Source organism: Yinghuangia seranimata (genome assembly GCF_029953285.1).
GTDB classification, from domain to species: domain Bacteria; phylum Actinomycetota; class Actinomycetes; order Streptomycetales; family Streptomycetaceae; genus Yinghuangia; species Yinghuangia seranimata.
The window spans coordinates 1-112,331 of record NZ_JASAOI010000023.1; the positions used below are offsets into that span (position 1 = coordinate 1).

Annotated in this window: 113 protein-coding genes and 2 pseudogenes (1 of these 115 running past the window's edge); 49 read left to right on the forward strand and 66 right to left on the reverse strand. The window is 72.2% G+C overall.

The window, feature by feature from the left end:
* The 10 genes from QI554_RS15355 to QI554_RS15400 form a co-directional block, all read right to left on the reverse strand.
* Positions 1-533 (reverse strand): PadR family transcriptional regulator (locus QI554_RS15355; protein WP_281470345.1); only part of this gene is annotated, 533 nt, incomplete at its 3' end.
* A gap of 117 nt (positions 534-650) precedes the next feature.
* Entirely contained in the window at positions 651-3,479 is a 2,829-nt protein-coding gene (locus tag QI554_RS15360) for an ABC transporter permease subunit (protein ID WP_281470346.1), read from the reverse strand.
* Position 3,480: 1 nt separating this feature from the next.
* Positions 3,481-5,622 (reverse strand): ATP-binding protein, encoded by a 2,142-nt coding sequence (locus tag QI554_RS15365; protein WP_281470348.1) that lies wholly within the window; start codon positions 5,620-5,622, stop codon positions 3,481-3,483.
* Entirely contained in the window at positions 5,619-7,457 is a 1,839-nt protein-coding gene (locus QI554_RS15370) for a sulfatase (RefSeq protein ID WP_281470350.1), read from the reverse strand. Before QI554_RS15370 ends, QI554_RS15365 begins: the two co-directional genes overlap by 4 nt.
* A 114-nt stretch (positions 7,458-7,571) precedes the next feature.
* Complete coding sequence (locus QI554_RS15375; protein ID WP_281470352.1) at positions 7,572-8,678, reverse strand: zinc-dependent alcohol dehydrogenase; 1,107 nt, start codon at positions 8,676-8,678, stop codon at positions 7,572-7,574.
* A 166-nt stretch (positions 8,679-8,844) separates the two neighbouring features.
* On the reverse strand, positions 8,845-9,243 hold the full coding sequence (locus tag QI554_RS15380; protein WP_281470354.1) for a hypothetical protein: 399 nt from the start codon (positions 9,241-9,243) through the stop codon (positions 8,845-8,847).
* A 68-nt stretch (positions 9,244-9,311) separates the two neighbouring features.
* A complete protein-coding gene (locus QI554_RS15385; protein WP_281470356.1) occupies positions 9,312-9,647 on the reverse strand; it encodes a hypothetical protein in 336 nt (111 codons plus the stop codon).
* A 126-nt stretch (positions 9,648-9,773) separates the two neighbouring features.
* Positions 9,774-10,121 (reverse strand): DUF2511 domain-containing protein, encoded by a 348-nt coding sequence (locus QI554_RS15390; RefSeq protein ID WP_281470358.1) that lies wholly within the window; start codon positions 10,119-10,121, stop codon positions 9,774-9,776.
* 353 nt (positions 10,122-10,474) lie between these two features.
* Positions 10,475-12,136, reverse strand: coding sequence for a serine/threonine-protein kinase (locus QI554_RS15395; protein ID WP_281470360.1), 1,662 nt, complete (start codon positions 12,134-12,136; stop codon positions 10,475-10,477).
* Between the two features lie 377 nt (positions 12,137-12,513).
* Positions 12,514-13,443: an NAD-dependent epimerase/dehydratase family protein gene (locus QI554_RS15400; RefSeq protein ID WP_281470362.1), complete on the reverse strand. Its 930-nt coding sequence runs from the start codon at positions 13,441-13,443 to the stop codon at positions 12,514-12,516.
* Positions 13,444-13,590: 147 nt separating this feature from the next.
* On the opposite strand from QI554_RS15400, the gene QI554_RS15405 reads away from it, so the two are divergent.
* The gene (locus QI554_RS15405) at positions 13,591-14,586 is read left to right on the forward strand and encodes a GlxA family transcriptional regulator (protein WP_281470364.1); all 996 of its coding nucleotides are present in this window, start codon (positions 13,591-13,593) and stop codon (positions 14,584-14,586) included.
* An 18-nt stretch (positions 14,587-14,604) separates the two neighbouring features.
* Here QI554_RS15405 and QI554_RS15410 read toward each other — a convergent pair whose 3' ends face one another.
* The 3 genes from QI554_RS15410 to QI554_RS15420 all read right to left on the reverse strand — a co-directional run bounded on the left by QI554_RS15410 (position 14,605) and on the right by QI554_RS15420 (position 16,761).
* Positions 14,605-14,994 carry a hypothetical protein gene (locus QI554_RS15410; RefSeq protein ID WP_281470366.1) on the reverse strand — a complete coding sequence of 130 codons (390 nt, stop codon included), beginning with the start codon at positions 14,992-14,994 and terminating at the stop codon, positions 14,605-14,607.
* A 26-nt stretch (positions 14,995-15,020) separates the two neighbouring features.
* A complete protein-coding gene (locus QI554_RS15415; protein ID WP_281470368.1) occupies positions 15,021-16,058 on the reverse strand; it encodes a zinc-dependent alcohol dehydrogenase family protein in 1,038 nt (345 codons plus the stop codon).
* Between the two features lie 82 nt (positions 16,059-16,140).
* Positions 16,141-16,761 carry a helix-turn-helix domain-containing protein gene (locus QI554_RS15420; RefSeq protein WP_281470370.1) on the reverse strand — a complete coding sequence of 207 codons (621 nt, stop codon included), beginning with the start codon at positions 16,759-16,761 and terminating at the stop codon, positions 16,141-16,143.
* Positions 16,762-16,834: 73 nt separating this feature from the next.
* Here QI554_RS15420 and QI554_RS15425 point away from each other — a divergent pair, with 73 nt between their 5' ends.
* A complete protein-coding gene (locus QI554_RS15425) occupies positions 16,835-17,707 on the forward strand; it encodes an alpha/beta fold hydrolase (RefSeq protein WP_281470372.1) in 873 nt (290 codons plus the stop codon).
* A 328-nt stretch (positions 17,708-18,035) separates the two neighbouring features.
* Here the strand turns inward: QI554_RS15425 and QI554_RS15430 are convergent, their stop codons facing one another.
* Positions 18,036-18,866, reverse strand: coding sequence for a glutamate racemase (locus QI554_RS15430; RefSeq protein ID WP_281470374.1), 831 nt, complete (start codon positions 18,864-18,866; stop codon positions 18,036-18,038).
* Positions 18,867-19,225: 359 nt separating this feature from the next.
* Here QI554_RS15430 and QI554_RS15435 point away from each other — a divergent pair, with 359 nt between their 5' ends.
* On the forward strand, positions 19,226-19,534 hold the full coding sequence (locus tag QI554_RS15435; protein ID WP_281470376.1) for a putative quinol monooxygenase: 309 nt from the start codon (positions 19,226-19,228) through the stop codon (positions 19,532-19,534).
* A 142-nt stretch (positions 19,535-19,676) separates the two neighbouring features.
* Here QI554_RS15435 and QI554_RS15440 read toward each other — a convergent pair whose 3' ends face one another.
* The 5 genes from QI554_RS15440 to sigJ all read right to left on the reverse strand — a co-directional run bounded on the left by QI554_RS15440 (position 19,677) and on the right by sigJ (position 23,736).
* Positions 19,677-20,054: a hypothetical protein gene (locus QI554_RS15440; protein ID WP_281470378.1), complete on the reverse strand. Its 378-nt coding sequence runs from the start codon at positions 20,052-20,054 to the stop codon at positions 19,677-19,679.
* A 50-nt stretch (positions 20,055-20,104) separates the two neighbouring features.
* Positions 20,105-20,809 (reverse strand): hypothetical protein, encoded by a 705-nt coding sequence (locus QI554_RS15445; RefSeq protein WP_281470380.1) that lies wholly within the window; start codon positions 20,807-20,809, stop codon positions 20,105-20,107.
* Between the two features lie 403 nt (positions 20,810-21,212).
* A complete protein-coding gene (locus tag QI554_RS15450) occupies positions 21,213-22,103 on the reverse strand; it encodes an RNA polymerase sigma-70 factor (RefSeq protein WP_281470382.1) in 891 nt (296 codons plus the stop codon).
* Positions 22,104-22,111: 8 nt separating this feature from the next.
* Positions 22,112-22,690, reverse strand: a complete 579-nt coding sequence (locus QI554_RS15455) for a carboxymuconolactone decarboxylase family protein (protein WP_281470384.1) — start codon at positions 22,688-22,690, stop codon at positions 22,112-22,114.
* A gap of 107 nt (positions 22,691-22,797) precedes the next feature.
* Entirely contained in the window at positions 22,798-23,736 is a 939-nt protein-coding gene (gene sigJ / locus QI554_RS15460; protein WP_281470385.1) for an RNA polymerase sigma factor SigJ, read from the reverse strand.
* A 153-nt stretch (positions 23,737-23,889) separates the two neighbouring features.
* On the opposite strand from sigJ, the gene QI554_RS15465 reads away from it, so the two are divergent.
* Complete coding sequence (locus QI554_RS15465) at positions 23,890-24,549, forward strand: LUD domain-containing protein (protein ID WP_281470387.1); 660 nt, start codon at positions 23,890-23,892, stop codon at positions 24,547-24,549.
* Between the two features lie 60 nt (positions 24,550-24,609).
* Complete coding sequence (locus QI554_RS15470) at positions 24,610-25,077, forward strand: YybH family protein (RefSeq protein WP_281470389.1); 468 nt, start codon at positions 24,610-24,612, stop codon at positions 25,075-25,077.
* A 116-nt stretch (positions 25,078-25,193) separates the two neighbouring features.
* On the opposite strand, the gene QI554_RS15475 is transcribed toward QI554_RS15470, so the two are convergent.
* Positions 25,194-26,018 (reverse strand): dienelactone hydrolase family protein, encoded by an 825-nt coding sequence (locus QI554_RS15475; RefSeq protein ID WP_281470391.1) that lies wholly within the window; start codon positions 26,016-26,018, stop codon positions 25,194-25,196.
* An 82-nt stretch (positions 26,019-26,100) separates the two neighbouring features.
* Here QI554_RS15475 and QI554_RS15480 point away from each other — a divergent pair, with 82 nt between their 5' ends.
* A complete protein-coding gene (locus QI554_RS15480; protein ID WP_281470394.1) occupies positions 26,101-26,721 on the forward strand; it encodes a TetR/AcrR family transcriptional regulator in 621 nt (206 codons plus the stop codon).
* A 272-nt stretch (positions 26,722-26,993) separates the two neighbouring features.
* Here QI554_RS15480 and QI554_RS15485 read toward each other — a convergent pair whose 3' ends face one another.
* Positions 26,994-27,815: an SDR family NAD(P)-dependent oxidoreductase gene (locus QI554_RS15485; protein WP_281470396.1), complete on the reverse strand. Its 822-nt coding sequence runs from the start codon at positions 27,813-27,815 to the stop codon at positions 26,994-26,996.
* Between the two features lie 99 nt (positions 27,816-27,914).
* On the opposite strand from QI554_RS15485, the gene QI554_RS15490 reads away from it, so the two are divergent.
* Both QI554_RS15490 and QI554_RS15495 read left to right on the forward strand, forming a co-directional pair.
* On the forward strand, positions 27,915-28,334 hold the full coding sequence (locus QI554_RS15490; RefSeq protein ID WP_281470398.1) for a MarR family winged helix-turn-helix transcriptional regulator: 420 nt from the start codon (positions 27,915-27,917) through the stop codon (positions 28,332-28,334).
* 133 nt (positions 28,335-28,467) lie between these two features.
* The gene (locus tag QI554_RS15495; protein WP_281470400.1) at positions 28,468-29,217 is read left to right on the forward strand and encodes an alpha/beta hydrolase; all 750 of its coding nucleotides are present in this window, start codon (positions 28,468-28,470) and stop codon (positions 29,215-29,217) included.
* A gap of 7 nt (positions 29,218-29,224) precedes the next feature.
* On the opposite strand, the gene QI554_RS15500 is transcribed toward QI554_RS15495, so the two are convergent.
* From QI554_RS15500 to QI554_RS15525, 6 genes are all read right to left on the reverse strand, one after another.
* Complete coding sequence (locus QI554_RS15500; protein ID WP_281470402.1) at positions 29,225-29,797, reverse strand: CYTH domain-containing protein; 573 nt, start codon at positions 29,795-29,797, stop codon at positions 29,225-29,227.
* Between the two features lie 101 nt (positions 29,798-29,898).
* Positions 29,899-30,342, reverse strand: coding sequence for an SRPBCC family protein (locus tag QI554_RS15505; protein ID WP_281470404.1), 444 nt, complete (start codon positions 30,340-30,342; stop codon positions 29,899-29,901).
* Positions 30,343-30,435: 93 nt separating this feature from the next.
* Entirely contained in the window at positions 30,436-30,780 is a 345-nt protein-coding gene (locus QI554_RS15510) for an ArsR/SmtB family transcription factor (protein WP_281470405.1), read from the reverse strand.
* Positions 30,777-31,238 carry an SRPBCC family protein gene (locus QI554_RS15515; protein WP_281470408.1) on the reverse strand — a complete coding sequence of 154 codons (462 nt, stop codon included), beginning with the start codon at positions 31,236-31,238 and terminating at the stop codon, positions 30,777-30,779. The genes QI554_RS15510 and QI554_RS15515 overlap by 4 nt, the downstream gene beginning before the upstream one ends.
* Before the next feature lie 81 nt (positions 31,239-31,319).
* Complete coding sequence (locus QI554_RS15520) at positions 31,320-32,057, reverse strand: class I SAM-dependent methyltransferase (protein ID WP_281470410.1); 738 nt, start codon at positions 32,055-32,057, stop codon at positions 31,320-31,322.
* Between the two features lie 64 nt (positions 32,058-32,121).
* Positions 32,122-32,616, reverse strand: coding sequence for a MarR family winged helix-turn-helix transcriptional regulator (locus tag QI554_RS15525; RefSeq protein WP_281470412.1), 495 nt, complete (start codon positions 32,614-32,616; stop codon positions 32,122-32,124).
* A 162-nt stretch (positions 32,617-32,778) separates the two neighbouring features.
* On the opposite strand from QI554_RS15525, the gene QI554_RS15530 reads away from it, so the two are divergent.
* Positions 32,779-33,075 carry a DUF1330 domain-containing protein gene (locus tag QI554_RS15530; protein ID WP_281470414.1) on the forward strand — a complete coding sequence of 99 codons (297 nt, stop codon included), beginning with the start codon at positions 32,779-32,781 and terminating at the stop codon, positions 33,073-33,075.
* Positions 33,076-33,177: 102 nt separating this feature from the next.
* On the opposite strand, the gene QI554_RS15535 is transcribed toward QI554_RS15530, so the two are convergent.
* Positions 33,178-34,119 carry an amidohydrolase family protein gene (locus tag QI554_RS15535; protein ID WP_281470416.1) on the reverse strand — a complete coding sequence of 314 codons (942 nt, stop codon included), beginning with the start codon at positions 34,117-34,119 and terminating at the stop codon, positions 33,178-33,180.
* 275 nt (positions 34,120-34,394) lie between these two features.
* On the opposite strand from QI554_RS15535, the gene QI554_RS15540 reads away from it, so the two are divergent.
* From QI554_RS15540 to QI554_RS15555, 4 genes are all read left to right on the forward strand, one after another.
* Entirely contained in the window at positions 34,395-35,312 is a 918-nt protein-coding gene (locus QI554_RS15540; RefSeq protein WP_281470418.1) for a LysR family transcriptional regulator, read from the forward strand.
* Positions 35,313-35,414: 102 nt separating this feature from the next.
* Complete coding sequence (locus tag QI554_RS15545) at positions 35,415-35,909, forward strand: SRPBCC family protein (protein WP_281470420.1); 495 nt, start codon at positions 35,415-35,417, stop codon at positions 35,907-35,909.
* 91 nt (positions 35,910-36,000) lie between these two features.
* Positions 36,001-36,807 carry a hypothetical protein gene (locus tag QI554_RS15550; RefSeq protein ID WP_281470422.1) on the forward strand — a complete coding sequence of 269 codons (807 nt, stop codon included), beginning with the start codon at positions 36,001-36,003 and terminating at the stop codon, positions 36,805-36,807.
* A 98-nt stretch (positions 36,808-36,905) separates the two neighbouring features.
* Positions 36,906-37,307 (forward strand): hypothetical protein, encoded by a 402-nt coding sequence (locus QI554_RS15555; RefSeq protein WP_281470424.1) that lies wholly within the window; start codon positions 36,906-36,908, stop codon positions 37,305-37,307.
* A 36-nt stretch (positions 37,308-37,343) separates the two neighbouring features.
* On the opposite strand, the gene QI554_RS15560 is transcribed toward QI554_RS15555, so the two are convergent.
* The 3 genes from QI554_RS15560 to QI554_RS15570 form a co-directional block, all read right to left on the reverse strand.
* Positions 37,344-37,991, reverse strand: coding sequence for a TetR/AcrR family transcriptional regulator (locus QI554_RS15560; protein ID WP_281470426.1), 648 nt, complete (start codon positions 37,989-37,991; stop codon positions 37,344-37,346).
* Between the two features lie 69 nt (positions 37,992-38,060).
* Positions 38,061-38,795: an ABC transporter permease gene (locus tag QI554_RS15565; protein WP_281470428.1), complete on the reverse strand. Its 735-nt coding sequence runs from the start codon at positions 38,793-38,795 to the stop codon at positions 38,061-38,063.
* Between the two features lie 13 nt (positions 38,796-38,808).
* Entirely contained in the window at positions 38,809-39,567 is a 759-nt protein-coding gene (locus tag QI554_RS15570) for an ABC transporter ATP-binding protein (protein WP_281470430.1), read from the reverse strand.
* A 129-nt stretch (positions 39,568-39,696) separates the two neighbouring features.
* Between QI554_RS15570 and QI554_RS15575 the strand changes: the two genes are divergently transcribed.
* The gene (locus QI554_RS15575) at positions 39,697-40,419 is read left to right on the forward strand and encodes a hypothetical protein (RefSeq protein ID WP_281470432.1); all 723 of its coding nucleotides are present in this window, start codon (positions 39,697-39,699) and stop codon (positions 40,417-40,419) included.
* A 7-nt stretch (positions 40,420-40,426) separates the two neighbouring features.
* On the opposite strand, the gene QI554_RS15580 is transcribed toward QI554_RS15575, so the two are convergent.
* The 4 genes from QI554_RS15580 to QI554_RS15595 all read right to left on the reverse strand — a co-directional run bounded on the left by QI554_RS15580 (position 40,427) and on the right by QI554_RS15595 (position 43,272).
* Positions 40,427-40,993, reverse strand: coding sequence for a peroxiredoxin (locus tag QI554_RS15580; protein ID WP_281470434.1), 567 nt, complete (start codon positions 40,991-40,993; stop codon positions 40,427-40,429).
* A 65-nt stretch (positions 40,994-41,058) separates the two neighbouring features.
* Positions 41,059-41,313 carry a hypothetical protein gene (locus QI554_RS15585; protein WP_281470436.1) on the reverse strand — a complete coding sequence of 85 codons (255 nt, stop codon included), beginning with the start codon at positions 41,311-41,313 and terminating at the stop codon, positions 41,059-41,061.
* Between the two features lie 136 nt (positions 41,314-41,449).
* Positions 41,450-42,457 (reverse strand): LLM class flavin-dependent oxidoreductase, encoded by a 1,008-nt coding sequence (locus QI554_RS15590; protein ID WP_281470438.1) that lies wholly within the window; start codon positions 42,455-42,457, stop codon positions 41,450-41,452.
* Positions 42,457-43,272 carry an amidohydrolase family protein gene (locus QI554_RS15595; RefSeq protein WP_281470753.1) on the reverse strand — a complete coding sequence of 272 codons (816 nt, stop codon included), beginning with the start codon at positions 43,270-43,272 and terminating at the stop codon, positions 42,457-42,459. The genes QI554_RS15590 and QI554_RS15595 overlap by 1 nt, the downstream gene beginning before the upstream one ends.
* 143 nt (positions 43,273-43,415) lie before the next feature.
* On the opposite strand from QI554_RS15595, the gene QI554_RS15600 reads away from it, so the two are divergent.
* Together QI554_RS15600 and QI554_RS15605 are read left to right on the forward strand one after the other, a co-directional pair.
* Entirely contained in the window at positions 43,416-44,798 is a 1,383-nt protein-coding gene (locus tag QI554_RS15600) for a hypothetical protein (protein WP_281470440.1), read from the forward strand.
* Between the two features lie 82 nt (positions 44,799-44,880).
* Positions 44,881-46,101, forward strand: coding sequence for a serine hydrolase domain-containing protein (locus QI554_RS15605; RefSeq protein ID WP_281470442.1), 1,221 nt, complete (start codon positions 44,881-44,883; stop codon positions 46,099-46,101).
* A 60-nt stretch (positions 46,102-46,161) separates the two neighbouring features.
* On the opposite strand, the gene QI554_RS15610 is transcribed toward QI554_RS15605, so the two are convergent.
* Together QI554_RS15610 and QI554_RS15615 are read right to left on the reverse strand one after the other, a co-directional pair.
* On the reverse strand, positions 46,162-46,605 hold the full coding sequence (locus QI554_RS15610; RefSeq protein WP_281470443.1) for a nuclear transport factor 2 family protein: 444 nt from the start codon (positions 46,603-46,605) through the stop codon (positions 46,162-46,164).
* Positions 46,606-46,639: 34 nt separating this feature from the next.
* Positions 46,640-47,911, reverse strand: a complete 1,272-nt coding sequence (locus tag QI554_RS15615; protein WP_281470446.1) for a phosphotransferase family protein — start codon at positions 47,909-47,911, stop codon at positions 46,640-46,642.
* A gap of 111 nt (positions 47,912-48,022) precedes the next feature.
* Here QI554_RS15615 and QI554_RS15620 point away from each other — a divergent pair, with 111 nt between their 5' ends.
* The gene (locus QI554_RS15620) at positions 48,023-48,535 is read left to right on the forward strand and encodes a MarR family winged helix-turn-helix transcriptional regulator (RefSeq protein ID WP_281470447.1); all 513 of its coding nucleotides are present in this window, start codon (positions 48,023-48,025) and stop codon (positions 48,533-48,535) included.
* Between the two features lie 179 nt (positions 48,536-48,714).
* Here the strand turns inward: QI554_RS15620 and QI554_RS15625 are convergent, their stop codons facing one another.
* The 6 genes from QI554_RS15625 to QI554_RS15650 all read right to left on the reverse strand — a co-directional run bounded on the left by QI554_RS15625 (position 48,715) and on the right by QI554_RS15650 (position 57,526).
* Positions 48,715-50,292 carry a carboxylesterase/lipase family protein gene (locus QI554_RS15625; protein ID WP_281470449.1) on the reverse strand — a complete coding sequence of 526 codons (1,578 nt, stop codon included), beginning with the start codon at positions 50,290-50,292 and terminating at the stop codon, positions 48,715-48,717.
* 83 nt (positions 50,293-50,375) lie between these two features.
* Positions 50,376-51,818 carry an alkaline phosphatase PhoX gene (locus QI554_RS15630; protein ID WP_281470451.1) on the reverse strand — a complete coding sequence of 481 codons (1,443 nt, stop codon included), beginning with the start codon at positions 51,816-51,818 and terminating at the stop codon, positions 50,376-50,378.
* Between the two features lie 182 nt (positions 51,819-52,000).
* Positions 52,001-53,554, reverse strand: coding sequence for an ABC transporter substrate-binding protein (locus QI554_RS15635; RefSeq protein ID WP_281470453.1), 1,554 nt, complete (start codon positions 53,552-53,554; stop codon positions 52,001-52,003).
* A gap of 14 nt (positions 53,555-53,568) precedes the next feature.
* Positions 53,569-54,630 (reverse strand): ABC transporter ATP-binding protein, encoded by a 1,062-nt coding sequence (locus QI554_RS15640; protein ID WP_281470455.1) that lies wholly within the window; start codon positions 54,628-54,630, stop codon positions 53,569-53,571.
* Positions 54,627-56,582, reverse strand: coding sequence for a dipeptide/oligopeptide/nickel ABC transporter permease/ATP-binding protein (locus tag QI554_RS15645; protein WP_281470457.1), 1,956 nt, complete (start codon positions 56,580-56,582; stop codon positions 54,627-54,629). The genes QI554_RS15640 and QI554_RS15645 overlap by 4 nt, the downstream gene beginning before the upstream one ends.
* Positions 56,579-57,526, reverse strand: coding sequence for an ABC transporter permease (locus QI554_RS15650; protein WP_281470459.1), 948 nt, complete (start codon positions 57,524-57,526; stop codon positions 56,579-56,581). The genes QI554_RS15645 and QI554_RS15650 overlap by 4 nt, the downstream gene beginning before the upstream one ends.
* Positions 57,527-57,984: 458 nt before the next feature.
* Here QI554_RS15650 and QI554_RS15655 point away from each other — a divergent pair, with 458 nt between their 5' ends.
* The 8 genes from QI554_RS15655 to QI554_RS15690 all read left to right on the forward strand — a co-directional run bounded on the left by QI554_RS15655 (position 57,985) and on the right by QI554_RS15690 (position 70,038).
* Positions 57,985-59,481 carry a carboxylesterase/lipase family protein gene (locus QI554_RS15655; protein WP_281470461.1) on the forward strand — a complete coding sequence of 499 codons (1,497 nt, stop codon included), beginning with the start codon at positions 57,985-57,987 and terminating at the stop codon, positions 59,479-59,481.
* Between the two features lie 186 nt (positions 59,482-59,667).
* Positions 59,668-61,290, forward strand: coding sequence for an AMP-binding protein (locus QI554_RS15660; protein ID WP_281470462.1), 1,623 nt, complete (start codon positions 59,668-59,670; stop codon positions 61,288-61,290).
* 147 nt (positions 61,291-61,437) lie between these two features.
* Complete coding sequence (locus tag QI554_RS15665) at positions 61,438-63,909, forward strand: oxidoreductase (RefSeq protein WP_281470464.1); 2,472 nt, start codon at positions 61,438-61,440, stop codon at positions 63,907-63,909.
* A gap of 266 nt (positions 63,910-64,175) precedes the next feature.
* Positions 64,176-65,084, forward strand: a complete 909-nt coding sequence (locus QI554_RS15670) for a fumarylacetoacetate hydrolase family protein (RefSeq protein ID WP_281470466.1) — start codon at positions 64,176-64,178, stop codon at positions 65,082-65,084.
* Between the two features lie 55 nt (positions 65,085-65,139).
* Positions 65,140-65,925, forward strand: coding sequence for a maleate cis-trans isomerase family protein (locus QI554_RS15675; RefSeq protein WP_281470467.1), 786 nt, complete (start codon positions 65,140-65,142; stop codon positions 65,923-65,925).
* A gap of 58 nt (positions 65,926-65,983) precedes the next feature.
* Positions 65,984-66,817 (forward strand): PaaX family transcriptional regulator, encoded by an 834-nt coding sequence (locus tag QI554_RS15680; protein WP_281470469.1) that lies wholly within the window; start codon positions 65,984-65,986, stop codon positions 66,815-66,817.
* Positions 66,818-67,240: 423 nt separating this feature from the next.
* Positions 67,241-69,334 (forward strand): ATP-binding SpoIIE family protein phosphatase, encoded by a 2,094-nt coding sequence (locus QI554_RS15685; protein WP_281470471.1) that lies wholly within the window; start codon positions 67,241-67,243, stop codon positions 69,332-69,334.
* Positions 69,335-69,504: 170 nt separating this feature from the next.
* Positions 69,505-70,038 carry an SMI1/KNR4 family protein gene (locus tag QI554_RS15690; RefSeq protein ID WP_281470474.1) on the forward strand — a complete coding sequence of 178 codons (534 nt, stop codon included), beginning with the start codon at positions 69,505-69,507 and terminating at the stop codon, positions 70,036-70,038.
* 131 nt (positions 70,039-70,169) lie between these two features.
* On the opposite strand, the gene QI554_RS15695 is transcribed toward QI554_RS15690, so the two are convergent.
* A complete protein-coding gene (locus tag QI554_RS15695) occupies positions 70,170-70,769 on the reverse strand; it encodes a hypothetical protein (RefSeq protein WP_281470476.1) in 600 nt (199 codons plus the stop codon).
* A 391-nt stretch (positions 70,770-71,160) separates the two neighbouring features.
* Between QI554_RS15695 and QI554_RS15700 the strand changes: the two genes are divergently transcribed.
* Together QI554_RS15700 and QI554_RS15705 are read left to right on the forward strand one after the other, a co-directional pair.
* Positions 71,161-72,306 carry a PQQ-dependent sugar dehydrogenase gene (locus tag QI554_RS15700; protein ID WP_281470478.1) on the forward strand — a complete coding sequence of 382 codons (1,146 nt, stop codon included), beginning with the start codon at positions 71,161-71,163 and terminating at the stop codon, positions 72,304-72,306.
* Positions 72,307-72,833: 527 nt separating this feature from the next.
* Complete coding sequence (locus QI554_RS15705) at positions 72,834-73,268, forward strand: hypothetical protein (RefSeq protein ID WP_281470480.1); 435 nt, start codon at positions 72,834-72,836, stop codon at positions 73,266-73,268.
* Between the two features lie 91 nt (positions 73,269-73,359).
* On the opposite strand, the gene QI554_RS15710 is transcribed toward QI554_RS15705, so the two are convergent.
* Complete coding sequence (locus QI554_RS15710) at positions 73,360-73,785, reverse strand: hypothetical protein (protein WP_281470482.1); 426 nt, start codon at positions 73,783-73,785, stop codon at positions 73,360-73,362.
* Positions 73,786-73,883: 98 nt separating this feature from the next.
* Here QI554_RS15710 and QI554_RS15715 point away from each other — a divergent pair, with 98 nt between their 5' ends.
* From QI554_RS15715 to QI554_RS15730, 4 genes are all read left to right on the forward strand, one after another.
* Complete coding sequence (locus QI554_RS15715; protein ID WP_281470484.1) at positions 73,884-74,966, forward strand: hypothetical protein; 1,083 nt, start codon at positions 73,884-73,886, stop codon at positions 74,964-74,966.
* Between the two features lie 100 nt (positions 74,967-75,066).
* On the forward strand, positions 75,067-75,522 hold the full coding sequence (locus tag QI554_RS43570; protein WP_425527984.1) for a recombinase family protein: 456 nt from the start codon (positions 75,067-75,069) through the stop codon (positions 75,520-75,522).
* A complete protein-coding gene (locus tag QI554_RS15725; RefSeq protein WP_281470488.1) occupies positions 75,515-76,318 on the forward strand; it encodes a leucine-rich repeat domain-containing protein in 804 nt (267 codons plus the stop codon). The genes QI554_RS43570 and QI554_RS15725 overlap by 8 nt, the downstream gene beginning before the upstream one ends.
* Before the next feature lie 255 nt (positions 76,319-76,573).
* Positions 76,574-77,332, forward strand: a complete 759-nt coding sequence (locus tag QI554_RS15730; RefSeq protein ID WP_281470490.1) for a hypothetical protein — start codon at positions 76,574-76,576, stop codon at positions 77,330-77,332.
* 23 nt (positions 77,333-77,355) lie between these two features.
* Here QI554_RS15730 and QI554_RS15735 read toward each other — a convergent pair whose 3' ends face one another.
* The gene (locus tag QI554_RS15735) at positions 77,356-77,757 is read right to left on the reverse strand and encodes a hypothetical protein (protein ID WP_281470492.1); all 402 of its coding nucleotides are present in this window, start codon (positions 77,755-77,757) and stop codon (positions 77,356-77,358) included.
* A gap of 50 nt (positions 77,758-77,807) precedes the next feature.
* Here QI554_RS15735 and QI554_RS15740 point away from each other — a divergent pair, with 50 nt between their 5' ends.
* Together QI554_RS15740 and QI554_RS15745 are read left to right on the forward strand one after the other, a co-directional pair.
* A complete protein-coding gene (locus tag QI554_RS15740) occupies positions 77,808-77,993 on the forward strand; it encodes a hypothetical protein (RefSeq protein ID WP_281470494.1) in 186 nt (61 codons plus the stop codon).
* Between the two features lie 310 nt (positions 77,994-78,303).
* Positions 78,304-78,891, forward strand: coding sequence for a S1 RNA-binding domain-containing protein (locus QI554_RS15745; RefSeq protein ID WP_281470497.1), 588 nt, complete (start codon positions 78,304-78,306; stop codon positions 78,889-78,891).
* A gap of 533 nt (positions 78,892-79,424) precedes the next feature.
* Here QI554_RS15745 and QI554_RS15750 read toward each other — a convergent pair.
* The 3 genes from QI554_RS15750 to QI554_RS15760 all read right to left on the reverse strand — a co-directional run bounded on the left by QI554_RS15750 (position 79,425) and on the right by QI554_RS15760 (position 82,850).
* Positions 79,425-79,889 carry a hypothetical protein gene (locus QI554_RS15750; RefSeq protein ID WP_281470499.1) on the reverse strand — a complete coding sequence of 155 codons (465 nt, stop codon included), beginning with the start codon at positions 79,887-79,889 and terminating at the stop codon, positions 79,425-79,427.
* A 79-nt stretch (positions 79,890-79,968) separates the two neighbouring features.
* Complete coding sequence (locus tag QI554_RS15755; protein ID WP_281470754.1) at positions 79,969-81,552, reverse strand: ISL3 family transposase; 1,584 nt, start codon at positions 81,550-81,552, stop codon at positions 79,969-79,971.
* Between the two features lie 419 nt (positions 81,553-81,971).
* Entirely contained in the window at positions 81,972-82,850 is an 879-nt protein-coding gene (locus QI554_RS15760; protein WP_281470500.1) for a hypothetical protein, read from the reverse strand.
* A 6-nt stretch (positions 82,851-82,856) separates the two neighbouring features.
* On the opposite strand from QI554_RS15760, the gene QI554_RS15765 reads away from it, so the two are divergent.
* Together QI554_RS15765 and QI554_RS15770 are read left to right on the forward strand one after the other, a co-directional pair.
* Positions 82,857-84,983, forward strand: coding sequence for a hypothetical protein (locus tag QI554_RS15765; RefSeq protein ID WP_281470502.1), 2,127 nt, complete (start codon positions 82,857-82,859; stop codon positions 84,981-84,983).
* A gap of 181 nt (positions 84,984-85,164) precedes the next feature.
* A complete protein-coding gene (locus QI554_RS15770) occupies positions 85,165-85,440 on the forward strand; it encodes a hypothetical protein (RefSeq protein ID WP_343230785.1) in 276 nt (91 codons plus the stop codon).
* Positions 85,441-85,603: 163 nt separating this feature from the next.
* Here QI554_RS15770 and QI554_RS15775 read toward each other — a convergent pair whose 3' ends face one another.
* Together QI554_RS15775 and QI554_RS15780 are read right to left on the reverse strand one after the other, a co-directional pair.
* A complete protein-coding gene (locus tag QI554_RS15775; protein ID WP_281470504.1) occupies positions 85,604-86,128 on the reverse strand; it encodes a hypothetical protein in 525 nt (174 codons plus the stop codon).
* A gap of 87 nt (positions 86,129-86,215) precedes the next feature.
* On the reverse strand, positions 86,216-86,815 hold the full coding sequence (locus QI554_RS15780; protein ID WP_281470506.1) for a hypothetical protein: 600 nt from the start codon (positions 86,813-86,815) through the stop codon (positions 86,216-86,218).
* 352 nt (positions 86,816-87,167) lie between these two features.
* Here QI554_RS15780 and QI554_RS15785 point away from each other — a divergent pair, with 352 nt between their 5' ends.
* Entirely contained in the window at positions 87,168-87,734 is a 567-nt protein-coding gene (locus tag QI554_RS15785; RefSeq protein ID WP_281470508.1) for a hypothetical protein, read from the forward strand.
* Positions 87,735-88,483: 749 nt separating this feature from the next.
* Positions 88,484-89,836 (forward strand): ankyrin repeat domain-containing protein, encoded by a 1,353-nt coding sequence (locus tag QI554_RS15790; protein WP_281470510.1) that lies wholly within the window; start codon positions 88,484-88,486, stop codon positions 89,834-89,836.
* 212 nt (positions 89,837-90,048) lie between these two features.
* Here QI554_RS15790 and QI554_RS15795 read toward each other — a convergent pair whose 3' ends face one another.
* Positions 90,049-90,642 (reverse strand): hypothetical protein, encoded by a 594-nt coding sequence (locus QI554_RS15795; RefSeq protein ID WP_281470512.1) that lies wholly within the window; start codon positions 90,640-90,642, stop codon positions 90,049-90,051.
* 159 nt (positions 90,643-90,801) lie between these two features.
* On the opposite strand from QI554_RS15795, the gene QI554_RS15800 reads away from it, so the two are divergent.
* The 4 genes and pseudogenes from QI554_RS15800 (at position 90,802) to QI554_RS15810 (ending at position 94,018) form a co-directional block, all read left to right on the forward strand.
* Positions 90,802-91,023 carry a hypothetical protein gene (locus QI554_RS15800; protein ID WP_281470514.1) on the forward strand — a complete coding sequence of 74 codons (222 nt, stop codon included), beginning with the start codon at positions 90,802-90,804 and terminating at the stop codon, positions 91,021-91,023.
* 179 nt (positions 91,024-91,202) lie between these two features.
* Positions 91,203-91,349, forward strand: a pseudogene (locus QI554_RS43380) (PHP domain-containing protein); the annotation flags it as partial.
* Positions 91,350-91,483: 134 nt separating this feature from the next.
* Positions 91,484-91,723, forward strand: coding sequence for a hypothetical protein (locus QI554_RS15805; RefSeq protein WP_281470516.1), 240 nt, complete (start codon positions 91,484-91,486; stop codon positions 91,721-91,723).
* 327 nt (positions 91,724-92,050) lie between these two features.
* Complete coding sequence (locus QI554_RS15810) at positions 92,051-94,018, forward strand: WD40 repeat domain-containing serine/threonine protein kinase (RefSeq protein WP_281470518.1); 1,968 nt, start codon at positions 92,051-92,053, stop codon at positions 94,016-94,018.
* A gap of 124 nt (positions 94,019-94,142) precedes the next feature.
* Here the strand turns inward: QI554_RS15810 and QI554_RS15815 are convergent, their stop codons facing one another.
* From QI554_RS15815 to QI554_RS15830, 4 genes are all read right to left on the reverse strand, one after another.
* Positions 94,143-95,369 (reverse strand): WD40 repeat domain-containing protein, encoded by a 1,227-nt coding sequence (locus tag QI554_RS15815; RefSeq protein WP_281470520.1) that lies wholly within the window; start codon positions 95,367-95,369, stop codon positions 94,143-94,145.
* A gap of 1,033 nt (positions 95,370-96,402) precedes the next feature.
* A complete protein-coding gene (locus tag QI554_RS15820; protein ID WP_281470522.1) occupies positions 96,403-96,543 on the reverse strand; it encodes a hypothetical protein in 141 nt (46 codons plus the stop codon).
* Between the two features lie 43 nt (positions 96,544-96,586).
* Entirely contained in the window at positions 96,587-97,720 is a 1,134-nt protein-coding gene (locus QI554_RS15825) for a hypothetical protein (protein ID WP_281470523.1), read from the reverse strand.
* A 257-nt stretch (positions 97,721-97,977) separates the two neighbouring features.
* Positions 97,978-99,138, reverse strand: coding sequence for a methyltransferase domain-containing protein (locus tag QI554_RS15830; protein ID WP_281470525.1), 1,161 nt, complete (start codon positions 99,136-99,138; stop codon positions 97,978-97,980).
* A 347-nt stretch (positions 99,139-99,485) separates the two neighbouring features.
* On the opposite strand from QI554_RS15830, the gene QI554_RS15835 reads away from it, so the two are divergent.
* Both QI554_RS15835 and QI554_RS15840 read left to right on the forward strand, forming a co-directional pair.
* The gene (locus tag QI554_RS15835; protein WP_281470527.1) at positions 99,486-99,734 is read left to right on the forward strand and encodes a hypothetical protein; all 249 of its coding nucleotides are present in this window, start codon (positions 99,486-99,488) and stop codon (positions 99,732-99,734) included.
* Positions 99,735-100,106: 372 nt separating this feature from the next.
* The gene (locus tag QI554_RS15840) at positions 100,107-100,448 is read left to right on the forward strand and encodes a hypothetical protein (RefSeq protein ID WP_281470529.1); all 342 of its coding nucleotides are present in this window, start codon (positions 100,107-100,109) and stop codon (positions 100,446-100,448) included.
* Positions 100,449-100,868: 420 nt separating this feature from the next.
* Here the strand turns inward: QI554_RS15840 and QI554_RS15845 are convergent, their stop codons facing one another.
* Complete coding sequence (locus QI554_RS15845) at positions 100,869-101,786, reverse strand: ArsR/SmtB family transcription factor (RefSeq protein WP_281470531.1); 918 nt, start codon at positions 101,784-101,786, stop codon at positions 100,869-100,871.
* Between the two features lie 253 nt (positions 101,787-102,039).
* Between QI554_RS15845 and QI554_RS15850 the strand changes: the two genes are divergently transcribed.
* The 4 genes from QI554_RS15850 to QI554_RS15865 all read left to right on the forward strand — a co-directional run bounded on the left by QI554_RS15850 (position 102,040) and on the right by QI554_RS15865 (position 103,788).
* A complete protein-coding gene (locus QI554_RS15850; protein ID WP_281470533.1) occupies positions 102,040-102,450 on the forward strand; it encodes a hypothetical protein in 411 nt (136 codons plus the stop codon).
* A gap of 328 nt (positions 102,451-102,778) precedes the next feature.
* The gene (locus QI554_RS15855; protein ID WP_281470535.1) at positions 102,779-103,063 is read left to right on the forward strand and encodes a hypothetical protein; all 285 of its coding nucleotides are present in this window, start codon (positions 102,779-102,781) and stop codon (positions 103,061-103,063) included.
* On the forward strand, positions 103,060-103,221 hold the full coding sequence (locus QI554_RS15860; protein WP_281470536.1) for a hypothetical protein: 162 nt from the start codon (positions 103,060-103,062) through the stop codon (positions 103,219-103,221). Before QI554_RS15855 ends, QI554_RS15860 begins: the two co-directional genes overlap by 4 nt.
* 102 nt (positions 103,222-103,323) lie before the next feature.
* Entirely contained in the window at positions 103,324-103,788 is a 465-nt protein-coding gene (locus QI554_RS15865; RefSeq protein WP_281470538.1) for an HIT family protein, read from the forward strand.
* 337 nt (positions 103,789-104,125) lie between these two features.
* Here QI554_RS15865 and QI554_RS15870 read toward each other — a convergent pair whose 3' ends face one another.
* Complete coding sequence (locus QI554_RS15870; RefSeq protein WP_281470540.1) at positions 104,126-104,332, reverse strand: hypothetical protein; 207 nt, start codon at positions 104,330-104,332, stop codon at positions 104,126-104,128.
* Positions 104,333-104,348: 16 nt separating this feature from the next.
* Complete coding sequence (locus tag QI554_RS15875; RefSeq protein WP_281470542.1) at positions 104,349-105,173, reverse strand: protein kinase family protein; 825 nt, start codon at positions 105,171-105,173, stop codon at positions 104,349-104,351.
* Positions 105,174-105,709: 536 nt separating this feature from the next.
* On the opposite strand from QI554_RS15875, the gene QI554_RS15880 reads away from it, so the two are divergent.
* Complete coding sequence (locus QI554_RS15880) at positions 105,710-106,327, forward strand: sigma-70 family RNA polymerase sigma factor (protein WP_281470544.1); 618 nt, start codon at positions 105,710-105,712, stop codon at positions 106,325-106,327.
* The gene (locus QI554_RS15885) at positions 106,324-107,472 is read left to right on the forward strand and encodes a hypothetical protein (protein WP_281470546.1); all 1,149 of its coding nucleotides are present in this window, start codon (positions 106,324-106,326) and stop codon (positions 107,470-107,472) included. The genes QI554_RS15880 and QI554_RS15885 overlap by 4 nt, the downstream gene beginning before the upstream one ends.
* Before the next feature lie 558 nt (positions 107,473-108,030).
* Here the strand turns inward: QI554_RS15885 and QI554_RS15890 are convergent.
* From QI554_RS15890 to QI554_RS15920, 7 genes and pseudogenes are all read right to left on the reverse strand, one after another.
* Positions 108,031-108,366 (reverse strand): annotated as a pseudogene (locus tag QI554_RS15890) (transposase); the annotation flags it as partial.
* 9 nt (positions 108,367-108,375) lie between these two features.
* A complete protein-coding gene (locus tag QI554_RS15895) occupies positions 108,376-108,648 on the reverse strand; it encodes a hypothetical protein (RefSeq protein WP_281470548.1) in 273 nt (90 codons plus the stop codon).
* Entirely contained in the window at positions 108,645-108,941 is a 297-nt protein-coding gene (locus tag QI554_RS15900; RefSeq protein ID WP_281470550.1) for a hypothetical protein, read from the reverse strand. Before QI554_RS15900 ends, QI554_RS15895 begins: the two co-directional genes overlap by 4 nt.
* A gap of 244 nt (positions 108,942-109,185) precedes the next feature.
* A complete protein-coding gene (locus QI554_RS15905) occupies positions 109,186-110,409 on the reverse strand; it encodes a glutathionylspermidine synthase family protein (protein WP_281470551.1) in 1,224 nt (407 codons plus the stop codon).
* Position 110,410: 1 nt separating this feature from the next.
* Entirely contained in the window at positions 110,411-110,773 is a 363-nt protein-coding gene (locus QI554_RS15910; protein ID WP_281470553.1) for a hypothetical protein, read from the reverse strand.
* Between the two features lie 71 nt (positions 110,774-110,844).
* Entirely contained in the window at positions 110,845-111,627 is a 783-nt protein-coding gene (locus QI554_RS15915; RefSeq protein ID WP_281470555.1) for an SDR family NAD(P)-dependent oxidoreductase, read from the reverse strand.
* 482 nt (positions 111,628-112,109) lie between these two features.
* Positions 112,110-112,331, reverse strand: partial view of a hypothetical protein gene (locus QI554_RS15920; RefSeq protein WP_281470557.1) — the 3' portion only. 51 nt of this gene lie beyond the right edge of the window; only the last 222 of its 273 coding nucleotides appear in the window; its start codon lies beyond the right edge, outside the window; its stop codon occupies positions 112,110-112,112.

Here is a 112,331-nt window from a genome sequence, read left to right on the forward strand (position 1 = left end):
CACGCGATGTAGGCGCTCACGCTGGAGAAGCCGTACTCGTGCCCCGCCATGTGGACCTCGCTCGCCCAGGCCATGTCGACGCCGGGCATCCCGGGGTCCGCCGCGAGCGCGGCGTCCCGGGTCCACGCGGGCACGCCGGAGGGGTCGACGGTCTTCTCGCGGTAGTCCAGTTCGGTCCGCAGGACGGCCAGCGCGAACTCGGGGTCGAGCTGCCCGGCGAAGATGAACCGGACCATGAAGTCCGGGTCGACGAAGCGCGGCGTCGGCTCGTACGGAGACCGCGCCCACTCCCACAGGGCCTCGCGGCCCGCCTCGGTCATCCGGTACACCTTGGCGTCCGGGCCGCCCTCGCGCGCGTCCACGTCGTACTCGACCCAGCCGCGCTCGACGAGCTTGGCCAGCCGCCGGTAGATCTGCGGCAGCTGGACGCCGTAGCCGATGTACTTCAGCGGGCCTTCCATCCATTTGCGCAGGTCGTAACCCGAGAACCGGCGCAGTGTCAGCATCCCGAGGATGACGAAGTCGAGTTGCATGGCCTTCTCTTTGTCGATGCCGGGCACGCCTGCCCCGGACCGGTGCGTTCCGGCCCGGGACAAGCATGTCGGGTCGCGGCGCGCGGCGCCCCCCGCTCCGGCATTGTGTCGCCGGGCTCACTGCGCGGGCGCGCCGCCCGCCCGCGCCACGTCGCTGCGGGCGATGGCGCGTTCGTCGGTGCCCAGGTAGCTCGCCACCACCTTCGGGTCGCTCCGGACGGCGTCCGGCGCGCCCTCGGCGATCACGCGCCCCGCCTCCAGGCAGTACACCCGGTCGCTGATGCCCATGATCAACGGCATGTCGTGCTCGATCACCAGCAGCGAAGCGCCCAGTTCGCGGCGGATCTCCTGGATGAGCGGGCCGAACGCCTCGGTCTCGCGCTGCGCGACGCCCGCAGTCGGCTCGTCCAGGCACAGCAGCCGCGCGTCCAGGGCCAGCAGCCCGGCCAGTTCGACGATGCGGCGGGTGCCCGTCGACAGGTCGGCGACGAACGCGTCCGCGTACCGGCCCAGGCCCAGGAAGTCGATCAGGTCGTGCGCCTCGGCCTTCTTCGCGCGCTCCCGCCTGACCGACGGCGGCAGCCGCAGCGCGGACGACAGCAGGCCCGTGCGGCCGCGCGCCTCCAGCGCCACCTGCACGGTCTCCGTGACCGTCAGCTCCGGGAACAGCGTCGCCGCCTGGAACGTCCGGCCGAGCCCCCGAGCGGCACGCCGCGCCGGAGCCGCGCGCGACACGTCCTCGCCGAACAGCTCGACGCGTCCCGTGGCCGGCACGAACCCGCCGACCGCGTTCATCAGCGTCGACTTGCCCGCGCCGTTGGTGCCGATGAGTCCGACGATCTCGTTCGGCCGCACCTCCACGGACACCCCGTCGACCGCGCTCACCCCGCCGAACCGCACCCGCACGTTCGACGCCGCGAGCACCGGCCGGCCCTCGGGCAGCGGCTCGCGTTCCGAGCGGGCGCGCGGCTTCGGCAGCACGGCGTCCGACCTCGAAGGCGCCGGACCCATGCGGCCCTCGGCCCACGCCAGCAGCCCGTCGCGCGCCGCATAGCCGATCTGCACCAGGCCGCCGGGGAAGTACAGCAGCAGGATCAGCAGGCCGACGCTGGACGCCAGCAACGGCACCAGCGAGTTGCCCGGGAACAGCGCGGGCAGGCCGATCACCCACAGCGAGCCGAGCACCGGCCCCGACGTCGACCCGAGACCGCCGATCACGACGACCGACACGAGCATCAGCGAGTCCTCGCTGCGGAAGTACGCGTCGCCGTACGGCACGGTCTGCAGCGCCCCCGCCAGCAGCGCGCCGCCCAACCCGGCCACACCGCCTGCCAGCGCGAACGCGCGCAGCTTCACCCGCGTCGCGCCGACCGTGTACGCCGCGGCGGTCGCCGGGTTGTCGCGCACCCCGATCGTGGTCCGGCCCACCCCGGTGCGCCGCAGCCGCCCGGTCACCGCCAGCACGGCCACCAGCACGGCCAGCACCACGTAGTAGTAGGCGCGCTGCGACGACACGTCGAGGCCGAACACGTCGCTCCGCGGGAACGAGGCGGTGATCCGCGTGGGACTGTCGTGGAAGACCTCCTGGCGGTACACCCACTGCTCGCACGCCACCGCGAACCCGAGCGTGCTCACCGCGAGCAGCAGCCCGCGTACCCGCAGCGCCCCGACGCCGATCACCGCCGCCAGCAGCGCCGTGACCACCGCCGCCACCGCGACCGCGGTCGGGAACGTCAGACGGTCGACGACCAGCACCCGGCCGCCGCCGACGTCGAGCCGCAGACCGCGCGACAGCGCCGCCGCCGTCATCGCCCCGATACCGGCGAACGCCATCTGCCCCAAGGACAGTTGCCCCGCCCAGCCGGTGAGCACCGTCACCGACGCCGCGCAGATCGCGTACGCCGCGATCACCGTGTACAGCAGGTGCCGCGACGGCTGCGTGACCGCCAACGGCACCACGATCCCGACCAGCAGCAGCGCCAGCAGCCCGAACCGCTCCAGGTTCCGCACCCACCACAGCCCGCGCAGCCGCTCCGGCACCGGCCGGACCTTCGGCGCGAACGAGAACGACGCCGTCTCCGCCGCCCCGCCGCGCGCCGCGAACACCGCGGCCAGGATCAGCCCGAAGGCCACCAGGTCGGTGAGCCCCGGCTGGTCGAGCCAGTTGAACTGCACCACCGCGTCGAGCAGCCCGAGCCCGACCCCGGCGACCAGCGCCGTCCGGAACGACCGCATGCGGGCGATCACCGCCGCGGCCAGCGCCCGCATCAGCGTGGTCATGCCCAGCACCGCCGGCGCGGTCACCGACCCGTTGCGGGACGAGATGAGGATCAGGCACACCGTGGCGACCAGCCCCGCGATCGTCCACACCGCGGTCGAGACCGCCTTGGGGCTGATGCCGTTCAGCCGCGCGAGCTCGGGGTTGTCGGCCGACGCCGCGACGGTCCTGCCCAGCACCGTCCGCCCCAGGAACCAGCCGAGCCCGGCCGCCGCCAGCGGGACGACGACCAGGATCGCCGCCTGCGTGGCGGTCACCTGGACGCCCGCCGGCCGCCACACGGACGACGACCACACGGGATACGAACGCGCGCCGTCCACCTCCGGATAGGAGGCGACGACCACGAGCGCGAGCTGGGCGACGCCTATGGTGGCGACCAGCAGGATGACGCGCGGCGCCACGAACAGCCGCCGCACCACCACGAGTTCGACCAGCGCCCCGAACGCCGAGCCCGCGGCCAGCGCAATCGGCAGCGCGATCCAGTACGGCACCCCGTAGCGCACGGCCAGCAGCGCGAACAGCGCCGAGCCGACGAGGCCCATGTTCGCCACCGCGAAGTTGACCACGCGCGTGGACCGGTGGACGAGCACCACGCCCATCGCGAGGAGACCGACGACCAGGCCGTCGACGACACCGTCGAACGCCAGCTGGCGGGTGAGGGTGATCACGTCAGCCCCCGTCTCTGCCGAGGAAGACCGCGCGGGCGAGGTCGTCGCGTTCGGTCAGTTCGCGGGCGTCGCCGGTGAACCGGACCTGCCCCTTCTCCAGGAAGACCGCGCGGTCGGCGATCGACAGCGCGACGTTCAGCGACTGCTCGACGACGACCATCGTCAGACCGTCGGCTTTCAGGCGCTCGACGACCGCCAGCAGGTCCTGCACCACCACCGGCGCGAGACCGAGCGGCCCCGGCCGGGCCGCGAGGTCCGGGAACACGTCCAGCACGTACGCGAGCCGCCCGTCGCGGTGCGCCTGGTCCCGGTCGCGCAGCTGGAACGCCGCCATCTCCAGGTTCTCCCGCACCGTCATGCCCGGGAAGACGCCCTTCCCGCCGGCCAGCAGGCGGACGCCCATCCGGCCGCGCCGCTCGGGCGCGACGTACGTGATCGTCTTGCCGTTCAGCCGCACCACGCCGCGCGACGGCGTGCCCAGCCCGCAGACCGCCTTGAGGATCGTCGACTTGCCGGCGCCGTTGGTGCCCAGCAGCGCCAGCACCTCGCCGCGCCGGACCTCGAACCCGACGCCGAACAGCACCTGCACGTTGCCGTACGCGAAGTCCACGTCGTGCACCTGCAATACCGGCACGTGCTCCGGGTCCCGCGCCTGCCGGTCGCGCTCGGCCAGCTCCTCGCGCAGCTCCGCGACCACCAGCGACAGGTCGTGCTTGATGAACCCCGAGCTGCGCACCAGCATCAGGCCGCCCACGAGTGTGGACGGCACGCCGATCACCAGCGCCGCCACGCGCGGGTCGTACGAGTCGAGGATCAGCGCCGACAGCAGCGACCCGCCCGTCGCGCCGACGAAGAAGATGTACACCGCGGCCAACGCCGCGCCCAGGCCGCGCAGCCGGTACGGCGACACCGACTGCATCACCGGCCCGACCATCGCGAACGCGGCCGACAGCAGGATCAGCGGCAGCATCTGCACGACGGCGAACGCCGGCGCGTTCGGCATGAGCCACTGCACCGGGATCAGCACCGCCACCGGCAGGATCAGCAGGCCGACCAGCCGCAGCGCCCGCGCCGGGTCGGTGCGGTAGAGCCGGTCGTAGTACGGGCCGACGAACGGCAGCACCAGCAGCACACCGGCTCCGCCCAGCGTGCCGTACACGCCGCGCTCGAACGTGCCGAGCCCGAAGTGGTCCTCCAGCCACAGGTTCGTCAGCACGGGACCGGTGAACAGCCCGAACCCGAGCGCGGCGAACGCCAGCACCACTGTGCGCGTCGTACGGATCCGCATCAGCCGCGCGAACGCCGCCTCGACCGACACGGGCGCGGGGGCGTCCTGCGCCACGACCTCGCCGAGCACCGCCCGCATCTCCTGCCGCCCCCGCGGCGGTTCGGGCAGCCGGAACGCGAACAGCGCCACCAGCGCGGTCGGCACGCCGAGCACGAAGAACGCCCAGCGCCAGCCGTCGTCGCCGCCCGCGAGCGCCGCGATCCCGCCGACCGCCAGCGGGCTCAGCGTCGCCGCGATCCGCCCCGTCGCCGCGTTCGCCGCGGCGAGCCGGCCGCGCACGCCGATCGGGTACGTGTCGGCGTTCAGCGACCCGTGCACCGGCAGGTTGCTCGATTTCGCGACACCGACCCCGAGCCGGGCCAGGAACATCAGGAACACGTTGGCGGCCAGCCCGCACGCGACGACGAACGCCGAGAACGCCAGACCCGCCCAGCCCGCGACCCGGCCGCGCCGCGACCGGTCCGCCAGCCAGCCCATCGGCAGCGCCCCGAGCACGATGAACGCGCCCGACGCCGACGACAGGAACACGATCGCGCCGTCGCTCATCCCGAACGCGTCGCGGATGTCCGGCGCCAGCACACCCAGCGTCGCGGTCTCCAGCTCGTCGAACGCCGACAGCAGCGTCAGCGTCACGAACGTCGCCGCCCCGCCGGCCGCGAGGCCCTCGCGCAGGGTCAGGGCCTGACCGCCGACGCCGGGGAGCAGCTCGTCCGCGAACAGGACGTCCCGTTCCGCGGCGGCCTGCCGGGTGCGCTCCGCCTCGGCGTCCAGCAGGCCTGCGGCCAGCCGCGCCGCGCCCGGCTCCGACCCGACCTGACCCCCCGGTTCTCCGGCGACCGGCTCCGCCGCGGTCACGCCCGGACCCCGTGCGCGGCGACGTCCCCGGCCGGGTCCGCGTCCGGGTCCGTGTCGAGCGCCGCGAGGGCGTCCGCGACCGCGCGCAGTGCCGTCGCCGGCAGCAGGCCGCCGGCCAGCGCGGCCAACTGCAGCAGCGACGTGTCGCCCACCATCTTCGCCACGCCGCCGTCGACCAGGCGGCCCAGGCCCAGTTCGCGCAGCACCGCCTCGGCCGCCGCGTCCGCGAACAGCTCGCGGATCGGGGCGTGCACGCTGCGCGGGCCGTCGGGGAACTCCGCGGGGTCGACCGGCGCGGCGCCCGCGGCGGTCTCGGCCTCCTCGCGTTGTTTCCGCACGAGCAAGTGCGCCTCGGTCGCCGGGCCCCGCGCGGGCAGGCCCAGGCGCTCGTACTGCTCGGCGGGCGCGTCGGCGGCGCGCATCGCTTCGACGAGCATGCTGATCATGCGCAGTTCGAGGCTGTCGTCCACCAGCGGGTCGAGCTGGTCCGGGTCCGTCGCCAGGTCGAACAGCAGCGTGCCGTGCGGCGCGGGGGAGATCGCGAAACCCGGGACCTTGAGGACGGGCGCGCCCTTCGTGAACGCGAACGCGCCGCCGGGGACGAACTCGGCCTCCGCCAGCTCACGCGGCTGGAACCGCGCCCGCATGTGCGTGGGCATCAGGGTGTACTGCGCCAGCGGCACGTTCGCCGCGTCCGCACACGCCCGCATATACACGTAGCGGCCGTCCGTGACCGAGACGTGGCCGCCGAACGCGCCGAACAGGCCCGCCTCGCGCACCGGGGTGTCGTCGGCGATCGTCTCCCGCAGCGCGACGCCCGTCATGTCCGGCGTGCGCCCCACACCGAAGAACTCCAGCAGCGTGGGCGCCAGGTCGACGGTCTGCACGAGCGACGCGCGGCGCTCCCCGCGCACCCGGCTTCGCGGGTCCCATACGAACAGCGGGGTGTGGATGGTCTCGTCGTACCACGGCATCACGGCCTTGCCCCACCAACCGTGCTCGCCCAGCAGGAAGCCGTGGTCGGTGCAGACGATCAGCATCGTGTCGTCCCACAGGCCGTGCTCGTCCATCGCGTCGAGGACGCGGCCGAGGTTGCGGTCGCACATCGACAGCAGCGCGGCGTACTCGTAGCGCACGTGCGCGACCTGCTCGTCGGTCTCGCGCACCATGCGGTAGTCCGGCCAGTCGTACTGCGGCCCGTCGTAGCCGTGCTCGTACAGCTCCTTGTAATGCTCCTGCGAGAAGAACGGCTCGTGCGGATCGAACGTCTCGATCTGCACGAACCAGCCGTCCTCGGCCTTGTTGGTCTCGATGAAGTGCAGCCCGGCGTCGAAGGTCAGCGTCTGTGGCTGGTCCTCCTCGCGCGTCATGTAGCGCCGGTTGATCCAGTCCTGCCGCCAGGCCTCGCCGCGCAGCGTCTTGAGGCTGTCCGGGACCTCCGGGTCGGCGACGTGCCCCTTCCACGGGTCGCCCTCCTGGCCGCGGAAGAACTCGTAGGTGCGGTACCGGTTGTGGTACGTCGCGCCGCCGTCCTCCCAGTAGTGCTGGTGGTCCGTGACCAGGTGCGTGTAGACGCCCGCGTCGGTGAGCATCTCCGGGCACGAGTCGTCGAAGGGCTCCAGCGGCCCCCATCCGCGGTGCAGGAAGTTGTGGCGCCCGGTGTGCAGCTCCCGGCGGGCCGGCATGCACGGCATGCTCCCGGCGTAGCAGTTCTCGAACACCGCCGTCCGCTCCGCCAGCCGCGCGAAGTTCGGGGCGTGGACCCAGTCCGCCGCTCCGTACGGAGGAAGGTACCTGCGGTTGAGGGAATCGAACATGACCATGACGGCCTTCATCGCCACTCCTGCCCGGTCGCGCGAGGCCAGGGCCCTGTCGGGCCCTGGCTCGTATGAACCCCAGAACATACTCATCGCGACTTGAATGTCCAGAGGATCCGGGCTGGATATGTACTAGCGCACTGAGTGTTCGTGGACGAGACTGACATGCACCGCGTCCTCGCCGGGCACCGCGCGCTCCAGGAGCGCGATGCCGCGCCCGACGTCCTCCAGGCCTACGTGGACGCCGCGCAGCGTGCGGGCGATCGACGGCCTGTCGGCCAGCAGCTGGACGGCCTGCTCCATGGACCCCGGCGTCGACCCCGCGCAGCCGTGCACGGTCAGGGACTTCAGCGACACGAGGTCGCTGAGCAGGTTCTCGACCGGCCGGAAGTGCTTGAGGCCGGCCAGCGCGACCCGGCCGCGGAAGGCCGCCAGTTGCAGGGCGGTGTTCACGGCGGCGGGCACCGGGGTCAGGTCCATGACCACGGACGCCATCCGGCCGCCCGTCAGCTCCCCGACGCGCTCGGTCACGTCCTCCGCGTCCACGTCCACGACCGCGTGCGCGCCCAGCTCGAGCGCCGTCGCCAGGCGGGTCCCGTCCGCGCCCGTACCGGTCACGATCACCTGCGACGCCCCCTGCGCGAGCGCCGCCGCCGCGCACAGCAGGCCCTGGTGGCCGGGGCCCTGCACCACGACCCGGTCCCCGGTCCGCACACCCGCCGCGGCGACCCAGTTGAGGGCGTTGGCCAGCGGCTCGAACACCGTCAGCTCGGCGGCGGTGAGCCCGTCCGGCGCCTTCATCAGGTGCGTCGTGGGCAGCAGCCGCATGAACTCGCCGTAGCCGCCCCACAGTCCGCCGTCGTGGTCGGCGCCCATCGTGTAGCCGTACAGCTGGAGGTTGGCGCACAGCCCGCCCGGGCCGCCGAGGCAGGCGCGGCACCGTCCGCAGGTCACGATCTCGTCGACGCACACCCGGTCGCCCTCGGCCACACCCCAGTTGGCGGCGGCCTCCGCGGTGATCGCGTGCACCACGCCGACGATCTCGTGCCCGGGGACGACATCGGCGACCTCGCCCGGGACATGGCGCTGCCCGTGCAGCTGCATGGCGTCGCTGCCGCAGAGCCCCACCGCCTCGACCCTCAGCACCGCGCCGCCGGGCGGCGGGTCCGGGACGGCGAACTCCCGTATCTCGTACGTACCGTCGCCGGGGAACACCGCCGCGCGGGCGTGCTGGACCATTGCGGGCCTCCGAAGGGGTCGAGGGTGCGGTCCCGCGGCGGACCCGTGCGAGTCCGCGACCGCGCCGGCGCGCCCGGCGGCCGGCCCGGCGACGGTAGCCCGGCGAACCGCAAGGATCAACGCCATCCTTCGGATATTCGGCTTTGATGTTCGGAAATATGAACGGCTACACGAGCGGCAGCATCAGTGCCTCGGCGTCGGCCGCTTCGCGCAGGGTCTGGTCGAAGCGCAGGACGTACGAGCCGGCCGCCTCCAGGTCGGGGCGGCCGAGGACGACGACCGCGCCGGTGTCGGTCACCGCGACGACGCACGGCGTCAGGCCCTCGCTCGCCTCGGCCACCGCGGGCTCGCGTTCGTCCAGGTACACCAGGTCGAACGGCACCGCGATCGTCGACAGCAGCGCGGCCCAGTCCGCTCGGGGCTGCCAGCCGTCGTGGGTCAGCCCGTACAGTACGTCGTCCGGCGGCTCGCGGGCCCAGTCGAGGGCGCGCCCCATCGGGCGTCGGCTCTCGGTCTCCATGTCGTACACGCCGACCAAGCGGCGCACCACCTGCGCCCCAGCCATGACACCAGTGTGCGCCCGCCAGGCGCGTCGTGGCGCGCGCGAGGCGGGGATCCCGCCGTTGGTGATGGTCAGTGATAGACGCGCTGCAACGCGTGCTCGACGGCGGCCTCGGACAGCCGCTTCGCCGCGCGCAGCTCGGCAGGGCTCACCGGGTGGTCGTGCGCGGTGTGCTCGATGAACGCGTCCGCCGCGTCCATCACCCGGTGCCGTGCCCGGGAGATCTCCGGACGGCGTCCGCTGGACGCGATCATGCCGCTCCACGCCAGCGAGGCCGCGTAGGCGCCGCCGCGCGCCAGGTCCTCCGGCGAGATCGGCGCGTCGTGAGGGGCGCTGCGGCACTCGTGGAACACGGTCGCCTCACGCCCGTCGTCGGTGAACAGACCCGGACTCAGCAAGCTGCTCATGACCTCCTCCTTCCCGCCCCCTCCGATCAGCGTAGGGCTGATTTGCCCGGATGTGCGTGCTATGCGGCAGGAGGTTTTCGGGCGGCCGGCCCGCACCCGGCACGGGGAGGGGTGCGGGCCGGCCCGTCAGCACTCGGCCTGGGCCGCCCCGAGCAGGTCGCTGAGGTCCACGCGCTTGCCGGCCGCCGACGAGTCCTCGGTCCAGATCGGCTCGATCGCGGGCAGCGCGAGCTTGACCTGGGCGACGTCGTTCAGGGCGTACTGCCGGCCGTCCGGGGAGGTGAACACCAGGGCGTCGCCGCCGCGGCACTCGATGCGGCCCTGGCGGACGGTCAACGGCCAGATCTTCCCGGACTGTTGGAAGCCCGTGCGGTCCACGTCCCGGCCGGACGGGCCGCCGCCGTCGTCCTTGAGCAGCAGCAGGTACGCCGCCGCCGCGCCGGCGACGAGCAGCACCGCCACGACGACGACCACCAGCCACGTCCGCGACCGGGACGGTCGCCTTCGTGGAGGAGGCGGGTCCGCCGCTTCCGGTTCGGGCCACAGCCCCGGCACGGGCTGCGGCAGGTGCTGCGGCGCACGGTGCTGCGCATGGTGCGGCAGGTGCTGTGGAACCTGCCCGGAAACTCTCGGTGGCACAGGTCTGTACGGCTGTTGTTCCATCCCCACCCCCAAGGTATTGGCGACAGAACGTACTCCAGTCACGGCCGGGTTTTGGCAAGTTCGGAGCAATCCGTTTCCCACGATCACCTGGTCGGACACAGGGTGGGGAAGTGCCGTGGAACGTCTAGGAATCGGGCCGCCGAACAGGCGGCCCGAGGTGTCCGTCAGGGCACGCGCGACGCCGCCAACTGCACCGATGTCATCGCGAGGATGGAGGCGATCAACGCGAAGATCAGACCCGTCTGGGGGCTGAGGGACAGCTTGTCGACGAGGCTGAACGGCATGTCGGCGTCCTGCACGCCCTTGCTCGCCCACACCAGGATCGACGGCTTCGCCATGCACACGATCACGGCGACCATGTTCAGGCTCAGCAGCGCGCGTGCGGGGCGGACCAGCCTGCCGACGACGAGCCCGCAGAGCAGCAGCACCGCCGACAGCAGGGCCACGGCGAGCACGCCCTGGCCGATGTAGCTGTCGAGGCCGGTGAAGTCCTTGGTCGCCGTATCGATGTAGGCGGCCGAGGACTTGCGGCCGCCCGCGAGGGTGGTGCCGCTGATGTGGTCCCCGGGGGAGGCCGAGCCGCCCGACGGTGCCACCCAGGGCAGGAACGTCGACCCGGCCGCCCCCAGCGCCAGGGCGGCCGCGACCGCCGCGGCGCCGCGGTGCTCCGCACGCGGGCGTTCCGCCCGGGCCTGCTCCCGCATCGCCGCGCGGCGGGCGGCCGCGCGCGACGGGGTCGGAGCCGGCGTCGGGGCGGGCTCGTACTGCCGTTCGTGCGGGGGCCCGACGTGCGTTGCGTAGCGGCTGTCGGGCCGGGTCGCCTGCTCGGTCTGCTGCCAGGGGTCGTACGCGGGACGCCGGTCGGACGGCGGGCCGTCCCACGGCGTCGCCATCGGGTTCGGGTACGTCGTGGCCGCGCCCGGTGGCGTGGTCGGCGGGCCTGGGACGACCGGAGGGGGCGTCGGCCAGTCCGGCGCGGACCCGACGGGCACGCCCGCGGGCGCGTTGTCGGCGTACGGGGCGAGCGCCGCCCGCACGTCAGCCATCGACGCGAAGCGCTGCGCGGGCTCCTTGGCCAGCATCCGCAGCACCACCGCGTCCAGTCCGGGCGGCACGTCGGATCGTGCCACGGACGGCGGCGAGGCCGGCTTGACGAAGTGCTGGTTCATGATCGAGAACGCCGAGTCACCCAGAAACGGCGGCTGCCCGCACAGGAGTTCGTACAGGACGCAGCCCAGCGAGTACTGGTCGGTCCGCGCGTCGACCTGCTCGCCCATCGCCTGCTCGGGCGACATGTACGCGGGCGTGCCCACGATCCCGCCGGTCGTCGTCAGACGCGTCGCCGTGTCGGACAGCATGCGCGCGATGCCGAAGTCCAGCACCTTGACCGCGCCGTGGCGGGTGAGCATCACGTTGCCCGGCTTGATGTCCCGGTGCACGATGCCCATCCCGTGGCTGTGCGCCAGCGCGTCCGCGATGTCCCGCACGATCCCGGCCGCCCGCGCGACCGGAACACGCCCCGAACGGACCACGCCCGCGAGCGACTGGCCGTCGACGTGCTCCATCACCAGGAACGGCACCGGGTCCGCGGAGTCGTCGCGGCCGAAGTCGTGCAGCACCGTGATGCCGGGGTGGGTCAGCGCCGCGACCGCGCGCGCCTCGCGCTGGAACCGCTCGCGGAACTCCGGCTGCCGCGACAGTTCGACCGGCAGCGTCTTGATCGCCACGGTCCGCGCCAACTCCCGGTCCCGGCCGCGCCACACCTGGCCCATGCCGCCGTGGCCGATCGGCTCGACCAGCTCGTAGCGCTCGTTCAGGACACGCATGAACCCCCCAGGACCACCCCGCGATTCGGGGCACGAGTCTAGGGCCTGACCGGGACACCGCCGGTCCGGACGGCGGCGGAGACGACCGCCCGCCGACCGGTCGTACGGGCCGACCTGACACCGGACGTGGGACGGCATCGGCGGCGCCGACATGGTGATGTCGTCCGTCAGGCGGCCGGTCCAGCCGCGCACGTCGCGGCCCAGCCGCCGGACGAGTTCGTCGGGGTCGGTGCCCCGCGCGGTCGCGAGGCGCGTCGAGCGGGTAGAACTCGCCCCCGACGCCGTTCCCGGCGCCCGGACCCAATACGTCACGGAGTGCCTCATCTGGTCGGCGGAGTGCCCGTTTCGGTTCCCGGGATCCGGGCACTCCGCCGCGCTCACTCCCCGGCCGCCGCGCCCGCCACCTCGCGTACGACCGCGTCGAAGTCCGTCGCGGCCACGCCGAGCACCCGCTCGGTCTCGGAAGCGTCCAGCAGGAACGCGTCGTCGTACAGGTACTCCATCTCCGCGACCTCGCCCATGATCGAGTCGGCCGCCGCGGCCGCCGCCAGTTGGTCGGCGGTCATGCGCGTCAGCTCGGGCTGGGCCGCGCCGGCGGCCTTCGCGACGCGTGCCGCGAGGTCGCGCACCGTCGACACCGAGGACGGGACGTGCCACGCGCGGCCCCACACCTCGTCGCGGTCGTGCGCGTCGCCGACCGCGACCAGCGTGCGGGCGACGTCGCCGGTGTACGACCAGCTCTGCGGCGCGTCCAAGCCGCCCGGGTACACCGCCGCGCCGCCGGTGCGGGCGGCCGGGGCGACCATCAGGCAGAACAGCGAAATCGCGTCGGCCGCAAGGAAGTCGCTCGCCCGGACCTCGGCGACCCGCACCCGCCCCGCCTCGTGTGCCGCGAGCGCGTCCTCCCACATCGCCGCGCGGACCCGGCCCTTGTCCGAGACCGGGGCCATGGGGAGGCCGGGGGTGAACGGGCCGTGAGGAAGGCCGTAGCCGTACGCGTTGCCGAGCATCACGTAGTCGGTGCCGGTGCGTTCGGCGGCGGCCAGCAGCGACGCCGCCAGCGGCGGGAACGCGGTGCGCCACTGGTCGTACGGCGGGGCCGCGCAGTTGTAGAGGGTACGGGCGCCGTCGAGCAGCCCGGCCAGCGTGTCCGGGTCGGTGACGTCGGCGGCGACGCGCTCGACGAGCGGATGCTCCGGCCCCGTGCCGCGCCGGGTGACGACGCGGACGCGCTCGCCCCGGTCGGCGAGCAGGCGGGCGGTGGCGATGCCGGTCGATCCGGCGCCGGTGACGATGTGGAGGGCCACGGTGATTCTCCCGAACGTTGGTGCGGTTTCCGTTGTTTCGGCCGCGTGTGTGCGGCGACGGGACAACTCTGCGGCGGGCCGGACGCGTAGAGTACTGGCCGAAAGGCCAGGGATCCGGAAGTTCCGGCCACGGCCGGGGGAGGGTTCGTGCGCCGGGAACACGCGGGGCACCGGGAGCGGGACGAGCACCGGCCGCACCGGGTCGCCGTCGTCGCCGTCCCGCCGGTGACCGCGTTCGACCTGTCCATCCCCGAACTGGTCTTCGGCACCGCGATGGTGGAGGCCCAGCCGGCCTACGAGGTCGTCGTCTGCACGCCGGAGCCCGGCGAGGTCGCCACCACCGGCGGACTCGGCGTCGTCGTCGCCCACGGGCTCGACGCGGCGGCCGACGCCGACACCGTGCTCGTCACCGGCACCGGCGCGCGCCACAACGCCGACCCGCGCGTCCTCGACCTGCTGCGGGTCGCCGCGGCCGACGGGCGGCGCATCGCGTCCATCTGCACCGGCGCGTTCGTGCTCGCCCAGGCCGGACTGCTCGACGGACGCGCGGCCACCACCTTCTGGGTCATGTCCGGCGAGTTCGCCCGCCGTTTCCCGGCCGTCGAGCTGCGCCGCGACGTGCTGTTCGTCGACGACGGGCAGGTGCTCACCTCCGCCGGGCTGTCCGCCGGCATGGACCTGTGCCTGCACATCGTGCGCACCGACTACGGCGCCGCCGTCGCCAACGCCACCGCGCGCCTGGTGGTCGCCCCGCCCGCGCGCCCCGGCGCGCAGGCCCAGTTCATCCAGTCCCCGCTGCCGCCCGAGCGCGGCGCCGCACTCGCCGACACCCGGGCGTGGGTGCTGACCCGACTGCACGAACCGCTCACCGTCGCCGACATGGCGGCGCACGCGAGTACCAGCGTCCGCACCCTCACCCGGCGCTTCCAGGCGGAGACCGGGACCAGCCCCTTGCAGTGGCTCCTGCACCGGCGCGTCGACCGGGCGCTGGAGATCCTCGAGACCACCGACCTGCCGCTCGACCGGGTCGCACGGCAGAGCGGGCTCGGATCGGCGGACTCGCTGCGCAAGCACCTCGTGCAGCGCGTCGGGCTCACCCCGAGCGCGTACCGCACGGCGTACGCCCGCTGGCCGCACGGCTGACCCGTCGCCCGTCGCCCCTCAGAGCCGGTAAGGGAACAGCGCGGCGTTCCGGCGCTCGACGGCGACCTCGACCCAGGTGCCGTCGACGCCGTCCGGCAGGGGAGCGGCCACGTCGAGCAGGACCAAGGTGCCGGCCAGGGTCAGGACCCCCGCGCCGTCCTCGGTCACGTCCAGCACACCGCGCAGGACCACGCGGTCGCCGTCGGCGCGGACCTCCGGCGCGGCCACCGAAGCGGCGCGGGCGTTGCCGCCCCACAGCAGGTCCTCGTCGACCGTCCACTCGACGTGGAACGCGCCCGGCGCGGCGTCCGGGTCGCCGCACCAGCGCACCGTCGTACGGCCGCACGGCGTCGCCACGCGGGCCAGTACGGGGTCGCCCGGGATGATCCGCTCCACCTGTACCAGCACCGGCCCATCATGGGGCACGGTCGGGTTCAGTCCGCGAGCAGCACCGCGGCGCCGTTCACGCGGTCGGCCGCCAGGTCGGCGAGCGCCTGGTCCGCGCGGCCGAGCGGATACGGCGTCGTGGTCGCCTTGATGCCGATCCGCTGGGCGGTCTCCAGGAACTCGGCGCCGTCCTGCCGGGTGTTCGCGGTCACACTGCGGACCTGGCGCTCGTAGAACAGGTGCCGCTGGTAGTCGAGGACCGGAACGTCGGTGAGATGGATGCCGGCGATCGCGAGCGTGCCCCCGCGGTCGAGCGCCTCGAGGCCGGCCGGCACGGCGTCGCCGACGGGGGCGAACAGGATCGCGGCGTCGAGGGGTTCGGGCGGGGCGTCGTAGGTGTCCTGCGCGGACGCCGCGCCGAGCGCCAGGGCGAGGTCGCGGGCGGCGGGTGCGCGCGTCATCACGTGGACGGTGGCGCCCTGCGCGAGCGCGATCTGCGCGGCCAGGTGCGCGGACGCGCCGAAGCCGTAGATGCCGAGCCGACCGCCGTCCGGGAGTTCGGCGCGCTTCAGGGCCCGGTAGCCGATGATCCCGGCGCAGAGCAGCGGCGCGATGTGCTCCGGGTCGGCGTCGGGCGGCAGCGGGTAGGCGAAGTCCTCGGGGACGACGGCGTGCTCGGCGAAGCCGCCGTCGGCGTCCCAGCCGGTGTACGTCGACGCCTCGCACAGGTTCTCCCGCCCGGCGCGGCAGTACCCGCACACGCCGCACGTGTGCCGCAGCCACGCGACGCCGAGCCGGTCGCCGGGCGCGAACCGGACCGCGCCGGGGCCGAGCGCGTCCACGACGCCGACGACCTCGTGCCCGGGGACCGTCCCGGGCCTGCGCGGCGCGAGGTCGCCCTCGGCCAGATGCAGGTCGGTGCGGCACACCCCGCACGCCTCGACCCGCACCCGCACCTCGCCGGGCCCCGGCTCGGGCACGGCCCGCTGCACCTCGCGCAGCGGACGGCCCGCGATCGGCCCTGGCGTCTCCACGATCCAGGCGCGTTCCTGCGTCCCCGTGTCCGGCTCCCGTACGGCGGCCATGACGCCTCCCTGAGTCGGCCCCGGCGCGTCGAAGGCGCACCGGGCGGCTGTCAGGACGTGTACCCCGTTCGGGGGAGCGGGACTACCTCGGGGCGTCAGACGCCGGGGTGTTCGCGGCCGCCGCGGCGGGCTCGCCCGTGGGCTCGTCAGCGGGCTCGCCGGTGGTCGGCTCGTCCGCCGCGCCCGTGGGGAACAGGATCGGGCTGATCAGGTACGGCCTGCGGCCCGGCGCCGGCCCGTTGGCGAGCCGTGGGTGCAGGACCGAGAGCAGGTCCCCGAGGAGCGCGGCGAGCTCGTCCGGGTCGAGCCAGAGCGTGCCCTGCCGGTAGCCGACGGAGTCCGCGACCGGGTCGGCGCCGTCGTGGTCCAGGTAGGCGTTGAACTCGGCGATGAGGGTGACCATCGCGGCGGCGAAGCCGCGCCGGTGGTCGTCCGGCGTCATGGCGGCCGCCGCTTCGCCGTCGATCGCCGGGCGGTCGCGGCGCAGCCGGTAGCGGCGCTCGACCGCGCCGCGCACCCGCTGCTCGCCCGCGACCTCCAGGAAACCGGACTCGGCGAGCAGCGCGACGTGCCGGTACACGGTCACCTTCGAGACCTCGGGCATCCGCGCGCACAGCTCGCCCGTGGTGAGCTCGCGGCCCCCGGACAGGGCGTGCACGACGCGCAGGCGGACCGGGTGGAGGAGCAGGTCGACGGTGTCCACGGCCTTACTATTTCACGAGTGATACCGTTATCAAAGTTGAAAACGTTCGGTGGTCGTTCGTCAGGGAGGGTGCATGCGCCAGGCAGAGGGGCGGGTCGTAGCGGTCAACGGCCGGTCGGTGTACGTGGAGGAGTCCGGCGCGGGGGCGGCCTGCGTCGTCTTCGAGGCCGGCCAGGGGCTCGGGCGCGCGAGCTGGGACGCGGTGCTGCCGTCACTCGCCGACCGCGCGCGGCTGGTGGCGTACGACCGCGCCGGGTTCGGCCGCAGCGGGCGCGTCGAAGGACCGCTCGACGTCGACGACATGGCCGCCGACCTCGCGGCGCTGGTCGAGGCCGTCGTCCCCGACGGGGCGCCGCTGGTCCTCGTCGGGCACAGCATGGGCGGGCTCGTCACGCGCCGCGCGGCCGAACGGCTCGGTGCCCGGCTCCGCGGCCTGCTGCTGGTCGACCCGACGCCCGAACAGGCACCCGTCTACGACACGTTCGACCAGACCGCCGCGAAGGTCGACCGCGTGCTGGGCGTCATGCAGCAGCTGTTCCGCTCACGCCTGCTCGCGCGCCTGGCCAGCGGCCGGATCCGCCGGGTGTTCCCGCCGGACACCTACGCGACGATGCTCGCCGAGGACTTCGTCCCGGCCGGCATCGCCCAGACCCGCAAGGAGCTCAAGGCCGTGGCCGCCGCCATCCCGCGCTTCCGCCTCGCACCGCCCGCCCCGCCGATCTGCCCCATCGTCCTGCTCTCCGCCGGCCGCCCCGAGCGGGGCCGCGCGCGGCAGCACGCCGACGTCGCCGAACACCAGCGGCTCTGGGCGCGGGACCTCCCGAACGCGCGGTACGAGCGGGTCGACTCCGGCCACCTCATCCAGGCCGAGCGGCCGCAGGACGTCGCGGAAGCGGTCGTCGAACTCGTCACGTGGGCCGAACTCGCGGGCGCCCCGCGCACCTGAGCCGGGGGCGGCGCGAGCGTGCCGGGCCGCCTCGCGGGGGCGCGGGAACTGGGGCGTTTCTGGGGGATCTTGGCACCACTCACGCCGCCTGGCACCGCCCGCCGGGCCTTGCTCCGGGCCTAGCGGCCCTCCCAAGCCCTCCTTCGGCCTAGCGGCCCTCCCGAGCGCCGCGTCGCAGGACCTCGCGAGGACGAACGAGGGCGAGCGCCCAGCGGCCCGAACCAGCCCTGCGCCGTGCGACGCACGGCACGAAGGAGGGCCGTAAGGGCGCTGGGCGCGGCGTGAGCGGCTCCAGTGACCCCCGGACACGCCCTGGAACGGGCCCAGGTCAGACCCGCGCCGGGACCTGCGAGACCGCGCGGGTGAGGAGGGTGGCTGGCACGTGCGCGGCGTCCGCGAGGGCCTGGCCGAGCGGGTGGGTGAGGGCCGCGGCGGGCATCGTGCCGTCCCGGCCGCTCAGGACGACGCTCACCGAGCCCGGCGTCGCGGGTGCGTCGGGGGCCGGGGCGGCGGCGTCGAGGCCCAGCCGCCGCAGCGCCTGCCGGGCGACCGCCTCGGCGCTGTCGTGCAGCACCGTGCCGGGCGGCAGCGCGCTCATGATCCGGTCGGTGACGAGGGGGTAGTGCGTGCAGCCGAGCACCACGGCGGCGGCGTCGGCGGGTGTGCGGGCGGCGGCGTCGGCGACGGCCAGGTCGACCGCGTCCGTGTCGCCGCGGTCGACCGCCTCGGCCAACCCCGGGCACGCGATCCGGTACGCCGGAACCCCGTCGGCGAAGCGGCGGATCAGCCCGGCCTGGTAGTCGCTGGCCGTCGTCCGCTCGGTCGCCCACACCGCGAACGGCAGCCCGGCGGCCGCGGCGGGTTTCACTGCCGGCACGGTGCCGATGACGGGGATCGCCGGCTCGAGGTGCGCGCGCAGCTCGTCGACGGCGGTCACAGTGGCCGTGTTGCAGGGGATGACGACCGCGTCCGCACCACGCTCGGCGGCCAGTCGGCCCCCGGCCAGCAGCCGCTCGGTGACGAACTCGCCCGTCTTCGCGCCCCACGGCATGCCGTCGGGGTCCATGACCAGGACGAGGTCGCTGCCGGGCACCAGGTGCCGCAGCCATCCGGCGGTCGGCAGCATGCCCAGTCCGGAGTCGACGAGCGCGATGATCATTCGGCGAACGTATCAGGGCGACGCGGCCGCCGTCGGCCGGGTGGCGGAGGCGGCGCGCCGCCCTTGCGGCGGCGGACCCGCGGGCCGGGCGGCTGCGGGGCTGTCCGCCGACCCGCCGGCGCACGGCATCCTGCTGCGGCACCCGGTCGGCGACCGCACCGACGCGGCGGACACATCCCGTCGGCATGTCCGGCGGTCCCCCGATCGGCCCCCGCGAAGTCACCGGCGTCGTCCTGGCCCCGCGCCACGCGCCCGAGCGGGTGCGGCCGTTCGGTGGAGGTGCGCGCGTGGTGGCGCGGATCGGCGGGGTCCGGCTCCTACTGTCGGGACGGACGACCACGCGAGCGCGAGGAGTGGCGATGGCCGAGCACAGCCCCGTCTGGGTGTCGGGAAACTGGCACGTGGCGGACGGCAACGGCGAGGAGTTCATCAGCCGTTGGACCGCCTTCCTGACCTGGACCCGTGACGCCAACGACGGGTTCGTGCACGCCCGCCTCCTCCGCGACCAGCGCGATCCCAACCACTTCGTCTCCTTCGCCGCGTGGCGGGACGCCGATGCCCGCGGCGCGTGGCAGGACCGGCCGGACTTCGCCGAGTACATCGGCCGGTGCCGCGAACTGTGCGCCGACATGACCAGCAGCGGCTACGAACTCGCCGCCGCCGTCTGACGGCAGGCCCGTCCTCCCCGACGGGGGTGTCCCGGGCGGACCGCACCGCCCCGGACACCCCCGATCGCCGGCCTGCCGTGCGAGCCGCGCTCACCGCCGCCGACCGGACCGTGTCGGCCGGTTGTCCAGGTGTGTCCGCGTCCTACTCGTCCGCGGCGAAGAGCCCGAAGAACGGCGGAAACGTCAGAACGAGTGCCGCCACGACCAGCGCGACACCGAGGGCCATGATCCTTCCGGGATCCGCACCGCGGCGTCGGAAGCCGAGGTGCAGCAGCGGCCAGGCCGCGACGTAGGCGATGGTCGCGATCAGGCTCTTGCCGCTGAGCGCCCCCACGTCGTGGTTCCAGGCCATCCACTCCTTGACGTCCGGACTCGCCTCGCAGAGCACGGTGTTGATCCCGAGGACGACCGCAGCCGCGGGCGCGGCGAGGAACGCCGCCGCGATCGCGCCGTACCCGTCCTCCCGGCCGGTGTCGGGATCAGCACTTCCGGACGTGGTGCCACTGTGCGTGCTTGCCATGGCCGTACTCCTCTCGCGCGTCTCGCTCGGCCGCCGTCCGGCGCCGGGCGCTATTGGTCGAGGAACCCGTTCGGTGCCACCGCGTTGATCGCGGTGCCCAGGCCCGCCGCCACGACGGCGGCGGCGAAGGCGACGACGAAGTACGTCGTGGCGGTCGCGCGTGTCCGCGCGTTCCGGTTGAGCACGTGCGGATAGCGGAACGCCACGAAGGCGACCGCCGTGGCCAGCAGCGGGGTCACCCAGCCCACGTGCTCCTTCCACTCCATCCCGAAGTCGTGCCAGAAGTCGAGGTCGTGCGCGGCCAGGTACGCCTGGGGGTAGTCCGTGGTGTCCCCGCCGGGTGCGGGCTTCGCCCGGTAGCCGGGGTAGACGAGCCAGGTCCCGCTGACGACCGTCAGCCACGAGACGACGGCCAGCGAGACCGTCGAGAGCAGCCGAACCGCGTCCTTGACGGGCGTCATCCGCCGTGCGGTCAGCGTCGCGAGCCCGCCGGCGAAGGCGTGCACGATCACCACGCCGCACAGGACGTGCGCGAGGAACCAGGCTTCGCGCGCCGTCAGCAGATGCCCGGCCTCGGGCCGGGCGGCGAGCGCGCCGAGCGCCGCGGGGACGACCACGGCGGCTACCGCCAGCGCCAGCAGCATCCGCCGCTGGCGGCTGGGCAGTTCCTCCACAACGAGGCTGTCCGCGCCCGCCGGGGCGCCGTCGGCGCCGTCCGGCCGATTCCCGAGCGGGACAGCCGATTCCGCTTCCACGCGGTCAGGGCTATGGTTGAACGCACTCTCCACAGCGTTCTCCTCCGTCAGGCGGTGAACAGACCCGCCCCCCGAGACGCTCTGCGGATTTGCCCAAGCGCACGGTGCATGGCAGGTCGTTTCCCAATGCGAAACGCCGTTCCTGTGCAAGGACGGTAGCGGCCCTTTGCGCAACAGTCACCGGCGGTGCGCGTACCGGCGGGAGTGCATGCAAGACCGGCATAGTTCGGCATGCGGGTCGCCCAACGGCCAAGCGGGTGGCGGCGGTTCGGGCAGTGATCGGCGTCGTGCGCCCATGTCCGGGGCCCGGGGTGCCTCAGGCTGCACCCCGGGCCGATGCTCCCGCGCCGGCGCGCGGGTGTTCCGCCCCGGCCGACGCCGAGCGGAACACCCGCGGCGCGGCCTACCTCGCCAGCTGCGCCGGCTCCTCCAGTCGGGCCAGCTTGTCGGGGTTCGCGACCGCGTAGATCCGGGTGATCAGCCCGCTCTCCACCACGACGCTCACCGCCGCCGACCGGCCGTCGCGCTCGATGCGGGCCGCCGGGGCGCCGTTGAGCCACAGCGCGGACGTCGCAGCGTCGCGGTTCGCGCGGGACAGCAGCGTCGCGACCAGCTCGGCGCCGTGCACGGGAGCCTGGGCCGCGGAGGCCGCGCCGCCGCCGTCGGCGATCAGGACGACATCCGGGGCCATCACCTCCATCAGCTCCTGCAACCGCCCCGTCCGCAGCGCCGCGAGGAACCGCTCCAGCACGGCCTGCTGCTCCGCGTGACTCACCCGCACCCGGGGCCGCCGGGCCGCCACGTGGTCGCGGGCCCGCCGCGCGATCTGCCGGACCGCGGCCGCGGACTTGCCGACCGCCTCCGCGATCTCGCCGTACGGCACGTCGAACACCTCGCGCAGCACGAAGACCGCCCGCTCCGTCGGCCCGAGCGTCTCCAACACGGTCAGCATCGCGATCGAGACGCTCTCCGCCAGCTCGACGTCCTCGGCGACGTCCGGACCGGTCAGCAGCGGCTCGGGCAGCCACTCGCCGACGTAGTCCTCGCGGCGCCGCGACACCGTGCGCAGCCGGTTGAGCGCCTGCCGCGTGACCACCCGGATCAGGTACGCGCGCGGGTCCCGCACCTGCGCCCGGTCGGTCTCGGCCCAGCGCAGCCAGGACTCCTGCAGCACGTCCTCCGCGTCCGCCGCCGAGCCGAGCATCTCGTACGCGACGGTGAACAGCAGCGTCCGCAGCCCGACGAACGGGTCGTCGGCCGGGTCGGCGGGCGCGGCGGTCGAGCTGTGCGTCATGCCGTCGATCATGCCGCCGGCGCCGCGTCCGAGGAGCCGGGGCGCGTGGCCAGCGGGACCTCGCAGGCCGCGGAGAAGCCCTGCGAGGCCACGCCGTTCGCGACGTTGGCCCGGGTCGCCAGGTTGACGTACGCGACGAACGCGGTCAGCTCGACCATCGCCGCGGCGCCCAGCCGGTCGAGCAGGTCCGCGTACTGCTCGTCGGTCACCGTGAGCGGCGTGTCGGTCATGGCCTCGGCGTACGCCATCACGTCGCGCTCCAGCGGCGTGAACACGTCCGCGTACCGCCACCGCGGCACCTGGCTCGCCTTCGCCAGGTCCAGCTCCTGGTGGATCGCCTGGAAGTAGCCGACGTCCAGGCACCAGCTGCACCCGACCTGCGCCGCGACCGCCATGTGCGCGAACGACTTCAGGCCCGCGTCGACCGCGTCCCACGCGCCGACCCGGCCCCCGAACTCGAGGTTGTCCTGCGTGACGCGGGGGCTGTTCCAGTTCACCTCCACGTTCTCCGGAACCGCGCCCAGCTGCTTGATCATGTTCTCCCTGAGCTCGGCGGGGAGCTCGGCCTTCGGAAGCCGCAGTGCCATGGTGTCCTCCTGGTAGGCGTTCCTGCTTCGCCATGAAGACACCGCCCGCCCGCCGGTTGTGACATACGCGGTTCGTCGTCGGCGACCTCGTGCCAGGCGCCTGCTCCTCAGTCCGTCGTCCAGCGGCGGAGTTTCTCCGGGTTGCGCACCACCCAGATGCGCTGGATCCGTTCGCCCACGACGTCGAACGCGAACACCGTCACGGTGACGCCGTCCTGCCGGGTCACCAGACCGGGCTGGCCGTTGACCGTACGTTCCACGAGCGTCGTGTCGCCGGTCCTCCGGCGGGCGATTTCGACCCAGGCGTGCGCGATCCGCTCGCCGCCGCGGATGGGATGCAGGAAGGTCGTGGCGAGGCCGCCGCCGTCGGCGATCGCCGTGGCGTCGGGGTCGAGCAGGCGGATGAGGGCGTCGATGTCCTTGGCCTCCCATGCCTGCTTGAAGTCCCCGACGACTCGGGCGCGTTGGGCCGCCGGGGTCGCGGAAGGCCGCGAAGCCCGTATGCGGCGGCGGGCCGAGGACGCCAGTTGGCGGCAGGCCGCCGGGGTGCGGCCGACGACCTCGGCCACTTCGGCGAAGGAGTGGCAGAAGACGTCGTGCAGGATGAACGCGACGCGTTCGGCCGGGGTCATCGCGTCGAGCATGACCAGGAAGGCCAGGTTGACGGACTCGTCGAGGGTGATCCGGTCGGCCGGGTCGACGACGGCGCCGCCGGGGCGCGCGCCGATCCACTCCGTACGTTCGGGCAGCGGCTCGGGGATCCATTCGCCGACGTAGGTTTCCCGCCGGGCCCGGGCGGAGCCGAGCAGGTTGAGGCAGATGCGGCCGACGACCGTCGTCAGCCAGGCCCCGGGGGACGCGATGGCGTCCTGTTCCCGTCGGGACATGGCGTACCAGCGCGTGAAGCCCTCCTGGACGGCGTCCTCGGCCTCGGTCAGGGAGCCCAGGAGCCGGTAGGCGACGTTGATCAGCTGACGCCGCTCGCTCATGATCGCGTCCAGGCCCGGATCGGGCCGGCCGTGTCCCGGCTCGGATCGGATGGTCATGGTGCCGCCGGCTCCCTCGGTCGCTTCGGTGTCCACCTGTTCGACAACGCGGCCCGCCGGATTGTGAGGCCGGCGCGTGGCCTGACATTCCGGGGGGCTGTGTTGTCGGACCCGCTGAGGCCAACAGACCACCCAGCGAGCAGGGAGCCCATCATGACCACCTCGATGCCGGCGGGGCCGTTCACCGACCCGTCCTCCACCGGTCAGGCGTTCAGCGAACCGGTGTCCGCACAGCGTCTGGAGCGGGCGGCCGCCGCGCTGACCGCGCACGGTTTCACCGTGGAGGTCCTGGACGGGGCCGCCGCCGCGCGCACCCGGATCAAGGACCTGATCCCCGAGGGCGCCGGCGTGTTCACCGGGGCCAGCGAGACCCTCCGCCTGTCCGGCATCGACGAGGACATCAACGCCGGCGGGCGGTACAACGCCGTCAGGCCCCAGGTCCTGGCGATGGACCGAGGGACGCAGATGGACGAGATCCGGCGGCTGACCGCCGCGCCCGACGTCATCGTGGGCAGCGTCCACGCGGTCACCGAGACCGGCTCCCTCGTGATCGCGTCGGGCAGTGGAAGCCAGCTGCCCGGCAACGCCGGCGGCGCCGCCCGCGCGATCTGGATCGTCGGGGCGCAGAAGGTGGTCCCCGACCTGGACACCGCGTTGCGGCGCGTCGAAGAGCACTGCCTGCCGTTGGAAAGCGCCCGCACCCAGGAGGCCTACGGGTGGCCCAGCGCCGTCAACCGGCTTCTGGTCCTCAACGCGGAACACCAGCCCGGGCGCGGCGTTGTCCTGCTGCTCCGCGAAGCCATCGGATTCTGAACCGAGACGAAGCCGTCCGCACCGGGGCGGGCGGTCCAACGAACGGAGGGCAGGGCGGCAATGCCAGCGCAACGCGAAGCGGACGAGGCCGGGATCCGCAGGCAGGTCGACACGATCGTCGAAGGACTCCAGGCCAAGGATCCCGACGTCCTGAAACAGGTGTACGCAACGGACATCGTGTCCTTCGACGTCGAGCCGCCGCTCCAGACCGTGGGGGTGGCGGCGAAACTCAGGAACTGGGCGCCGGTGTTCGCGTCCTTCGACACCGTGACCTACGAGGTCCGCCGCCTGACCCTCGCCGTGGGCGACGAGGTGGCCTTCGGACACGCCTTCGCCCGTCTCGGCGGCAGGCTGAAGAACGGGACGACGGTGACCGGCATGTGGGTCAGGGTCACGTACGGCTTCCGGAAGATCGACGGCACCTGGCTGATCACGCACGACCAGGTCTCGGTGCCGCTCGACATCGTGAGCGGCAAGGCGGTCGTCGATCTCGAACCCGACGCCCCGCAGCCGCCCGGCACGGGCTGAACGCCGCCCGCCAGGCCCTGCTGCGCGGACGCTCGGCGACCAACGTTCCGAACGGACTGCCGGTCAGGTGACATGCTGCTCGCCCGGCCTTTGTGCCGACCTGCGGTCCAGCGCCGTCAGGCCGTGGTGGGGGCGGGGAGCAGGCGGGCGCGGAGGAAGGCGAGGACTTCGTCGCGGGCCCGCACGGTGGGGTGGCCTTCCTCGTCGACGAGGTGTGCGGTGACCACGCTGTGCGGGGTCCGGACCATGTCGCGGAAGAACGGCGGGGGTTCGGGGTTGGCGCATTCGCCGGGGAGGACGCGGGCGTCGAAGCGGTCGCCGAGGAGTTGTGTGTAGGCGGCGAAGCGTTGGCCGGTGCACCACTTGTCGTTGTCGAAGCGCAGGCCGAGTGCGGTGAGTCCGTCGCGCTCGAAGCGCTCGCGGATGGCGGCCGCGTCCTCGGACGACAGTTCCAGGGCGGCCGGGTCGTCCAGGGGCAGCGAGGGCTGGCCGAGGACCGGGGCGATGACGGACGGTTCCAGCGTCATGGTCAGCGCGAAGTTGCCGGTGAAGCACATTCCCACCGCGCCGACGCCCGGGCCGCCGCACTCGTCGTGCGCGGTCCTGGCCAGCGCGCGCAGCCACACCGCCACCGGGCTCGTACCGCCGCCGGCGAAGGCCCTGAACTCCTTGCTGACGCACGCCCGTTTGAGGATCGGCTCGGCGAGCTCGACGGTGGGGTACGCCCCGTCGACGCCGAAGAGCGAGGGCACGTAGACGGTGAAACCCGCGTCGCGTACCCATCCGGCGAAGCGCAGCACGTCGGGGCTGATGCCCGGCATCTCGGGCATCACCACCACCGCGGGACCGCTCCCGGCCACGTAGACGGTCTTCTCGTCGCCGCCCAGCGACACCACGCGCTTGGCGAAGTCGTCCAGTCCGGCACCGCCGCCGAAACCCATGATCCGTGCCCCCACTATGCGATCGATCGGTCGTAATTATCGCGGGACGCTACACGACCGATCGGTCGCATACAATCGGCGGATGGCCTCCGACACCACCGACCCCGCCGCGGACCTCCCCGCACCGCGCGCCGACGGGCGCCGCGCCCGCGGCGACCGGACCCGACACGACGTCGCCCGGCAGGCCGCCATGTCCGCGACCGTCCACGGCCTGGACGCCATCACCGTCGGCGCGCTCGCCGCCCGGACCGGGCACAGCAAAAGCGGCATCCTCACGGTGTTCGCCAACCGCGAAGCCATCCAGATCGCCGCGGTCGCCGAGGCCCGCACCCTGTACCTGCGGCACGTCGTCGAGCCGTCGTGGCCCGCCGCTCCGGGTGCGCCCCGACTCCGGGCCCTGCTCGACAACTGGGTCGCCTACCTGCGCGACGGCGTCTTCCCCGGCGGGTGCTTCATCACCGCGACCTCGGTCGAATACGGCCGCCGCGAAGGCCCCGTCGCCGACGCGGTCCGCGGCCTCGCCCGCGAATGGCTCGACCTGCTGGAGGCCGAACTGTCCGCTGCCGGCAGCGACTCTCCGACCGACGACGCCTTTCGTATCGACGCGTACCTGCGCGCCGCCAACACCCGCTACCAACTCTTCGGCGACGAGGTCGAGTTGGAGCGCGCCAGACGCCTGTCCCTGGACGTGCTCGGCGCTTGACGCCGACACTCGGGCACCGTGGACGGTCAGGCGGACTCAGGCGCTCGCAGCGTTGACGGCGTTCGGTACCGTGCGGGCGACGTGTTGAGGATGAGATGCCCGTTCACCGAGGTCACGGTCACTGAAGGTCTCCCGGTCCCACGTCTCGCCCGCTGGTGCTGGAACGCGTTCGACGGCCTCAGGCGGCCACGCCGACGAGGTGCGCCGGTGGACGGAACTCGCCCGCGCGGAGCCGACCGCACCCGCCTGACCTGCCTCGGGTCCGGGGCGGGTCAGGCGACCCAGGCCGTGGTCAGCGCCTGGACGGCCGAACCGTCGAGGTCCTTGAGCTTCGTCCCGGCGAAGGCCCGTGCGGCGTCGGAGGTCAGGACGCGGAATGCGGGCCGGTCGGCAGCCAGCAGTTCGACGATCTGCCCTGCCACGTCGTCGGCGGTCTGGGCGGCGGCGAAGGCGGCGCGGGTGCGGTCCAGGTAGGCGGACAGGGCCGGCGCGTAGGGGCCGGCCTGTTCGACGGCGTCGGCGGGAAGGCCGACGTTGCTGACGAACTCACTGGCGACCGCGCCGGGTTCGACGATGCTGACGGAAACGCCCGCGGTGGCCGCGACGGGCGCGAGGGACTCCATGAAGCCTTCGACCGCGAACTTGGCGGCGCAGTACGCCTCGTTGAAGGGCTGGCCGATCACTCCGCCGACGCTGGTCACGGTCACCACGCGGCCCCCGCTCGCGCGCAGCAGCGGCAGCGCGGCCTTGGTGACGTGCAGGACGCCGAAGAAGTTGACCTCCATGACCGCGCGCACGTCGTCGACGCTCTCCTGCTCGAGCGTGCCCACGTGGCCCGCCCCGGCGTTGTTGACCACCGCGTCCAGCCGGTCGAGGCCGTCGAGGCACGCCTGGACGGAGGCCGGGTCGGTCACGTCCAGCGCCCGCACGTCGACGGTGACACCGGCCTGCTCCGCCGCGGCGAGCAGCGGGCCCGCCTTCGCGGTGTCACGCATCGTCGCGATGACACGCAGCCCGGCTCGCGCGGCGGCGACGGCGGTGGCCAGGCCGATGCCGGAGGAGGTGCCCGTGATGAGGGCGGTCTTGGTGCTCACGTCGGATCGTCTCCAGATGCTTATGATTCATAACTAATATTGACCATAACTATTACGGACGATATTTCGCTTGTCAAACACCTGGGTAGGCTCGGCTTCATGTCCACTCCACCCGATGAGCTGACCCCGGAGGTCGTCGCCCTGTTCGCGGCCGTCAACCGCCGCTACGCCCAGGAGTCCGAGGCCGCCGCGGCCGCCCACGGGTTGACCCCGCAGCAGGCCAAGGCGCTGCTCGCGGCCGAGGAGCCCGTCCCGATGCGCCGGATCGCCGAGCGGCTGCACGCCGAGCCGTCCAACACGACCGCGATCATCGACCGTCTGGAATCCCGCGGCCTGGTCGAGCGCGGCCTCGACCCGGCCGACCGCCGGGTCAAGCGCGTCGCAGCCACCGAGGCCGGCCGCGCGATCGCCGCCGACCTCCGCGTGCGGATGCCCTTCGCCGCCGACCCGTTGAGCCCCCTCACCACACGGCAACGCGAGACGTTGCGCGGCCTGCTGCAACGGATCCTGGACGCGTGACGTCGGCGCGAACCGGGACCGCACCCGGTGAGGACGACGAACACGGCCCGGTCGGCCGTGGCGGTGACCCTTCCAGGGCGTCGCGGCAGGTGCCCCACGGATCCCCGCGTCTTGTGAGACCGTTGAGCCCACCATGACCGACCGCACGACCGCCGCGTCCTCCTCCCGCATGCCCCACCTCGCGCTGCGCCCCGCCCCCGCGGGCGCGCCCGAGCTGGTCCTGCTCGTGCTGCCCGGCGGACGCGCGCGGGACGTCGGGCCCGCGTCACGCAGACACCTCGCGTACCAGCGCATGGCGCACATGGGGCGCGAGCTCCAGCGCCGCTCGCTCACCACCCGCGACTATCCGACGCTCGACGTCGCCGTCCTGCGCTACCGCCTGCGCGGCTGGAACGGCGCCGAGGCCCATCCGGTCGCCGATGCCCGCTGGGCGCTCGAGACCGTGCGGAACACCTACCCGCAGACCCCCGTCATGCTGCTCGGCCACTCCATGGGCGGCCGCACCGCGCTGCGTGTCGCCGACCTGCCCGGCGTCGCCGCGGTCGCCGCACTCGCGCCGTGGACGCCCCAGGGCGAGCCGCTGCCGGCCGTGGGGGAGCGCCCGGTCCTGCTGGTGCACGGCCTCGCCGACAACGTCACCGACCCCTCCGACTCGCTCGCCTACGCCCGGCGGCTGCGCGCCACCGGGGCCTCGGTGTGCCGCGTCGAAGTGCCCGGCGCCGGACACGCGATGGTCCGCGGACACGAGGTGTGGACCGACCTGGTCGCCGCGTTCACCGCCCTCGTCGTCGGACGCACGGCCGGCCCCATGGCCGACGCCCTCGCCGACGCCGGCAAGGCCACCGACGACGACGGGCTCCGGCTGCAGCTCCCGCCCGCCTGAACGCGGGTCACCCGGCCGGGCGCAGCCCGTACTCGGCCAGCCAGCCCAGCAGCTCCGTCCGGGACGCCGTGACCAGCCGGCCCCCCGCGAGGCGCGGGTCGTCGGTCACCTCGGCGACGGAGGCGGCGGGCGCCGGGAACGCCTCCGCCTCCTCGTCGGTCGCGAACTCGGCCTCGGCCACGACCAGCCCCCGCAGCGGACCCTCGAACACGTCCACGCCCAGCGGAGGGACGCTCAGCCGCGACTTGCGCAGGACGTCCGCCGGCAGCGCCGCCAGCACGTCGTACTCGGCGGGGGACAGGTAGGTGTTGGTGATCAGGCCCCGCACCGCCCCGGGCAGCCCCGCCGGGACCTTCTGCGTGAGCTTGAGCTCGACGCGCCCGTCGGCGTAGTCCACCCGGCGCAGCCGCAGCCGGGTCCCGTGCACGTACCGGTCGGTGATCGTCCGGGCGACCGTCACGGCCGCGAGGTCCGGCGGGCCGGCGAGCAGGAACCGCCGCTCGCGTTCGACCAGCGCGTACTTGCCCGCCCGTACGCCGTCGGCGCCGACCGTGCCGGCCCTGCCCGCCTCGACTGCCATCGGGCAACCGTATCGGCGGCCAACTCGGATCGCGGCTTCGCGCCTAATCAGCGAGGACCGGCCCGCGGTGGGGGTCGCGGGCCGGTCCTCGGTGGTGGTGGCTAGTGCCAGTCGCTGATCCGGACGTCGTTCGGCGAGGGCTCGCCCTTGCCGGTCTCGACGAGCTGCTTGATGCTCAGCAGGAAGGTCGCCCACTTGGTGCTGCAGTGGTACATGAACTCCACCGGCTCCTTCCACCCCGCCTGCTTGAACAGCACGACGGTGTAGTCGCCCGCCTGCTTGAGGTCGAAACTGATGTGCGTGCCGATCCACTCCTCGGGGCCGTCGACGACCTCCCACAGCACACGCTCGTTGGGCGTGGTCTCCAGGACCTTCATGTCGAAGCCGCCTGGCGGGAAGCGGAACTTGACCACACCGCCGACCGCCGGGTCGCCCGTGGTGTCCTCGGTCCACCAGGCCGCGAGGCCGTCGATCGTGGTCAGGGCCGCGTAGACGGCGTCCGGGGACGGCGACACGACGCCGATCCGGTGCAGGATGTCCACCATTTTCGACACCTTCTCTCTCGGGTTCGTTCTCGGTTCGTTGGGATCGTTTGCGTGGCTCGCGGCGCGGCGCGGGGCGCCCGGCGCCGGCCGGGGTCAGCCCTGCTGCTCCTGGGCACGCTGGATCGCTTCCGCGATGCGCTTGATGCGCCGCAGTCGGGCGTCCCACGCGGCGCCGACGGACGACAGCTGGGCGACCGCGCGGGCGAGCTGGGCCTCGTCGACCTCGTAGAGGCGCTCGCGCCCGGACGGTGTCGCGTGCACCAGCCCGACGCGGTCGAGGACCCCCAGGTGCTTGGCCACCGCCTGCCGGGTGACCGGCAGTTGCTCGCTCAGCGTGGTGGCCGTCCCGCCCCCGCCGCTCAGCAGCAGGTCGAGCATGCGTCGCCGGATGGGGTCGCCCACCGCCGACCAGAGCTCGTCGTCGATGGCGGTGCTCATGGCGTCGACGCCAGCTTCTCCGCATAGGTGACCAGGCGGGGCAGGAAGTGCTCCCATCCCCGGGCGTGGTCGTTGTACGCCTCTTCGAGGACGGCCGCCTCCCAGCCCTTCTCCCGGAAGCCGGACTCGCAGAAGCGCAGGAGCGTGCCGCCGTCGGACGGGACCAGTTCGAACGTCACCAGCAGCGAGTTGTCCGCGGCCGCGACCTCGTCCTCCTCGTACACCCACCGGAAGGAGAACCGCCGCGGCGGGTCGGCCTCCATCACGGTGACCGGGGAGACGTGGGTCGGAGTGGCGCTGTCGCCGAAGCTGATGGTGCCCGTGCCGCCAGGCACGGGGTCGAGGTCCGCGTCGTCGGGCCACCACTCGCGCAGGTGCTCGGGCCTGCTGATGACCTGGTAGACCACCTCGGGCGACGCCTCGATGTGGATCTCCCGCTCGATGGTGCCGTACTCCATGGCGACCTCCTCCTTTCGCAACCTTTGGTTGCACATGACTGTAGATCAATCCTCCGTCATGTGCAACCAAAGGTTGCGGGATTAGAGGTTCGGTCGGCGGACGACGGCCTGCCAGCGGCGCCACGCCCCGGGGCGGCGCGTGACCGCGTCCACGTCGTCCAGCGTCAACGGCAGGACGGGCTCCCGGTCGGCGAGCAGTTCCGCCAGCTCGGGGCCGGAGAAGTAGTGCGAGAGCAGGCCGGGCGCGTGGGCGTCGGCGTCGGTGTAGCGGATGGTGTGCGAGCCGTCGGGGTGTTCCTCGGCGATCTCGTGCGGGCGGCCGACCCGCGTGCCGACCGCGTTGACGCGCAGCGCGAACAGGCCGCCGGGCGCGACGCGTTCGAGGGCCGCGCGGATGTGGGCGTGTGCGGTGTCGCGGTCGCCGTGCTGGAAGACGTTGATGCCGACGACCACGGGGAAGCGCTCGTCGGGCCGGAGCGTCGACAGGTCGCCGTGGGCCAGGCGCCCGGCCCGCTCCGGGGCCCGCTCGCGGATCGCGGCGAGCGCGGTCGCCGAGACGTCCAGCCCGAGCAGGTCCAGCCCGCCCGCCACCAGCGGGAGGAGGTTGCGGCCGTTGCCCGGGCCGATGTACAGGCCGGGGCCGGGGAGCAGGCCGTGGGTGCGGGCGGCGCCGAGGACGTCGTCCACGAACGCGTCGGGCGCCATGTCGAGGAAGCGGCCCGCGGCGAACTCGGCGTCCCAGTACGCGGCGGCGAGCGCGGCCTGCGCGGCGGGGTCGTCGCCCGCGCCGCCGTCCGGACCGGTGGGGTGCTGGTTCATGCGACGGGGTCCTTCGCGGTGTCGGCGGGGGCGGTCTCGGCGTTCGCCGAGCCCGTGGTCCGGCTCAGGCGCGGTCGTCCAGCGACAGCAGGAGTTTGCGCAACAGCTTGGCGAGGGTGGCCTGTTCGGCCGGGGTCAGGCCGTCGATGAGGGCGAGCTCGTTCGCGATGTGGCCGCCGATGAGGCCGTCGGCGATGCGGCGGCCCTCCTCGGTCAGCGTGGTGCGGACGAGCCGCCGGTTCTCCGGGTCGGTCGCGCGCGTGACGAGGCCCTTGGCGACGAGCCGGTCGACGCGATTGGTCAGCGCCGCAGGGGAGATCATCGCCGCGCCGGCCAGGTCGGACATGCGCAGCGTGCCGCCGCCGCCCGCGCGCAGCAGGGTCGTCAGGACGTCGTACTCCCAGGCCTCGAGGCCGTGCGCTTCGAAGTACTCCTTGACGCCTTGGTCGAGCAGCCGTGCCGCGCGGAAGATCCGGACCACCACGCCGATCGGCGCCGTGTCCAGGTCGGGGCGGACCGCGCCCCACCGCTCGATGATCCCGTCGACCGCGTCGTCCATGGCGTGAGCCTAACAGTCCCTTCGATGTCGAAACGTTTGACGCCGGTGTGCCGTGCGGCGTAACATCCCTGATGTCAAACAGTTCGGCGTCGAAATGTTCGTGATGGAAGAGTCTTGTGAAGGGCCTTCCACGGCACGGACACCGGAACCAAGGAGCACGCCATGCACTACGTCCTCTTCGTCAGGACCGACACGACCCCCGACGCCGACCTCGGCCACTACCTCGCCAACGTCGGCGCGACGCTCGCCGAGCACGAGGGCCGGCTCCTGGCGTTCGGCGCCCCGGAGCGGCTGGAGGGCGGCGTGGACTACACCCGGATGGCGCTCGTCGCGTTCCCGTCCGCGGACGCCGCCCGCGCCTGGTACGCGTCGGACGCCTACCAGGAGCTGGCCGGCTGGCGCGTCGAGACCATGGGGCACCCCGTCGACGTCAACCTCGTGGCCGGCCTCGCCGCCTGAGCCCCGCGGCCCGGCGCCCCGGCGCCCCGGGGCCTCGGGGCCTCGGGGTCGGAAAGGCCGGCGGCCCGCACCCCCCGCCAGGGGTGCGGGCCGCCGCCCCGCTCAGTGCCGGCCGAACAGCTCCGCGGCGTTGCGGTCGAGCACGGCCGCCGCGTCGTCCGCGGAGAGTGCGTCCTGGACCGAGGTCACGGCGCGGCGCAGCAGGTCGCCGCTCTGGTACGGGAAGTCCGTCCCGAGCACGAGCCGGTCCGCGCCGAACGACTCGGCCGCGGCGCGCAGCGCGGGCACGTGCCCGTGGCTGACCGTGTCGAACCACATCCGCCGCGCCGCGACGCTCGGCTTCTCCGGCGTGCCGGGCGACTCCCACTGGTACTGGTTGTCGGCGCGCTGGAGCAGCATCGGCAGGGCGCCGCCCAGGTGCGAGTTGATGATCCGCAGCCGGGGATAGGCGGCGGGGACGCCCGCGAGGATCATGTGCATCACCGCGATGGTGTCCTCCATCGGCGCGCCGACCATCCAGCGCATGCGGTGCTCGCCGATCAGCGGCGTGTCCGCGTCGTGCCCCGACGGGTGCACGTACAGCACGCTGCCGCGCCGGTCGAGCTCGGCGAGGACCGGCGCGAACGCGGGGTCGGCGAGCGTCGTGCCGAGGACGTCGGTCGTGACGGCGACGCCGACCATGCCCAGGTCGTCGAGGGCGCGGGTGAGTTCGACGAGCGCGTCGTCCACGTGCGGGAGCGGCAGCGCGGCGAACGCCGAGAACCGCTCCGGGTGCGCGGCGACGACGTCCGCGTACAGGTCGTTCGCGAACCGGGCCGCGGTGACCGCGTGCCGCCGCTCGGCGAAGTGCGGCACCTGGGGGGACACCGACAGCACCTGGTGCGCGATCCCCGCGCTGTCGTTGAGCGCGAAGCGGGCCTCCAGCTCACCGGGCGTCGCGCCCGCGCCGGTGTCGCGCTGCGTCCCGGTGTCGTCGCGGCCGAACGAGTCGAGCAGGTCGAGGTACTCGTCGGTCCACAGGTGGGCGTGCACGTCGATGCGCAAGGGGTGTCCTTCGGAGCGTCGGAAAAAAGGGGGGTGAACGCCAGTCTGGTTTCGCGCCGGACCATGATCAACGACGGATCGCTGCACCCTCGTTTCGCGTGGCATCACGATGGCGTGACCAGCGCCACGCGGCGCGGAGCCGGCCTGGCGTGATCTTTACCCGCGGCCGGAATGCCCTGTACTCGGCTAACGGTTGAATCGCAATGCGCTCGTTAGCGTGCGCGGGGCGCCGCGAACGGCACGGGATCGTGCAGGGCTCGGGAGGGGTGGGAGACGTGCTGGACATCCGGGAAGTGGAGGCGTTCCTCGCGGTCGCGGAGGAACTGCACTTCGGACGGGCCGGGGAACGGCTCGGGGTGTCGACGTCGCGGGTCAGCGGACTCGTGCGGGCGTTCGAGCGGCGCGTGCGGACCACGCTGTTCGAACGCACGAGCCGCGAGGTCAAGCTGACCGAGGCGGGGCGGCGGCTGTTCGCCGAACTGTGCCCCGCGTACACGTGGATGCAACGGGCCATCGCCCAGGTCCGGGACGCCGCCGAGCCGCGCGGCTCGGTGCTCAGGGTCGGCTTCTCCACGACGCTGCCACCGGAACTGGTCGACAAGAGCATCGCGGCGTTCGAGGAGCGGTACACCTCGTGGCGCGTCGTGAAGTCCGAGTACCCGACGTCCGAGGTGCTGCGCTGGCTGCACCAGGACTGGCCCGTGGACGTGTTCGTCACCTGGCTGCCGGGGGAGCCCGCGCTGCTCGGGCTGCGCGGCATGCACATCGGGCCGGTCGCCGCCCGGGTGCCGCGCGTCGTCCTCGTCGGCGCCGACCACCCGCTCGCGGTCCGCGCCTCGGTCGACGTCGAGGAACTCGCCGCGCACGAGGTCATCGCGTTCGGCGAGCTGCCGGAGGGCGTCTCCCGGGTCTGGACGCCGCGGGTGACCCCGAACGGCAGGCCCATGGCGCTGCGTTGGCTCAACACCGTGTACCTCGAGGAGGCGATCCGGGCGGTCGTCCACGAAGGCGCGGCGCACCTCACCTTCGGCGGCCTGCTCGACCGCTACCCGCGCCCCGGCGTCGTGGAGGTTCCGGTGACCGGCGTCGGCCCGATGTCCGTCGTCTCCCTGTGGTCCACCGAGACACCGGTGCAGATCGCGCGCGTCGCGAACGGGTTCGCGGACACCGTCGCGGAGGTCGGCGGATCGTGATGCCAGGTGAAACGCGCGTGCAGCAGACAGGCGTTGATCATGGCCGGCGGCCTCTCCAGACTGGGAACACCCCCTACCAGTACTGGAATTCCGAGGATCGCCATGCCCAGCCGGCTGTTCTACCGCGGCCCCGCCGTCGACGTCCTGCACACCGAGTACGCGCAGCGCGGCCGACGTGACGAAAAGGCGCCGATCCTCGCGGACTTCGAGATCGAGGTGAAGGCGCCGCCGGAGTGCGTGTGGGAGGTGCTGGCCGACCCCGCCGGATGGCACCTGTTCGACCCGAACATCAGCGACGTCCTGGTCGACGGCCCCGTCGCGCCCGGCACCCGCTTCACCTGGCGGATGGGCCGCGCCGCCATCAGGTCGCGCTTCGCCGTCGTCGACCCGGAACGCGAGATCACCTGGACCGGCAGCTCGTCCGGCGCCAACGTCGTGCACCGGCACCTGCTGTCGCTCACCGCGTCCGGCTGCACCCTGCTGCGCACCGAGGAGTCGATGGCGGGACTGTTCGCCACGCTGTTCTACAACTCGGCGAAACTCCAGACGCAGCTTGAGCACTGGCTCACGTCGGTCAAGCGCGCCGCCGAGTCCTGACGGTGCACGTCGGGCGGCCTGCGGCCGCCGTCGCACCCGTAGTTTCCGTGTCCCGCTCGTTCAGCGCCTCCACCTCGTAAGGACCGACCCGATGCTGCCTGCACGCCTGCGCTCCGCCGCCGCCGCGGTGTCCCTCGTCCCGCTGCTGTTCGCGGCGTCCGCCTGCAAGATCGGGGGCGACGACAAGGACGCCAAGGGCGGTACGGGCGGCGGCAAGGCCGACCCGGCCGCGGCGGCGCAGCCCGCGGCCGGGTCGGGTGCGCCGTCCGGTGGTGGCTCCTCCGGTGCTGCCGTGTCCGGCGGCGGAGCGGCCAAGGCGCTGACGGCAGACCAGCTCAAGGCCGCGCTCCTCGTCCAGTCCGACATGCCGAGCGGCTGGACGGTCAAGCCGGGCTCGACGGTGTCCCCGAGCAAACTCAACGCCACGCCCGCCGGGTGCCAGGCGATCGTCGACCTGGTCTCGGGCGACCCGAAGGCCGCGCCGACGGCGACCGGGAACGGCGTGCTTACGAACGGTTCGTCCAAGGACGCCCAGTACTTCGTCTCGATGGAGCAGTACTCCGGCGTCGCCACCAAGCTCCTCGACGACGTGGTGAAGGAGACCGGCCCCGGGTCCTCCTGCGGGACCGTCAACGCGACCGACGGCGACAACGCGTTCATCTACAAGGCCGCGCGGTCCGACAGGACCCCCAAGAGCCTCGGCGACGCCGTGCTCTACCTCGACATCACCACCTCCCAGCCGGGCCAGTCGGCGGAACTCCCCGGGCGCATGCAGATCGTGCGCTCGGGCGAGGTGCTGATCCAGTTCGTCGGCATGCAGAAGTCCGGGAAGCCCGAATGGGTGCCCGACGCCGTGGTGAAGGCGCAGGTGGAGAAGATCAAGGCCGCCCAGAAGTAGCGGGCGCCGGCACGGTCGCACAGCTGGTTGTCAGCCGCGCCCGGTACGTTCCGGACGCCCGCCAAGGCGTCGCGGACCACGATCGGGAGGGACCGGCCATGTCCATATGGCTGACACTGGTGAAGCTCGACCCGGCGGCCGCCGACGAGGCCCGTACACGGCCGGAGTCGGTCGCCGGCCTCCTCGACGGCACCGCCGGCCGCCACGCCGAGGACTACCGCGCGCTCGGCGACATCGCCGAAGGCCGCGCCGAGACCGAAGAGGGCACCGCCGACTGGACCCGCGCCTATCCGGCACTGGCCGCCGCGACCGGCACCGACCGCCCGCTCGTCGAGGGCTCCGACAACGGCTACGGGCCCGCGTTCGTCCTCGGCCCCGACGACGTCCGCCGCGTCGCCGACGGCCTGGCCGCCGAGGGCTGGACCGGCTTCCTGGAGATCGCCCGGTTCTACGTCGCGGCCGCCGCCGAGGGCCGCGCCGTGCTCGGCGCGCTGAGCTGAGCCGACGGGCGAACCGCGCGGTGTCAGCGCCCGGTGTCAGCGCTCGCCCGGGTCCGCGCCCGTCAGCAGTACCCGGACCAGCGCGCGCAGCCGCTCGTCGTGGTCCCCCTCGTGCCCCGTCGGTCCGTGCAGGACGGCCGGCAGTGTCAGCATCGCGGTGCCGCCGGTCAGCAGCGTGGCCGCGGCCGACGTGTCGATGTCGCCGACGCGGCCCAGGTGTCGCTCCGCGTCGAGGTACGCGATCAGCCCCGCCTGGATCTGCTGCGGCGCGGCCGCCTGCCGGTGGACCTCCTGCAGGAACCGGTGCAGCAGCTCCGGCGTGCTCAGCAGGCCGGCGAGAATCGGCAGCCCCTGCCGGTGCAGGCCGAGCGCGGCGTGCGCGTAGGCGAGCAGGTTGTCCTCGACGGTGCCCGAGCCCGCCTCCGGCAGATCGGCCTGCAACTCCGCGACGATGCGCGTCGCGCGCCGCACGAGCGCGGTGACCAGCAGCTCGTTCTTGTCCGCGAAGTAGTTGTAGAGCACCCCGGACGAGACGTCCGCCTCCCGGGCGATCTCACGCGCGGTGAGGGCGGTGACCGGGCGGTCGCGCAGCAGGCGTTCGGCGGTGTCGAGGAGGTGTTCGCGCAGCGCGGTACCCGGGTCGTCGTCGACCCGGCCGCTGACTGCCTTCGCGCGTCGTGCCACGTTCTGCGGTCGCCTGTCTGTGCGGTGCCCGGGCGCGCCCGCTTCGAGGTCGCGCCCGGGCGGAACGGCCTAGGTGATGTCGCGCCTCACCGTAGTCGAGACCGCCGCGGCCGCGAACGCCGCGGCGTAGCCGACCAGCACGGCGGCGGCGCCCCATTGCGGCAGCAGGTCGCCCGCGTCCGGAGCCAGGTTGCCGACCGCGCGCCCGCCCGCGAACGGCAGCCAGCGCGCGAACCCGCCCACCAGTTGCCCGACCAGCCCCTCGACCAGGGCGATCCATGCCAGCGCCACGGACACCGCGCCGGCCAGGTTGCGGACGAGCGCGCCGACTCCGACGCCGATCGCGGCGAACGCGGCGTTCCAGACGACCCCGCCGGCCAGTGTCCGCCACACGCCGGTGTCGCCCCAGTCCAACGACGCGCCCTTCGCCGCGTATCCGACGGCGGTCGCCGGTAGCGCGACGGCGGCGCACGCCACGCCGAGCAGCGCGCCCAGGCCGGTGTACACCACCAGCTTCGCGGCGACGACGCGGGCGCGGCGCGGTGTGGCCAGGTATGTGTCGGTGATGGTCTTGTGCCGGTACTCGCCGGCGACCGCGAGGATCCCGAGTACGAGGGCGAGCAGCGAAACCATCCCCGCGTGCGCGACGGCGCGGGTCGCCGTGTCGGCCTTGCCGGTGTCGGCGCCGGAGGCGAACAGGCCGGTCACGCCGAGCAGCGTGAGCAGCGGACCGCCCGCGGCGAGCAGCCACGGAGCGCGGGTGGTGCGGAGTTTGAGGAGCTCGTTGGCGATGAGTGTGGGCACAGGCTCTGTCCTTTCAGCGGGCGGCGGCGGGGGCGGTCCCGCCGGGGCGTTGCGGTGCTCCGCCCGCGGGGTCGGGCACGGGGCCGGTCAGGCGCAGGAACGCGTCCTCCAGCGAGTCGTCGCCGAGCCCGTCCAGCGGCCCGGCGTACCGCAGCCGCCCCTCGTGCACGATGACGACGTGGTCGACGGTCTGCGCGACCTCGCTCAGCACGTGGCTGGAGACGAGCACGGTGCGGCCCTCGGCGGCCAGGCGGCGCAGCATGCCGCGCAGCCACGCCATCCCTGCCGGGTCCAGGCCGTTGGCGGGCTCGTCCAGTACCAGCACCTGCGGATCGCCGAGCAACGCCGAGGCAAGGCCCAGCCGTTGCCGCATGCCGAGTGAGTAGCCGCCCACGCGCCGTTCGGCGTGCCCGGCCAACTCGACCAGCTCCAGCACCTCGTCGACGCGCGACACCGGAACGCCCGTGGTGGCGGCCAGGATCCGCAGGTGGTCACGGGCGCGCCGGCCCGGGTGGAAGCCGGTGGCCTCCAGCAGCGCGCCGACCACGCGCCGCGGCCGCTCCAGGTCCGCGTAGCGCCGCCCGCCGATCAGCGCCTCGCCCGAGGTGGGGCGCACGAGGCCGAGCAGGACGCGCAGCGTCGTCGTCTTGCCCGCGCCGTTCGGGCCGAGGAAACCGGTCACCTGGCCCGAGGGAACGTCGAAAGTCAGCTCCTCGACGCCGCGTGCGGCGCCGAAGCGCTTGGTCAGGTCCCGTACGGAGATCTCCGTCATCACATGCTCCCGTTATGAACGTTCGTTCATGAACATGTGTTCATTCTAATCACAGGCAGGGGCGCGGGCGCCACGGCATGTCGTGGCGCCGTGGTGTCATGGCCCGGAACCGAGCGAGGGAGAGACGGCATGTCGATGCACGAGATCGAGGACCTGGTCGCGGACTCGATCCTGCTGCTGGACGCCGGGCACCAGGCCGACGAGCCGCGGGTGCGCGAGTGGATCGCGGCGCTGTACGCGTTCCAGGACGTGTACGACTGCTCGTTCACCCGGTTCCGGGTCATGGACGCGCTGGTGCGGAGGCGGTTCGCGTACCGGTTCGAGGTCGACGCGCATCCGGACCACGCCGTGCGGCGTGCGTACTTCGACGGGCTGACCGGGTTCACGGCGCTGCGCGAGTACGACGAAGACGCCGAGGACGACGACGACTTCGAGGGGTACACGGACTGGCTCGAGGACGGCTACGTCGACCCGCCGCACCTGTACTGCGAGGCGGGCACCGCGCTATGGCGGCGCATGCTGGACGCGGGCCGGCTCGGCGGCACCGACGCCGTCGCGCCGCGACCCGTGCCGCTCATCGAGGCGGTCGCGGCCACCGCGGAGGCCGCCGAGCGCGCGGGGGACGTCGCCCTGATCGGCGAGTGGTACGCCCTGGGCTGCCACACCCTCCTGGACGGTCCTATCGGCTGCCCGTACAGCACCGACGAACTCGCCGAGATGCCGGCGGTCGCGGCGTTGCGCTCTGTCGTCCTGCGCACTGGTGCGCTGCCGGCCGGACCGCCGGACGGCTTCGACGACCTGGGCGACGACGAACTCGAGGCATGGTGGTGGGCCGTGGGGGAGGACCGCTAGCCGGTGGTCACGGGTTGGCGCGCAGCCACGCGAGCACCTGCTCGGCGTGCGTGTCCGGCGGGAACACCGGATAGAACACGTGTTCGACGCGCTCGTCGCGGACGACCAGGGTCAACCGCTTGAACAGCCGCATTCCGGCCGCCTCGAACGTCGGCAGGCCCGGGTCGTCCGCCAGCCGCAACCCCGCGTCCGACACGAGCGGGAAGGGCAGGTGCAGCCGGCCGGCCGCCTCCCGCTGGTCCGCCGGGTCCTGGCTCGACAGGCCGAACACCCGTGCCGCTCCGGCCGCGACGAGGTCGCGGTGGTGGTCGCGGAACGCGCACGCCTCGGCCGTGCACCCGCGCGCGCCGGGGATGAGGTCCCAGCCGTCGGGCGGCGGCGCGCCCGGCACGGTGGTCATCGGGTAGACGTACAGGACCGTCCGCCCCGGGCCGAGCGCGGCGAGGCGGACCTGGCCGCCGTCCGTGGCGGGCAACGCGACGTCCGGCAGGGCCGTCCCGGCGAGGTGACGCGCCGCGCCGTCGTCGTCCGGCACCGGCAGGTCGTCGGGCAGCACCGCAGGGTCGTGGGTCATGCGGCACAGCCTCGCACGCCGGACCGCGCCACCGCGGCCCGCCCGTCCGGCGCGGGCGCGGCGGGTCAGGCCGTGCCGAGGCCGTGGTGCAGTTGTCCGCTCAGGTCCGCCGTCACGTGGCGGACCCACGCGGCGAATTCCTCTCGGGGTTCGGACTGGGCGCCGCTCAGCAGTCCGACCTGCGCGTCGCTGAGCCGGTTGTCGCCTTGTTCGTTGATCAGCAGGCCGAGTTCGGCCAGCAGCCACACGAGGCGCTCGGCGTCGCCGTGTTCGATCGAGGCGGCATGGGGGTGGTGGCTCACAGTGACGGATCCGGGCATGGCGCTCTCCCTCCGGTGTCGTCCTTTCCACGCTACGCCGGGGTTCGCGCCCGGTCGCCCCGGAACGGCGCGGGCCGGGCCCCGCCGCCGCGCCGGAACGCATCGCCCCTGGTCACAGCCCCGGCCCGGCGCGCGGTCAGGACAGGCGGCCGACGACCTCGTCCGCGAAGACGCGCATGAAGCCGAGCTGGTCCGGCACGAACTGCGCGACGATCACGTTGCGGACGCCGTACTCCGCGATCTCGGCCAGCCGCTCCGCGCACCGCCCGATCGGCCCGGCGACCGTGGAGTGCGCCGCGAGCCACGCGGTCAGGCCGAGTTCGTCGACGAGCGCGGCGTTGTGCGCGGCGGTCTCGGGGGAGGCGTGGTGCCGCGAGTCGTAGCGGCGCTTGAGCTCCTCGATCCGGGGCACGAGGTGGTCCGGCAGGCCCTTGCCCTCCGTCGTGAAGCGGAAGACATGGTTCGCCGTGCCCGCCAGGACCGAGCGGACCTGCGCGATCCCCTCCGCCTCGGTGGCGGCCGGCACCACGTTCGCCATGCACCACACCTCGATGTCCGCCAGGTCCCGCCCGGCCTCGGCGGCACCTGCGGCGACGTGCCCGAGATTGCGCTCGTACGCCTCCCGGGTCAGCGAGTTCGACAGCACCACCCCGTCGGCGATCCGGCCCGCCGCCCGCAGCGTGCGCGGGCCCTCCGCGGCCATCCACACCGGCGTGGGGCCGGGCGCCCAGCGCTGCACCAGCTCGGCGCCCTGCCAGGTGACGGTCTCCCCGCGGGTGAGGCCGCGCACCGCCGCGACGTACTCCTCGGTCTCGGCGACCTTCGCCGGGCGCACGCCGATGTTGCGCAGCGCCGAGTCGCCGGAGGACAGGCCGAGCACGAACCGGCCGCCGCTCATGTGCTGCAACGCCGACGCGGCCGACGCGGCGACCGCCGGGTGGCGCGTCATCGGGTTCGACACCGTGATCGCGAGCCGCTGCGTCGTCGTGCGCTGCGCCGCGAACGCGAGCGACACGTACGGGTCGGCCCACAGCGACTGCGAGTCGCCCGTCGTGAGCATGGCGAAACCGCAGTCGACGGCGACCTCCAGCCAGGCCGCGTAGTCGGCGAAGTCCTTGACCGTGGTGCCGGTGGCGAAGCGCATCACTCCGCCTCCAGGCCCAGGATCGCGCGGATGTTGCCCGCGAGGATCAGCCGCTTGTCCTCGTCGGGCAGGTCCGCCTCCAGCACCTGCCCGAGCACGTGCGTACGGCGATAGCCGAGCGGCGCCGAGTACAGGTCCGTCCCGAACACCAGTCGGGACGCCCCGTGCGCCCGCACGAACGGCTCGATCAGGTCGAAGGTGTAGGCGAGCGACGTGTCGAACACGAGGTTCGGCGCGACCTCCGCCACCTCCACCGCCTGCCGGGCCTGCTCGAACGACGAGAACGCGTCCAGCACGACGAACGTCGTCTCGGGGAAGTCCCGGCCGAGCCGCTGCACCTTCCACAACGCCTCGTCCGCGACCTCGGCAAGCGCGTGCAGGAACGGCACCAGCCCCCGCTCGGCGCAACGCTCCACCACCGCGCGCACGAGCGGCGAGTCCGTCGACACCCCCTGGAACCGGGTGTGCAGGCTGACCCCGCGCAACCCCAGCTCGTCGGCGATCCGGTCCACCTCCGCGAGCCCGGCCGGCCCGTACAACGGCTCGACGATCCCCAGCGCCGCCGCGAACCGGTCCGGAACAGCGTCCCGGTACGCCGCGATCGCGTCGTTCACCCGCCGCGTGTCCGCCAGCCCGGCCGGACGCAGATACCCGTGCCCGGGAATGACCACCGCGCGGTCGACCCCGTTCCGGTCCATCGTCGCCACCCGCGCCGCCACTTCCCCGTCCGCCGCCTCCTTCACGGCCCCGGGCCCCAGCCCCAGACTCCCGTGCACGTCCCCGACATGGTGATGGCAGTCCAACACCTCGAACATCGGCACGAACCCTCCCCTCCACCCCCGGCGCCCGGCCGCCGCACCCTAGCCCCACCCGCACAAGTGATCAACGGCCGTCGGCGCAGACCTCCGACGGCTCGACACCTGACGCCCGAAACGCCTTTGCCGCTACCGTGGATCGCATGGCGGGCATCGTGCTGCACGGCCCCGAAGGCCAGGACCGGCGATTACCTTGCGGCGCCGTCCTCATCGACAACACGACCTACTTCTCGGCGGTCGACCTGATCTCCGGCCAAGGCATGGACGCCTACCGGGTGTTCAACCTCGCCAACCTGCTTGAGTGCGTCGTCGTCGCCGACCTCGTCATCACGTCGCCCACGGCGGCGTGGCAGCCGTCGAGCGACGACACCCTGTTCGCGGACGGCGGGCCGTGCCGCAACCTCGTGTTCGACGGCTCCGACGAAACGGAGCTCGGGCGGCTGTTCGTCGATGCGATCGCCGCGGCGGAGCGGGACGCCGCGTCGCGGCGCGTCGTACGGCGGCTCGGGTACGCGCCCCAGGACGCGGCGCCCGCCGTCCGGCTGTTACGCCAGTGGCGGGAGGCCGCGGAACGCGACCCGCAGGGCTTCGTCCGCCAGTACTCGGAGCCCGCCTACCTCACCGACCCCGCCAGCCACGCCAAGCTGTCCGCGCTGCACGGACCGGCGGGCGCGACGGCGGCCGCGGAGTTCCAGCTCGCGCAGTTCCTGCTGCGCACCAGCGTCGCCTACGCGCTGTCCGCGCGCTGGGCGTACCACCCGCATTCGCACCGGCTCGACTACGTGTCCATGCGCATGCGCCGCTCCAACCAACAGGCGCTGCACCTCGGGCAGGAGATCGTCCGCGTGACGGAGACCGCCGCCTCGGAGGCGCTCGAGACCCGAAGGCAGGACTCACTCCTGCGTGAGTTCGGCGCCTTCCGGTACGAGTCGCCGGTGCCGTTCGTGCTCGGCGCCGTCCTCGCACAGTGCCGGCGCCCCGCGGACGTCCTGCCCGTCGCGCTGGAGATGCGCGACACGCGCGGCGCGCGCCGCTACCGACGGTGGGCCGGCGAAATCGTCGCCGCCGGCCGCTCGGGCGACCTCGACCGCTGGGACCGCGCCGAACACGAACTGCGCGACGCCCAGCGCATCCTCGGCGCCGAGCTGTCCGGCGTGTACTTCGGGCGGCCCGGCCGCAGCCGGACGGGCGTCGTCGAGAACGTCGCGACACACATCGGAACGGTCGACCCGAGCCTGCTCCTCGAGCACCGCTGGGCGGAACTCGCCGCACGCGAGGCCGCCACGGCCGCCGGGAAGCTGCCGGAGGCGCTCGACCGGTGGAAGGCCCGGCGCCGCAAGCGCAACGTCGTGTTCCTGCTGCGCCTGGCGAAGGAACGCCGGCACATCGACTCGCTCAACACCCTGCTGCGCGGCGTCTTCGACGCACCGCTCGACGCCGACGGCATGGCCACCCTTAGGGACCTGCACCAGCGCAACCGTCGGAACGTCGCCGCGTTGTCCGCGCTGGCCCGGATCACCCCGTGAGGGACTGGCCCCACCGGGTGATGCGTCGGCGGGTCGGGGCGGGGGTGCGGGGTGGGGGTGGGCGGCGGGTGAGACTGCGGCCATGAAGCGCACCCGCTCGATCCGCCTGTTCTGTGCCGCCGCGCTCGTCGCCGCGAGTCTGCAGGCCGTGTCCGCCGTTCCCGCCGCCGCCTCGGGCCAGGACTGGTGGAAGGGGCGCGGCTGTGTGGCCACTCCGTCGCGTGACGTCCGCGGTGCCGGGCGGGTGGCGCTCGAGGTGGCCGAGCAGGCGAAGCGGGAGTTCGGGCTCAACGCGGTGATCCTGCGGGTGAACCGAGGGGGCCGCGAGGTCGTCACGTCGGCGATGGGCGAGTCGATGACGGGGGTGCCGGCCGACCCCGCCATGCATTTTCGGATCGGGTCGGTTGCCATCGCCTTCATGGGCACGACGCTGCTGCGCCTCGCCGACCAGGGCCGGGTGAGTCTCGACGATCCGGTGTCGCGCTGGATTCCGGAGCTGCCGAACGGCGACCACATCACGTTGCGGATGCTCGGGAACACGACGTCGGGTCTCAGTGACTACGTCACGAACACCGATTTCCTCGCCGAGCTGGCGGCGCACCCCTTCCGGCAGTGGACGCCGCAGGAGCTGGTCGACTTCGCGCTGACCAAGACCTGGTACGCGCCGGGCACCAACTGGAGCTACTCGCACGCCAACTTCGTCCTGCTCGGCGCCGCGCTGGCCCGCATCACGCACACGCCGTTGGACCAGGTGCTGCGCCAGTACGTCATCGACCCGTTGGGCTTGAGCGAGACCCGCAACTCGTACACCCCGGACATCCCGACACCGGTCCTGCACGCGTTCACCTCGGAGCGCGGCACGTACGAGGAGTCGACGTTCTGGAACCCGTCGTGGACGACCGCGCCCGGAGCGGTTCTCACCGGGGACATCTGCGACGTCGCCAGCTCCGCCGAGGGCATCGGCGCAGGGCGCCTGCTGTCCCCGCACGGCTACCAGGAACTGCTCGACCCCGGCACGGTCGGCCTCGGCGGCCCGACCAAGGACTGCCCGCCCGACGTGTGCGTCGCCAACACCGAGGAACTCCACTACGGCATGAGCGTGCTCGTGCTCGGCGACTGGATCGTCCAGAACCCGTCCTTCTCCGGCTACGCCGCCGCGCAGGGCTACTCCTCGCAGACCGGCCTCGCGCTCGCCGTCTCGACGACGAAGGGCCCCACGACCCCGGGCGACCTCAACACCGCCCAGGTCATCATGAACCGCATCGCGGCCGCCCTCGGCCACCCGATCCCCGGCAAGGCGTGACGGAATCCGCCGACGCCGGCCCGGCCGCCGCCCCCGTGCGGGCGGCGGCCGGGGCAGCGGTCAGGACGCGGTCTCGCCGTCCCCGATGATCGAGTCCACCGTGATCCAGTCAGGGGGGCTGGTGGGCGGCGTCTTCCAGAAGATGTCGAGCTTGCAGATCAGGCCCTGGTCGTTCAGCTCCAGGTAGTTCGCGAACCGCATCGCCAGCGGCTCCTCGCCCGGGGCGTAGGTGATGATCTCCACGGCCTCGTTGAAGGCGTAGCGCCCGTCGTCGCTCAGGAACGTGAAGCGGGACTGGAGTTCGTGGGTCTGCGTGCGGCCGATCACGCCGGAGACGAACGCGATGTAGGCGTCCTTGCCGCGGCAGGTGTCCTCTTCGTTGTCGCGCATGCCGATCCGCACGAAGTCGTCGGCGAGCGTCGACGCCACCAGGTCCCAGTCGTGGCTGTCCACGCCCTTCCAGAAGTTGGCGACGGTCTTCGCCCGCGCCTCGCGGTCTGTCATACGGGAGTTCCCTCCGGGTCGGGCCGTGCGGGCGTCAGCCGACGTCCTGCAGGCGGTGGTGCGTGGTCATCGCCGACCCGGCCGGGCCCATGAGCTGGTGGGCGCGCCACAGCCGGCGGTGGAACAGGGGGACGAGGTCCTTGTCGTGCGCGCCGTCGTCGGCGACCACGAACTCCTCGAGCGCCGCGTCGCCTTCCTGCCACGTACGCGGACGCCGGCCCAGCAGCACGGCGAGATCGTCGAGGTCCGCCTCGACGCACGCCCGGCCGATCTCGTCGAACCGCTGCAGGTGCCGGGCCAGTCGGAACAGCCGGCGCAGCTCGTAGTCGCCCGAACGCAGCGACTCGACGAGGTGGCGGGTCGGGACGGCGGCGGCGGACGGCTCGGCGGCGGCCGGGAGTTCGGGCGCCTCCAACGGCACGCCGAGGAAGTCGGCCAGCGCCTCGACCGCGAACAGGTTCGTCTCGTTGCACCACTGGAGGTTGGTCATGTAGTCCGACCCCGGCGGCGGGTCGGCGAGCGCCGCGTGGAAGGCCAGCTGGTTCGTCAACGTGAAGGCGAAGTGGTGGTGCGCGACCGCCTCGGCGTCGACCGGACGCCCCGACAGCTCCTCGTACTTCGCGTACATCCGCCGGAAGTCGCCGTAGCCGATGATCGTGTCGCGCATACGGAACGCCGCCAGGTCCATCAACGGGTCACCGATGTGCGCCAGTTCGAGGTCGAGGACGGCGGTGACCCGCTGCCCGTCGTGGTGGAACTGCCCCGAGTCCCACACCACGACCGACTCGCGCCCGCGCGCGTCGAGCGGGTGACGGCGCAGCCATCCCAGGCAGAACTCCATGAACGGGTCCGGCCGCTTCTTGGACGCCCGGTACCAGCGCTCATACGCGGCCACACCGCCCCGCCGGACCCCGGCGGCCTCGAACGGCGCCACGTCGAGGGCGTGCAGCTCGGCGAGGATACGCAGGTAGTCGTCCATGACGGCGTCGCGCTGCGCCTCGGTGCACCCCGCGAAGTCCGGTTGCCCTGGCACCCGGTCGATGACGAACGCGCGCGGCTCGTCGATCCAGCCGTGCACGCCCGCGACCGGCACGCCGCGCTCGTGCATCAGGCTCTGGACGAGCATCTCGTGCTCCAGCGGGAACACGCCCGGGTAGTCGGTGCGGTCGCCGCGCACGCACAGTTCAAGCGTCCGGCCGTCGCGCACGACGTCGGCGAACCACACCGGCCGCCAGCGGGCCTGCCGCTCCAGACGCTCGACGGGGCCGAGGTTTTGCTCCAGCCAGGTCCGTATGAGGCTCTCCATGGCCGTCACCGAATCACAGTTGCGCCACTGACGCAACTAATTCTGTAGACTGGGTCCGCCGCCGCCGACACGGGGCACCGCGCCGGAACCGGGAAGGCCGACGACCGACAGATGACCGACAAGAAGACCAGCACGCGGCCCCTCAGCGAGGCCGCCGTCGGCGACAACACGCCGCAGGGGGACTGGCTGCGCGCGGTGGTCCCGCCGCTGCGCGACCTCGTCCGGGCGTCGCGCGACGACCGCCTCATCGAACGGGTCAGCCACGAAGCGGGGGTGCGCGTACCCACGCACCTCGTCCTCGCGCTCACCCGCATCGGCGACTTCCAGCCCGTGCGGCTGTCCGACCTCGCCGACCAGATGGGTGTCGGCCGCACCACGCTGAGCCGCCAGGTCGCCGACCTCGTCACGGCGGGCCTGGTCGCCCGCACCCCCGACCCCGCCGACGCCCGCGCCGCCACCCTCGAACTGACCCCGCACGGCGACGAGACCCTGCGCCGCATCTGGGACGCCTGGGGCCGCCTCGTCGCCGGCCTCACCGACGGCTGGCCGGCCGCCGAACGCGAGGCCCTGCCCCGGCTGTTGGCCCGCCTGGGGGCGGGACTCCAGGCACTGGTCGACGACTGACGGCACACCGCCGAGGCCGCGCCGGGGCGTCATACGGTGGTGAGCAGGGCGAGCGAGCGGTCGAGGCGAGCGGCGAAGTCGGACGCGCCGCACGTGCCCCGTGGGCCGTACCCGCCGTGCGAGCGGGTACGGCCCTCCCCGGAGCTCCGACACCACCGGGGGCTGGGGGAACCCGCCGGTCAGCGCTCCGCGGCGGCGCGCCACACGCGCCGGGACGTCGCCAACGGGTCGGACACGACCGTCGATTCGCTGTCCCATACCCGGGTCAGCGCCTCGTCCGGGGTGAACTCCGGCCAGCCCGGGTCGCCCGTTGCGGCGAAGCCGGTCCAGGCGGCGCGCAGCTGTTCGGACAACCGCAGGTAGTCCGCCGGGGGCTGCTTGCCGGCGAACAGGAACCGGCCCATCTCGCCGCGGGCGTGGCCGAACGCGGCCGGGATGTCGATCGTGTGTACGGCACCCATCGCGCCGCCGAACACCGGGCTGCGCCACGCGAATTCGTACAGGAACGCGCGCCCGCCCGCCGCCGCGTGCGCCTCGGCGAGCCACGTCGACGGCATCCGGAACAGCGAGTCGGAGTACATGTCCGTGTGGATACGCCCGTCCGACGCGCCCGGGGCGGCGGCCCGGTACGCGGCGGCGGCCGAGGCGTCAAGCCCCAGCACCCGCGCGGTGTCCTCCGGCCGGGTCGAACGCTTGGACGGGCGCGGCTGCTTGGGGACGGAAGGGTCCGGCTTGGACCGGCTGCGCGCCATCGTCAGCAGCATCGGCAACGAGCCGAGCATCCCGCGAAGGGACGGACGGATCGCGCCGTGCTGCATCGCCCACAACGTGAACTCGTCACGCGTGTAGCCCGAGATCAGGTCGATGTCGCGCGCCGCCCCCGACCGCACCGCGAGCCACGGCTTGTCGACGACCGTGATCCCGTCGATCGTGGGCGAGAACGCGGTGATGGCCTCCGGCGTCGACCAGGCGCCCGGCTCGGCCTCCATCGAGGCCAGCGGCACGTCCTGGAAGGCCAGCAGCCGGGCCGGCGCCGTGCCCGGCAGGGAGTCGGGCGCGATGCCCGCGGCGTCGCGGATCAGGTCGGAGATCCGCGCGGCTTCCTCCTCCGGGATGAACCGGCCCGCCATGCTCTGCACGATCGCCCGCCGGAACAGGCCGCGCGCGCCCGGCGCGGTCATCAGCGCCGCCACGGACGCGCCGCCGCCCGACTCGCCGAAGACCGTCACGTTGTCCGGGTCGCCGCCGAACGCCGCGATGTTCTCCTGCACCCAGCGCAGCGCGGCGGCCTGGTCGAGGAAGCCGCGGTTCGCCGGCGCGCCCGGCACGTAGCCGAACCCCTCGAAGCCCACCCGGTAGTTGAACGTCACCATGACGACGCCGTCCCGCGCGAGCACCTCGCCGTCGTGCGTCGGGTCCGCCGCGTGGCCGCTCTTCCACCCGCCGCCGTAGATCCACACCATGACCGGCAGCCGGTCGCCCTCGCCGCCCGGCGTCCAGACGTTGACGGTCAGGCAGTCCATGCCGTCGGACGGCCGCCACACGACCGGCATGCCCGGAACCAGCGGAATCTGCGGCGGCGCCACGCCGAACTCGCGCGCCGGACGGACGCCGTCCCACGGCTCCGCGGGGGCGGGGGCCCGGAAACGCAGCGCACCCTCGGGCGGAGCGGCGAACGGGATGCCCTTGAACACCCTCAGGCCGTCGGCCTCCGTACCGGCGACCTGTCCGCCGGTGGTCTTGACGACAACTCCCATGTCCTGCTCCTGAATCGATGGTCAAACGCCGGTCAGCTCGTCCGCCACGGCCCGGCGCGGTCGGCGACCGGCTCCTCGGCCCGCTACAGGCCCGGCCCGCGCAGCGCCACGGTGCAGCCGACCTTGGACTGGATGTTGAAGTACAACGTGCGGCCGTCCGGGTCGAACGTGGCGCCCGCGAACTCCGCGTCGGGGTCGCCCGGCACCGGCGCCAGCCGCGCGATGTCGAACAGCGCGCCACCCGTGGTGAGGCCGCGCAGGTAGTTCTCGCCCTCGCCGTCCTCGCACAGGATGAGCGTGCCGCGCGGGCTGACCGCGATGTTGTCGGGCATGTCGAGCACCGACGAGTGCGGCGACTCGTAGACCAGGCGCAGCTGTTGCCGGTGGATGTCGTACGCCCACACCTGGCCCCGCCCGGCGCCGAACGCCGACAGACCGCCCGGTCCCGTCGGCTGCTCGTCGCCGGGTGCGGCGGCGCCGCCTTGGGTGGACACGATGTAGACGGTGCCGTTGTCGTACACCGAGCCCTCGAGCCGGGAGAAGACCGCCGCGCCCTTGGCCTGGCCGGAGCGGCTGACCGTGGGCGACGCGTCGAACCACGTCGCGCCCGGCGCGAAGGCCGGGTCCGGGTCGTCGATGTCGACCCAGGTCACCGGGTAGGAGGCGTCCTCGGCCTGCCCCAGGTGCAGCTGCGCGCGCGGCGTCCCGTCGACCGCGAGCATCTGCAGCCGTCCGCCGTCCAGCAGCCGCCCCGCGCGCATCGGGTGCACGGGCGGCAGATAGCGGTAGAAGCCGGAGGCGAACAGCGGGTTGTCCTCCGTGAGGTACAGCACGCCGTGCACCGGGTCGAACGCGACCGACTCGTGCTGGAAGCGGCCGGCCGCACGGATCGGTTCGCGGCCGCCGGGCCCGTGTACCGGGACCTCGAAGAGGTAGCCGTGCTTGCGCTGGAGCTTGCTGTTGTCGGCGCCCGGCACGGGGCTTTTGACATCGGGGCCGTCGACGGACTCCTCGCAGCTGATCCAGGCGCCCCACGGCATCGGGCCGCCGGCGCAGTTCATGATCGTGCCGTTCAGGCTGACCCGGTGGTCGGTCAGGCGGCCGTGCCGGTCGAGCGTCAGGGTGGTGGTGCCGCCTCCGCCGAACGCGTCGTAGGCGTCCGCCGGATCGCCGATCGCGCCGGGCGTGCCCGGCACTTCGTGGTTGCGCACCAGCACGGTGGTGCCGCCCCAGCCGCGGAACGCGGCCATGCCGTCGGGGCGTGCGGGCGTCGGGAACCCGTCGCTCATCGGCTCGCCGAACACACCGAACGAGCGGTAGCTGAAGCCGGGCGGCAGGTGCAGGCGGACCTGCCCGTCGCGGTCGTCGGGCACCGGGGCGAGCGGCCCGAGGTCGCGCACGGGCGCGCGGCGCGACGGGTCGGCGGCGGCGTGCGCGGACGCGACCAGGCCCTGGAAGGGCCCGGCGGCGAGCGCGACGCCTCCGGCGGCCGCGGCGCCGCGGGTCAGGAAGTCTCTTCGATCCATGGCGGTTCTCTCCTGTCTGGCGGGCAGGGGGAGTGCTGTGGCAGCGGAACCGAACGGGACGGGCTCGGGCCCGCGGGCGGGAGCGGATCGGGTGGGTGCGTCGGTGGTGGACGCGGAGGGTCGGCGTCCGGAGTGGGGCCCGGGCGGCGGTCGGCATTACCGCCGCCCGGGCGTCTGACGGGCTACTTCGCCGGCCGGGTCTCCCAGGCGACGTCCGGCAGGTAGCTGGGGCCGTAGTTGAAGCCGGTCATCTTCTTGCCGTTGAAGGCGTAGATGCCGTCCATGCGCAGCACACCGACGAACCACGCCTGCTCGACGACGTAGCGCATGACGTCCTGGTACATCGGCGGCTGCTGGGCCTCGGGCGCGGCGTTCGCGGCGGCCAGCTTGCTCGTCAGCACCGGGTCCTCGGTCGCGAACGGGTTGAACGCGGTGGCGTGCGGCAGCATCCAGTCGAGCGACGCGAAGTAGGTCGCGGCGCCGCCGTACCCGTAGCCGAGCACGGGGAACCTCTTCGACGTGGCGTTGACGATCCACTGGCCGACGGTCGCGTCAGTGGTGACGTTCGCCTTGACGCCGACCTGCTTCCACTGCTCGATGACCGCCTGGGTGATCAGGTCCATGCCCAGCAGGCTCTGCGTCTCGACGTCGACGGTGAACCCGTCCGGGTAGCCCGCCTCGGCGAGCAGCTGCTTGGCCTTCGCGGGGTCGTACGGGTAGCGGTTGTCCAGGTCGGCCGCGAAGCCGTCGAGCCCCGGCAGCGAGATCTGCGTGGTCGGCTGCGCGTACGACTGGAACAGCGCCTTGGCGATCGCCTCGCGGTTCACCGCGTAGTTCAGCGCCTGGCGCACCCGCAGGTCCTTGAGCGGCTTGGCGATGGTGCCCTGACGGTCCACCAGGTTCACGCCGGTGAAGATCGCCGGGCTGTTGACCACCGACAGGCCGCCGGACTTCGCCGTGTCGACCTGGCTGGGGAGGATGTTGGTGATGTCGGCCTGGCCGGTCTTGACCGCCTGGATCGCCGACTGGGGGTTCGGGATGACCTTGATGACCACCTTCTTCCAGTGGATCCGCGACGCGTCCCAATACCCCGGGTTGGGGACGTAGGTGTAGTGGTCGCCGGACACCGTTCCCCCGGGGTCGAGCGTGTACGGCCCGGCGCCGTACGACCCGGTGCCGAGCTTGTCCGGGGCGACGAGGCCCTTGGGGCTGATGACCGAGCCGACCATGGTGATCTGCTCGAGCATGCGCGGCAGCGCCGGGTTGGGGCTGCTGCAGTGGATGTGCACGACGTCGGCGCCCTTGGCGGTCACCGATTCGATCGCGGACGTCCACGAGACGTTCAGGCCGTTCTTGCGCACGTAGTCCAGCGACGCGGCGACCGCCTCGGCGTTGACCGGGGTGCCGTCGGCGAAGTTCACGCCGGCGCGCAGCTTGAGCTCGAAGTCGGTGTTGCCGGTGCCGACGTAGCCCCATTCGGTGGCGAGCGCGGGATGGACCTTGCCGTCCTGGCCGGTCCGCAGGAGGGTGTCGTACGCCAGGTTCACGAACCAGTTGTCCGAGCCGACGTTGGCCTTGGCCGGGTCGAGGCTGGCGGGCGGGCTGAGGGTGACGATGTTGAGGGTGTCGCTCTTGCCGCCGGAGCTGCTCGACGAGCTGCCCCCGCAGCCGGTGGCGGCGAGCGCGAGCGCGGCGAGTCCCGCGACCGCGGTGCTGAATCTGGTGCGTCTGCGCATGGTTCGTGCCTTCCTTAGGGGTTCTTCGGCCGGGGGAGGTGCTTCGGTCCGGCCGAGGCGGGGCTCGGGACGGGCGGCTCGACGACGAGGTGGCAGGCCACCGACCGTTCGGACGACGGTGCGCCGTCCGGTCCGGCGCCGAGGGTCAGCAGGGGCGGACGCTTCTCGCGGCAGACGTCCACCGCGATCGGGCAGCGGTGCGCGAACACGCAGCCGGTTGCGGAAGGCGCCGCCGCGGTTCCGGTACCGGCGCCCGCCGCATCGGCCCGGGCCAGCCGGCGGGTGCGCTGCGCGGCGGGGTCGGGTTCGGGGGCGGCGGCCAGCAGGGCCTGGGTGTACGGGTGCGCCGGGCGGTCGTACACCTCGCCCGCGTCGCCGGCCTCCAGCACCTGGCCCCGGTAGAGCACGAGGATCCGGTGCGACAGGTGGCGCACGACAGGCAGGTCGTGGGCGATGAACAGGTAGCTGAGCGACAGTTCGCTCTGCAGCTCGGCCAGCAGGTTCATCACCTGGGCCTGGATGGACAGGTCCAGCGCACTGACCGGCTCGTCGCAGATCACCAGCTTCGGCGACAGCATCAGCGCGCGGGCGATCGCGATGCGCTGGCGCTGGCCGCCGGAGAACTGGCCGGGATAGCGGCCGGCGGTGTCCGCCGGCATGCCGACCCGCTCCAGCATTGCGGTGACACGATTCAGCACCTCGGCCTTGCCGAGTTTCTCGTGGACCAGCAGCGGCTCGGCCAGCGTCTGGCCGATGGTGCGCGCCGGGTTCAGCGACGAGTACGGGTCCTGGAACACCACCTGCAGCCGGTCGCTGAGGCCGCGTCGGGTGCGCGGCGCGGCGCGTGTGATGTCCTGCCCGGCGAAGCGGATCTCGCCGGAGTGCACCGGGTTCAGACCGAGGATCGCCCGGCCGATGGTGGACTTCCCGGAGCCGGACTCGCCGACCAGGCCTACGGTTTCGCCTTCGCGGACGGTGAAGCCGACGCCGTCCACCGCGCGCAGCGGCGGGGTGCCGCGGCCCTGGCGGAACTGCACGGACAGGTCGCGGACCTCGAGGATGTTCGGTGGCGTCATCGGAGGCTGCCCTCCTCGATCAGGGACTGGACGTGGATGCAGCGGGTGAGGCGGCCCGCCTGGGGCTCGGTCAGCGCGACCGCGTCGGCGCGGCACGCGTCGGTGGCCAGGTCGCAGCGCGCCGCGAACCGGCAGCCGTGCGGCCAGTCGCGAGGCGCCGGCACCGCGCCGGGGATCGTCGGCAGCGGCTCGCCCCACACCGCCTTGTGCGGGTTGGCCGCCATCAGACCCGCGGTGTACGGGTGCATGGGGCGCGCGAACATCGGCTCGACGTCCGCCTGTTCGACGACCTGGCCGGCGTACATCACCACCGCGCGGCGGCACAGGTCGGCCACCACGCCCCAGTCGTGCGTGACGATCAGCACGGCCATGCCGGTGCGCTCCTGCAACTCGCGCAGCAGGCCCAGGATTTCCGCCTGGACGGTGACGTCCAGCGCGGTGGTGGGCTCGTCGGCGATCAGCAGGCGCGGCTCGCCGGCCAGTGCGAGCGCGATGGCGACGCGCTGCGCCATGCCGCCGGACAGCTGGTGCGGGTAACGGCGCGCGACCGCCTCGGGGTTCGGGATGTGCACCGAGTCCAGCAGTTCGACGGCGCGCTTCCGGGCCTCCTCACGGCTGCCGCCGCGGTGTGTGTGGACGGCTTCGGCGAGCTGGCGTCCGACCGGGTACGTGGGGTCGAGCGCCACCATGGGCTCCTGCGACACGTACGCGATGCCGGTGCCGCGGATCGCCGCCATCGCGTCGCGCGACCCGCTCACCTCGACACCGTCGAACACGACGCTGCCCGCGGTGATCCGGCCGCCGCCCGGGATGAGCCCGAGCACGCCCAGCGAGGTCACCGACTTGCCGCACCCGGATTCGCCGACCAGGCCGACGGTTTCGCCGGGCGCGACGTCGAGGCTCACACCGTCGACGACGCGGGTGCCACCGATCTCGATGGTGAGGCCGCGTACCGACAGCAGGGCCTGCGGGTCGGGCGGCAACGGCGCCTCGGAGCCGGCGTCGGCGGGCGCCGCGGCGGCCTTGGCCTTGGCCTTGTCCGGTCCCGAACTCGCTTTGGAGACCGACCACTTCTCGACCGCCGCATCGCGGATCGCGTCGCCCAGCAGGGCCAGCGCGACGACCGTCAGCACCAGCGGGACACCGGCGGGCACCAGCATCCACGGGTCGCGGTCGATGGCCTGGGAGGCGTCCGCGACCAGGCCGCCCCACGACGGGTCCGGCGGCTGCGCGCCGAGCCCCAGGTAGCCGAGCCCGGCCTGGATGATGACGACGATGGCCGAGAACAGCGCGCCCTGGACGATGATGGTGCTGGCCATGCGCGGCAGGACGTGCCGCCGCAGGATCTGCCCGTGCGTCAGCCCCGCGACCTTCGCGGCCGCGATGAACAACTCCTCGCGGATGGTCAGCGTCTGCGCGCGCAACACCCGCATCAGGCCCGGGGCTCCGAGGATGCCGAACGTGATCATCGCGGCGTGCAGGTTCCCGGGGAAGACCGCGAGCACCACCAGCACGATGATGATGGGCGGCATCGCGAACATCATGTCGGCGACCCGGGTGGTCACCCAGTCCACCCAGCCGCCCCGGTAGCCCGCGAGCAGGCCGAGCGTCACACCGATGAGCAGGTACACGGTGAGCGCTTCGACGACCGCGCCCAGGGTCGACCGGCCGCCGAACAGCAGGCGGCTGAGCAGGTCGCGGCCGAGCACGTCGGTGCCGAGCAGGTGGCTGCCGGACGGGCCGGACAGCACGTTGTCGAGGTCCTGTGACAGCGGATCGTGCGCGGTGAACAGCGGCGCGGCGGTGGTGGCCAGGAGCAGCAGTGCCAGCCACGCCGTCGCGATCACCGCGGCCGGGCGGCGCAGCACGCGGCGGACCAGGCCTGGCGAAGAAGGCTTTGCGGTAGGGGAGTTCACCGCGGCGTTCGCGGTCGCTTGTGCTGTCGTACTCATGCGGCACGCACCCTCGGGTCGAGCCGGCCGTAGGCCAGGTCCACGAGCAGATTGACCACGACCACCACGCCGGTGACGTACAGGACCACGCCCTGGATCACCGGGATGTCGTGCTGGACCGTCGCCGACGACGTCTCCCCGCCGAGGCCCGGCAGGGCGAAAATCGTCTCGACGAAGACCGCCCCGGCCAGCAGGCTGACCATGACGACGCCGAGTACGGTGACCACCGGCAGCGCCGCGTTGCGCAGCACGTGGCGGTAGAGGATCGAGCGCTGCCGGAAGCCGTTGGCCTCCATGACGCGGATGAAGTCGCGGGACATGGTGTCGAGCACCGAGTCGCGGGTCTGCTTGGCGATGATCGCGACCGAGCTCACCGACATGGACACCACCGGCAGCACCAGCGACCTGGCCCATTCGGTCGGATCGTCGGCGAACGGCACGTAGCCGGTGACCGGCAGCCAGCGCAGTTTGACCGCGAACAGCGCGATGAGCACGAGGGCCAGCCAGAACGCGGGCACCGCGAGACCGACCAGCGACAGGACGTCGACGGTGCGGACCAGGGCGCCGCCGCGCCGCGCGCTGAGCACGCCGAGGCTCACGCCGATGATGCCGGACACGATCGTGCCGGTGACGATGAGGGACAGCGAGACCGGGAGGCGCGTGTTGAGCATCTGCGCGACCGGCTCGCCGGTGAACAGTGACGCGCCGAGGTCACCGTGGAGCACACCACGCAACCAGTGCCAGTACTGGGCCGGCAGGGAGTCGTCGAGGCCCAGTCGGGCACGTACGTCGTCGTACTGCGCCTCGGTGGCGTGCTGGCCCACGATGGTTCGCGCGGGGTCCCCGGGGACCAGCGAGACCAGCACGAACGTGAAGGCGGAGACGACGAACAGCAGTGGTATGGACGACAACAGCCGCCTGACCACGAGTCGGAGAATGGCCATGCTCACCTCGGGGGCGTGGGGCGATGCCCGGATTAATGGATTCAGCAGAGGATGGCGAGAGGTCGCGGGGGAGCCCTGAGGGCGTCGTTGGGGACCTGTGGCGGGAATCTGGTGCGGAACGTTAGCGCGTAATTTTGACTGTCGCTAGATTTGGAGCATAAATCTCGGCTGCGTCCACCTGTCGAGACGCGCAAAAGCGGCGGACCCGCCCGCCGGTGGGCATCGGGGTTCGCGCCCGACGGGCGCTCAGTCGGAGAGTCGCACGGCGCCGGGGCGCCTGGGTGCTTGAGCTTGCTTTTGGTTGACGATCGTTATGAGCGCGCAATAGCTTGCGCACATCCAAACCCGACCGAACACTCGGTAGTTTTCAATGGGCGTCGGCGCAGCCATCCCGTCCCGGGCGATCCGCGCCGGGCGGGGGAGAGCGGTGCGCCGGCCGCCGTGGGAGGAAGCGCCACATGGGTCAGCCTCAGGACGACACCGCCCCCGAAGTCCACACGAGCTCGGGCCGCGTCCGCGGCGGATACGAGAACGGACTCGCCGTGTTCAAAGGGGTGCCCTACGCCGCCCCGCCCGTGGGCCCGTTGCGGTGGCAGCCCGCCGCTCCGCACCCGGGATGGAGCGGAACGCGGGACGCCGCGGCGTTCGGCCCCTCCGCGCCCCAGGCCGTCCGGGAGGGCGACCCCGTCCTCGGCGGCCACGGATTCCCGCCGTTCGACGAGGACTGCCTGACCCTCAACATCTGGACGCCGGCCGCCGACGCCGCCGCCCGGCCGGTCCTGGTCTGGATCCACGGCGGCGCGTACATCTCCGGGTCGAGCGCCATGCCGAACTACTCGGGCGAGACGTTCGCCCGCGACGGCGACCTCGTCGTGGTCACCCTCACCTACCGGCTCGGGCCGCTGGGGCTGCTGTACTTCGGCGGCTCCGACGGCGAGGCCGCGCCCGGCAACGCGTGGCTCTCCGACCAGGCCGCCGCGCTGCGCTGGGTGCACGACAACATCGCCGCGTTCGGCGGAGACCCCGGCAACATCACGGTCGCGGGACAGTCGGCGGGCGCCCAGGCCACCGCGGCGCTCGCGGGACATCCCGACACCCGGGGCCTGTTCCGGCGGGCCATCCTCCAGAGCGTCCCGCTCGGCATGCCTCTCGCCACGCCCGCGCAGGCTCGCGCCAGTACGGCGGCGTTCCTGGAGACGGTCGGTGTGAAGAACGTCGACGAGTTGCGCGACGTGTCCTGGCCGAAGCTGGTCGAGGCGTCCGTCGAACTCCTCATCGCCACGCTGCGCTGGGGGCATTGGGCGGTTCCGTTCGTGCCGGTGCTCGACGGTTCGACCATCCCGCGCCCACCGGTCGACAGCCTGCTCGACGGGCCCGGCGCCGACCTCGACGTGCTGGTCGGCTGGACCCGGGAGGAGGCCGCGTTCAGCTTCGCCGTGAACGAGATGTACGCGTCGGCGGACAGGGAGCAGGTCCTGGGCCGGCTGCGCGAGAGCCTCGGCGAGGACGCGGAACGCGCCTATGCCGCGTATGAGGCGGCCCGCCCCGGCGCGCGGCCGATCGACGTCCTCGTCGACCTGACCACCGACGAGGCCTTCCGCAAGCCCACCCTCGAGTTCGCCGAGGCCCGTGCCGGGCAGGGGCGGCCGGTGTGGGTCTACGAGTTCGACTTCCCGACCCCCGCGCACGACGGTGTCCTGGGCGCCCCGCACTGCCTGGACCTGCCGTTCGTGTTCGACAACTTCGACGCCTGGGCGCATGCGCCGTTCATCGCCGGGATGGAAGGGCGGGTCCGGGACGGCCTCGCGGCGGCCATGCACCGCGCGTGGATCGCCTTCATCCGCACGGGCGACCCCAACCACCCCGCACTGCCCACGTGGGTGCCGTACGACCGGCAGTCGCGCACCACCATGCACTTCGACACGGTGATCACGGCGCAGGCGCACCGCGCGTAGCGCGCCCGGGCGGGGCCGGCCGGGGCTCTCGTCGAGCCCCGGCCGCCCAGCTGACACGATTCAGCGCGATTGCCCGGCGGATTCGGCAGCAATGGGATGGATCATATCGCGTCTCATTGACTGTCGTCAGATCTCGTGGATAACGTGAGGCTACGACCCCGCTCACATCAGGACGAGGTGGCGCTCATGGAGCTGTCCCCATCCGCCCACGTAGACAGTTTCTGTCGCGATCGGCTTCCCCCCTTCGAGCAGTGGCCCGACCTGCTCTTCGAACTGCCTGAGGTGCACTACCCCGACCGGCTCAACTGCGGCACCGCGCTGTTGGACGACGTCATCGCGGCCTTCGGCCCGGACCGCCGCTGTCTGGTGACGCCGCAGCAGAGCTGGACGTACGGCGACCTGCTCCATCGCGCGCAGCAGGTCGCCCAGGTGCTGACCGAGGACCTCGGTCTGGTGCCCGGCAACCGTGTACTGCTGCGCGGCCCGAACAACCCCTGGCTGGTGGCCTGTTGGTTCGGAGTGCTGCGCGCCGGCGGGGTCGTGGTGACCACGATGCCGCTGCTGCGCGCACACGAGCTCACGACACTGGCCGAGATCAGCCTCCCCACGGTCGCGATCTGCGACCACCGGTTCCTGGACGAGCTGAACGCCGCCGCCGTGCCGGGGCTCTCCGTCGTCGCGTACGGCGGGGAGGGCGACGACGACCTGACGGCCCGCTGCGCCGCCAAGCCCGGCGTCTTCGCCCCGGTGGACACCGCCGCCGACGACGTCGCGCTCGTCGCCTTCACCTCCGGCACGACCGGGCGCCCCAAGGCGACCATGCACTTCCACCGCGACGTGCTGGCGAACGCCGACACCTTCTCCAGGCACATCATCAAGCCCGAGCCCGACGACCTGTTCACCGGGACCCCGCCGCTCGGCTTCACCTTCGGTCTCGGCGGCCTGGTGGTGTTCCCGCTCCGCGTGGGCGCCGCGACGCTGCTCACCGAGCGCGCCACGCCTGACGAACTGGCGGACCTCGTAGCGGATTTCGGCGTGACGGTGCTGTTCACCGCGCCGACCGCCTACCGGGCGATCCTGGCCGCCGGGCTCGCGCCGAGGCTGACCTCGCTGCGCCGCTGCATCTCGGCCGGCGAGGCGCTGCCCGCCGCGGTCTGGGACGCGTTCCACGCCGCGACCGGGGTGCGCATCATCGACGGCATAGGGGCGACGGAGATGCTGCACGTGTTCATCTCCGCCGCCGACGACGACATCCGTCCCGGCGCGACCGGCCTCGCGGTGCCCGGCTACACCGCGGAGGTACTGGCGCCCGACGGCGGCCGCGCCCCGGACGGCGAGCCGGGCCTGCTCGCGGTCAAGGGCCCGACCGGCTGCCGCTACCTCGACGACGCGCGCCAGCTCACCTACGTCAAGGACGGCTGGAACATCACCGGCGACACCTACATCCGTGACGCGGACGGCTACTTCTGGTATCAGGCGCGCAGCGACGACATGATCATCTCGTCCGGCTACAACATCGCGGGGCCCGAGGTCGAACAGGCGCTGCTCGCCCACCCGGACGTCGTCGAATGCGGCGTCGCCGGAGCCCCCGACGCCGCGCGCGGCACGATCGTCATGGCCTTCGTCGTGCTGCGCGAGGGCGTCGAGCGTGACGAAGCCACCGTGAAGGCGCTCCAGGACTTCGTCAAGGCGACGGTCGCGCCGTACAAGTACCCGCGCGCCGTCGAGTTCGTCGACGCGCTGCCGCGCACCAGCAACGGCAAGCTGCTGCGCGCGGAACTGCACGCCTGGGCCGCGAAGTCGCCGTGACGACGGTTTGCGGTCGGCCCGAGGGCGGTGGGGTCCGCAGGCTCCCGGAGCGGGATACGGCCGAGGCCGTCGAATATCTCGTAAATTTGACGCTCGCAATATGAGCGGCATAGAGTCGTGGTGGACCAGGAACATCAGGAGGACCCTGTGCGGGTAGCGGTAATCGGAGGAGGCCCCGGCGGGCTGTACTTCTCGGCCCTCGCCAAGCAGCTGTCGCCGTCGTGGGACATCACGGTGTGGGAGCGCAACGCGCCGGACGACACGTTCGGCTTCGGCGTCGTGTTCTCCGACGAGACCCTCGACGGCATCGGCCAGGCCGATCCGGTCGTCTACGCCGCGATGTCGGGGGAGTTCGCCCGGTGGACCGACATCGACGTGCGCTACGGCGGCCGTACGCTCACCTCGGGCGGGCACGGCTTCGCCGCCCTCGGCCGCAAGCGGCTGCTCCAGATCCTCCAGGAGCGCTGCGCCGAACTCGGTGTCGACGTCCGCTACCGCACCGAGGCCCCGGATGTCGACGAACTGGCCGCGCGGTACGACCTGGTGGTCGCGTCCGACGGTGTGCGCTCCGCGGTGCGCGACCGCCACGCCGAGCGCTTCGGCCCCGACCTCGACGAGCGCAGCTGCCGCTACATGTGGCTCGCCACCGACAAGGTCCTCGAGGCGTTCACCTTCATCGTCGACCGCCACGACTTCGGCGCGTTGCAGGTGCACGCGTACCCGTTCGACGCGACGCGCAGCACGGTGATCGTCGAAATGGCCGAAGACGCCTGGCGTGCCGCCGGGTTCGCCGACCTCGCGGCTCGCGACCTGCCGCGCGGCGCCAGTGACGAGGCGAGCATCGCCCGCTGCGAGGAGCTGCTGGCCGAGCACCTCGACGGCCACCGGCTGATCCCCAACAACTCGCGCTGGATCCGCTTCACGACCGTGCGCAACGCGACCTGGCGGCACGGCAACGTCGTGCTGCTCGGCGACGCCGCGCACACCGCGCACTTCTCGATCGGCTCGGGCACCAAGCTCGCCATGGAGGACGCCCTCGCGCTCGCCGCGTGCCTGCACGAACAGCCCGGTATAGACGAGGCGTTGGCCGCGTACGAGGCCGAGCGCCGCCCGGTCGTCGAGTCGACGCAGCGCGCCGCGCAGGCCAGCCTCGAGTGGTTCGAGAACATCGGCCGCTACACCGGGCAGGCGCCTGAGCAGTTCGCGTTCAACCTGCTCACCCGCAGCCGTCGGGTCACGTACGACAACCTGCGCTCCCGCGACGCCGACTTCGTGGGCGTGGCCGACCGCTGGTTCGCCGAGTCCACGGTCGAGTCGGGCGGGGCCCCCGACGGGACGGTCCCCGCGGGCACGGCGGCCGCCGCGGACACGCCCCCGATGTTCCGCCCCTTCCGACTCGGCCGACTGCTCCTCGGCAACCGCGTCGTGGTGCCGCCGATGACCACCGGCACCGCGTGCCGCGGCGTACCCGGCGACTTCGAGCAGGCCCACCTGACCGCGCTGGCGCTCGGCGGCGCCGGGCTGGTCTTCGCCGGAATGACCGCCGTCACCCCGAACGGCCGCCCCGGGCCCGGGAGTCCAGGGCTGTACAACGACGAGCAGGAAGCCGCCTGGCGGCGCATCGTCACCGCGGTCTCGGGGAACTCCGGCGCCGCGCTCGGCATCCAGCTCACCCACGCCGGGCGCCGCGCGGCACGCACCGATCCCGGGGCCGACGGCCGCTCCCGGCCGCTGGCCGACTCGGCCGCCTGGCCGGTCGTCGCCGCGTCCGCCCTCGCCTGGGACCAGGACAGTCAGACGCCGACCGCCGCAACCGCCGAGGAACTCTTCGAGATATCCAGCCAGTTCGCCGCGGCCGCGCGCCGCGCCGACCGTGCGGGCTTCGACGTCCTGGAACTCCAGTACGGGCACGGGCACTTCATGTCCGGCTTCCTGTCCCCGCTGACCAACACCCGCACGGACGGGTACGGCGGCGACCTGGCCGGCCGGCTGCGCTACCCCCTCGAGGTCCTCGCCGCCGTGCGGGAGGTGTGGCCCGAGGACAAGGCGCTCGTCGTCCGGATCTCCGCGTGCGACTGGGCCGACGGCGGCACCACAGAGGACGAGGCGGTCGAGATCGCCCGCGCGCTGGCCGCCGCGGGCGCCGACGCGGTCGACGTGTCGACCGGCGAAGTCGTCTCGCACGAGCGCCCCGCGTACGGCCGCAGCTACCAGACGCCGTTCGCCGACCTGATCCGCAACGCCACCGGCGTGCCGGTCATCGCGGTGGGCGCGATCTCCACGTACGACGACGTCAACTCCATCCTGCTGGCCGGCCGCGCCGACCTGTGCGCGATCGGCCGCGGGCACCTGCACGACCCGCTGTGGACCCTGCACGCCGCGACCGCGCAGGACTACCGGGGGCCCGGCGCCGTGTGGCCGGATCCGTGGCAGGCCGGCAGCGGGCGTCCGCCCGGCGCGCGCACCGACCGGGTGCCGCCGCGCCTGCACCTGCTGCGCGAACCGGTCGAGCCCACCCCCCAGCGCTGGCGGCCCGTGCCCGTGCCGCAACCGAGCGTCAACTCGTGGTCTTTCCCGAGGTATTCGCCGCGGGATACCCGTATTGGAACCGGACGATGAAGCCCAGACCGGGCTTCTCCCGGGAAGAGGCCTGCGCAGACAACGACGGCCACCAGAAAGCCGGCTGAGCCGGTGCCGCCGGGCAAGACCGAAACCCGCGAGCGGACGGGCGCGCGACCGCGGGGCCCGGCGGCACCTCCAGACCCCGGGGCACGTGTCGTGCCGTCATCCGCCCCGGGAGGGGTGGGGACCGGCGCTCATCGGGGGTGAGCGCCGGGCCCTTCCCCGGCCCACACGTTCCATCGCGACAGACCAAGGACCATCGCATGCGACTGATCACCTACACCGTGGCGACCACCGCCGATCCCCGCCTCGGCGCCGTGGTCGGCGACAACGCCGTCGACCTGGGCGCACTCGCCGCCGCCCGCGGCGTCGCGCTGCCCGGCGACCTGCTCTCCCTCATCGCCGCCGGACCGGTCGCCCAGGAGACCGCGCGCGAGCTCCTGGCCGGCGACCCGTCCGACCGGCCCGCCGGGTGCGTCCGCCCCCTGGCCGACGTCACGGTGCTGGCGCCGCTGCGTCCCGGCAAGGTCGTCGGTGTCGGCCTCAACTACGTCGAGCACGTCGAGGAGTCCAGCCGCAGCCTCGACACCGACAAGGAACCGCCGACCCGGCCCGTCCTGTTCAGCAAGCCCGCCACGGCGGTCACCGGTCCCGGAGACCCCATCCTCCACAACGGCGACCTGACGCAGCAGCTCGACTGGGAGTGCGAACTCGCCGTCGTCATCGGGCGCACCGCGTTCAAGGTGAGCGAAGAGGACGCGTACGACTACGTCTTCGGCTACAGCATCGTCAACGACATCAGCGCCCGCGACCAGCGCCGCTCGGGCCAGTGGTTCTTCTCCAAGGGCCAGGACTCCTACTGCCCGTTCGGCCCCGCCGTGCTCACCGCCGACGAGATCGAGGACCCGCAGAACCTCGACCTGCACCTGGCGGTCAACGGCGAGACGAAGCAGAAGGGCAACACACGCGACATGCTCTTCCGGATCCCGAAGCTGATCGCCGACATCAGCTCCGGTGTCACCCTCGAACCCGGCGACGTCATCGCCACCGGCTCGCCGTCCGGTGTCGGCGCCGGCATGAACCCGCCCCAGTTCCTCACGCCGGGCGACATCGTCGAGGCCACCATCCAGGGCATCGGGACGCTGTCCAACCCCGTCGTCGACGCGCGCTGAGCCGCACCGCCGCACCGACCACGCCCCGCCGCCCAGCTCCCCGGAAAGGCATCCGATGACCCCACGCAGCTACCGCATCGGCCAGATCGTCCCGAGTTCGAACGTCACGATGGAGACGGAGATCCCGGCGATCCTCCGGGCGCGTGAGACCGTCGCGCCCGAGCGGTTCACCTTCCACTCCAGCCGCATGCGCATGACGCATGTGACGCCCGAGCAGCTCAAGGCGATGGACGCCGACTCGGACCGGTGCGCCCTGGAGCTGTCCGACGCGCACGTGGACGTGCTCGGCTACGCGTGCCTGGTGGCGATCATGAGCATGGGGCTGGGCTACCACCGCGAGTCCGAGACGCGCCTGCACGCCCGCACCGTGGAGAACGGCGCCCCGGCCCCGGTCGTGACCAGCGCGGGCGCGCTCGTCCACGGCCTGAACGTGCTCGGCGCGAAGAAGGTCGCGCTGGTCGCGCCGTACATGCAGCCGCTGACCCGCACCGTGGTCGAGTACCTGCAGCACGAGGGCGTGGAGGTGCTCGACTACACGGCGCTGGAGATCCCCAACAACCTCGACGTCGCGGCGCACGACCCGCTGAGGCTGCCGGGCATCGCCGCCGCGCTCGACTACTCGGACGCCGACGCGGTGGTGCTGTCGGCGTGCGTGCAGATGCCGTCGCTGGCCGCGGTGGAGGAGGCCGAGCAGAAGCTGGGCAAGCCGGTCGTGTCCGCGGCGATCTGCACGGCGCACCAGATGCTGCGCTCGCTGGGGCTGCCCGCGGTCGCGCCGGGAGCGGGCACACTGCTGTCGGGGCGGTACGCCGAATCACCGGTCCCGCCGGCGGCGCCCTGACCCGGGGCGAGACCGCCCGCCGGTAACATCGCCGCCGCACTGTTCCGGAAAGGCGATCATGGCAGAGAGCGCGAGCCGACCCAGCTCACTGATCAACACGATCTACGGCGCGTTCGTCCGCCCGTGCGGCGGCTGGATCTCGATCGCCGACCTCATCACGTTGATGGCCGAGCTGGACGTCGACGGCCCCGCGGTGCGCTCCGCCATCTCCCGCCTGAAGAAGCGGGGAACGCTGGTCGGCGAACGCCGCTCCGGCACCGGCTACCGGCTCAGCCCGGCCATGGGCCCGGTGTTCGACGAAGGCGACGCGCGCATCTTCGGCCACCTGGAGCCGGCCCGGCTCGAGGACGGCTGGGTCGTCGCGGTGTTCTCCGTCCCCGAGAGCGAACGCGCCGCCCGGCACCAGCTGCGCTCCCGCCTGACCTGGCTCGGCTTCGGCAAGGTCTCGCCCGGTGTGTGGGTCGCGCCGGCCCGGCTCCTCGACGCCGCGCGGCGCACCCTCACCCGGGTCGGACTCAGCGACTACGTCCACCTGTTCGCCGGCGACTACGCGGCGTTCTCCGAACTGCGCGGCACGGTCGGCGAGTGGTGGGACTTCGCCGCCGTCGAGGAGCAGTACGCCCGGTTCACCGCGACGTACGGGCCGGTCGCCGAGGCGTTGCGCACGGGGGACGAGGTCGGCCCGGACGACGCGTTCCGCGGCTACGTGCCGATGCTGACCGAATGGCGGCGGCTGCCGTACCTCGACCCGGGCCTGCCGTCCGAGCTGCTCCCGGACGACTGGAACGCGGTCGAAGCCCGGCAGGTCTTCGTCCGCCTGCACGAGCGCCTCGCGCCGCCGAGTCTGCGGCACGTCGAAAAGGTGACGGGGCTGACCGCGGCGGAGGCGTGACCGGGGTCCCCGCGACACCCCGTGACCCGGCGTGACCATGCCAAAGCGAACGCGTTCCGGCCGGGTGCGTGTGCTCCGCCCGATCGGGCCGTAGCGCGTTCCCTTGACGGTCGCCATGACGGGTGAACAAACCATGCCGTCGGCCCAGCGGGCGGCGGCCGACAGTCGCGTCCGACCTCACGCGGCGGGACAATGGCGGGAACGGCACAAGCGGCGGAAACGGGCGAAGGCGGGCGCGGCGCCCGCAACCGCGCCTGTCCGCCGGGACGCGGCGGCACGCGGCCCGGACCCGGTGCGCGGGCCGCCGACGTGCCACACCGCCCCGGGCACGGGCCGCGCCGACGGGACCGCGACCGCGCAGGCGGCGCGGAACCGGCACCGTCCGCGCGACGCAGGCTCGGGGACGAAAGAAGGCGAGCCCATATGAGCGCAGCGCCCGGCGCCGGCGCCCCCGAAGAACTCCCCGCCGACCTCGCGGCGGTGCTGCTGGACCCGGACGGCAACGTCCTGCTCGCCAGCCCCGCCGCCCGGCGCCAGCTCGGCCAGCCGCTGCCCCCGGCCGCCGCCGAAGCACTGCGCGGCATCCCCGGCCGCGGGCCCGGAGCGCGCGTCACCGTCCCCGGAGCGCACGGTCTCCTGCACGCCCGCACGCTCACCACCCCGATGTCCGAGCCCGACCCCGAACGCGTCTTCACGGGTCCCCGCGCGCGGCTCGTCCTCCTGCTGCCCGCCGACCGCGCCGGCGCGGGGCTGCCCGGCGTCGACGTCCGCGACCGCGAACACGGCCGACTCGCCCACGCCGCCGCCGTCGACACCGGATCGAGCCTCGACCTGGCCGACATCGCGCGCGCGTTCGTCGACGTCCTCGTCCCCGACTTCGCCGACCTCGCCTCCGTCGACCTCGACGAATCAGTCCTCGCAGGCGACGAGCCCGCCCCGATGGTCGGCGCCGTCCAGCCGCAGTTCCGGCGCGCCGCGGTCGCCGCCCGCCCCGGCCGTGAATGGCCCGCCGCAATGCTCGACGTCGGCGACGCCCTGCCGCACTTCGACGAGAGCCCCATGCTCGCCCCGCTCGCCGAAGGCATCCCCGTCGTCGCCACCGACATGGCCATGCTGCGCGCCTCGCTCGGCCTCAGCGGCGCCGTCCTCGACTCGATGATCCCGGCCGAGGCCGACTCCTCGATGGTCGCCACCCTCCTCGCCCGCGGCCTCGTCCTCGGCAGCATCACCGTCTGGCGGGCCGCGCCCCGCGCCAAGTTCGACGAACGCGACGCCACGCTCCTCGCCGAAATCGCCTCCCGCGCCGCCCTCAGCGTCGACAACGCGCGCCGCTACACCCGCGAACACCGCACCGCCGTCGCCCTCCAACGCGCCCTGCTCCCACGCGCCCTCAACCGCACCCCGGCCGCCCACACCGCCGGCACCTACCTGCCCGCCGAAGGCGAGGCCGGCGTCGCGGGCGACTGGTTCGACGTCATCCCGCTCTCCTCACTGCGCACCGCCTTCGTCGTCGGCGACGTCGTCGGCCACGGCCTCATGGCCACCGCGGCCATGGGCCGGCTGCGCACCGCCGTCCAGACCCTCGCCGACCTCGACCTCGAACCCGGCGAACTCCTCAGCCACGTCGACGACCTCGTCCTCAGCTACTGGCCCGAGCACGACCCCGACGACCCCACCGCCGAACTCGCCGCCCAAGGCGCCACCGCCCAGTACGCCGTCTACGACCCCGCCACCGGCGGCTTCACCATCGCGAGCGCCGGCCACCCGCCGCCCCTCGTCGTCGAACCCGGCGCCCCACCGCGGTTCGCCAAGTTCTCCCCGGGCCCGCCGCTCGGCGTCGGCGGCATGCCGTTCGAATCCGTCGAACTCGACCTGCCACCCGGCACCCTGCTGGCCTTCTACACCGACGGCCTCGTCGAAAAGCGCGACGCCGACCCCGGCGAAGGCATGGCCGCCCTCGCGCGAGCCGTCGACACGTACCGCGACCTGCCGCTCGAAGACCTCGGCCGGGCCGTCGTCGCCGAACTCGCCCCGCCGCGCGACGACGACATCGCCCTCCTCCTCGCCCGCACCGGCCGCCTCGGCCCCGACGCCATCGCCGAATGGGAACTCCCCGCCGACCTCGCCCTCGTCTCCCGCGCCCGCGAACTCGCCCGCGACCAGCTCACCGCCTGGGGCCTCGACGACCTCGCCTACGCCACCGAACTCGTCGTCAGCGAACTCGTCACCAACGCGATCCGCTACGCGGGCGGGCCCGTCCACCTGCGGATGCTCCGCGACGAGGTCCTCGTCTGCGAGGTCGGCGACCCGAGCAACACCCAGCCCCGCCTCCGACGGGCCCGCGAAACCGACGAAGGCGGCCGCGGCCTCTTCCTCGTCGCCCAACTCACCAGCCGCTGGGGCAGCCGCTACCGCCGCAACGGCAAAACCATCTGGACCGAACAAGCCACCACCCCGGCCCCGCCCGCAGAGTCGCTGTCGGAAGCGGACCTCCTGGCCGCCTTCGACGACCTGTGACCAGGTGCCGCGAGGCCCGGCGCAGGCGACGGCTTTGTCGGTTCGCGTCGTTAATCTGCTGCGCCGGCAGTCGGGCAGCCCGGGACGACTGGCTCTTCGGGGGAAGAGGCCTGCCGCCAATCCGATCACCGAGCGCGTGTGGAGTTTCAGTGGCTGTAGGAAGCGCTTTGTTGGGACTGCCGGAGCGTCCTCCGCGGGCAATCGATTGGCAGTCGGTGGAGGAAGCCCTCGGAACCCGGCTGCCAGCCGATTACAAGGACCTGATCGCGCGGTATCCCGAGCTCGTGGTGGGCGGCTTCATCCGGGTCCTCGGCCCGCACGGCCGGTTTCCCTCCATGGACATCGTCGCAGAGTCGCAGAGCAACCAGTCCTGGCTGGAGTACATCACCGAAGAGGCGGAGCACCACGACGAGGCGATCCCTTATGTCGCGTATCCGGCCCCGGGCGGCATCCTGCGGTGGGGGGTGACCACCAACGGCGACTACTGCCATTGGCGCACCGGCCCCGGCGATCCGGATGAATGGACCATCGTCGTCTCGGAGGGGAAAGGCGACGAGTGGACGGAATTCGCGGGCGGCCTGGGCGCATTCATCGAAGCCCTTTTCCTCGCACGCTCCACGGTCCCGTGCTTTCGTGGCGACTGGCCGCACAGCGGATCGACGACAACCTTCAGGGACAGAGGAGACCGCGCGGTCAGCGCCTGACGCGGCTGCGGACTGCCAGCAAGGCCAGGCCCAGCAGGACCGGTTCAGCGATGCGGGAGGCCAGCCGAACAGCGGACGAGGTCCGCGCCGTGCGGCACGAGCCGGATCTCCCAGTGCGCCTCGGGCCGGGGTCAGGGGCTCGGTCGGACCGGGCCGTTCCCGGGATCGTAGTGGGCCCTCAGGTAGAGGCGGGTGCGGTCCGGGGCGTACGCGTGGGCGTAGAGGAGGACGCAGCGCTCGTCGGACGTGTCGTACGTGTCGGGCACGCCGGAAGGGAGCGCGGTCGGCCCGTCCGTGTCCGACGCCGGGCAGACGTAGCCGTAGCGCACGCCGTCCTTGAGCGTCTCCGGCTCCGGAAGGCCGAAGTGGGCGAAGTCGCGCGGCGGGACGCCAGAGGCGGCCGTGGGCTCCAGCCACTTGCCCTTCGGGGGGTTCTCCTTCAGGTACGTGTCCGCTTCGGCCCGGGTCAGCGTGAAGGTGAGCAGGCCCGTGTCGTAGCGGGAGGTGCTCTCGTACGCGGCCTCCGGCGACCTTGCCGTGCCCGGCAGCGGAAGGCCCATCTGCCTGCTCATCCACTCCGGTGTGATGCCGGCCGCCCAGTCGGAGCCCGGTGCCGGTCCCGTGCCGCGGGTGGTGTGCCCTCCGTCGCCGCTGCATGCGACGAGGGCGGTCGCGAGCACCACCGCGGCCGCAACCGCGGCGGTCCGCCGTCGGACAGATCCGCCGTCCACGCACCCTCCTGACGCTCCCGCCGCCCTGCGGCAGCCGGCCATGAGCATGCCCCACCGCCGCGCCCGGACCCGTTGGGCTATCCGGAATCCGCATCCGCACGGAGCCTGACCGGAGCCCATCGGCGCCCCTACCCGGTCTGCTTGGGCCGAGTGGAGCCCCCCATCCGAGGACGACCATGACGTCCGGGCCGCACGGAAATACGTCAGGTGCCATGTCGGCCACCCGCCGATCCCGCACCCGGCGCGATCGACAACACGTACTGGTCACCCGCGTCGCGCTCCTGGGCCGCCTGGGTGAAGGAGGTTGCAGCACTCGCCGGGCCGGGCACTCTCCGCGCGCCGCGTCCGTCACCGTGACGGGTGTCCGGCCGACGCGGAGGCGGAGGGCGACATGCGAGACCGACGTACCGGAACGGCCGGGAGCTGGACGGCGGCCGCGCTGGCGGTCGCGCTCGTCGCGACCACGTCGGGGTGGACCTGGGAGCGTGGCGCCACAGCGCGGCCCGCCTGCTCGGTGGCGAAGACCCCGGCGGCGCCGCCCACGGGCCCGACCGCGCCGGCCGTACCGGACCTCTCGGTCACCGGCGACGTGGCGACCGGTCTGGACACTCCGTGGGGCGTGGCGCCGCTGCCGAACGGCGACGTCTTGGTGGCCTCGCGGGACAACGGCACCATCTCGCGCTTCACACCCGGCAAGCCCGGCCGCACCGAGGTCGGCAGCGTGCCGGGGTCGGAGCACGACAACGAGGGCGGCCTGCTCGGCATCGCGCTGTCTCCGCGCTTCGCGTTCGACCGCTGGGTGTACATCTATACGAGCGCCGCGAACGACAACCGCATCCTGCGCATGAGGTACCTCGGCGGGCGGCTCGTCAGGCCGGAGGTGCTGGTCACCGGCATCCCGTCGGCCGGGGGGCACAACGGCGGGCGCATCGCGTTCGGCCCCGACTGCATGCTGTACGCCGGGACCGGCGAGGCCGGCAACGAGTCCCTCGCCCAAGACCCGAACTCGCTGGGCGGGAAGATCCTGCGCATGACGCCCGAGGGCAAACCCGCGCGGGGCAACCCCTTCCCCGGCTCGCTCGTCTACAGCCTCGGCCACCGCAATGTGCAGGGCCTCGCGTGGGACTCGGCCGGGCGCCTGTGGGCCTCCGAGTTCGGCGCGAGCACGTGGGACGAGCTCAACCTGATCGTCCCGGGCGGCAACTACGGCTGGCCGAACGTCGAGGGCACGGGCGGAGCGCCGACGTACATCGACCCGCTCACGCAGTGGACCCCGGCCGAGGCGTCGCCGAGCGGCATCGCGATCGTGGACGACGTGATCTACGTGGCGGCCCTGCGCGGCCAACGCCTGTGGCAGGTCCCGATCGAGGGCACAAAGCTCGGGCAGCCGAAGGCGTACTTCCAGGGCACCTACGGCCGCCTCCGCACCGTGCTGCCGGCCCCCGGCGGCGGCCTGTGGGTCACCACGAGCAACACCGACGGCCGCGGCGACGTCCACGACGGCGACGACCGCGTGCTGCGCGTGACGCTGGGCTGAACCCGGAGCGGCTTCACGCAAGACCGGTCTGCACCCCGGCGTGCCGAGACGCCGAGACGCCGAGAGGGACGACTGCACGTGCTCCTGTCTGGGCCGATCCCACGGCGGTGGCGCGTGGTTGGACGGCTGGACAGACCTCGGAGAGATCGCCATCGGACACGAGCGCCGGACGCGAATCACGTACGAGGTGCGACGCGGCTGGACGCACCACCTCCTCGCCGTCGATCCCGTCCGGCCGGGATTCGCCTGCCGCGTGACCCGCACCCGGACGACGTAGCCCCGTCCGGGCGGCTGTTCCGCGCCGACCGGGACCGTCCTCGTTGTCCGGCGTGGCCTCCAGAGAGGCAACGGCACCGGCGCTGACTCCACGCCCCCGGCCCAGTCACCTCAGCTACCCGGTCTCGGCAGGAGCTGTTCGAGGACGAAGAAGCCCTCTGGGGAATCGCGTGACCGTCGACAGGCCGCGTTCAGCAGCTCTCGAGCTCCTGAGAACGGACGGGTTCGCGGCCGCTGGATAGCATCGCGAGGTGAACTCGACTCGCGACGCCGCCGACCTGATCACGGCGCTGGCCATCGCTTCGGACCGCTTCAGGAAAGCCGGCCACGGCATCTACCGAAGTCACGATGCGGAATGCGGGTGGAAGCAGTTCAGCAACTACGCGGGCTCGAAACAACGCGCCACCTGCCTTGGCTTCGCTATCACCCTCGAGGACGACCGCGAGATCGACGTCGAGGTCATGGTCGCCTCCGCACCGGACGGGCTGATCGTCAGCGGGGACATCATGATCGACGTTGACGATGAGGAGACGGGGCAGCGCCACCAAGAGCCGCTGCTGGAGCTGCCGGACGTCCTCACCACCACCGTGCGGGACTGCATATCGACGCTTGACGCCTACGTCGAACAGCTCACTAACGCTGCGCCGGCGCTGGTGGCTCAGGCTCTCGTGCAACGCCTTCCTTGACCGTCGTACGGGTCGGTCGCCGGTTCCTCCCACAGCACAGGCCGTGGGTGGCGGGTTAGGTCCTCGGGGTGCAGGCGGTAGGACGGTAGGGTCATGCCCGCGGCCATGGCCACGCGGGTGATCCTTCGCCGTGTCCGGCGGCGTCCGCGGCCTCGGCGGCGATCAGCCTGCCGGGTTCGGCGATCCAGCCCGCGTCGAAGTACACCCTGGACAGCAGCGCGGCCAGGTCCTGCCACACGGCCGGGTCCTGGGTGGGGAGTTCGGCCAGGTCGAGGCGAAGAGCCGGTCGGCGAGGTCGCCGGCGGGCGGTTCGAAGGTGGGGTGCTGCCGCGCGCGTTTGATGGCCTGGTCGACCGCGCCGACCGTGACGCGCATGTGGTCGGCGAACTGCTGGCGGCGCGGCGATGGCGGCGGCGCGCCGGTCGGCGCTCTCGGTCTGCTGGATGCCGAGCAGTTGGCTCTGCGCCGTGCACTCGCGCAGCGCGTCCTCCAGCCGGGTGCGCCAGTCCGTCGTCATGGTCGTGTCCTCCGGCGTCGCAGAACTCTCGCATCTGTTCGTTTGTGCGACAGCGGACCCGCGTCAACTCGGCAGCGGCGGTTCGAGAGGATGTTCGGGTGATCGCTAATTCGTTGGTTCCCTTCACCGTGCTGGAATCGGAAGCGAATGTGCTCGCGTTGGCGGGGGCTGGTACCAGCGAGTACCGCGTCGGTGATGCTCGTATCGTGTGCGGGGCCGCTGCGGCCGTGGTGATCGCGGAGGCGCACGACGACCTGGCCGTGAGCGGAGTCCGCAACAGTCGCACCTTCGAGCTGATCGATACCGCGCTCGACGACTCCGCCGGCTGGCCGCCGATGCTCGTCGGACTGGTGCTGATGTTCGTACGAGTTCCCCACGGCATCGTCTACCTGGGGCAAGGCCAGTGGCGACAATGGGGAAACGGTTACGAAGGCGGCTTCTCGGCGGTTCTGGAGATCCGGCCGCCGGTGCCCGGGCCGGTGCTCGACCGTGTCCGCCCACCCCATCCTCCCGCGCCCGTGCCCGACGACGGCTGGATGGACCTCGTGGCCGACGACCCCCAAGCCGCATTGGCCGAGTTTGTGACCGGCTGGCACCCGACGGCCCAAGCAGCTCCTGCTTTGAACCTCCCTGGGACAACCAAGCCCCTCATCCCGCAGCCGCTCGCACATTTCCACCGGCTTGCCGCGGACCGCCCGCGGATCCTCGGTGTGCAGAACTTCATCGAACCGTGGGAGAAGCTGTCGCCTCGACCCGGCGAACTGATGCAGATCGCCGTCGAGAACCAAGGCGGCTGGGGCTGGCTCGTGGACCCGACCGAGCCCGACCCGGCGGTATGGGTCCACCACGACGACGTCACCCCGATGGAGCGCGAGCCCGAACCGCTCAGCACCTGGCTGCTCCAGTTCGCGCTCGCCGAAGCTGCTTGCGGGGGCCCGTACGGCGCCTTCGCCACCCAGGTCCCGACGCCACGGGTCGACGACCTGGCCCGGATGCTGCGCCGTGTACCCCTGCGCTCCCGGTCGTGGTCGGGCTACCCGGCGTCCTTCTACGTCGCGCCCGGCCTTGTCGTGAAAGTCAGCGGTGACCAGTACATCTCGGTCGTGGCAGCCGCGAAGCACCGCGCCCTCCTGCACCCGCTTGCGCAGGCAGGCATCGAATGGCTGAAGTTCGACGGCTGAGGCAACACCGCGGCAGCAAGGAGCTGGATGGGGTGCCGGAAGCCGGGGCTCTGGACGGGGACCGTTGGGCCGACTGGCCGGAGCCGTGGGTGGGCGCCGAGTGCGACGTGCGCACAGTCGTGAGTGCCATGTCGATGGACGATGTGGGACTCCGGCAGGAGGTTGTTCTCCCACGTGTCGAGCTGCGAGCCGTCCGCCGCGGCGATGTGCCCGTCGCCCCGCCCGCGGCGTCAAGCTGTCGCTCGGCGGCACCCTGTACGACCCCGCCGACCCGATGGGCAAGATGGTCTTCAACATCCTGGCCACCTTCGCCGAGTTCAAGGTCGACCTCCCGCGCATGCGTACCCGCGAAGGCATGGCAGTCGCGCGGGCCAAGGGCAAACTCAAGGGGAAGCAGCCCAAGCTCACCGCCCGCCAACAGAGCCACCTCAGCATTACCAGTTTGGCGAGCACACCATCGCCGACCTGCGGGGCGCTTCTCCGTCAGCCGCTATCTTCTACCGCGTCCTCGAACGGGTCCAGCGCAACAGTTCACATGAGGGTCGTCTATGACTGAGTCAAGGCTGTTCTCGAACCGCTGGGCCGGAGCCGTCGGGCGCGGCAGCGCCGGATCCGACCGCGACCTGTGCCGATGCCTCGGGCAGCGCTTGGACCGGCCCCCGCGAAGCGTCAAGTTCCACAATGACCGCCAAGACACCGGTGCGGCTGGTTGGCAGCACCTGCTCGAACTGATCGAGGAGGCAGCTGACGACCAACGGGAGGAGTTCAAGCCGCTGATCGAGCTCAGCGCCGAGGAACGCAGGCAGGTCGTCACGCTTCCGCCGTCGATCGCCAAGCTGACCGCCGTACGGAACCTGGTGCTGTACGGCAGCAACCTGGTCCGCATCCCGCCAGAGATCGGAGCGATGCGGAGCCTGGAGGAGTTCACCCCGTACACCTCGTACCGCCTCCACTGGCTCCCGTACGAGATAACCCGCTGCCCGAACCTCCATCGAAGCACCGTCAGCACCCGCGCCCTGTACGGCAACTACAAATACCGCCCGCCGTTCCCCGCACTGCCCTCGCCGACTGCAGACGGAACCGGGGAGCTCGACATGGCCGAAGTCGACCCTGGAACGTGGGGCACGACGACGATCCGCCGCTGCAGCGTGTGCAGCCGGCCGCTCCATGAGGCGGGCCTCCACCAGGCATGGATCTCGCTGCGCGTCGCCACCGATGTGCTTCCCCTGCTGGTCAACGCCTGCTCCAGCGAGTGCATCCAAGCGCTGGCACAACCGCCAGAGGACTACGTCCGGACACCTCATCGCGGTGGCTCCACAGTCGTCCAACCCGCTGCCGACCACTTGCTCTGAATCGCACTCCGTGGCGGCTCGGTCGGGAGACTTCCATTCCCCTTCTTCGCTACGCAGAGGTACTTGTCACTTGACCGGAGCTTCGGGAGAGCAGGGCCAGTTCACGCGTCGGCGGCGATAATTGGGGTGCGCGAAGTTCCCTCAACAGCTTGGATCAAGAGGCTGACTGACCGTTGAGGTGGGGCGACGAGCGCCCCGGAAGGCGGCACGCCGATGGCGTTGCGACTGCACCCGCTGCAGGGCCCCCTGGACCGCATGACCGAGTACCTGCTCGATGCTCAGCAGATCCATGACGTGACCATGGAGCGCCTCCGAGCGACGCCGGAGGCCCGCCAAGCAGAGGGCAAGCCGGGCGGAGGCCAGCCTGGGCGTGTGCACTACTCACTCAACCGCGCGGTCATCGTCGCTGCGGTTGGTGCGCTGGAAGCCTTCAACGAGGATCTCGCGCTGACCGCGCAAGCCCTGGATCCCCAGGCCCAACGCGGCAACGACTGGTACCACATCGATGGCAAGCACGGGATGGTGCAGACGCCAAGCCCGCACAACCTCCGCAAGATGCTCTGGACGTTCTTCCGCTACGACCCGCGCCCCGCGTGGCACTGGTCGGTCACCATCTCCGATTCCGAGGTGACTCCGGGCGGCAGCACATGGCGGTTCCCGGGTGCGCACGAGTGCACGGGGCCGGACGCTGCCGCCTTCCTGAAAGCGATGGTCAAGGTCCGGCACGGTTTCGCCCATCAGGACAAGGCCCGGAAGCCCAAGGCTTTCCCCGGCATCGTCACCCTGACCCCGACGGGCCGGTTCGCGATCCACTCCCACCACGCCACGAATGCCCTGAGCGTCGTACTCCAGTACGCCGTGCTCACCGTTTCCGGACTCTCCGCCCACCTGTCCCTCTCCGGCCAGTTCCGGTGGTCCATCGCGATGACGGACGCAGGCTGGGAGGAGCTGCTGGCAAACACCCCGGCGGGCAGCGCGGTATCCAGCGGTTGGAGGTACGCCCCGGCGCTGTAGCCGCGGCGTTCCCGCCCGCCGGTTCAGCGGCCGCGGTCCTGGCGCCGGAGCCCGGCCTGGGTCGCCTGCCGTACCCGCCGGTTCGTCGACACGTTGCGGGCCAGGATCATGCGCCGGACGTCGTCGGCCGGCCGCTCGCCAGGCGCGTGTACCGAGGCTTCGGGAAGCCGTGGGGCGGGCGGCGGCGTCTGCCCGACCGGGAGTTCGGCGGCCAGACGTTCCAGCGCGCGGGTGCGGTCTCCGCTCCGTGGGACGGCGTCCCACACCGCCGTGTACGCGGCGCGCAGTGCCTCCATCTGGGAGTCCGTGATCGGATAGGGCCGCTGGGGCGGGAGACCCGGCGGCCGGTGTGCGGGGGCGATCGCGAGGATCATGCCGCGCTCTGCCTGCTGCTGCGTCCGGTGCAGGTGTCCGGCTGCCAGCACTGCCCCGGTACGGGTGAGCGCGCAAACCTGGTCCAGGGTCCGGTGCGCTCGTGAGGCCTCGCCACGCGCCCGCGACGCGCTGCCACGCCGCGCCGACGGTCCGCGCCTCACGCACCGCGTCGGTCACCAGTTCGGCGACGTCGCGCCTCGCGGCGAGTTCGACGCAGGCGCCGTGGGCGCGGTCGACGAAGGCGGCGGCCTGGTCGTGCGCGACGGCCATGCCCAGCGCGACCTGACGCAGCGCCGAGGCGGTGGCCGGCACCGGCGGGGTGGCGAAGCCCGCAGCCGGCGGTCCGCCGTGCCTCCCGAACACGTCGACATTCACGTGGCCGCGTCGCGGCCAGCGACTCCCGAAGTCGTCGACAAACGACTCCCGTTCCCGGGCTCCGGTCCATTTGTTGTGGTCGCGTACGCAACGTGACGGCGATGACTCCCAACCTCGAAGGTGCTCCTCCGGAGTCTGCGGTTAGGCTCGCGGCATGACAACGCCATCTGTCCGCCCACGACCGGCCCTTGGGGCAACTTCGAGCCGCCCGAGCCGCTGAAATGGCGGTCCACGAGTCCACGCGCGAAGCTCGACTGGCCGTCTTCTTGTCCACGGTGCGTCGCGGTGAGATCCGCACAGGCGTGGTGGTCTCGATCCACAATTTCGGTGTGTTCGTCACCCTGGACGGGGACGCCAGCGGTAGCCACTCGGGGTTCATCGACTGCGCCGGACTGTCCTGGCGCTCCTTCGACCACCCGAGCGAAATCGTTGAAGTCGGCCTGCGGATACGGGCAGAGGTGCTCGACGTTGACTTTGGCCGCGGCCAGGTCAAGCTGTCGCTGAAGGCGACCGTCCCCGACCCCTGGCGGCGGTACGCCGCGACGGTCCACGTCGGGGAGATCGTGGCCGGGACAGTGACCAAGCTCGTCCGGATCGGGGCGTTCGTCCGGGTCAGCGACGGCATCGAGGGCCTGATTCCGTGCGCCGAGCCGGCGGATCATGCGGTGACCGCGCCGGAAGAACTCCTCAGCGAGGGCGAGGAGGTCCGTGTCGCGTTCGCCCATATCGACTTCGAACGACGCCGCTTGCTCCTGTCCCTGCGCCAAGCCCAGGCCGCGCTCCGAGCCACGCTTGGTCTTCACGAGTAGAGCAATACGCGTTTGCGGAGGAGCTCGAAACCGGCACGGCCGAACATCTGGCGCTTGAGCATTTTGATCCGGTCGACGTGGCCTTCGACGACGCCGGAATTCCACGGCGCACCGCCTTGAGTCGGATCCTGTCGCTCTCGGCCAGCGCGTCGGGGTGAGTGAGCAGCCAGCAGGTCACGGCGCGGGCTGACGGCGCCCGCGGCCCGACGGGCTGGGGCTTGCCGCGCAAGGTCCGGCGGACGTAGTTGCGGACGTTGCCGTAGCCGTCGGGTGGCCCTGCCCTTTGATCTCCTCCCAGAGCCGCCAGGCATTGGTGCAGCCGTCCTGCCACCGCTGGTCCAGGTAGGGCTTGTAGGCGTCGAGTTCGGTCGCTCGGCTTTGCCACTGTCGGCGTACACACGTATGTGGCTCTGGCAAGATTTTCGTAGCCGGAGATCAAACCCGGCGTCTGCTCTTGGGGCGAGTTGTGTGAGTGGGGTTGCCTGTCGGTGGGGGTTCGGTGCGGTGGTGGACCGAGGTGCCATGTGTCGAGGTCAGCAAGTGACTGTTACGGAATCCGGCTTGGGAAACGGCATCATCTCCCACCCGAGTGGCCAGTCCCCTTCGCGTAGTTCTGACTCCTCGACTTCCAGAACCCGGGGAATCCGCCGGGTCCACCACCCGTCCTCGTCCTCGGGCCGCCCGGGCCACGGAACCGTGACCTGACGGAAGATCTCGTCACTTCGGTCGAGTTCGGGTTGTCTGAGCGCCTGGACGCGGGCGGGGAGCCGTGGCCACACCTCTGCCAGGATGGTCCGGTACCGGATGTCATGGTGGAACTCCGGCGCGCACCAGGAGTACGGCTCGTCCATCCCCTTCACAGTCAGTCTCCACCGTTCGATGAGCACGTTGAGGGTGGTCGGCTGCCCGTCGGCCGAGGTGCCGACAACGGCATCCACGGCGGCCTGCACGGCCTCGGCATCCGCGGCGCTCAGCGCGCACTCGGTCGCTTGATTCATGTCTCGACTATCTCCTCGTGGCCCGTGCGCCACCACCCTCTGCGGCCGGTTCGCGCGCCATGGGTGAGGAGGGTGAGGTTCACGTCGCGGTGGATACGCGGTCTGGGTACCGGCGGCGCAGGTGGGCGATGAGCACGACACGCTGACGCAGCAGAGCGATGCCCGCGCGGCCTGCCATGATCCGCTTCTGGAGTTTGACGTCGGTGATGCGGCCTTCGTTGACCCCGGAACTGTAGGGGCTGGTGATCCCCTGGACGACCGCGTCGTGGTCTTCGCGGAGCGCCTTCGCCAGGCTGGCGAAGGCCGGGAGTCGGCAGGCGGTGAGTTCGCTGAGCCAGCCCGACAGCGCAGCCGCGTCGCCGGCTTGGAGCATGGCCGCGAACCGGCGGACCAGCGTGTGCGCCCGGTCGAGTTCGGGGCAGTGGGCAAGCAGGCGGTGCAGCCGATCCTCGGTCTCCAGGCCGCGTCGTTCCGGGCTGGTGGCGATCCAGCGGGCGACCTCGCGCGGCGACGGCGGGAGCTCGTGAGGCTCGGCCAGGGGCAGCCCGTCGCGCATCGGGGCGACGGCCATCTTCACGCGCTGATAATGCCCGGTGTAGCCCTTGGCGGTGAGCTCCTCGTGCAGGACCTTCGCGCTGTGTTCGCCTTCCTCCCAGCGTTGCCGCAGGTAGCCGAGGTAAGGGTCGAGGGCGGTCGGGGTGCGCGGCCGGCGTCGGCGTACGACGTCCTGCCAGGTGGCGGCTGCTGCGTACTTGCGCACGGTGCGCCAGTTCAACCCCAGTTCCCGGGCGGCGGAGTTGTAGCTGCGGCCGGTGTCCGTGAGCGCGTGCACTGCGTCGAACAGCCGCTTCGCGTGCCTGCGGGCCGGCGTGTCCGCCGACTCCAGGGGACCGGGCACGGAACGCGGCGGAGCTGCGGGTTCGGTGTCGACGACGGCCTCGTCCAGGCAGCTGCGGTGCGCGGCGGCGACCTGCTGGACCCGTTTCGACAGGCCCTGCCAGAGGTGGAAGCGGTCGCTGACCTGCACCGCGTCCGGGGCACCGACGGTGACGCCCAGACGATAGGTCGGCGAGCCGTCCCGGCAGACGACTTCCACGCCGGGATGCTCCCGCAGCCAGGCGGCCAGTGTCTCGGCGTCGCGGCCTTCCCACAGCGTCACCGGCAGCCGGGTGTCCGCGTCGACCAGCAGCGTGCCGTACACGTCGCCGTACAACGCGAAGTCGTCCACCCCCAGCACACGGGGCGCCGTGACGGGCGGGAACGGCACCCGCATCAGGTGGAACAGCACACTGGTGCGCGACAGGCCCGCATGCACGACGCGCAGCATCCGCGCGCCGCCCCGGCCGGCGAGCAGCACACCGACCGCCTCCACCAAATGCTGCAGCAACGGCGTCCGGCGCTGGTAGCGCACGGTCAGCCCGGGCACCTGCTCGGCGAACGTGACCCTCGAACAATCCGTGGTCTCGCAGTACAGGCGCCGCACCGACAGGTCGATCCGCACCGGCCGGCCACCGAGCGCGACATCCGCGAGGCTGCGCACGTACCGGCTGTGCACCCAGCCGCTCGCCACACCGCAGCCCGGGCACGCAACGCAGACGCCGTCCCGGGTCTCGGCCCGGACGGCCACCACCGGACCGACAGCATCGACCGATGCCACGACCACGGTCGCCAAGTGCGGTAGCAGTTCCTCGAATTCATCAGCACACGAACCCAGCCTGACTCAACGGGCCACGCCCACGGCACAGGGAAGCCCGCCAACAGATGATCTCCGGCTACGAAAATCTTGCCAGAGCCACGTATGTCCCCAGCCACGTACGGATGAACGCGGCCAGTTGTCGATGCAGTGAGTTCCAGTGCTCGTCACGCTGCTGTATGAGGCAGTTGGCGGAGGTGACTCGCTGTGGTCTTGGATCCGCGTCGGTGGTTGGAGCTTCGTCGTTTCCGGGGTCTGCTCGGAGTCCGAGGCGTCGGGGTTCGGGTCCTAGACGGAGGTCACCAGCAGGCTCGGAAGTGAAATGGACACCGCTCGCCCGACACCCGACGGTCGACGGCGCTATGGAGCCGGGGCCGCCCCGGACCGGGCTATGTCGTCCGGGTGCGGGTCACGCGGCAAGCGAATCCCGGTCGGACGGGATTGACGGCCAGGAGATCCGCAGACCAGGCCTTCGTCTCCTTGTAGTGGACCGTGACGAAGGGACGCACCGTGTCCAGGTGCGTGCCGTCGGCGGCGGTCAGCTCGACGGTGACGCGGTAGGAAGCGATCCTGCCAGGATTGGCGACGGTGCCCGTCACGTGTACGGTCCGCGGGTCCTGGTCGGAGAGCGTGCACGAGGTGACGTGCACATCGTCTATCGGCGAGGGGCTGTCGAGGCTTGTGGCGACGAGGACTCCGACCGCAACGGCGAAGACCGCGACGACCCCGACGAGACGCCAGGCCGACGGCTTCGGCGCGTCGGGATCGGGCGGCGGCGGTACCCAGCGGGGCATCTCCGGTCGGTAATACGGCCCAACCTTGCTGCCCACGGCGCCCCCGCTTCGCACAGGGCAGACACTCGCCTGCCCCAAACAGCCAGTGTTCCACGCGAGCGCGATTCCCGACCGCTCACCCCGGCGCGTATCCGCCACGCCTCCGAAAAGGCGGTGACCGGCCGGGTCGGTGGCAGGCAGGATGATCCACAGTTGGCGGCCGCGTGCCTGCGTCCGCCCCACCGCGCCCAGCACTGCACTCCGGAGCCGCCCGTGTTCGTCCCCCTTGCGTCCGGAGCCGGCGGTCTGTTGCCGCACTTGCCTGTCATCGATGTCGGGCCCTTTCTCGCGCGGATGAGCCTCGACGATCGCGGCGTCCTCCTCGGTGGTCCGCTGGCGCGCGACCTGCGGACCCGCCGCGCCGTATTGGTCTGGGCGACGGAACACGGATCCGGCGACGACCGCCGCGCCCTCCTCGATCCGCAGCTCAAGCACCCGACCGTGAAGCACATACCCGTCGATGTCCTGGACGCGCTCGCCCGATCCACCGAGCCCGCGGCCGTTGTCGCCGGCTACGCCCACCCCGACGCCTCGACCGCGCTGCGCCGCCGCATCCTGGCGGGCGGCCCCGGCACCCCGCCCGTCCCCGCCGAACTGCGCGAACTCCTGTACGCGACCAGCGCGGTGCCCCTGCTCGCCCCGGCCCTCCACGGCCAGGACCGCGACCTCGCCGCCCATGCCGCTGCCGTCGTCGACAGCACGGGGCCCAACAGCGCGCCCCGCGAGCCGGCGGACGTGTACACGTGGCTGCGCAGCGGCCGTCGGACGCCGGACGAGGAGGCGGACGGCCAGGATGAAGAGAAAGCGGTCCAAGACCTGCTGGACTCGGTCGCCTTCGGACTGTGGACCGCCGGCGAGTGGAACGATTTCGCCGCCCGGTACGCCGCCCAGCCGATCGCGTCCATGATGACCTGGCGGCTCCTGACCCACCCCGACTGCCCGCCGGCCGCCGCGGTCACCCTGATGCTTGCCTGCGACGACGGCACGTCCGCGCTGCTGCACGGCCTGGTGACCGGCAGGCTGACGCCCGAGTACCTCGCCACCGAGGCGTCGGGCGCGGCCGGACTGGTCTCCGTCCTGTGCGCGGCCGCCGTGCGGGCGAGGGCCTACAGCGAACCCACCGTGCCGGCCGCGGTCGACGCGGTGCGCGCAGCCGTACGCGCCGAGCTCGGCGCCGACCCGGAGCGGTGGCGCGCACTCCTCGCGCTCCTGCGCACCGGCTACTCCGGCTCCCTGCCGGAACTCCTGCGCGCGACCGCGGACCCTGCGCCCGCGCGTCTGCCTGCCGCGCCGAAGCGGCGCGACCCGGAAGCGGACACGCACCCCGGTGACGCCCGTACCGGATCGTCGTGGACCTGGCTGCTCACACTGGCCGAGCCCGCGCACCAGGGCCGGGTCGTCCGCGCGTTGACCGCGAGGCTCTCGGACGCCGACCGGCAGGAGATCCTCGCCGAGATCTGCCTCTGCGGTGACCCTCGCATGCTCTCGGACGATCTCGTCGAGGCGTTCCTCGCCAGCGCCGACGCGCGGCACCGGGCGCGGTTCGCCGCGCTGCGCTGGCACCGTCCGCAAACCCTGGCGAGGTTGGCCGCGCTCGACGACACCGCCGTCAACAGTGTGCTGCTCAACAAGCCCGGGATCCCGGCCGCGATGAAGGGCCGGATCGCGCATAGCGGCTGGTTCACCCTGCCCGGCACCGATGCCGACGATCCGGTGGTCCGGCAGTACGGCGGTGCAGCGTTGCCCAAAGCCCTGATCCATGCCCCGGACGCGCACCTCGTCTACGGGGTGCTGGGCACGTCGGCCCACTCCCTGTGTGCGACCTACCAAGTCGCGGGCTGCCGCCGCCTCATCGCCCTCGGCCGACTCGACCTGGCCGCCGACTTCGTCCTCGGCGAGCCGGCGGCGAACACGGCGCGTCCGCACAACATCGTCGTCACGACGCTGCGCGAACCGCTGGGGGCAGGCGACGCCGCCGCGGCGGAGGACGCCGCGCGGGCCCTGGTCGAAAGCTTGTTCGCCACCCACCTCCTCACCCCCACGGGCTCCGAGCTCACCTGCCACTTCGAAGTGGACCTCGACCCCGACTGGCCGCGCATCGCCCGCCTGCTCGCCGGGCGCCCCGTACCGCAGCACGCCGCCGCCACGCTCGCCGCACTCCCCGGGGCACCCGACCACCTCGCCCGCGCGATCCTCGAGGCCGACCCCGCCCAAACAGCACGGCACATCGCCGTCCTCTCGCCCGAACTCGCCTCCGCCGCACTGGACCTCGTGTCCCTGGAGGGAGCCCGGGGCACCGACTGGATCAGGGACTGCATCGAGCAAGGGCTGCTCACCGCCGAAGACGTCGCCACCCGCGCCTGGCCGGCGGGCGCGCTGCTGGGCCTGTGCTTCCGGCAGCCCGACACCTTCGCCAACCTGTCCGGCCACGTCCGCGACCTGATCGCCCGCCACAGCCCACTCGCCGGTGAGACAACCGCCATCCTTGCCCAACTGGCCCCGGAATTCACCGGCACCCTCCCCGAGCTCCTGGCCACGGCTTCCGCCGCAGCGGAACCCGTGCGGTAGCCCGACCCGTCGGGCCGGCGTCCGTTCGTTCCGGCGCACCGGTCAGGCCCGCCCCACAGGTTGGCCGGATCGCACGGCTACGTCTGCGGAAGGATCGGCCCGGAGTCGTCTTGAGGTACTGAGCATCGGCCTCTGGGACGGTGCCCCGTTCCACCTCACCGCCGCGCACGGCCTGTCCCGGTTGCGAACCCTGTCCGCGTACCCGGGAACGCTCGCCGATCCGTTGGAGGTCACCGGTCTCACGGACTTGGAGTTCCTGACACTCGGGCCGGACGAATGGTGGGTGCTCCTCGACGCCTGCGCCGTCCCGAAAGGGCTGTCCGCCGCCCAAGTCGTCGTCTATGGCCAACCGGACCCCGTCCCGATCATTGCGCTCGCAAACGAGATCCTCGGACTGTGGGACCGGCCCGCGATCATCGACCTCGTCCTCGAAGGGCAGCTCTCCTCCGCAGAATGAGACCACGAACACGTGCAAGCGACTTCGGACATGAAGGCCAGCAGCCCCCAAGGCTCGTGAGGCGCGCAGCCCGTACCCAGACAGCAGCCAGTACCCGGTGATCAGGGCGCGTTCGCCAGCCGGGGTGCGGCTGTTCGGCGCCAGCATGCGGGTGGCCACAGCTTCACGCCTTCGCGGTGGTGGGCAGGGCCTCGAGGTTGCGGGCGCGGAAGGCGTCGATGACGGCGAGTGCCTGGACGCGGGTCCACGACGCGGCCGCGCGGGCGATGGCGGTGGCGGCCGCCGGATCCAGTTCGCCGTGTCCGGCGGCGTCCGCGGCCTCGGCGGCGATCAGCCTGCCGGGTTCGGCGATCCAGCCCGCGTCGAAGTACACCCCGGACAGCAGCGCGGCCAGGCCCTGCCACACGGCCGGGTCCTGGGCGGGGAGTTCGGCCAGTTCGAGGGCGAAGAGCCGGTCGGCGAGGTCTCCGGCGAGCGGTTCGAAGGTGGGCCGCTGCCGCGCGCTCGATGGCCTGGTCGACCGCGCCGACCGTGACGCGCATGTGGTCGGCGACCTGCTGGCGGCCGCCGCGGCGATGGCGGCGGCGCGCCGGTCGGCGCTCTCGGTCTGCTGGATGCCGAGCAGTTGGCTCTGCGCCGTGCACTCGCGCAGCGCGTCCTCCAGCCGGGTGCGCCAGTCCGTCGTCATGGTCGTGTCCTCCGAAGGGGGGCCGGGTGGGTGGCGAAGGCCGATCCGGGGTGTGCCCGGACCGGCCGGGGAAGCTGGTGCCGGTGGTCAGTCGTCCTGGTCGGCGGCCAGGTCGTCGCGGAGCTCGCGCAGGTGGGCGTCGAGCCGGTGGATGACGGCGTGCGGCTGGCCCATGCCCTCGCGGAACTCGGCGAGCAGCGTCGTGGCGATCGACACGAGTTCCGCGTCGGTGGTTGCGGCGGTGATGCCGGCGTCGTCGGCGTCCCGCAGGGTGCCGATCGAGCCGATGTCCCAGATGTCCGTGAGGCCTTCGGCGTCGTCGCCGTCGGCGGCCCGGCGCGCGCACACCGCCGCGATCTCCTCGGCGGCGACGGCGTCCGGCCCGAGCACGGCCGCGAAGTGTTCGCCGTTCCAGTCGATCGCGCAGTCGTCCAGGACGCGCTGGGCGAGCGGCGCCAGTTCGTACAGCAGTGCGGTGGCCGCCTCAGCGGTCAGCACCGGGATGCGGTGGCGGCGGTCGATGCCCATCGCCACGCTCTGCGGGCGGCCGCCTCCGATCACTGCGTCGTAGGTGGCGAGCAGGACCCCGTCACGCAGCGAGAGTTCGACGTACGCGCGCTGCTGTTCGGTCTGCCCCTGGTACCAGCGGTACAGCGGGGCGTCGCCGATGCACGGCTGGACGGTCACGGTGGCGGCGGTGTCGGACGGATTGGTTGCCAGTACCCTCCCGAGATGTGGGCCCTGCCTGGCGCGGGGCCCGGGGTGCTGGGTCTCGACCACCCGGCACCCCGGAGCTACACCCCTGCCGGTAGTTTTCCTATAGGTAGGGGTGTAGTGCTCGGTTGGGTGCCGACTGGCGGCCCTTGGGGGTGGGGTCCCCGACGGGTGAGCTCGCACATTCAGGTGTCTCGCATTCGCGGCCGGGTAGAGAAGCTCGCTGTGGGTGACCTGCGCGAGCCCGGCAGCACCCGGCAGTCTGCTGGTCGGCGATGGGCATGATGAGCGGCGGCAAGTCTCAGGTGTCTCCAGGGGAGTGACTATGGCGTTCAGGACCCGGGCCGCCGGACGGGAGGACTGGTCCTACGCGCCGGCTGTCGGTGTCGGACCGCTCCGATTCGGTATGACCGTCGGCGAAGTGGTCGAGGCGGGTGAGGGATTCGGCCGGACGGACGTCAGCGACTGCGCGCGAGACCATGCGGTGTTCTCGCCGACCTGGAAGGTCGAAATCCACCGCCGCGGGGTGGATCCTTCGCCGCCTGCGGTCACGGCCTATGTAAGCCAGGTGGCGGGGTTGTTCTGTATCGCCGCCGACGCCGTGCACGGCCCCCAGGTCGTGTATGACGGACTCCCGATGGTTGGGAGGGACATGTCGGAGCTGGAGCGCGACGCCATCGCGTACGCCGAGGCCATGGACGTGGGCTTGCGCTATACGCCCGAGGGCTGGACAGGACTGGACGACCCCGGCGTCGTGATGCGCGCGCAACTCGTCTCGCAGGTCCTGCGCTCGCGTCCGTTGTTCATGGTGACGCGGGACGGCGCGAACACCGAGTGGGACTCGATGCCCTCAGAGGAGTACCACGTCCACGGCCAGGCCACCGTTCCGTAGCCGTAGCGCCTCGAGGTCGTGCCCTGACCCCGCTGTTCTGGGGGCGCGTGCGCCCTACGGCGAGGTTCGCCTGGACCTCGGCTCGCGCTTGCGGATTGACCTGGCCGAAAGCGCCTGAGCCGTGCCAGTGTCATGTCTCCGTTCTGACGGTGCGTTGAGCCGTACGTCGGCCGGGTGTCCGAGGATGCCGACCACTTATGTGCTCAGGGCGGTGCGGCCTCCACGTCGCCACCGCCGTGCAGTGGCGCCGCCGTGCGGCCACTGACTGGACCGCCTACCTCCAAGCACGCACCCGCAACCGTCAGGCCGCCGTCGGTAACAACCACCTGTAGCCACGCCCCGCACGCCGACGTCACGCGTCTCGGATGCAGGTCACCGATTCGTCTGAACCGCCGTGCGCCACCGCGGATTTCGGTGCGGGAGCCGGAAGCACGGCCACCAGGCCAACGGCGCTTTTGGAAGTGGCCGTGCGCTTCCGTGCGCTGCCCGCCCTGGCAGTTATCGCCGTTGGCGGGCGCGAAAGTAGCTCAGCCCTCACTGTCTGATCGCGCGAATGATCAGCCGCGTCGTGGAGTACGGGCTTCGCTGCCGCCTGGCATCCGCGAAACGCGGGGGCAGCGCTTGCGTCCGCCGGCTTCGGTACGCTCTGCGGCCCAGCGCTGATCCTGGCACCGCCAGGCAACTCCGCGCCCACGCGGGCGAGTCCACCGCCGACGGGGCCCGCCGTACCCGAAAGGCGGTGTCGACCGATGCGCGATGGCCAGGCTCTGTGGGACGCCCTCGCCGCGCGCGACACAGCTGAGCTCACGCGTCTTCTGGACAGCGGCCTGAGCTCCGACCGCACCGACGAATGGGGCAGGCCGATCCTCGCCGTGGCGCTCGACTCGGACGACGTCGAGCTGGTGCGGCCCTTCCTGGACTCCGGAACGCCGGTCGACATGGTCACCACCGAACGGGGCACGACACCGCTGATGATCGCCGCGATGAACGGAAACCCCTCCCTGGTGGAGTTCCTGATCTCCCGGGGCGCCAACGTCAACCTCAGGGAGACCGGCGACTTCGACACGGGAACCTCGCTCACCCACGCCGTGGAATCCGACGAGCCCGCCGCGATCGTGCCCCTGCTCCTGAGCGCGGGCGCCGACCCCGATCTCCCGCGCCCGGACGGCTGGACGCCGCTGGTGCTGGCCGCCTACTTCGGGCACACAGAGGTGGTGCGGGCCCTGCTGGCCGCAGGCGCGAGCACGGCCCCGTCGATCCACGACGGTACGGTGAACGCCCTCGGCGTCGCGGAGGAACGCGGGCACGCCACCATCGCCCGCCTGCTGCGCGACCACGGCGCCCCGCAGCCGGCCGAGCCTCACATGGAGCACCTGGCGGCGGCACTCGCCGACATCACCACCTGGTGCGCCACCCACGCCGCACCCCTTGGCCGGGCCCCGCACGACCGCGGCCGAATCGCCGGCGCGCCCCGCACGACGGCCGGCATGACGGCGAACCCGACAGTCGAAGCGGATGACCTCGGCGCACTCACCGCACGGCTGCAGACCCTGGTCTCGGACATCACCGACTGGCTCGCCGGGCACGCCGCGCCCGCCCACGCCCAGCTGACCGCATCCCTGGGCCCGGCCGGCCCCGATGCGGTCACGAAACTCGAGGATGCGGTCGGCGAGTTCCTGACCGCCGACTTCCGCGCGTACCTGCGGCTGTTCGGCGGCCACGCGGGCCTGGGCGTCTTCGAGTACGAAGGGCTGTCCGTCGCGGGCATGATGGAGCGGCGGCGGTCCCTCGAACAACTCCGGGAGACGGGGACCTTCGACACCTGGCCCCCGCGGGAACTGGACCCCGAGCGTGCGCGCGTGCGGTTCGCGTGGTGGCACCCGGGCTGGGTCCCGTTCGCCGCCGACGGCGGCGGCAACCTGTGGTGCATCGACCTCGCACCCCCAGAACACGGCACCCGCGGTCAGGTCTTCGCCTGGGAGGAGCACGCAGGCCCGCTCAACCCCCGCGCGTCGTCGTTCGAGCGGTTCCTCAGCGACTACCGCGACGAACTGCTCAGCGGCCGACACGCCTACGACCCCGACAGCGGCACCTACTTCTGACCCCACCCCCCGTCGACCCCACCGGCACCCGGGGCGGGTGGCCATGTCGCAACAGCGCCCGGCGGTTAGTTCGGTCGGCCCCCGAGTCTCCGATGCCTGGAGGAGCACGCTCACCCTCACCCCCGAGCTTCCCCGCGGGGAATACCGCACGTCGAGAATGACGCTCCCCGCCAGCTGAGTAGGCGGTACCCGCCGGGTTCTCCGCTGTCGGTTCAGCGGTCGGGGGCGGGACCGGGACGGGTCCAGAGACTGAGGTCGCTGCTGGTGGCGACCGCCAGGACGAGGCCGGACGGGGAGAAGCCGGCGGCGCGGAGCTCCGAGGCCTCCGAGTTGAAGACGTGCCACCATGTGTCGCCCGCCGGGCCCTTGTGCGCTCCGCCGTCGGTGGAGAGGATCACGCGGTCGTGGGGCCACTCGGGGCTGACGACGTCCAGGGTCCAGCCGTCCGGCGTGGTGCTGTGCAGGCCACCGCCGAAGAGCCCGGCGACGCGGACCTGGGTGCCCTCGATCGGGCCGAGTCCGGGGCAGGTGAGGTCCGGTGCCGCGTCGGGGGTGCTGGTCTCAGGGTCGGGATCTCGGTCGCGGGCGATCTTCTCGCCGGTAACCGCGTCGAAGAGTCCGTGGCCGTCGTGGGATACGACCATGACGAGGTCGCGGCCGCTGTCGGGGTGGACGGCGAAGCCCATGCCGAGCAGACCGCCCACGGGGGTTCCGCCGTCCAGCACAGGCTGCCAGGGTTCCGGGGCCTGCGCGACGGGGGCGGCGAGGTATCGCTCGCGCAGTTTCTGCTGGTAGGCGGTGATCAACTCGTCTCCTCGGTTCGGTCCGCGTCGAGGATCTCTCGCCCGGCGGCTCGAGTCGACTTGAATAGCGCACATCTCGAATAGCGCTCCCCGCCAGCTGGGGCCTCCGGCTGGGACACCAAGACCCGGGAGCGGTACGCCAACGACCTCGACGACCCGCGGTTGCTGATCGCCGTGTCGGCGGCGTCGAACCGGAGCAAGGCGGACAAGGACCCCGCGGAGTGGATGCCGCCGTATCTGCCGTCCCGGTGCGAGTACACCGCGAACTGGATCGCGATGAAGCTGCGGTGGGGACTCGCGGTCGACGAGACCGAGCGGGCGGCGCTGGCCGAACACGCCGCCGCCTGCCCGGACATGGAGATCACCGGGGTGCGGGCCCGCTGAGTGCCGTGGTCCGCAAGGCCTTCGCGTCCTCTGTGGCCGCGTCTGCGGCCGCCCGGTGGTGCGCATCACCGAACGTCGCACCACGGCTGGCCCCGGCTGGCGCAAACCCATGATTCGGACTGTCGTTCGAATAGGAAGGTGGATTTCGGACACTGGGGGTGCGAGGCGGGAGGTGCGCGGTGGCCGGGTTCGCGCACCTGCATGTGGCGTCGGGCTATTCGGCGCGGTACGGCGCCTCCCACCCCAAGGCCCTCGCCGCCCAGGCGGCGAAGCGCGGCATCGACGTGCTGGCGCTGACCGACCGGGCTCGACTGTGGGGAACGCTGGCTGAAGGGCCCCGAGGAGATGGCGGCCGCCGCGCGCCAGGTCGCGGAGGCCGCGGGATGCGGGCCGGAGCGGGCCGCAGCGCTGCTCGCGCAGACGCGGGCTCGTCAGCCTTGGTGCCTTAGCCGGACTGGCAGTGACCCTGCTGATGGCAGCGATGGCTGCGCCGGACTCCGGCGCGTGGCAGAGGCTGACAGGCTACGCGGGAGCCGCGCTCGCAGCAGCCTGCCTCGTAGAACTGGACTGGGAACCGAATGGCGACTTCCAAGCCACCTACGTCGGCCTGGGGCTTTTCTACCTCACGGCGGTCCTCACCATCGCCACGTACATATACCGCGACATCACAGCAAGAACCGCACATCGCCGGTTGCGCTGACCCGATCCGTCTCACGGCGCGTCGCGGCCGGTCGTACAGCGCCTACGACGACCGCCACTCCGGAAGCCCGAGTCTGATCGATATTGGCCATTTCATGGTGTCCCTGCGCCGCGGCAACTGCGCGCCGGACCGCCTGCGCAAGGTTCAGTCGGGGCTGGGCAAGCACAGGGATCAACCCGAGCCGGTCCTTCATCTCATCATTTGCGCAGTCCCATCGCACGTACTGATCGGAACGGCCGCCAAAATCAAGGCTGTTCATTGCACCGATGCGGCAGGGTGCCTCGCTACGCTGCCAGACGGCCACGAAGCGTCAAAAGAGAGGCGCCGATGGAGCAGCTCAGGCCAGGCGACCCGCATGCGATAGGCGCATACCAACTGGAGGCTGTGCTGGGTGCGGGCGGGATGGGTGAGGTGTTCCTCGGTCGCTCGCCCGGAGGACGCCGGGTAGCGATCAAGGTGGTGCGGCCCGACTTCGCCGCAGCCGCTGAGTTTCGGCGGCGCTTCGCGCAGGAAGTTGAGGCGGCACGGCGGGTCGGCGGCTTCTGGACCGCGCCGGTGGTCGATGCCGACCCGGAGGCGGTGCGTCCGTGGGTGGCCACCGCCTATTTCGATGCCCCCGACCTGACCACCGTCATTAACCGTGCCGGCCCGCTCGACGAACAGCATGTCGGCGAACTCGGGGCGGGGCTGGCCGAGGCACTTGCGTCCATCCATAAAGTGGGCCTGGTCCACCGCGACCTGAAGCCGTCCAACATCCTGATCACCGACGACGGCCCCCGCATCATCGATTTCGGTATCGCCAAAGCCGTGGAAGGTACCGCCCTCACCGCCAAAGGCACCGTCATCGGCACCCCCGGCTTCATGGCGCCCGAGCAGGTCACCGGTGGCACCGTTACCGAGGCCAGTGACGTGTTCTCCCTCGGCGCGGTCCTCACCTACGCCGCAGCCGGCCACGGCCCGTTCGGCGAAGGCTCCGCCCACGTCCTCCTCTACCGCGTCGTGCACGACGAACCCGACCTGCGCGAAGTACCGGCCGGGTTGCGATCCGCCCTGGCCGCCTGCCTCAGCAAGCACCCCCAGCAGCGTCCCACCACCGACAAGCTGCTCCACCTCCTCACCGGCACACAGACCCCGCGGTGGGGAAACCCGGCGCCACCCCCGCATCCGACGGCGCTCGCCACCGCTGCAACCGTGAACGCCGCCGTCCCGGACTCGGCGTCAAACTCTGGGCGCCTCATGGGATGGCGTCCGAGTCGCCGCGCCGTCCTGGCCGCTGGCGTCAGCGCCTTGGCCGCGGCAGCTGTCCCGGTGGTGATGGAGCTGGCCACTTCGTCGTCGCAGGACCCCCGCCGCGGCAATGCCGGGGGCACTCCATCCCCGGCGAACAGCGGTGGCACGATCGCCCCACCAGTCGATATCGCTGTCAACAACGGCGTCGTACGGGGCGTGGCCTTCAGCCCGGACGGCTCGATGCTGGCCGTCTCCGGCGGCTACACCATCACGCTGTGGGATCCCAGCACACACCGAGTCCTCTTCCCGCTCACCGGCCACCTGGCCATTGCCGGTCCGGTTCGGTTCAGCCCGGACGGCAAGATCCTGGTCTGCGTCAACGCGGGTGATGTCGGGCTGTGGGACCCGGTCGCCCGAACCTACATCACCACCTTGGCCGACACCGGTTCTGCGAAAGCGGTGGCGTTCCACCCCGACAGCACAGGGCTCGCCTTAGCCGGTGAAGACGGAACCATCACCCGCTGGACCATCAGCACACGCAGCCGCCTCGACGCCCTGCCCTCCGCGTTCGCCGCCAGCGCGCGCCCGCCGGCCGCGAATGCGGTGGCATGGAACGCCAGCGGTTCGATAGTGGCCGCCGGCTACGCCGACAACACCGTGCGCGTGTGGGAACTGGCCAGACCCGGTAGTCCGCCAGAGACGTTTGCCAGCCACACCGATCCGGTCACGTGCCTCGCCTTCAGCCCTGTAGCTCCCAGCCTCCTGGTAAGCGGTAGCAGCGACCACACCGTCAAGATGTGGGGACCCGGCGTCACGAGCCCGCTCGACGCCACGTGTACCGGGCACACCGGTGCGGTTCGGTCTCTGGCCTTCAGCCCGATGGGTGACACTCTTGCCAGCGCGAGCGACGACGGAACTGTCCGCTTGTGGGATCCGGTCAATCACAAGAACGTCGCGGTTCTCACCGGCCACACGGGCCCTGTCAATGCAGTCGCCTTCAGCCCTGACGGCAAGACGCTCGCCAGTGCAGGTTACGACGCCGTCAAACTCTGGACCATCAAATGACGCCGGACCCAACGGCCCCTGTGCGGGCAACTTCAGGAGATCGGCGAGGTATGCCTCCAAATCGGGGAGGTGGGAGACGTCGGTGCGGAAGTGGTCGCAGTGCCGGGCCTGCCCTGCCTGTGGGTCAGGCCCGGAGCACGACGATGCGGCCGCTGTCGCCCCCGCACACCAGCAGATCCCCGGCGTCCGTGTACGTGACCCGGTAGGCGCGGCCTGTTCCCGTGTGCAGTTGCGGAACGGGGGCTTCGGCGCCGGTGGCGGGGTCGCGCAGCACGACCGTGCCGCGTTCGCCGACCGCGAGGCGGGTGCCGTCGGGGGAGAACGCCCAGGCGTAGCACGTGCCCCACCGGTCGGTCCGGTGCGGATCCGGGACCGCCCACGCCAGCGCGCCCGTGTCCAGCGCCATCGAGAACGGGCCTTCGGCGAAACCCCCGTTGGCGATCACATACCGCTCCGTCGGGTCGAAATCGAGCACGTCCACACCGCCGCATCCCGCCGAACCGCGGTTCTCCGGGAACGGGAACGGAAACCGGTGGCGCTGCACCTGCCGGCCGGTGTCGACGTCCCACACCTCCACGTGCGCCGGCTCCATCCCGAACGCGAGTGCCAGCAGCCGCCCCGACGGGGACAGGGCGCCGGCCCGGCACTCGGGACGCTGCGCCACGTCGAGGTCCAGCAGCGGCTCACCGGCGTCGTCGAGCACGCGGACCCGGTTCCCGGCATCGAAGACCAGCAGGCGCCGCCGGGCGCGGTCCCAGGACGGCTGCAGGCAGAACGGATTGAAGTCCGCGGTCTGCCACTGCTCGTAGGAGGCGAGGGTGCGCGACCTCCCGTCGGCCAGGTCCAGGTACCGGGTCTCCCCGTTGAGGGCGTAGACCACGCCCTGCCCGTCGGCGTGGAAACGCACGGCGTGGAGAAACGTCTGCCGTTCGCCCGCCGGCTCCGTGTGCACCAGACGCCGCACGCCGGTTGCGACGTCGATCAGGTGGATCTCGGCGCCGTAGGCCTCCTTTAGCGTCGTGCCGACCACGAGCGTGTGCCCCTGGGGATGCACGTCGAGCGCCGCCGACGAGCAACGATTCGGCGCGGCGGCGACCAAGACCGGTTCGCCGACGGCCGCATCGGCCGGGTCGCGCAGCATCACGAACCCGTCGTTCATGCGCTTCCGCGTTTCCTTGTCCAGCGCGTATGCGGCTTCCGTCGGCGACCCGTAGTCTTTGGCGCTCTGTCGGGGCGTACCGGACGCGCTGCCGCGGCTCTCCCTGCGCAGCCATCCGCCGTCCACCCGCAGGCGGACGTATTTGGCCTTCGGGAAGCCTTGGTGCACCAGGGTGATCTCGTCCGTGTCCACGAGGGGGACGGTAGCCACGCGCACCGACAGGGGTGCGGCGGGGACGGTGACTCCAGCCCCAAGGCTGCGCGCCCGTTCCCGGCGCGCCTCGGTGCGCCCACTGGAGCATGCGGCCCGCAGGCCGGTCGTTAGCATCGTCGCCATGTTGACGATCTGCCGAAAGGCCGATGCCGCGTAAGCGGCCTGGCGCGGTTCGCGCCGCACGACTGGAGCGGATATCTGTACCCCTGGTGGCGCAGGCGACTGTACGAGGGCGAGTAGAGGTTAAACGGCAAGGTTGGAGCTGGTCTTCGAACAGTCTGGCTGGCCGATCCGACTGCCTGACCCCGATGACCGGCAGATCGAGCTGACCAGGATGATGCCGGGATGGCATCGGTGTCGGCTGCGTCTCGTCTGATCGCGTCTGCGGCGCGCGAGGAACTTCGTCCGCTCGGGTTGCAGCGTCGGGGTGCGTCACGGGTGTGGATCGACGACCACGACTGGTGGTTGTGCGTGGTGGAGTTCGGGTCGCCGACGTGGAGTCAGGGCAGCCGGCTGAACGTCGCTGCGATGTGGTTGTGGCAGGACAGCAGCGGCCACCTGGCGTTCAACGCGCCCGAGGCGGGTGCCGGCCCTCGATCTCGACGCCCCCTGGGTCAGCCAGGCCAAGGCGCGGGTGCGGAGCATCCGCGAACTCACCGATGACCCCGCGGCCGCAAGGATCTGGGCGGCCGACATGGTCGCACGGTGTCGGTCGCGGTTGACGCTGCCTCCGGTCCAGACCGCGTTCGGCCCATGACGCGCGGGGGTCCTGCGCCGCTTGTTCCGGGCCGATGGGACCAGCGGCGAAGGGGACCCTCGGATGCCTCAGCGCACATATGTGAAGCCGCATTTGGTCTGGGGACTACCGACGTTGGGCGCGAACATGACGCCATTGGCGTTGATGGTTTGAACTGGTCCCAGTTTTCCGGCCGGAGCTGGCCCCGGGAGGCGGTGGAGGAGCTTCTGGTTCCGGTCTCGTTTGGCTCCGGCTTCCGGTCCGGTCCGGCCCGGCCTACTGGTCGACGGTGAAGATCGCCGCTCGGCCGTTGGCGGCGGCCGTCCGGTAGAAGTCTTTGAGGCTGGGCAGAAACGCGAGGGTGTAGGTGATGTCGTCCTCGTCTCCAGTGCCCTGGTAGTTGTCGAAGGTCAGCATGGAGAACCGCTCTCGCAGCCAGTGCCGGTTGTGTTCCGGGGGGTCAACCAGGGTGTGGCGGCCAAGCGCTGGCGAGCAGTCGCTCGGCTTCCGCGACGATTGCTGAGGCAAGTTCCGCGGGTGTGCTTTGCTGCCCGGTCTGCTGGTCGGCGCGGTTCCGGATCAGGTCGGCCAGGGGCCGCAGTGCCGGGGGTTCGGCCAGCGCGGCCCACCCGTCATACGCAATCACCGCAGCACCTGCGACAGGGGCCATGCTGCCGATGACGATCAGCCGCAACCACCAGCGCACGAGCTCCCAACGGGCGATTTCCCACGAGATGCGGGTGTCGTCGGCAGGCAGGCCAGACACGAGATCCAGCTCGGACAGGACCTGATCGAAGAGCGCGGACGCCTGCCGGTACTCGCGTTGCGGCAAGGCGGCGAGCAGCGGCAGCGAGGGTGCCTCGACGTCGAGGACCGAGGCCACTAGCCCTGCCTGGATGAGTTGGTCGTCGTCCACTTGGCGGCCGATCAGACGCTCCAGCGCCAGCATCCGCAGGTATTCGACCGCCTCTCGTGCCGTGGTCGCATAGGGGTCGTGCGGCGTGGTGAGTGCGCGCTCCGTGCAGCCATCGACGATGTACGACCAGAACGCGACGGTGGCGCGGGCTCTGGGCAGCGTGCTGGGCCGGCCGGTGAACTCGTTGCGGATGTAGTCGGCGAGGTCGTTGCCGTAGTAGATGATGTCGGTCTGGTGGACAGAGAGCACCGGGTGGCCCCAGGTGCCGGCCGCGGCGGGGAGGTAGCGGTGGCTGTAGATCGGGGCCAGCCGCGGGACACCGGCCAGTGCGGTCCGTGCGACGTGGAGCGCGTCCTTCGTCTCCGTCGGCCTCGGACCCCACGCCGGGTGCCAGAAGCCGTTCATGCGGACGTCGAAGAGCACGCCGTCGACCGGCCACGACAACCGTGCCCGCAGGTTCTCCGGGCCGCCGTGCCGCCAGTCCGGCCAACTCGGGGAACCGAGCGGGAGCCCGGCCGCGAGGAAGATCCGGTGGTCCGCCGCGAACCGAAAACCGAACCGTGCCTCGACGTCGTCGAGTTCCCGCTCGCTGAGTCCCGGCCCGACATCTGCGCCGAGCAGACGCTGAAGAACCCTGGCGTCATCGAGCGTAAGCAGAGGGGACGGCGATCGGAGCATTCCGGCAGCGTAGTAACGGAACGACGGCGAGCTCGGCGCCCTGGCCCCCAAAGACCACGAAGTAGTGGCCGGGAGCTCCGACGCTCTTCGCCCTCACCAACATTCGAGACGCTGAAGTGGCCGGCACGCTGTCCAGGACCACCAACAAACGCTCTTCAAACACACCTACGCAGCCATGTTGAGGGGCCGCGTCATGCGCGGGCATCTGGCGCGCCGTCGGGGCAGGGACGGTGCGAACGTTTGCGCCCGGCGTTTGGTCAGACGTTTGCCCAGGGCGGGGAGCCCGGGCGGTCGCACCAGATGTGCTGGCCCGTCGGGCCCACCGTGATGCCGAACTCGGTGGTCTCGGGACGGCCCGCGGTCTGCCACCACGCGGCGGAGTCCTCGACCCGGGACCACAAGTCGCCCACGCCCCAGGCACGCACCTCGGGCCCGTCGGCCGACACGTTCGTCGCGCACGCGTACGCGCCTCCCGGCCCCCAGACGTGCGCCCGCGACCGCCCGGCGTCGTCCTCGTCGACGGCGAGCACGAGGTCCGGCAGCACGATGCCCAGGACGGCGAGCAGGTCGGGATCGGCGACGGACCCCGGGTCGAGCGCGGTGCGCCGAGGCGGGCCGGGTGCCGGTGCCGCCTTCCGGGCGGCGTCCGGATCGGGGGCGGCCTCGGTGGCGAGCATGAAGTCGGCGCGGGTGCCGAAGTGTCCGCGCGCGCGGCCGTGCTCGTCGACGTCCAGGGCGAGCAAGTAGCCCGCGCCGGTGCCGCCGCCGGCCCAGGGGGTGACGATGCGTCCGCCGGGCCGGGTGCGTTCGATCCAGGCGTACGGCACGCGGCGGATCGCGACGGTCGCCTCGATCCGGTCGTACAGTTCGTCGCCTGGCAGGTTCGCGGTGCCGTCGCCGACCACCAGGTGGGGGGCGAAGCCCGCGGCCTGGAGCGCGGTGTCCGCGGCCGCTGCGGTGTCGGCGTCGATCTCGATGCTGGTGACCGCGTGGTCGTCGCCGAGCAGTGCGCACAGCAGCGCCGCGTTGTAGCCGGTCCCGGTGCCGATCTCCAGCACCCGGTGCCCGGGTCGGACGTCCAGGAGGTCGAGCATCACGGCGACCAGGGAGGGCATCGAGGCCGACGACGCGGAGATCTGCCGTCCGGTGCCGTCGTCGGCGAGCCGCGTGACCACCGGCTCGTCCGCGTACGCCAGGGCCCACCACGCCTCAGGGTCACGGGCCCGGTCCACCGGGGTGTAGCCGCCGCCGGCGCGCGGCCTCCACACCTGCTCGGGGAGGAACCGGTGCCGCGGCACGCACGCGAACGCGCCCCGGCAGGACGGGGCTTCGCCGTCCGGCCGGACCGCGTCGGCGAGCGCCGCGGCGCGCTGACGCCAGCGCGCGGACGCAGTGGCCGTGGTTGCCTCGCTGGTCATTTGGGGCGCCGGTGGGTCCCGTCTCCGGGCCTGCTCACGTCGTCGTTGCGGCCGTCGTCGCGCTGCGGCGCCGGCGGTGTCGGCGGCGGAGTCGGCGCGGGCTCGCTCGGCTTGCGGTGGTCTCCCACAGCGTTCCCCTATTTCCTCGTCGACGAGGGCACCACCGAGCGTAACGGTTCGGATACGCCATGGGCAGGGGGCGGAGCTCACGCCGACCTGGACCATGCCGGTCACTACCGGCCGATACACACCACTACCCGCCGCGCCAAGCCGACCACGGCCAAAGGCGTTGCCGTACTTCACCGCCCAACGTGGAACGACCCACGTCTTCACGGCATGATCGCCCCATGGAACGCGCCAGGCTCTCCACGCTGCTTGGCGACCTCGCCACACCGCACGCTCTCGCAGCGCAGCAGGCGCTGGACGCTGGCGCCCACTTCGCGTTCCAAGCCGCGGCTGACCCCGCCGGCTACTTCGTGAGCCTGTGGGAACTCCGCATCCAGATGGTCGCCGAAAACGGCGAGGTTCTCCGTGGCCTGGACGAGGCCCTGACCGCCCTCACCGCGTACATCCCGGACACGTCTGCGGCGGCCTGATCCGCACCGTTCGAACGTGCGGAAGTTCGCAGCGAGTCGTCCGAGGACCGCTGCGCCGGCGCCGAGGACGGCGACCGCAGGCTCGGCGTAGGCGCGCCGGCCGCGGTAGTTCAGCACCAGCTCGGCCCCCTCGGGCAGCGCCCCACCGGGGCTTGCGGCGCTCAGCGGGGCGACGGCGACGACGCCGAAGTCGGCCGAGGTCTTCGCCTGGTTCGTACAGCGGGACCGCGCGTTGCAAGCCCCCCGCCGCCTGGCAGACCCAACAAGCCGAGACTTCGCCCCGATCCGTCACCCGCATCGTTCTGGAAGCACAGGATCGGACGTAGGACACCGTCGTCATGCGCAACCGCCGAAACCGCGGATGCGCAAGGGGTGTGCTGCTACGACGACGAGACGTACTGCCTGCTGACAACCCGCGACCGTGACGAGTGGTACTTCGAACTGAGCGCGGCGCTGACCGCCCCCAGTGTGTGGCAGGACTCGCCCCGCCCTGCGGCTGCGATCCCCGGAACAGCCGTGGTCACCGCGATCCGCTACCACCTTGAGGGGGAGAAGCCGGTCTCCGTGCACCTGGCCCTGGACACCAACAGCGGCCGAGAGCTGCCGTTCGATGCCCTGTGCTGGTTCATCGAACGCGTCACACAGGCACTGGCCGAGGACTTCACACCGACTCACGACACAAACGACGAGCCGCCCACCAGCCCGAACGGTTAAGCGACAAGCTCAGGGTGGCACGGACATGGCCGCGTCCACCGCCGACACCACCGTCGGCCCGCGCCCGTCCAGTCCGGCGCCATGACCATCCGCACACAGACGTACATCGGAACGCCCGACGACGCGCCCCGCCCCAGCCCCCTGCCGTCGCCGGTCGCCGACGAGACCGACGACGACGTGCTGATGGCGAAGCTGGCCGCGCGCGCCTGGGACCCCGGGCAGCGCCACGACGAGGCGTGGATCCCGAACGCGTGGATCGCCGAACGGTACGGCCCGGAGCGGCTCGAGCAGCTCGAGGGCTGCGCGGTGTTGTCGTACGCCGGCGAGGTGACGCACGTCGAACGCCCGGCGTCAGCCGAGGAGGTGGCGGCGTACTCCGCCGACGCCGCGGAACACACCTTCGACGGCCTGCACGACGACTCAGAGGCCTCCACCAGGCGTGGGGGCGGCCACGGGTGTCACACCGGTCAGGAGTCCGAGGCCGAGTGGGGTGCAGGAGTGCCAGACCGCCTTGCCGTCGCGCTGGGCGGTGATGAGGCGGGCGGCGCGCAGCGCCTTGGTGTGCTCGGACACCGAGGACTTGGCCAGGCCGAGGTCGCGGACGAGGTCGGTGCTGGTGCGTGGTCGGATCAGCTGTTCCAGGACCGTGGCGCGTGTGCGTCCCAACAACATGGCCAGTGCGTCGGCTGTGGAGGGTTCGTCGATCAGGGGCAGCGGGGTGACGGCCGGATACACCAGGAACGAGCTCTGGTCGTAGCGGCCCAGCAGGGGACGGCCGGTCCAGAAGACGGACGGAAGCAGGGTCACACCTGCCCCGCCGAGGGTGATCTCGACGTCGTCGGTGCTGTCGAACTCCAGGGTCATCTCGCGCCAGCGTGCTGTCGGGGTGAGTCCGGCCAGCATCGCCCGGATGCCGTGGCCGGCCAGGAGCTGGGTGCGCCAAGCACGTTCGGCGTCGAAACCCGCGCGGATGCGGTCCCACGACCCGCCGATGACGCGGGCGTGTGCTGTTCGTACGGCGCGCTCGAGGCTCCGCCAGGCGTCCCGGTCACGGTCGACCAGCTGGCGCGTCCACAGGCCCGGGCGGCGGTCTGGGGCGTGCACACGGCGTAACTCGGAGCGGACGAGCGCGGTGGGGGTCGACAGGACATGGTCGAGCCCGTCTTCGAAGCCCGGGTTCGGCGGATCGAGGAACAACGGCCCCTTCGCGGTGGCCGGCACCACCTCCAACAAGGGTCCCGCGGTGCGCGTCAGGGTCTGGCCCATCCGCCGCCGCCACAGACCGAAGACCGCGTCGGACCGCTGCAGCATCGCGATGGCGAGCACCAACTCGACCATCGGTGCCGGTTCATCAGCGAACCTGACACGCATCAGGTCCTCAGGAGTGAAGCGCACCCGCAGCACGGCTCTCCCTTGCCAGGTAAGTGGCAACGCTGCCCGGTCAGTTCGGCCAGCGCCGAACCGAATGCGTGGAAGCGCTCGCAGGCCCGACGGTGGAACTGCGGTTCCAAGCCTGAGCCGCTCCCAGAAGACGCGGAAGCAACTAATCGGCCACAGCCCGAGTAGCCGCGATCACCAGGATCGGAGAACGATGCGTGCCACAACGGATGCCTTCACGCCCACCCGCCGTTTCCGACGGCTCCGTACCCTCGCCGCCAGCTCCGCAGTAGCTGGCGCGCTGCTGGTCAGCGCGCTGCCCGGCGCGGCAGGCGCCACGGCCGGACGCAGCGCCCAGCCGGCGACGCTTCCCGCAGGGTGCTGGGGGGCAGGCTACTTCTGCGGGTCCCAGGACAACAGCAGCCCGCCGAACAACTACGGCTGCGGTTGGCACGACATCACCATGACCGGCCCGGGCTGGTGGGTCAACAACCTGAACCAAGGCACGAAGAGGGTCAAGATGTACAACTACGACTACACGCGCGTGATCTACACGACGCCTGCCGCCCCATACAGCGACTGGACGGCCGACTGGACGCAGGTCTACCACATCTACGCCTGCTAGAGCCCACTATCGGCGGCGGCCGCAGAAGCGCGCAGTACGCGGTTGCCGCGGCGAACACTGTCAACCACGTCTACGCCGAGAATGCGGCCCCACTGGGAACGGCTCGGTGGCGTGAATAGTGGGGGTCGTCTGGGGGCTTCGGCTGGTTCGCGATCCCGCTCGGCGACCGGCGGCCGACCGGTCGTGCGGCGCAGCCAGGACCCGTTCGGCCGCGTCGGGAGCCCCGGGCGCCGTTGTCGCCTCATGCAACCAGCGTGGCATCGCCTCGCGGCCGCCCGAACCGGCTAAGCCAGCGAGGCCGTCCAACGACGAACTGCTCGCCGAGCTCATGCCCGTCGAGGTGTACGTGGTGGACCTGCCCAGGCCGGACGTGCCGGGCGCGCCGGGCGCGGCCGTGGGACAGCTCGTGGCCGCGCCCGGAACCGCGCGGGCGCACATCAGCTGGGCGCACGAGGACGCCCAGACCACTCTGGAAGGCATCCTCGACACCGTCACCGCGGTCGTCGCCGTTACAGCCGCCGTTGCGACGCGGACATGGCAGCGGCGACGCAGCGACCCGGACCTGATCCGCCGGCCCCCGGACAGTGGCCAACGCTGCCCCAGGGGCGGATGACCGCATTCGGCGGCTACCAGCCCGCCCCGCTGAAGCAGTTCGGGCCGGAAGGCAGGCTGCTGATGCATCCGTCCCGCGTCCGGCGCCTGAACGCAGGCTGGCTCATGGACGCGGACCGCCGTCAGTTGAACGCCTGGATGTCGGCGCCGCAATCGTGAAGGTTCTGCCACTGAGTCTTGGCGGGCCGGGGGGCACAGGGACGAGCAGCCGAGGATAGCTATTCGGGGGACGAGACCGCGGCGCGCTCGTACGATCGAGCAATGGCCGAGCCAACGGAGTGTTTCTCCTGCCGGCAGCAAGCGCGGTTCGACGAGCTGGGCCCACGCGAGCGGATCGCCGCCGACGCCCACTGGGTGGTCAGCCACTCCATCGACACAAGCGTGCCCGGCTGGCTGGTGCTGGTCCCCCGCCGCCACGTCACCGCGATCGCCGACCTGAGCGACCAGGAAGCAGCCACGCTCGGGGTGTGGCAGGTACGGCTGTCGCGAGCCCTGCACACGGTGACCGGCTGCGTGAAGACCTACATCGCGCAGTTCGGCGAAGCCGAGGGCTTCGCGCACGTGCACTTTCACATCGTCCCGCGCTCGCCGCTGCTGCCCTCGCAATTCCACGGGCCTCGCATCTTCCCTGCCGCGTTGCGACAGCACCCCGACGACCGCGTGTCCACGGCCGAGATGGACCGCGTGTCCACCCGACTGAGCAAGGTCCTCGCTGGCGACTCGTGAGGCGCGGCGTGAGCAATGAGGGCCGTTGGCACACCATCAGGAGGAGATCCCGATGGCTGAAAGGCGAGCAGTGGTGGTGTCCGAACGATGAGGACGGGGCCGCCGCATGGTCGGACGCGTCCATCTGGAAGGTGGAAGAAGAGAACGAGCCCGGACACCGAGAGTTTTGGCACGTGTGCCCGCGCGGGCACGGCTTCCTGGGGCGCAGCCCTTGCGCGTTCCGCGAGGCCGAGGCGTGCGCCCGGCGTGCGGCGGATGGCACGGCGATTGTGTATCCCGGACCGGTACGCGAGTGACGAGCACGCTCCCGAGGTTGCGACGAAGTGACAGGTATCCCTCAGCCGAAGGGTGCTGGGGGCCATGGACAGTTCGGCCGCGATGTCTGCGGTGGTGCGACCACGTGACGCCAGGCGATCTTGCGCATGCGGGCGGGGAGCCGTTGCAGTGCTGGCAGCAGGGCGTTGTTCACTGCGGTCGTGGTGGCGGGAAGGTCCGGGTCGTCCTCGTCCATCCAGATGTCGGGCCAGTCGTCCACGGTGTCCACCAGGCGTACCCGCGCGTCAGGGCAGGGCGCGGCGGTGCGGGTCGGGGTGAAGTGCCTGCTCGATCAGGTCTTCGAGTTCGGGGAACGGGTAGGGGCGGTCCTCGCGTAGAGCACGCGGCGGGCCGTGGGCGATGGCATGCAGGAGCCTGCCCGGTCCTGCGTCGCCGGGGTCGCGACGGCCTGCGGGCGGGTGGCCGGTCCAGGCCCAGCGGATCGCGGCGCCGAGCGCGTAGACCTCGGCCTCCGGGTGCAGTTCGGCGGCGTGCTGCTGCGAGTCGACGAGTTGGCGGGCGACCTCCGGGGCGGTGGTCTCCGCGATGCCGCCGCGGTAGGGGTACGGCAGGCGGAGGCGCGGATGCCGGGCGTACTCCAGGTCGATGAACATGGCCGCCCGCCCGGCAACGACGATGTTCGCCGGCTGGACGTCGCCGTGCAGCCACGCGTCGCGGTGCCAGCGCCGCAGTTCGGCCGCGGCGGCGAGCGCGGCGTCCAGAAGCCCGCCGCGCGCGGCGGACGAGCCGTGCGCGTTCCGGGCTGGGGCGAACGCCTCCCACAGGGTCGGGCCCGGCACCCAGGGGACGGCCAGCCACCGGCCCGCGTCCGGGTGTCCGTCGTCCAGGTGTCCGTGTCGGGTGCCGCGGTGCAGTCCCTGGCGTTCGCGCGCCTGGTAGACGCAGGCCTCGTGGTGCAGGCGCAGTGCGGGCGCCGGCATGGTCTTGATCTTCCAGCCGCCGGCCCGGTAGGTGCGGGTCCCGCGGTCGAGGCCGGCCGGGTTGGGGATCTGCGTACATCCGGCGGCGCCGTCTAGCGCGCCCAGCGCCGCGCGGAGCAGGCCATCCACGGCGTACGTTCCTCTCGTTCGGCGAGTGAACCCTGCGGAACCGCGTACACGCGCAGTCTCCCAGCAGCGCACGGGCGCATTCGACGCAACCGCCCGGCGGCCTGGGCCAGGGAGGCTGATCACCCACCAGGACATGCGGCAGTGGATGCCGTTGAACTTGCGGAACCCGTGGCCGCCTTCAGCCCGCTGGGGTCGACACCGCAAGCAAGGCGTCGCCGGGGTCCTCCGCGTGGGATTTCTGGTTCCACGGATTGGCGTGGTGCGGCCACTGATAGGTAGGCCGGTATCTCGCCGGGGCGGTTGGTGCGGTGGAGGCGGTGTTGTGGATCTGGACTCGGGGCTAGCGGTGGCCGGAGCGCTGGCGGGACCGGTGCTGGGAGGGGTCGCGTGTTGGGTGCGGTGCCGGTTGCAGGCCCGGCTGTGGCGGGAGGAGCGGCTGCTGGATCAGGTGCGCCACCTTCCCGAGGGGGGATACCTGGTGGATGTCGGGGGCCGCGTGGTCGTGGTCGGGAGCGGTTGCAGGAGGGACCAGCACGGTGGGCGACGTTGACGGGGAAGGGGCGCACGATGCCGCTCCTGCCACGGTATCCGGGCGGCCGGGAGCACCGGCTGCGGGCCTTGCTCTGGCGGTTCTGCAGGAGTTCGTCGAGTTCGTCGACCGGGAGGACGCGCCGTTGGTGCTGCATCTGCGGATGCGGGGGGCGCAGTTGGAGGACGCGAAGGACGCGGCTCAGGAGGCGTTCATGACCGCCTGGCAGCACGTGCAGCAGTTCGACGGGTGGGGCGGGGTCGCCTCGCCGCGGGCCTGGATCCGGACGGTGGCTTGGCGGGCATGGTGCCGGCCGCCAGGCCGCCGCCGCATACAACCCACCGTCATTCCGGTCGCGGAACTGCCGGACCGGCCCGACGCCGGTGCGGAGCACGCCGAGGCAACGGTGGTGAAGGAGACGACGCTCGCCGCGCTGTCCCGGTGTTCGGATCAGGTGCGTGCCGTGATGGTGTTCCACCTCGAGGGGTTCCCCGCCCGGGAGATCGCGGCCACCTTGGGGCTTACCGACCAGCAGGTGCGCGACGCGCTGCGCGCGGGCCGGCTGAAGGCGCGAGCGGCGTTCACCGACGCTGCGCACTTCGAGAGGGGGTACTGGCGGCGATGAACGACGAAATCATCTGCGGTGACGGTCCGGAGGCGCAGGACGAGACGCAGTTCGCCCTTCGGGTCGACCATTTCCTGGCGGTCGGTGTGCAGGCCCTGCGCGAGGAGGTGCGCGGCCAAGTCGACTCCAGTCGGGTGCTGGTGGCGCTCATGGACAGGCTGGGTCCGGCCGGCTGCGGCAGCCGCGACGTACAGCGGCGCGGCGCCAAGGAGACGATCGCCTTGCGTGATGGCATCCACACGCTGGTGCGGCATGCCTCGGAGCTGGAGCTGCTGGTGGACGGCCAGCGTGCGGCGGTGGATGTGGCGCGTGTCTTCTGCGGTGCCTGCCGGACGCTGGCCGACGGCGTCAACTACGTGCCGCGGCCCGACACGGCGGATGCCAGGGACATCGAAGGCACCCTGGTGGCCATCCGGGCGTTGGCGGCCCGTTTCAGCCTGGCCCGTCTCGCCGAGGACCCGGAGGACGTCGCAGAGTTCCTCGGTGCCGTCCGCCGCATGGTGGGTCGCGGTGTCGCGTGGACGGGAGCGCGTTCCTCTCTGACTGCGGAGCAGCTTGCCGCGGCGGTGCAGGTGGGGGACGAAGTCCGTGGCGCGGTGGACCGGGTCGGCACGGCGTTGGGCGTGCAGCTTGAGCGCGACGGGGTCGCCGATCTGGCTCGCGAGGTCGATGCCGCGTTGGGCCAGTGGTTCGGGTCGTCTGCGGCCGGGCTGCTGCGCGGCCCGGAACAGGCTCCGGGCCTGGACGCAGGCGAGTTGTTCGTTACGGCGGTTCCGGTGATCGGCGACGCGCCTGTCGGACGGGGCGGGGACATGGCCGGGCTCGTGCAGCAGCGCGAGGAACTGACGCAGCTCACCCTGCGGCTGGACGCGGTCCGTCAGGAGCTGGTCAAGGTTCAGACGTGGCTTGGCAGGGTCCGGCCCCGCGTCGACGGCCTCGTGGTGGACGTGTCCGGCGCGGACCTGTCCGATTTCGGCGTCCGGGAACGTTCCGCGTTGGGTGGGGTCGTGTGGACCAAGGCGACCATCTGGCCCGACGGGTACGGCGACTGGGTCGCCGCTTCCTCGCGGGAACTCGGTGAAGGGCGCTTCCAGGTGCGGGGCGACACCGATCCTGTGCCGGCACCGGCCATGACCTCCTGCTAGCCGCAGGACCACGTCTGGGCCGGGGCGTGGGGGGGGGGGGGGGGGGGGCGGGGGGGGGCCCGCCGCCCCCCCCCCCGCCCCCCCCCGGGGCGCCGCTGGACCCCTTCGGGGCGGGGGGGGGTGGGGGCAGCGGGGGTCACGGCAAGGTGACCCGGCTACCCGACCGCAGCCCACCAAGGGACACCCGACGGGTCCGCTTCAGACGGAGCGGTCGAACAAGGCGGCGTTGAGTCGCCCCACCAGGTCGACGGAGATGGCTCCCAGCGATCGCCAATGGATCTGCTTCAGAGCCGCTCTTGGGGGTCGCGCGTGAGAGCTTCGATGAGGATGTCCGGTGGCGGCGCGGTCTCAGACGCGGGCTCTGTGCTGCGGCGCCCCCGGTTGCGGCAGTCGGTGCGTACGGCCGACTGTGCACGGCGCAGTTCCGCGACGGCGTTGTCCTTGAGGCGGCGGAGCACCAGGAAGCCCCCTCCGGTGACCAGGCTGGCTGATCCCGACGCGATTGCGCCGATGGGGTGTGCGGTGGCGACCTGGACGAGAGCGACGACGGTGTTTCGCGCGCTTGTAGGCGTCGCGGTCCAGGTGACGCGGGCGACCCCCGCGCCGGCCGCGCCGCCTGCGGTTGGCCTGCTGGTCGGCGGGCTCCGGGATCACCGACCGGATGCCTCGCCGCCGCAGGAGCGCGCGGATCGCCCGCGACGAGTAGGCCCTGTCCGCGAGCACGACCGCGGGCCGGGTGCGCGGTCGGCCGACCGCTCGCGGCACCCGGATCGCGGCGAGCACGCTCGGGAACTGCGGTGCGTCGCCGCGCTGTCCGGCGGTGACCACGAACGCGAGCGGGCGGCAGTTGCCGTCGGCGGCCAGGTGGACCTTCGTGGTCAGTCCTCCGCGCGAGGACACGGTCTAAGCCCGGATGGCCTGACCTGAATCGTGGGTCAGAGCAGCCGCAGTCAAAGTGAGGTGTTGGACCAGGACCGCGGCCGCGGTGTCGGCGTCGCGGCGCCCGGGAATGGCCACGCGTTCGCCTTGGACATCGACCGGGAACGGCTCCACGGGCTTCAGCCTGTGCGGCGGCATCGCCGACGCGACGCCGAGCACGTCGGCGGCGAGAAACCCCGGGAACGCCGCGACGAAGTAGGCGGCGTGGTCCGGCGCCTCAGCGGAAACGGAATTCATCGGCAGGAGCCGTCGGCGTCGGCAGCCAGACGCAAGCCGGCGGCCGTGAGGAACTCCGCGAGCAGCATGTACCCCTCGTTTGTGTCGTCGTTCCATTCCTTCACCGTCCGGGACCGCCCGGTCTCCCAAGCCTCGTTGGTCCACGAGCGCGGGTCGCAGTCCGGATGCTCCTCGACGGTGCCGATGCCGAGGCGGTAGTGCAGGAAGAGGTAGTGGCCCTCAGCGGTCCACGCGTCCCACTGCGACGGGTGACTCGCGCACGTCTCCACCACCCGCACGATCACGTCATCCATCGCCCCCCGCAACGTCGTGCATTTCGGCGAATGCCCGTATCCGGCAACGGCCGCAGTGAATACCGGATTTACTGCGGCAGTCCCATTATGGCGATCCTCGCGACCTGCAGTGCGGCCTCCGTCCGTCGGCGCGAGGTGTACGCATTTAAGGGGCGGCCTCGACGCTGTGTCGGGCGAGGCGGGCCGGCAGGGCTGGGTGTCGGCGCAGTTCCTCGTGCTTCAGGTAGGCGGCTTCACACCTGGGTCAGCCCTCTTCCAGCCATGCCGCACGGTCCTCGGCGGTGGGGGCCGGGGTGTCGACCATGTGGGGGACGAAGCGGGCGTAGAAGTCCGTGACGGGGCCGTCGGATTCGCGGATGCCCAGGCCGGCCGGTTTGCCGTCGACGATCCAGGAGCCGAGCACGACCTGGTTGCCGTCGAGGTCGGGGAGCGGCACGTATTCCTGGTAGCACCAGCCTTCCGAGCCGTCGTAGTCGACGGTCGGGTGCACGTAGGTCGAGTCGGGGGTCACGATGCGCACCGAGTCGCCTTCGCGGCCGTGCAGCGGTTTGGCGACGTACGAGGTCAGCTCGCGTGGCGAGTCGAGGTAGGCGGGCAGCAGGTTGGGGTGCCCCGGGTACAGCTCCCACAGCGTCGCGAGCAGCGCTTTGTTCGACAGCACGACCTTCCAGGCCGGTTCGACGAAGAGGCAGGAGCGGGGGTGTGCGATGACGTTCGCGCCGAAGGGCTCGGTGAGCATGTCCTCCCACGGGTAGAGCACGAACATCGTGTCGATCGCGCGCTCTTCGAGGTCGACGAAGCGCAGGTCGCCGTCGTGCCAGCCGATGTCGGCGACTTCCAGGCCGACGGTGTTCAGGCCCGCCTCGATCGCCGTGTCGCGTAGGTAGGACGCGGTCAGCCACTCCTCGTCGAAGTCCGTGCCGCCCACGTGCGCGAAGTGGACCGTGTCCGAGCGCAGCGCGGGCGTCATGCGCGCCCAGGCGCGTACCAGGCGCTCGTGCAGGCTGTTCCACTGGTCGCGGTCCGGGAATCGGTCGCGCAGCCAGAACCACTGGATGAGCGACGCCTCGATCAGGGTGGTGGGCGTGTCGGCGTTGTACTCGAGCAGCTTCACGCCGTCGACCGGGCCGCCCTCGCCGCCCCACGCCAGGTCGAAACGGCCGTACAGGCTCGGGTGGTTCTCGTCGAGCGTCCTACGCAGGTACGGTCGGGCCTCCTCGGGCAGGCCGAACGCCGCGAGCGAGCCGCGGTCGAGGATGTGGCGGGCGGCCGCCACGCACATCTCGTGCAGCTCGCGGGTCACCTCCTCGAGGTGCTCGACCTCGGGGAGCGTGAAGCGGTAGTACGCCTCCTCGTGCCAGTACGGCACCTCGCTGCCGTCCTCCAGGCGGGTCGCGGCGTACAGCATGCCCTGCGACTCGATCAGGTGCCGCCAGTCCGGCCGCGGGTCGATGGGGACGCGCTCCACGTCAGCCGCCCCCGCCCTTGCCCCCGCCGCCGAAGCCGCCGCGCGAGACCGAGCCCTTGCCCGGGCGCACAAACGTTCCGCCACCGGAACCGACCGAACTCCCGGACGGCGGCAGCGTGCTCGTGCCGCCGCCCGAGCCCTTGCGCGGCACGTAGTACCAGGCGTACACGCCCGTCCGGTCGCTCAGGCACAGCTCGTCGGCGACCCGCATCATCGTCTGCTTGTGCACGCAGACCTCCGCGTAGTCCGCCTGCTTCGAACCGCCGGAGCTGCACGCCGTCAGGCCGCTCGCGAGGCCCAGGGTGAGCGTCGCGGCGACCGCCGTGGAACGCAGCCGCCGACCCGAATCCGCGGGCGTGGGCACCCGTACCTCCCCGTATGTCGATGGAGGAAGGACGGTACCGGCCCGGCACCGCGGCCCACCAGTCAGGTGCCTCAGTGCACCGACAGGCCGCCGTCGACGAACAGCGACTGACCGGTGATGTACGCCGACGACCGGCCGGCCAGGAACACGGCCGCCCCGGCGAAGTCCTCGGCCACGCCGTTGCGGCCGACCATCGTGCGGGCGGCCAACTCGGCGACCTTCGCCGGGTCGTCCGCCAGACGCGCGTTCAGCGGCGTCATCACGAAGCCCGGCACGAGCGTGTTGCAGGTGACGCCGTGCGGCGACCACGCCTCCGCCTGCGAACGGGCGAGCGACTCGAGGCCGCCCTTGGAGACGCCGTACGCGCCGCTCTGCACGAACGCCCGGTGCGCCTGCTGCGACGAGACGTGGATGATCCGGCCGTAGCCGCGCTCCGCCATGCCCGGCCCGAAACGCTGGCCGAGCAGGAACGGGGCCTCGAGGTTGACCGCCATGACCGCGTCCCACACGTCCTCGCCGAGCTCGCCCAACGGCGGACGCAGGTTGATACCCGCCGAGTTGACGAGGATGTCCGGCTCCCCGAACACCGCGGCCGCGGCGTCGGCGGCGACCCGCACCCCGTCCCGACTCCCGAGATCGGCGCTGACCCACGCCGCCTCGCCCCCGTGGGCGGCCAGTTCGTCGACGGTCTCGACCAGCTCCGCCTCCCGACGGGCGACGACCACCACCCGAGCCCCGGCCCGCGCGAGCCCGCTCGCAACGGCCCGCCCGATCCCGGAACTCCCGCCGGTCACGAAGGCGGTGAGACCGCCGAGGGAGAACATGTCCGACAGGTGGGTGTTCGTGTGCGTCATGTCCGCACCCTAGTTCGACCGGATGCCTGCGACGCGTTGCGGGGATGTTCAGGCGCGGGATGTGGCGACTGCAGGCGGGCTCGGCGGTGCCCGGTCGGAAACGAGGTCGGCCGTTCGAGGGGGAGCCGGCCCAGACGCGGACTGGGTGGGCCGGGCACGGGCGTCGGCTCCGCGAGCGCGCTGCTGCCCGCGCCCCCGGCGGCCCGGACCGGCTGGCGCGGGCGGGTGTGGAACGCGGCAACCGCGGGTGGTGCCGGCTGGGCACGGTGTTGCACGGACGCAACGCGAACCGGGGAGGACTCCCGTGCCTCGACTCCGCGACGCCATATGCACGGCGCAGGCGGCGCCTCCGGCGGCGCGGCGGGGGCGTACGCGGGAGGTCCGGGATCTGGAACCGTCGAAACGCGAACCGGGCGGGCGGGGCGGGGGTGTCGGCTTCGCCCGGCGCCGTGAGGGGGTCTCCGCGCCGCGTCGCGTAGTCCCTACGCCAAGTCGTCCAGCAAGGCCGCCGGGGTCCAGCGGTGGTTGCTGGCGTCGAGGATGACCGGGGGGACGGCGACGCGGCGCATCGCGGAGTAGCCCGGGAGGCGGATCGCGCCGCCTTCCGGGGTGTGGATGATCAGGTTGCCGTTGAGGAGCTCGCGACCCGCGTCGGCCATCACGAAGCCGACGCGGATCCGGTCGCCCGGCTGCGCGTCCACGGT

Bases quoted from the DNA above. Each gene is read 5' to 3' on its own strand.
- QI554_RS15825 (WP_281470523.1), bottom strand. From the start codon at position 97,720: ATGCTCCGATCGCCGTCCCCTCTGCTTACGCTCGATGACGCCAGGGTT.
- QI554_RS15675 (WP_281470467.1), top strand. From the start codon at position 65,140: ATGACCCCACGCAGCTACCGCATCGGCCAGATCGTCCCGAGTTCGAAC.
- QI554_RS15585 (WP_281470436.1), bottom strand. From the start codon at position 41,313: ATGCCCGGATCCGTCACTGTGAGCCACCACCCCCATGCCGCCTCGATC.
- QI554_RS15385 (WP_281470356.1), bottom strand. From the start codon at position 9,647: ATGAGCAGCTTGCTGAGTCCGGGTCTGTTCACCGACGACGGGCGTGAG.
- QI554_RS15465 (WP_281470387.1), top strand. From the start codon at position 23,890: ATGACCACCTCGATGCCGGCGGGGCCGTTCACCGACCCGTCCTCCACC.
- QI554_RS15900 (WP_281470550.1), bottom strand. From the start codon at position 108,941: ATGGATGACGTGATCGTGCGGGTGGTGGAGACGTGCGCGAGTCACCCG.
- QI554_RS15725 (WP_281470488.1), top strand. From the start codon at position 75,515: ATGACTGAGTCAAGGCTGTTCTCGAACCGCTGGGCCGGAGCCGTCGGG.
- QI554_RS15545 (WP_281470420.1), top strand. From the start codon at position 35,415: ATGCCCAGCCGGCTGTTCTACCGCGGCCCCGCCGTCGACGTCCTGCAC.
- QI554_RS15380 (WP_281470354.1), bottom strand. From the start codon at position 9,243: ATGGCTGGGGCGCAGGTGGTGCGCCGCTTGGTCGGCGTGTACGACATG.
- QI554_RS15600 (WP_281470440.1), top strand. From the start codon at position 43,416: ATGGCGGGCATCGTGCTGCACGGCCCCGAAGGCCAGGACCGGCGATTA.
- QI554_RS15860 (WP_281470536.1), top strand. From the start codon at position 103,060: ATGACCGCATTCGGCGGCTACCAGCCCGCCCCGCTGAAGCAGTTCGGG.
- QI554_RS15580 (WP_281470434.1), bottom strand. From the start codon at position 40,993: ATGACCCACGACCCTGCGGTGCTGCCCGACGACCTGCCGGTGCCGGAC.
- QI554_RS15490 (WP_281470398.1), top strand. From the start codon at position 27,915: ATGTCCACTCCACCCGATGAGCTGACCCCGGAGGTCGTCGCCCTGTTC.
- QI554_RS15550 (WP_281470422.1), top strand. From the start codon at position 36,001: ATGCTGCCTGCACGCCTGCGCTCCGCCGCCGCCGCGGTGTCCCTCGTC.
- QI554_RS15505 (WP_281470404.1), bottom strand. From the start codon at position 30,342: ATGGTGGACATCCTGCACCGGATCGGCGTCGTGTCGCCGTCCCCGGAC.
- QI554_RS15530 (WP_281470414.1), top strand. From the start codon at position 32,779: ATGCACTACGTCCTCTTCGTCAGGACCGACACGACCCCCGACGCCGAC.
- QI554_RS15850 (WP_281470533.1), top strand. From the start codon at position 102,040: ATGCGTGCCACAACGGATGCCTTCACGCCCACCCGCCGTTTCCGACGG.
- QI554_RS15435 (WP_281470376.1), top strand. From the start codon at position 19,226: ATGGCCGAGCACAGCCCCGTCTGGGTGTCGGGAAACTGGCACGTGGCG.
- QI554_RS15620 (WP_281470447.1), top strand. From the start codon at position 48,023: ATGACCGACAAGAAGACCAGCACGCGGCCCCTCAGCGAGGCCGCCGTC.
- QI554_RS15510 (WP_281470405.1), bottom strand. From the start codon at position 30,780: ATGAGCACCGCCATCGACGACGAGCTCTGGTCGGCGGTGGGCGACCCC.
- QI554_RS15915 (WP_281470555.1), bottom strand. From the start codon at position 111,627: ATGACGCACACGAACACCCACCTGTCGGACATGTTCTCCCTCGGCGGT.
- QI554_RS15430 (WP_281470374.1), bottom strand. From the start codon at position 18,866: ATGATCATCGCGCTCGTCGACTCCGGACTGGGCATGCTGCCGACCGCC.
- QI554_RS15415 (WP_281470368.1), bottom strand. From the start codon at position 16,058: ATGGCCGCCGTACGGGAGCCGGACACGGGGACGCAGGAACGCGCCTGG.
- QI554_RS15635 (WP_281470453.1), bottom strand. From the start codon at position 53,554: ATGCGCAGACGCACCAGATTCAGCACCGCGGTCGCGGGACTCGCCGCG.
- QI554_RS15670 (WP_281470466.1), top strand. From the start codon at position 64,176: ATGCGACTGATCACCTACACCGTGGCGACCACCGCCGATCCCCGCCTC.
- QI554_RS15630 (WP_281470451.1), bottom strand. From the start codon at position 51,818: ATGGATCGAAGAGACTTCCTGACCCGCGGCGCCGCGGCCGCCGGAGGC.
- QI554_RS15450 (WP_281470382.1), bottom strand. From the start codon at position 22,103: ATGACGCACAGCTCGACCGCCGCGCCCGCCGACCCGGCCGACGACCCG.
- QI554_RS15895 (WP_281470548.1), bottom strand. From the start codon at position 108,648: ATGAATTCCGTTTCCGCTGAGGCGCCGGACCACGCCGCCTACTTCGTC.
- QI554_RS15745 (WP_281470497.1), top strand. From the start codon at position 78,304: ATGGCGGTCCACGAGTCCACGCGCGAAGCTCGACTGGCCGTCTTCTTG.
- QI554_RS15710 (WP_281470482.1), bottom strand. From the start codon at position 73,785: ATGACGACGGACTGGCGCACCCGGCTGGAGGACGCGCTGCGCGAGTGC.
- QI554_RS15455 (WP_281470384.1), bottom strand. From the start codon at position 22,690: ATGGCACTGCGGCTTCCGAAGGCCGAGCTCCCCGCCGAGCTCAGGGAG.
- QI554_RS15425 (WP_281470372.1), top strand. From the start codon at position 16,835: ATGCGCCAGGCAGAGGGGCGGGTCGTAGCGGTCAACGGCCGGTCGGTG.
- QI554_RS15440 (WP_281470378.1), bottom strand. From the start codon at position 20,054: ATGGCAAGCACGCACAGTGGCACCACGTCCGGAAGTGCTGATCCCGAC.
- QI554_RS15865 (WP_281470538.1), top strand. From the start codon at position 103,324: ATGGCCGAGCCAACGGAGTGTTTCTCCTGCCGGCAGCAAGCGCGGTTC.
- QI554_RS15885 (WP_281470546.1), top strand. From the start codon at position 106,324: ATGAACGACGAAATCATCTGCGGTGACGGTCCGGAGGCGCAGGACGAG.
- QI554_RS15790 (WP_281470510.1), top strand. From the start codon at position 88,484: ATGCGCGATGGCCAGGCTCTGTGGGACGCCCTCGCCGCGCGCGACACA.
- QI554_RS15650 (WP_281470459.1), bottom strand. From the start codon at position 57,526: ATGGCCATTCTCCGACTCGTGGTCAGGCGGCTGTTGTCGTCCATACCA.
- QI554_RS15835 (WP_281470527.1), top strand. From the start codon at position 99,486: ATGGAACGCGCCAGGCTCTCCACGCTGCTTGGCGACCTCGCCACACCG.
- QI554_RS15830 (WP_281470525.1), bottom strand. From the start codon at position 99,138: ATGACCAGCGAGGCAACCACGGCCACTGCGTCCGCGCGCTGGCGTCAG.
- QI554_RS15395 (WP_281470360.1), bottom strand. From the start codon at position 12,136: ATGCGTGTCCTGAACGAGCGCTACGAGCTGGTCGAGCCGATCGGCCAC.
- QI554_RS15480 (WP_281470394.1), top strand. From the start codon at position 26,101: ATGGCCTCCGACACCACCGACCCCGCCGCGGACCTCCCCGCACCGCGC.
- QI554_RS15685 (WP_281470471.1), top strand. From the start codon at position 67,241: ATGAGCGCAGCGCCCGGCGCCGGCGCCCCCGAAGAACTCCCCGCCGAC.
- QI554_RS15775 (WP_281470504.1), bottom strand. From the start codon at position 86,128: ATGACGACGGACTGGCGCACCCGGCTGGAGGACGCGCTGCGCGAGTGC.
- QI554_RS15655 (WP_281470461.1), top strand. From the start codon at position 57,985: ATGGGTCAGCCTCAGGACGACACCGCCCCCGAAGTCCACACGAGCTCG.
- QI554_RS15750 (WP_281470499.1), bottom strand. From the start codon at position 79,889: ATGAATCAAGCGACCGAGTGCGCGCTGAGCGCCGCGGATGCCGAGGCC.
- QI554_RS15555 (WP_281470424.1), top strand. From the start codon at position 36,906: ATGTCCATATGGCTGACACTGGTGAAGCTCGACCCGGCGGCCGCCGAC.
- QI554_RS15605 (WP_281470442.1), top strand. From the start codon at position 44,881: ATGAAGCGCACCCGCTCGATCCGCCTGTTCTGTGCCGCCGCGCTCGTC.
- QI554_RS15590 (WP_281470438.1), bottom strand. From the start codon at position 42,457: ATGCGCTTCGCCACCGGCACCACGGTCAAGGACTTCGCCGACTACGCG.
- QI554_RS15375 (WP_281470352.1), bottom strand. From the start codon at position 8,678: ATGGTCCAGCACGCCCGCGCGGCGGTGTTCCCCGGCGACGGTACGTAC.
- QI554_RS15640 (WP_281470455.1), bottom strand. From the start codon at position 54,630: ATGACGCCACCGAACATCCTCGAGGTCCGCGACCTGTCCGTGCAGTTC.
- QI554_RS15845 (WP_281470531.1), bottom strand. From the start codon at position 101,786: ATGGTCGAGTTGGTGCTCGCCATCGCGATGCTGCAGCGGTCCGACGCG.
- QI554_RS15475 (WP_281470391.1), bottom strand. From the start codon at position 26,018: ATGGGTTTCGGCGGCGGTGCCGGACTGGACGACTTCGCCAAGCGCGTG.
- QI554_RS15515 (WP_281470408.1), bottom strand. From the start codon at position 31,238: ATGGAGTACGGCACCATCGAGCGGGAGATCCACATCGAGGCGTCGCCC.
- QI554_RS15645 (WP_281470457.1), bottom strand. From the start codon at position 56,582: ATGAGTACGACAGCACAAGCGACCGCGAACGCCGCGGTGAACTCCCCT.
- QI554_RS15680 (WP_281470469.1), top strand. From the start codon at position 65,984: ATGGCAGAGAGCGCGAGCCGACCCAGCTCACTGATCAACACGATCTAC.
- QI554_RS15470 (WP_281470389.1), top strand. From the start codon at position 24,610: ATGCCAGCGCAACGCGAAGCGGACGAGGCCGGGATCCGCAGGCAGGTC.
- sigJ (WP_281470385.1), bottom strand. From the start codon at position 23,736: ATGACCATCCGATCCGAGCCGGGACACGGCCGGCCCGATCCGGGCCTG.
- QI554_RS15595 (WP_281470753.1), bottom strand. From the start codon at position 43,272: ATGTTCGAGGTGTTGGACTGCCATCACCATGTCGGGGACGTGCACGGG.
- QI554_RS15495 (WP_281470400.1), top strand. From the start codon at position 28,468: ATGACCGACCGCACGACCGCCGCGTCCTCCTCCCGCATGCCCCACCTC.
- QI554_RS15785 (WP_281470508.1), top strand. From the start codon at position 87,168: ATGGCGTTCAGGACCCGGGCCGCCGGACGGGAGGACTGGTCCTACGCG.
- QI554_RS15570 (WP_281470430.1), bottom strand. From the start codon at position 39,567: ATGACGGAGATCTCCGTACGGGACCTGACCAAGCGCTTCGGCGCCGCA.
- QI554_RS15730 (WP_281470490.1), top strand. From the start codon at position 76,574: ATGACCGAGTACCTGCTCGATGCTCAGCAGATCCATGACGTGACCATG.
- QI554_RS15810 (WP_281470518.1), top strand. From the start codon at position 92,051: ATGGAGCAGCTCAGGCCAGGCGACCCGCATGCGATAGGCGCATACCAA.
- QI554_RS15370 (WP_281470350.1), bottom strand. From the start codon at position 7,457: ATGAAGGCCGTCATGGTCATGTTCGATTCCCTCAACCGCAGGTACCTT.
- QI554_RS15625 (WP_281470449.1), bottom strand. From the start codon at position 50,292: ATGGGAGTTGTCGTCAAGACCACCGGCGGACAGGTCGCCGGTACGGAG.
- QI554_RS15520 (WP_281470410.1), bottom strand. From the start codon at position 32,057: ATGAACCAGCACCCCACCGGTCCGGACGGCGGCGCGGGCGACGACCCC.
- QI554_RS15700 (WP_281470478.1), top strand. From the start codon at position 71,161: ATGCGAGACCGACGTACCGGAACGGCCGGGAGCTGGACGGCGGCCGCG.
- QI554_RS15575 (WP_281470432.1), top strand. From the start codon at position 39,697: ATGTCGATGCACGAGATCGAGGACCTGGTCGCGGACTCGATCCTGCTG.
- QI554_RS15610 (WP_281470443.1), bottom strand. From the start codon at position 46,605: ATGACAGACCGCGAGGCGCGGGCGAAGACCGTCGCCAACTTCTGGAAG.
- QI554_RS15855 (WP_281470535.1), top strand. From the start codon at position 102,779: ATGCCCGTCGAGGTGTACGTGGTGGACCTGCCCAGGCCGGACGTGCCG.
- QI554_RS15615 (WP_281470446.1), bottom strand. From the start codon at position 47,911: ATGGAGAGCCTCATACGGACCTGGCTGGAGCAAAACCTCGGCCCCGTC.
- QI554_RS15660 (WP_281470462.1), top strand. From the start codon at position 59,668: ATGGAGCTGTCCCCATCCGCCCACGTAGACAGTTTCTGTCGCGATCGG.
- QI554_RS15525 (WP_281470412.1), bottom strand. From the start codon at position 32,616: ATGGACGACGCGGTCGACGGGATCATCGAGCGGTGGGGCGCGGTCCGC.
- QI554_RS15500 (WP_281470402.1), bottom strand. From the start codon at position 29,797: ATGGCAGTCGAGGCGGGCAGGGCCGGCACGGTCGGCGCCGACGGCGTA.
- QI554_RS15820 (WP_281470522.1), bottom strand. From the start codon at position 96,543: ATGCTGACCTTCGACAACTACCAGGGCACTGGAGACGAGGACGACATC.